This window comes from Mesorhizobium sp. P2_C7 (genome assembly GCF_056404515.1).
The window spans coordinates 280602-389780 of sequence record NZ_JBFUDW010000001.1; the positions used below are offsets into that span (position 1 = coordinate 280602).

120 protein-coding genes (1 of these 120 cut by a window edge) are annotated in these 109179 nt (G+C 63.6%); 46 read left to right on the forward strand and 74 right to left on the reverse strand.

Translation table 11 applies throughout. The features are described from left to right. Window positions 1–2481, reverse strand: partial view of a DNA translocase FtsK gene (locus AC1D2G_RS01370; protein ID WP_477412415.1) — the 5' portion only. The gene continues 192 nt to the left of window position 1, outside the view; only the first 2481 of its 2673 coding nucleotides appear in the window; the start codon lies at window positions 2479–2481; its stop codon lies off the left edge, out of view. Window positions 2482–2696: 215 nt separating this feature from the next. Here AC1D2G_RS01370 and AC1D2G_RS01375 point away from each other — a divergent pair, with 215 nt between their 5' ends. After that, window positions 2697–3068, forward strand: a complete 372-nt coding sequence (locus AC1D2G_RS01375; protein ID WP_477411624.1) for a hypothetical protein — start codon at window positions 2697–2699, stop codon at window positions 3066–3068. Between the two features lie 309 nt (window positions 3069–3377). Here the strand turns inward: AC1D2G_RS01375 and AC1D2G_RS01380 are convergent, their stop codons facing one another. From AC1D2G_RS01380 to tesB, 3 genes are all read right to left on the reverse strand, one after another. Next, on the reverse strand, window positions 3378–4733 hold the full coding sequence (locus AC1D2G_RS01380) for an ammonium transporter (RefSeq protein WP_095084052.1): 1356 nt from the start codon (window positions 4731–4733) through the stop codon (window positions 3378–3380). 31 nt (window positions 4734–4764) lie between these two features. Beyond that, a complete protein-coding gene (locus AC1D2G_RS01385) occupies window positions 4765–5103 on the reverse strand; it encodes a P-II family nitrogen regulator (RefSeq protein WP_095084051.1) in 339 nt (112 codons plus the stop codon). 217 nt (window positions 5104–5320) lie between these two features. After that, window positions 5321–6196 carry an acyl-CoA thioesterase II gene (gene tesB, locus AC1D2G_RS01390; protein ID WP_477227558.1) on the reverse strand — a complete coding sequence of 292 codons (876 nt, stop codon included), beginning with the start codon at window positions 6194–6196 and terminating at the stop codon, window positions 5321–5323. Between the two features lie 99 nt (window positions 6197–6295). Here tesB and AC1D2G_RS01395 point away from each other — a divergent pair, with 99 nt between their 5' ends. Beyond that, complete coding sequence (locus AC1D2G_RS01395) at window positions 6296–7555, forward strand: ubiquinone biosynthesis hydroxylase (RefSeq protein WP_477411625.1); 1260 nt, start codon at window positions 6296–6298, stop codon at window positions 7553–7555. A gap of 53 nt (window positions 7556–7608) precedes the next feature. Here the strand turns inward: AC1D2G_RS01395 and AC1D2G_RS01400 are convergent, their stop codons facing one another. The 3 genes from AC1D2G_RS01400 to AC1D2G_RS01410 form a co-directional block, all read right to left on the reverse strand. Beyond that, complete coding sequence (locus AC1D2G_RS01400; RefSeq protein ID WP_095084049.1) at window positions 7609–8136, reverse strand: hypothetical protein; 528 nt, start codon at window positions 8134–8136, stop codon at window positions 7609–7611. Window positions 8137–8270: 134 nt separating this feature from the next. Next, on the reverse strand, window positions 8271–8627 hold the full coding sequence (locus tag AC1D2G_RS01405) for a YciI family protein (protein ID WP_457152440.1): 357 nt from the start codon (window positions 8625–8627) through the stop codon (window positions 8271–8273). Continuing rightward, a complete protein-coding gene (locus AC1D2G_RS01410) occupies window positions 8624–8842 on the reverse strand; it encodes a hypothetical protein (RefSeq protein WP_095084396.1) in 219 nt (72 codons plus the stop codon). Before AC1D2G_RS01410 ends, AC1D2G_RS01405 begins: the two co-directional genes overlap by 4 nt. Window positions 8843–9096: 254 nt before the next feature. Here AC1D2G_RS01410 and AC1D2G_RS01415 point away from each other — a divergent pair, with 254 nt between their 5' ends. Next, a complete protein-coding gene (locus AC1D2G_RS01415) occupies window positions 9097–9522 on the forward strand; it encodes an OsmC family protein (protein ID WP_457152441.1) in 426 nt (141 codons plus the stop codon). Between the two features lie 246 nt (window positions 9523–9768). Here the strand turns inward: AC1D2G_RS01415 and AC1D2G_RS01420 are convergent, their stop codons facing one another. The 3 genes from AC1D2G_RS01420 to AC1D2G_RS01430 all read right to left on the reverse strand — a co-directional run bounded on the left by AC1D2G_RS01420 (window position 9769) and on the right by AC1D2G_RS01430 (window position 12944). Further along, the gene (locus AC1D2G_RS01420) at window positions 9769–10410 is read right to left on the reverse strand and encodes a YceH family protein (protein WP_457152442.1); all 642 of its coding nucleotides are present in this window, start codon (window positions 10408–10410) and stop codon (window positions 9769–9771) included. Window positions 10411–10642: 232 nt separating this feature from the next. Continuing rightward, a complete protein-coding gene (locus tag AC1D2G_RS01425; RefSeq protein WP_379023766.1) occupies window positions 10643–11422 on the reverse strand; it encodes a succinate dehydrogenase iron-sulfur subunit in 780 nt (259 codons plus the stop codon). Window positions 11423–11519: 97 nt separating this feature from the next. After that, window positions 11520–12944, reverse strand: coding sequence for a sulfatase-like hydrolase/transferase (locus tag AC1D2G_RS01430; RefSeq protein WP_477411626.1), 1425 nt, complete (start codon window positions 12942–12944; stop codon window positions 11520–11522). 437 nt (window positions 12945–13381) lie between these two features. Between AC1D2G_RS01430 and AC1D2G_RS01435 the strand changes: the two genes are divergently transcribed. Beyond that, window positions 13382–13600, forward strand: a complete 219-nt coding sequence (locus AC1D2G_RS01435; RefSeq protein WP_184872579.1) for a hypothetical protein — start codon at window positions 13382–13384, stop codon at window positions 13598–13600. Here the strand turns inward: AC1D2G_RS01435 and AC1D2G_RS01440 are convergent. From AC1D2G_RS01440 to AC1D2G_RS01460, 5 genes are all read right to left on the reverse strand, one after another. Next, on the reverse strand, window positions 13578–14015 hold the full coding sequence (locus AC1D2G_RS01440) for a DUF3052 family protein (RefSeq protein ID WP_457150754.1): 438 nt from the start codon (window positions 14013–14015) through the stop codon (window positions 13578–13580). The two genes, AC1D2G_RS01435 and AC1D2G_RS01440, sit on opposite strands and share 23 nt — an antisense overlap. A gap of 2 nt (window positions 14016–14017) precedes the next feature. Further along, window positions 14018–15856, reverse strand: coding sequence for a succinate dehydrogenase flavoprotein subunit (sdhA, locus tag AC1D2G_RS01445; RefSeq protein WP_457150753.1), 1839 nt, complete (start codon window positions 15854–15856; stop codon window positions 14018–14020). Between the two features lies 1 nt (window position 15857). Further along, a complete protein-coding gene (gene sdhD / locus AC1D2G_RS01450) occupies window positions 15858–16253 on the reverse strand; it encodes a succinate dehydrogenase, hydrophobic membrane anchor protein (protein WP_457150752.1) in 396 nt (131 codons plus the stop codon). A 2-nt stretch (window positions 16254–16255) separates the two neighbouring features. Next, window positions 16256–16660 (reverse strand): succinate dehydrogenase, cytochrome b556 subunit, encoded by a 405-nt coding sequence (gene sdhC / locus AC1D2G_RS01455; RefSeq protein ID WP_457150751.1) that lies wholly within the window; start codon window positions 16658–16660, stop codon window positions 16256–16258. Between the two features lie 246 nt (window positions 16661–16906). Continuing rightward, window positions 16907–17305 carry a hypothetical protein gene (locus tag AC1D2G_RS01460; RefSeq protein WP_477411627.1) on the reverse strand — a complete coding sequence of 133 codons (399 nt, stop codon included), beginning with the start codon at window positions 17303–17305 and terminating at the stop codon, window positions 16907–16909. 249 nt (window positions 17306–17554) lie between these two features. On the opposite strand from AC1D2G_RS01460, the gene AC1D2G_RS01465 reads away from it, so the two are divergent. Next, complete coding sequence (locus tag AC1D2G_RS01465) at window positions 17555–17917, forward strand: hypothetical protein (protein WP_457150749.1); 363 nt, start codon at window positions 17555–17557, stop codon at window positions 17915–17917. A gap of 7 nt (window positions 17918–17924) precedes the next feature. Here AC1D2G_RS01465 and AC1D2G_RS01470 read toward each other — a convergent pair whose 3' ends face one another. The 10 genes from AC1D2G_RS01470 to rplS all read right to left on the reverse strand — a co-directional run bounded on the left by AC1D2G_RS01470 (window position 17925) and on the right by rplS (window position 26560). Continuing rightward, a complete protein-coding gene (locus tag AC1D2G_RS01470; RefSeq protein WP_477411628.1) occupies window positions 17925–19121 on the reverse strand; it encodes a GGDEF domain-containing protein in 1197 nt (398 codons plus the stop codon). A 75-nt stretch (window positions 19122–19196) separates the two neighbouring features. After that, on the reverse strand, window positions 19197–20393 hold the full coding sequence (locus AC1D2G_RS01475) for a GGDEF domain-containing protein (RefSeq protein WP_477411629.1): 1197 nt from the start codon (window positions 20391–20393) through the stop codon (window positions 19197–19199). Between the two features lie 163 nt (window positions 20394–20556). Next, entirely contained in the window at window positions 20557–21966 is a 1410-nt protein-coding gene (leuC, locus tag AC1D2G_RS01480; protein ID WP_457150746.1) for a 3-isopropylmalate dehydratase large subunit, read from the reverse strand. 81 nt (window positions 21967–22047) lie between these two features. Beyond that, entirely contained in the window at window positions 22048–22242 is a 195-nt protein-coding gene (locus AC1D2G_RS01485; protein WP_167391997.1) for a hypothetical protein, read from the reverse strand. Further along, on the reverse strand, window positions 22239–22874 hold the full coding sequence (locus tag AC1D2G_RS01490; RefSeq protein WP_477411630.1) for a class I SAM-dependent DNA methyltransferase: 636 nt from the start codon (window positions 22872–22874) through the stop codon (window positions 22239–22241). The genes AC1D2G_RS01485 and AC1D2G_RS01490 overlap by 4 nt, the downstream gene beginning before the upstream one ends. 58 nt (window positions 22875–22932) lie before the next feature. After that, a complete protein-coding gene (locus AC1D2G_RS01495; protein WP_477411631.1) occupies window positions 22933–23742 on the reverse strand; it encodes an amino acid ABC transporter permease in 810 nt (269 codons plus the stop codon). A 236-nt stretch (window positions 23743–23978) separates the two neighbouring features. After that, complete coding sequence (locus tag AC1D2G_RS01500) at window positions 23979–24776, reverse strand: transporter substrate-binding domain-containing protein (protein ID WP_095084031.1); 798 nt, start codon at window positions 24774–24776, stop codon at window positions 23979–23981. 176 nt (window positions 24777–24952) lie between these two features. Next, on the reverse strand, window positions 24953–25438 hold the full coding sequence (locus tag AC1D2G_RS01505) for a MarR family winged helix-turn-helix transcriptional regulator (RefSeq protein ID WP_477411632.1): 486 nt from the start codon (window positions 25436–25438) through the stop codon (window positions 24953–24955). After that, a complete protein-coding gene (locus AC1D2G_RS01510; protein WP_477224709.1) occupies window positions 25435–25869 on the reverse strand; it encodes an organic hydroperoxide resistance protein in 435 nt (144 codons plus the stop codon). Before AC1D2G_RS01510 ends, AC1D2G_RS01505 begins: the two co-directional genes overlap by 4 nt. A gap of 145 nt (window positions 25870–26014) precedes the next feature. Further along, complete coding sequence (rplS, locus tag AC1D2G_RS01515) at window positions 26015–26560, reverse strand: 50S ribosomal protein L19 (RefSeq protein ID WP_095084028.1); 546 nt, start codon at window positions 26558–26560, stop codon at window positions 26015–26017. Between the two features lie 327 nt (window positions 26561–26887). Here rplS and AC1D2G_RS01520 point away from each other — a divergent pair, with 327 nt between their 5' ends. Beyond that, window positions 26888–27640 (forward strand): sulfite exporter TauE/SafE family protein, encoded by a 753-nt coding sequence (locus AC1D2G_RS01520; RefSeq protein ID WP_477411633.1) that lies wholly within the window; start codon window positions 26888–26890, stop codon window positions 27638–27640. Here the strand turns inward: AC1D2G_RS01520 and AC1D2G_RS01525 are convergent. The 3 genes from AC1D2G_RS01525 to rimM are packed head-to-tail and all read right to left on the reverse strand — an operon-like array spanning window position 27622 to window position 29376. Continuing rightward, entirely contained in the window at window positions 27622–28086 is a 465-nt protein-coding gene (locus AC1D2G_RS01525) for a DUF4279 domain-containing protein (protein WP_477411634.1), read from the reverse strand. The two genes, AC1D2G_RS01520 and AC1D2G_RS01525, sit on opposite strands and share 19 nt — an antisense overlap. Further along, a complete protein-coding gene (gene trmD, locus AC1D2G_RS01530) occupies window positions 28079–28780 on the reverse strand; it encodes a tRNA (guanosine(37)-N1)-methyltransferase TrmD (RefSeq protein ID WP_477411635.1) in 702 nt (233 codons plus the stop codon). Before trmD ends, AC1D2G_RS01525 begins: the two co-directional genes overlap by 8 nt. Continuing rightward, window positions 28777–29376: a ribosome maturation factor RimM gene (gene rimM / locus AC1D2G_RS01535; protein WP_477224712.1), complete on the reverse strand. Its 600-nt coding sequence runs from the start codon at window positions 29374–29376 to the stop codon at window positions 28777–28779. Before rimM ends, trmD begins: the two co-directional genes overlap by 4 nt. A 228-nt stretch (window positions 29377–29604) precedes the next feature. Here rimM and AC1D2G_RS01540 point away from each other — a divergent pair, with 228 nt between their 5' ends. Together AC1D2G_RS01540 and AC1D2G_RS01545 are read left to right on the forward strand one after the other, a co-directional pair. After that, a complete protein-coding gene (locus AC1D2G_RS01540) occupies window positions 29605–30543 on the forward strand; it encodes a tyrosine recombinase XerC (protein ID WP_477412417.1) in 939 nt (312 codons plus the stop codon). A gap of 408 nt (window positions 30544–30951) precedes the next feature. Then, the gene (locus AC1D2G_RS01545) at window positions 30952–32019 is read left to right on the forward strand and encodes a TraB/GumN family protein (RefSeq protein WP_477412419.1); all 1068 of its coding nucleotides are present in this window, start codon (window positions 30952–30954) and stop codon (window positions 32017–32019) included. Window positions 32020–32585: 566 nt separating this feature from the next. Here AC1D2G_RS01545 and lpdA read toward each other — a convergent pair. The 11 genes from lpdA to mdh form a co-directional block, all read right to left on the reverse strand. Next, entirely contained in the window at window positions 32586–33992 is a 1407-nt protein-coding gene (gene lpdA / locus AC1D2G_RS01550) for a dihydrolipoyl dehydrogenase (RefSeq protein ID WP_477392400.1), read from the reverse strand. 24 nt (window positions 33993–34016) lie between these two features. Further along, window positions 34017–34772, reverse strand: a complete 756-nt coding sequence (locus AC1D2G_RS01555) for an SDR family oxidoreductase (RefSeq protein WP_477411637.1) — start codon at window positions 34770–34772, stop codon at window positions 34017–34019. Further along, complete coding sequence (locus AC1D2G_RS01560) at window positions 34769–35278, reverse strand: hypothetical protein (RefSeq protein WP_477224714.1); 510 nt, start codon at window positions 35276–35278, stop codon at window positions 34769–34771. Before AC1D2G_RS01560 ends, AC1D2G_RS01555 begins: the two co-directional genes overlap by 4 nt. A 9-nt stretch (window positions 35279–35287) precedes the next feature. Continuing rightward, the gene (locus AC1D2G_RS01565; RefSeq protein WP_477411638.1) at window positions 35288–36040 is read right to left on the reverse strand and encodes a DUF4241 domain-containing protein; all 753 of its coding nucleotides are present in this window, start codon (window positions 36038–36040) and stop codon (window positions 35288–35290) included. A 16-nt stretch (window positions 36041–36056) separates the two neighbouring features. Beyond that, a complete protein-coding gene (gene odhB, locus AC1D2G_RS01570) occupies window positions 36057–37337 on the reverse strand; it encodes a 2-oxoglutarate dehydrogenase complex dihydrolipoyllysine-residue succinyltransferase (protein ID WP_477411639.1) in 1281 nt (426 codons plus the stop codon). Window positions 37338–37399: 62 nt separating this feature from the next. Beyond that, complete coding sequence (locus tag AC1D2G_RS01575; RefSeq protein ID WP_477305337.1) at window positions 37400–40387, reverse strand: 2-oxoglutarate dehydrogenase E1 component; 2988 nt, start codon at window positions 40385–40387, stop codon at window positions 37400–37402. 114 nt (window positions 40388–40501) lie between these two features. Beyond that, the gene (gene sucD / locus AC1D2G_RS01580) at window positions 40502–41404 is read right to left on the reverse strand and encodes a succinate--CoA ligase subunit alpha (protein WP_477411640.1); all 903 of its coding nucleotides are present in this window, start codon (window positions 41402–41404) and stop codon (window positions 40502–40504) included. 14 nt (window positions 41405–41418) lie between these two features. Continuing rightward, entirely contained in the window at window positions 41419–41916 is a 498-nt protein-coding gene (locus AC1D2G_RS01585; RefSeq protein WP_477411641.1) for a DUF1579 family protein, read from the reverse strand. Between the two features lie 2 nt (window positions 41917–41918). Further along, a complete protein-coding gene (locus AC1D2G_RS01590; protein WP_477411642.1) occupies window positions 41919–42290 on the reverse strand; it encodes a cupin domain-containing protein in 372 nt (123 codons plus the stop codon). A 4-nt stretch (window positions 42291–42294) separates the two neighbouring features. Then, on the reverse strand, window positions 42295–43488 hold the full coding sequence (sucC, locus tag AC1D2G_RS01595) for an ADP-forming succinate--CoA ligase subunit beta (protein ID WP_477411643.1): 1194 nt from the start codon (window positions 43486–43488) through the stop codon (window positions 42295–42297). 30 nt (window positions 43489–43518) lie between these two features. Next, window positions 43519–44487 carry a malate dehydrogenase gene (mdh, locus tag AC1D2G_RS01600; RefSeq protein ID WP_477411644.1) on the reverse strand — a complete coding sequence of 323 codons (969 nt, stop codon included), beginning with the start codon at window positions 44485–44487 and terminating at the stop codon, window positions 43519–43521. 236 nt (window positions 44488–44723) lie between these two features. Between mdh and AC1D2G_RS01605 the strand changes: the two genes are divergently transcribed. Next, a complete protein-coding gene (locus AC1D2G_RS01605) occupies window positions 44724–45152 on the forward strand; it encodes an N-acetyltransferase family protein (protein WP_477411645.1) in 429 nt (142 codons plus the stop codon). A 59-nt stretch (window positions 45153–45211) separates the two neighbouring features. Here AC1D2G_RS01605 and zapE read toward each other — a convergent pair whose 3' ends face one another. Then, on the reverse strand, window positions 45212–46411 hold the full coding sequence (gene zapE, locus AC1D2G_RS01610; RefSeq protein ID WP_477411646.1) for a cell division protein ZapE: 1200 nt from the start codon (window positions 46409–46411) through the stop codon (window positions 45212–45214). An 86-nt stretch (window positions 46412–46497) separates the two neighbouring features. Continuing rightward, window positions 46498–47037: a protease inhibitor Inh/omp19 family protein gene (locus AC1D2G_RS01615; protein WP_095084008.1), complete on the reverse strand. Its 540-nt coding sequence runs from the start codon at window positions 47035–47037 to the stop codon at window positions 46498–46500. Window positions 47038–47318: 281 nt separating this feature from the next. Between AC1D2G_RS01615 and AC1D2G_RS01620 the strand changes: the two genes are divergently transcribed. From AC1D2G_RS01620 to AC1D2G_RS01655, 8 genes are all read left to right on the forward strand, one after another. Beyond that, entirely contained in the window at window positions 47319–48329 is a 1011-nt protein-coding gene (locus AC1D2G_RS01620) for an MBL fold metallo-hydrolase (RefSeq protein ID WP_477411647.1), read from the forward strand. Window positions 48330–48404: 75 nt separating this feature from the next. Then, window positions 48405–48566, forward strand: a complete 162-nt coding sequence (locus tag AC1D2G_RS01625; protein ID WP_477411648.1) for a DUF1328 domain-containing protein — start codon at window positions 48405–48407, stop codon at window positions 48564–48566. Between the two features lie 72 nt (window positions 48567–48638). Continuing rightward, window positions 48639–49523, forward strand: a complete 885-nt coding sequence (gene dapF / locus AC1D2G_RS01630; protein WP_477411649.1) for a diaminopimelate epimerase — start codon at window positions 48639–48641, stop codon at window positions 49521–49523. Beyond that, window positions 49523–50815 (forward strand): tRNA (N(6)-L-threonylcarbamoyladenosine(37)-C(2))-methylthiotransferase MtaB, encoded by a 1293-nt coding sequence (mtaB, locus tag AC1D2G_RS01635; RefSeq protein WP_477411650.1) that lies wholly within the window; start codon window positions 49523–49525, stop codon window positions 50813–50815. Before dapF ends, mtaB begins: the two co-directional genes overlap by 1 nt. Before the next feature lie 12 nt (window positions 50816–50827). Beyond that, window positions 50828–52513, forward strand: a complete 1686-nt coding sequence (gene ftsY / locus AC1D2G_RS01640) for a signal recognition particle-docking protein FtsY (RefSeq protein ID WP_477411651.1) — start codon at window positions 50828–50830, stop codon at window positions 52511–52513. 57 nt (window positions 52514–52570) lie between these two features. Beyond that, window positions 52571–53245: a septation protein A gene (locus tag AC1D2G_RS01645; RefSeq protein WP_184872615.1), complete on the forward strand. Its 675-nt coding sequence runs from the start codon at window positions 52571–52573 to the stop codon at window positions 53243–53245. A gap of 72 nt (window positions 53246–53317) precedes the next feature. After that, window positions 53318–53938: a pyridoxamine 5'-phosphate oxidase family protein gene (locus AC1D2G_RS01650; protein ID WP_477305359.1), complete on the forward strand. Its 621-nt coding sequence runs from the start codon at window positions 53318–53320 to the stop codon at window positions 53936–53938. Between the two features lie 39 nt (window positions 53939–53977). After that, a complete protein-coding gene (locus tag AC1D2G_RS01655) occupies window positions 53978–54508 on the forward strand; it encodes an NADPH-dependent FMN reductase (RefSeq protein WP_477305361.1) in 531 nt (176 codons plus the stop codon). 2 nt (window positions 54509–54510) lie between these two features. On the opposite strand, the gene AC1D2G_RS01660 is transcribed toward AC1D2G_RS01655, so the two are convergent. Further along, on the reverse strand, window positions 54511–54720 hold the full coding sequence (locus AC1D2G_RS01660) for a tautomerase family protein (protein WP_095083999.1): 210 nt from the start codon (window positions 54718–54720) through the stop codon (window positions 54511–54513). Window positions 54721–54753: 33 nt separating this feature from the next. Continuing rightward, on the reverse strand, window positions 54754–55674 hold the full coding sequence (locus tag AC1D2G_RS01665) for an SMP-30/gluconolactonase/LRE family protein (protein WP_457152945.1): 921 nt from the start codon (window positions 55672–55674) through the stop codon (window positions 54754–54756). A gap of 386 nt (window positions 55675–56060) precedes the next feature. On the opposite strand from AC1D2G_RS01665, the gene AC1D2G_RS01670 reads away from it, so the two are divergent. Continuing rightward, window positions 56061–56228, forward strand: a complete 168-nt coding sequence (locus AC1D2G_RS01670; RefSeq protein WP_095083997.1) for a hypothetical protein — start codon at window positions 56061–56063, stop codon at window positions 56226–56228. A 159-nt stretch (window positions 56229–56387) separates the two neighbouring features. Here the strand turns inward: AC1D2G_RS01670 and AC1D2G_RS01675 are convergent, their stop codons facing one another. The 4 genes from AC1D2G_RS01675 to ccmA all read right to left on the reverse strand — a co-directional run bounded on the left by AC1D2G_RS01675 (window position 56388) and on the right by ccmA (window position 58594). Further along, a complete protein-coding gene (locus AC1D2G_RS01675) occupies window positions 56388–56963 on the reverse strand; it encodes a DsbE family thiol:disulfide interchange protein (protein ID WP_095083996.1) in 576 nt (191 codons plus the stop codon). Then, the gene (ccmD, locus tag AC1D2G_RS01680) at window positions 56960–57127 is read right to left on the reverse strand and encodes a heme exporter protein CcmD (protein ID WP_095083995.1); all 168 of its coding nucleotides are present in this window, start codon (window positions 57125–57127) and stop codon (window positions 56960–56962) included. Before ccmD ends, AC1D2G_RS01675 begins: the two co-directional genes overlap by 4 nt. Window positions 57128–57252: 125 nt before the next feature. Continuing rightward, entirely contained in the window at window positions 57253–57918 is a 666-nt protein-coding gene (gene ccmB, locus AC1D2G_RS01685; protein WP_095083994.1) for a heme exporter protein CcmB, read from the reverse strand. Between the two features lie 37 nt (window positions 57919–57955). Beyond that, window positions 57956–58594, reverse strand: coding sequence for a heme ABC exporter ATP-binding protein CcmA (gene ccmA, locus AC1D2G_RS01690; protein ID WP_477411652.1), 639 nt, complete (start codon window positions 58592–58594; stop codon window positions 57956–57958). 281 nt (window positions 58595–58875) lie between these two features. Here ccmA and acnA point away from each other — a divergent pair, with 281 nt between their 5' ends. Continuing rightward, the gene (gene acnA, locus AC1D2G_RS01695; RefSeq protein ID WP_477411653.1) at window positions 58876–61566 is read left to right on the forward strand and encodes an aconitate hydratase AcnA; all 2691 of its coding nucleotides are present in this window, start codon (window positions 58876–58878) and stop codon (window positions 61564–61566) included. Window positions 61567–61683: 117 nt separating this feature from the next. On the opposite strand, the gene AC1D2G_RS01700 is transcribed toward acnA, so the two are convergent. Beyond that, window positions 61684–62364: a ceramidase domain-containing protein gene (locus AC1D2G_RS01700; protein ID WP_477411654.1), complete on the reverse strand. Its 681-nt coding sequence runs from the start codon at window positions 62362–62364 to the stop codon at window positions 61684–61686. 175 nt (window positions 62365–62539) lie between these two features. Here AC1D2G_RS01700 and AC1D2G_RS01705 point away from each other — a divergent pair, with 175 nt between their 5' ends. Next, a complete protein-coding gene (locus AC1D2G_RS01705) occupies window positions 62540–63325 on the forward strand; it encodes a DUF1223 domain-containing protein (RefSeq protein WP_477305369.1) in 786 nt (261 codons plus the stop codon). 737 nt (window positions 63326–64062) lie between these two features. Continuing rightward, window positions 64063–64449, forward strand: coding sequence for a DUF2794 domain-containing protein (locus AC1D2G_RS01710; protein WP_477411655.1), 387 nt, complete (start codon window positions 64063–64065; stop codon window positions 64447–64449). 4 nt (window positions 64450–64453) lie between these two features. Here AC1D2G_RS01710 and AC1D2G_RS01715 read toward each other — a convergent pair whose 3' ends face one another. The 4 genes from AC1D2G_RS01715 to AC1D2G_RS01730 form a co-directional block, all read right to left on the reverse strand. Continuing rightward, a complete protein-coding gene (locus AC1D2G_RS01715; RefSeq protein WP_477411656.1) occupies window positions 64454–65023 on the reverse strand; it encodes an N-acetyltransferase family protein in 570 nt (189 codons plus the stop codon). Between the two features lie 108 nt (window positions 65024–65131). Then, on the reverse strand, window positions 65132–65911 hold the full coding sequence (locus AC1D2G_RS01720) for a Bax inhibitor-1/YccA family protein (RefSeq protein WP_477411657.1): 780 nt from the start codon (window positions 65909–65911) through the stop codon (window positions 65132–65134). Window positions 65912–66194: 283 nt separating this feature from the next. Further along, window positions 66195–68744, reverse strand: a complete 2550-nt coding sequence (locus AC1D2G_RS01725) for an ABC transporter permease (protein ID WP_477411658.1) — start codon at window positions 68742–68744, stop codon at window positions 66195–66197. Next, window positions 68744–69439 carry an ABC transporter ATP-binding protein gene (locus AC1D2G_RS01730; RefSeq protein WP_457152045.1) on the reverse strand — a complete coding sequence of 232 codons (696 nt, stop codon included), beginning with the start codon at window positions 69437–69439 and terminating at the stop codon, window positions 68744–68746. Before AC1D2G_RS01730 ends, AC1D2G_RS01725 begins: the two co-directional genes overlap by 1 nt. Before the next feature lie 85 nt (window positions 69440–69524). Between AC1D2G_RS01730 and AC1D2G_RS01735 the strand changes: the two genes are divergently transcribed. Both AC1D2G_RS01735 and thpR read left to right on the forward strand, forming a co-directional pair. Further along, the gene (locus tag AC1D2G_RS01735) at window positions 69525–70169 is read left to right on the forward strand and encodes an arylesterase (protein ID WP_477411659.1); all 645 of its coding nucleotides are present in this window, start codon (window positions 69525–69527) and stop codon (window positions 70167–70169) included. Window positions 70170–70294: 125 nt separating this feature from the next. After that, window positions 70295–70891 carry an RNA 2',3'-cyclic phosphodiesterase gene (gene thpR / locus AC1D2G_RS01740; RefSeq protein WP_095083984.1) on the forward strand — a complete coding sequence of 199 codons (597 nt, stop codon included), beginning with the start codon at window positions 70295–70297 and terminating at the stop codon, window positions 70889–70891. Here thpR and AC1D2G_RS01745 read toward each other — a convergent pair. Further along, window positions 70795–71313, reverse strand: a complete 519-nt coding sequence (locus AC1D2G_RS01745) for a low molecular weight protein-tyrosine-phosphatase (RefSeq protein WP_095083983.1) — start codon at window positions 71311–71313, stop codon at window positions 70795–70797. The two genes, thpR and AC1D2G_RS01745, sit on opposite strands and share 97 nt — an antisense overlap. A gap of 51 nt (window positions 71314–71364) precedes the next feature. Between AC1D2G_RS01745 and AC1D2G_RS01750 the strand changes: the two genes are divergently transcribed. The 3 genes from AC1D2G_RS01750 to AC1D2G_RS01760 all read left to right on the forward strand — a co-directional run bounded on the left by AC1D2G_RS01750 (window position 71365) and on the right by AC1D2G_RS01760 (window position 72919). Next, a complete protein-coding gene (locus AC1D2G_RS01750) occupies window positions 71365–71661 on the forward strand; it encodes a 4a-hydroxytetrahydrobiopterin dehydratase (RefSeq protein WP_095084392.1) in 297 nt (98 codons plus the stop codon). Window positions 71662–71777: 116 nt separating this feature from the next. Continuing rightward, on the forward strand, window positions 71778–72140 hold the full coding sequence (locus AC1D2G_RS01755; RefSeq protein WP_095084391.1) for a YkvA family protein: 363 nt from the start codon (window positions 71778–71780) through the stop codon (window positions 72138–72140). 275 nt (window positions 72141–72415) lie between these two features. Next, window positions 72416–72919, forward strand: a complete 504-nt coding sequence (locus AC1D2G_RS01760; protein WP_457152049.1) for an invasion associated locus B family protein — start codon at window positions 72416–72418, stop codon at window positions 72917–72919. 117 nt (window positions 72920–73036) lie between these two features. Here AC1D2G_RS01760 and AC1D2G_RS01765 read toward each other — a convergent pair whose 3' ends face one another. Beyond that, on the reverse strand, window positions 73037–73336 hold the full coding sequence (locus AC1D2G_RS01765) for a hypothetical protein (RefSeq protein WP_477411660.1): 300 nt from the start codon (window positions 73334–73336) through the stop codon (window positions 73037–73039). A gap of 271 nt (window positions 73337–73607) precedes the next feature. Between AC1D2G_RS01765 and rlmN the strand changes: the two genes are divergently transcribed. Genes rlmN through AC1D2G_RS01780 form a run of 3 tightly spaced genes read left to right on the forward strand, consistent with a single transcriptional unit; the run spans window position 73608 to window position 75768 of the window. After that, window positions 73608–74843 carry a dual-specificity RNA methyltransferase RlmN gene (rlmN, locus tag AC1D2G_RS01770; RefSeq protein WP_477411661.1) on the forward strand — a complete coding sequence of 412 codons (1236 nt, stop codon included), beginning with the start codon at window positions 73608–73610 and terminating at the stop codon, window positions 74841–74843. Continuing rightward, window positions 74840–75286, forward strand: a complete 447-nt coding sequence (locus AC1D2G_RS01775) for a hypothetical protein (protein WP_477411662.1) — start codon at window positions 74840–74842, stop codon at window positions 75284–75286. Before rlmN ends, AC1D2G_RS01775 begins: the two co-directional genes overlap by 4 nt. Next, on the forward strand, window positions 75283–75768 hold the full coding sequence (locus AC1D2G_RS01780) for a hypothetical protein (RefSeq protein WP_477411663.1): 486 nt from the start codon (window positions 75283–75285) through the stop codon (window positions 75766–75768). Before AC1D2G_RS01775 ends, AC1D2G_RS01780 begins: the two co-directional genes overlap by 4 nt. On the opposite strand, the gene AC1D2G_RS01785 is transcribed toward AC1D2G_RS01780, so the two are convergent. Continuing rightward, window positions 75740–76381: a LysE family translocator gene (locus AC1D2G_RS01785; protein WP_477411664.1), complete on the reverse strand. Its 642-nt coding sequence runs from the start codon at window positions 76379–76381 to the stop codon at window positions 75740–75742. The genes AC1D2G_RS01780 and AC1D2G_RS01785 overlap by 29 nt on opposite strands. A gap of 198 nt (window positions 76382–76579) precedes the next feature. Here AC1D2G_RS01785 and AC1D2G_RS01790 point away from each other — a divergent pair, with 198 nt between their 5' ends. Continuing rightward, on the forward strand, window positions 76580–77803 hold the full coding sequence (locus AC1D2G_RS01790) for an argininosuccinate synthase (protein WP_477411665.1): 1224 nt from the start codon (window positions 76580–76582) through the stop codon (window positions 77801–77803). 75 nt (window positions 77804–77878) lie between these two features. Here the strand turns inward: AC1D2G_RS01790 and AC1D2G_RS01795 are convergent, their stop codons facing one another. Further along, window positions 77879–78550 carry a hypothetical protein gene (locus AC1D2G_RS01795; protein ID WP_477411666.1) on the reverse strand — a complete coding sequence of 224 codons (672 nt, stop codon included), beginning with the start codon at window positions 78548–78550 and terminating at the stop codon, window positions 77879–77881. A gap of 215 nt (window positions 78551–78765) precedes the next feature. Next, complete coding sequence (locus AC1D2G_RS01800) at window positions 78766–79563, reverse strand: lytic murein transglycosylase (RefSeq protein WP_477284365.1); 798 nt, start codon at window positions 79561–79563, stop codon at window positions 78766–78768. Between the two features lie 147 nt (window positions 79564–79710). Here AC1D2G_RS01800 and AC1D2G_RS01805 point away from each other — a divergent pair, with 147 nt between their 5' ends. The 7 genes from AC1D2G_RS01805 to rpsP all read left to right on the forward strand — a co-directional run bounded on the left by AC1D2G_RS01805 (window position 79711) and on the right by rpsP (window position 86662). Next, on the forward strand, window positions 79711–80958 hold the full coding sequence (locus AC1D2G_RS01805) for a flavin monoamine oxidase family protein (RefSeq protein ID WP_477411667.1): 1248 nt from the start codon (window positions 79711–79713) through the stop codon (window positions 80956–80958). Between the two features lie 85 nt (window positions 80959–81043). Next, window positions 81044–82141 carry a zinc-binding metallopeptidase family protein gene (locus AC1D2G_RS01810; protein WP_477411668.1) on the forward strand — a complete coding sequence of 366 codons (1098 nt, stop codon included), beginning with the start codon at window positions 81044–81046 and terminating at the stop codon, window positions 82139–82141. Between the two features lie 64 nt (window positions 82142–82205). Next, complete coding sequence (locus AC1D2G_RS01815; protein WP_477411669.1) at window positions 82206–82802, forward strand: DUF1236 domain-containing protein; 597 nt, start codon at window positions 82206–82208, stop codon at window positions 82800–82802. A 132-nt stretch (window positions 82803–82934) separates the two neighbouring features. After that, a complete protein-coding gene (locus AC1D2G_RS01820) occupies window positions 82935–83942 on the forward strand; it encodes a lysostaphin resistance A-like protein (RefSeq protein WP_477411670.1) in 1008 nt (335 codons plus the stop codon). A gap of 287 nt (window positions 83943–84229) precedes the next feature. After that, window positions 84230–85831 (forward strand): signal recognition particle protein, encoded by a 1602-nt coding sequence (ffh, locus tag AC1D2G_RS01825; RefSeq protein WP_457152344.1) that lies wholly within the window; start codon window positions 84230–84232, stop codon window positions 85829–85831. A 7-nt stretch (window positions 85832–85838) separates the two neighbouring features. Then, complete coding sequence (locus AC1D2G_RS01830) at window positions 85839–86165, forward strand: chorismate mutase (protein WP_095083976.1); 327 nt, start codon at window positions 85839–85841, stop codon at window positions 86163–86165. Window positions 86166–86260: 95 nt separating this feature from the next. After that, the gene (gene rpsP, locus AC1D2G_RS01835; protein WP_107651942.1) at window positions 86261–86662 is read left to right on the forward strand and encodes a 30S ribosomal protein S16; all 402 of its coding nucleotides are present in this window, start codon (window positions 86261–86263) and stop codon (window positions 86660–86662) included. Window positions 86663–86735: 73 nt separating this feature from the next. On the opposite strand, the gene AC1D2G_RS01840 is transcribed toward rpsP, so the two are convergent. The 3 genes from AC1D2G_RS01840 to AC1D2G_RS01850 form a co-directional block, all read right to left on the reverse strand. Next, entirely contained in the window at window positions 86736–87263 is a 528-nt protein-coding gene (locus tag AC1D2G_RS01840) for an SRPBCC family protein (protein ID WP_477411671.1), read from the reverse strand. 17 nt (window positions 87264–87280) lie between these two features. Continuing rightward, entirely contained in the window at window positions 87281–87691 is a 411-nt protein-coding gene (locus AC1D2G_RS01845; protein WP_477411672.1) for a DoxX family protein, read from the reverse strand. Between the two features lie 184 nt (window positions 87692–87875). After that, the gene (locus AC1D2G_RS01850; protein WP_477411673.1) at window positions 87876–88781 is read right to left on the reverse strand and encodes a bestrophin family protein; all 906 of its coding nucleotides are present in this window, start codon (window positions 88779–88781) and stop codon (window positions 87876–87878) included. A gap of 177 nt (window positions 88782–88958) precedes the next feature. Here AC1D2G_RS01850 and AC1D2G_RS01855 point away from each other — a divergent pair, with 177 nt between their 5' ends. Then, window positions 88959–89366, forward strand: a complete 408-nt coding sequence (locus AC1D2G_RS01855; RefSeq protein WP_477411674.1) for an ACT domain-containing protein — start codon at window positions 88959–88961, stop codon at window positions 89364–89366. Between the two features lies 1 nt (window position 89367). Here AC1D2G_RS01855 and AC1D2G_RS01860 read toward each other — a convergent pair whose 3' ends face one another. Together AC1D2G_RS01860 and AC1D2G_RS01865 are read right to left on the reverse strand one after the other, a co-directional pair. Further along, complete coding sequence (locus AC1D2G_RS01860) at window positions 89368–89826, reverse strand: N-acetyltransferase family protein (RefSeq protein ID WP_477411675.1); 459 nt, start codon at window positions 89824–89826, stop codon at window positions 89368–89370. Window positions 89827–90025: 199 nt separating this feature from the next. Beyond that, window positions 90026–91060, reverse strand: coding sequence for an aspartate-semialdehyde dehydrogenase (locus AC1D2G_RS01865; RefSeq protein ID WP_095083968.1), 1035 nt, complete (start codon window positions 91058–91060; stop codon window positions 90026–90028). Window positions 91061–91504: 444 nt separating this feature from the next. On the opposite strand from AC1D2G_RS01865, the gene AC1D2G_RS01870 reads away from it, so the two are divergent. Further along, entirely contained in the window at window positions 91505–93382 is a 1878-nt protein-coding gene (locus tag AC1D2G_RS01870) for a DEAD/DEAH box helicase (RefSeq protein WP_477411676.1), read from the forward strand. 117 nt (window positions 93383–93499) lie between these two features. Further along, window positions 93500–94210 (forward strand): DUF805 domain-containing protein, encoded by a 711-nt coding sequence (locus tag AC1D2G_RS01875; protein WP_477411677.1) that lies wholly within the window; start codon window positions 93500–93502, stop codon window positions 94208–94210. Here AC1D2G_RS01875 and AC1D2G_RS01880 read toward each other — a convergent pair. The 7 genes from AC1D2G_RS01880 to leuD form a co-directional block, all read right to left on the reverse strand. Then, window positions 94200–94676, reverse strand: a complete 477-nt coding sequence (locus AC1D2G_RS01880; RefSeq protein ID WP_477411678.1) for an N-acetyltransferase family protein — start codon at window positions 94674–94676, stop codon at window positions 94200–94202. The genes AC1D2G_RS01875 and AC1D2G_RS01880 overlap by 11 nt on opposite strands. A 4-nt stretch (window positions 94677–94680) precedes the next feature. After that, on the reverse strand, window positions 94681–95784 hold the full coding sequence (leuB, locus tag AC1D2G_RS01885) for a 3-isopropylmalate dehydrogenase (RefSeq protein ID WP_477392493.1): 1104 nt from the start codon (window positions 95782–95784) through the stop codon (window positions 94681–94683). 84 nt (window positions 95785–95868) lie between these two features. Next, window positions 95869–96219, reverse strand: a complete 351-nt coding sequence (locus AC1D2G_RS01890) for a VOC family protein (RefSeq protein ID WP_477411679.1) — start codon at window positions 96217–96219, stop codon at window positions 95869–95871. Window positions 96220–96233: 14 nt separating this feature from the next. Then, window positions 96234–96617, reverse strand: a complete 384-nt coding sequence (locus AC1D2G_RS01895) for a RidA family protein (RefSeq protein ID WP_477411680.1) — start codon at window positions 96615–96617, stop codon at window positions 96234–96236. Window positions 96618–96931: 314 nt separating this feature from the next. Beyond that, window positions 96932–97861: a hypothetical protein gene (locus AC1D2G_RS01900; protein ID WP_477411681.1), complete on the reverse strand. Its 930-nt coding sequence runs from the start codon at window positions 97859–97861 to the stop codon at window positions 96932–96934. A 304-nt stretch (window positions 97862–98165) separates the two neighbouring features. Further along, window positions 98166–99026: a hypothetical protein gene (locus AC1D2G_RS01905; protein ID WP_477411682.1), complete on the reverse strand. Its 861-nt coding sequence runs from the start codon at window positions 99024–99026 to the stop codon at window positions 98166–98168. Between the two features lie 64 nt (window positions 99027–99090). Further along, complete coding sequence (gene leuD, locus AC1D2G_RS01910; protein ID WP_095083961.1) at window positions 99091–99696, reverse strand: 3-isopropylmalate dehydratase small subunit; 606 nt, start codon at window positions 99694–99696, stop codon at window positions 99091–99093. A gap of 147 nt (window positions 99697–99843) precedes the next feature. On the opposite strand from leuD, the gene AC1D2G_RS01915 reads away from it, so the two are divergent. The 4 genes from AC1D2G_RS01915 (at window position 99844) to AC1D2G_RS01930 (ending at window position 101652) form a co-directional block, all read left to right on the forward strand. Beyond that, window positions 99844–100269, forward strand: a complete 426-nt coding sequence (locus AC1D2G_RS01915; protein ID WP_477411683.1) for a GNAT family N-acetyltransferase — start codon at window positions 99844–99846, stop codon at window positions 100267–100269. A 93-nt stretch (window positions 100270–100362) separates the two neighbouring features. Further along, entirely contained in the window at window positions 100363–100674 is a 312-nt protein-coding gene (locus tag AC1D2G_RS01920) for an ArsR/SmtB family transcription factor (protein WP_064987727.1), read from the forward strand. Further along, window positions 100674–101120 carry an SRPBCC family protein gene (locus AC1D2G_RS01925; RefSeq protein ID WP_477224737.1) on the forward strand — a complete coding sequence of 149 codons (447 nt, stop codon included), beginning with the start codon at window positions 100674–100676 and terminating at the stop codon, window positions 101118–101120. Before AC1D2G_RS01920 ends, AC1D2G_RS01925 begins: the two co-directional genes overlap by 1 nt. Window positions 101121–101160: 40 nt before the next feature. Next, on the forward strand, window positions 101161–101652 hold the full coding sequence (locus tag AC1D2G_RS01930) for an SRPBCC family protein (RefSeq protein ID WP_477411684.1): 492 nt from the start codon (window positions 101161–101163) through the stop codon (window positions 101650–101652). Window positions 101653–101888: 236 nt separating this feature from the next. Here the strand turns inward: AC1D2G_RS01930 and AC1D2G_RS01935 are convergent, their stop codons facing one another. From AC1D2G_RS01935 to AC1D2G_RS01950, 4 genes are read right to left on the reverse strand one after another with little or no spacing between them, the layout of a single operon-like run. After that, window positions 101889–103055: an NAD(P)/FAD-dependent oxidoreductase gene (locus tag AC1D2G_RS01935; protein ID WP_477392504.1), complete on the reverse strand. Its 1167-nt coding sequence runs from the start codon at window positions 103053–103055 to the stop codon at window positions 101889–101891. A gap of 41 nt (window positions 103056–103096) precedes the next feature. After that, window positions 103097–104695: an ATP-binding protein gene (locus tag AC1D2G_RS01940; protein WP_477411685.1), complete on the reverse strand. Its 1599-nt coding sequence runs from the start codon at window positions 104693–104695 to the stop codon at window positions 103097–103099. Next, window positions 104686–105378, reverse strand: a complete 693-nt coding sequence (locus AC1D2G_RS01945; RefSeq protein ID WP_477411686.1) for a response regulator — start codon at window positions 105376–105378, stop codon at window positions 104686–104688. Before AC1D2G_RS01945 ends, AC1D2G_RS01940 begins: the two co-directional genes overlap by 10 nt. 3 nt (window positions 105379–105381) lie before the next feature. Continuing rightward, complete coding sequence (locus AC1D2G_RS01950) at window positions 105382–106920, reverse strand: DUF4153 domain-containing protein (RefSeq protein ID WP_477411687.1); 1539 nt, start codon at window positions 106918–106920, stop codon at window positions 105382–105384. 294 nt (window positions 106921–107214) lie between these two features. Between AC1D2G_RS01950 and AC1D2G_RS01955 the strand changes: the two genes are divergently transcribed. Then, window positions 107215–108105, forward strand: coding sequence for an HpcH/HpaI aldolase/citrate lyase family protein (locus AC1D2G_RS01955; protein ID WP_477411688.1), 891 nt, complete (start codon window positions 107215–107217; stop codon window positions 108103–108105). A 49-nt stretch (window positions 108106–108154) separates the two neighbouring features. Continuing rightward, a complete protein-coding gene (locus AC1D2G_RS01960) occupies window positions 108155–108361 on the forward strand; it encodes a DUF1737 domain-containing protein (protein WP_457153451.1) in 207 nt (68 codons plus the stop codon). 245 nt (window positions 108362–108606) lie between these two features. On the opposite strand, the gene AC1D2G_RS01965 is transcribed toward AC1D2G_RS01960, so the two are convergent. After that, a complete protein-coding gene (locus AC1D2G_RS01965; protein ID WP_095084388.1) occupies window positions 108607–109029 on the reverse strand; it encodes a metallopeptidase family protein in 423 nt (140 codons plus the stop codon). Window positions 109030–109179 lie beyond the last annotated feature (150 nt).

The window sequence follows — 109179 nt, forward strand, 5'->3', positions numbered from 1 at the left end:
AGGATCATCGGAATCCTCGAAATTGCTGTTGCCGCCGCCACCGCCCGAACCGCCCTTGCCCGACGGCTCGTCGTCTTCCTCGCCGTCGTCCTCGGTGATGGCATCGAGATATTCCGGCACGCCCTGCAGCTTCAAATGCGCGACGATCTTCTCGACCTCTTCATCGGCGACGAACGGACCGTGCACGCGCTGGATACGGCCGCCGCCGGCCATGTAGAGCATGTCGCCCATCCCGAGCAGTTGCTCGGCGCCCTGCTCGCCCAGGATGGTGCGGCTGTCGATCTTCGACGTCACCTGGAAGGAGATGCGGGTCGGGAAATTGGCCTTGATGGTGCCGGTGATGACGTCGACCGACGGACGCTGTGTCGCCATGATCACATGGATGCCGGCGGCACGCGCCATCTGCGCCAGACGTTGCACCGCACCTTCGATGTCCTTGCCGGCGACCATCATCAGGTCGGCCATCTCGTCGATGATGACGACGATATAGGGCATCGGCTCAAGGTCGAGATTCTCGGTCTCGTAGATCGCCTCGCCGGTCTGGCGGTCGAAGCCGGTCTGCACTGTGCGCGAGATCTTTTCGCCCTTCTTGTCCGCTTGGCTGACGCGGGCATTGAAACCATCGATGTTGCGCACGCCGACCTTCGACATCTTGCGATAACGGTCTTCCATCTCGCGCACGGTCCATTTCAGCGCCACCACCGCCTTCTTCGGATCGGTGACCACCGGCGTGAGCAGATGCGGAATGCCGTCATAGACCGACAGTTCCAGCATTTTCGGATCGATCATGATCAGCCTGCAATCCTGCGGCGTCAGCCGGTAGAGCAGTGACAGGATCATGGTGTTGATGGCGACCGACTTGCCCGAGCCGGTCGTGCCGGCGACCAGCACGTGCGGCATCTTGGCGATGTCGACGATGACCGCCTCGCCATTGATGGTCTTGCCCAGCGCCAGCGCCAGCTTGGCCTTCGTCGTTTCGAAGTCGCGGCTGGCCAGGATCTCCCGGAGATAGACGGTTTCGCGCTTGGCGTTCGGCAGCTCGATGCCGATCGCGTTGCGGCCGGGCACCACGGCGACGCGACAGGCGATGGCGCTCATCGAGCGGGCGATGTCGTCGGACAGGCCAATGACGCGCGACGATTTGATGCCGGGCGCCGGTTCGAGCTCATAGAGCGTGACGACGGGACCGGGGCGGACGGCGATGATCTCGCCCTTGACGCCGAAATCCTCCAGCACACCCTCGAGCAGGCGGGCATTTTGTTCCAGCGCATCCTTGGACAGGCTGGCATCGCGCACCACGTTCTTCGGTTCGGACAGGAAATGCAGCGACGGCATCTCGAATTTTTCTGAGCCGATCAGCGATGTCTGCGCCTCGCGCTGGACGCGGGCGCCCGGAGCCGGACGCGGCGCCGGCGCCTCGACACGGGTGGCGGCATCGGAACGGAACTGCTGCACCCTGGCGGTCGGCGCCGAACGGCGTTGCACGACGGGCTCATCGTCGAAATCGGCATCTTCGCCATTATCGAAGCGATCGCCGAAGACATCGTCATCATCCAGATCGACCGAAATACTGCGGTCATTGACCATGGCGGCGAAGAATTCGGGCTCAACGCGGGCGCGACCGTCCGGGCTCATCCGCGATTCGGCGAACTCGGCCGATTCGACCCGTTCAGCGGCGCGCCGCCAGCCGCTCGCGCGCGGCTCCATCTCCGGCTCGTGCTCCTCCCGCTCCTGCCTGCGGCGCACGGCGCGGCGGTGCATCCAGGCGCGCAGCGACAGCCACCAGTGGGTGATGGCGCCAAGCGCCAGAATGCCTTCGTCGCCTTCATCCTCGTCATTGTCGAACAAAAGGTCGTCCTCACGCGGATCGACGGCAGGCTCGTCCTCCATCACGGCGAAGCCGTTCTTGCGTCCGATCAGCGCCGAACCGTGGGCAAAGAGCCACAGCGCGGGTGCGGCCAGCAAGATGGCGATGATGCTGGCGAACAGCCCGGTCGGATAGCCGCCGATCACAATCCCGGGGATCTTAAGCACCATGTCGCCGAACACGCCGCCGAGGCCGGTGGGCAGCGGCCAGGTCTTGGGCGGCACCACGCAGCCGGCCATTGCCGCGGCGAGCAGGGCGAAGCCAAACCATGAAAGCCCGCGCCTGGGCAACCTGTCGACGCCGCGCGCGGAAAACAGCAGAAAGCCCCAGATCACAGTCGGAACCAGCGCAGCAACCGCGGCAAGGCCGAAGAACTGCATGGCCAGGTCGGAGAACACGGCGCCGGCATAGCCCATGGCGTTGGTGACGGTGTTGTTCGTCGCGTGCGAGAAGCTCGGATCGGCGACATTCCAGGTGGCAAGGCTGGCGACGCCGAATGCGGCCAGCACGAACAGTCCGGCGCCGACCAGCCGCCCGACCTGGCGCCGCGCGAACGCCTGGATGCCGTGCCCCGTATCGGCCAGCGCGAGCGGTGCTGAAGCCCCTGAACGCATGCTCATCCCCGTCTGTCATTGCTTCGTGCGGGTGCGTGGCGCACTCCGGCAGATTCGGGTCTCAGACTATCGGCGGGAAGGTTAAGGGCGCATTAACTATAAGAGTTTGAGATGATCAAACCTCGTTGCCGACGGTTGAGCCGCTTGCTGCCCGAGGAAAGCGACATGAGAAAGGGCCGTGACGCTGCCGCAGGGCCATCAATTTGGGTAGAGGCATGCAATCTGTCATCCTTCGCGTGGCGGTTCTGGGCTGGGCAGGGCTCAGTCTCCTGCTCGCTTTGCACTGGTTTGTCGAACTCGGCATGGTGGGCTTTCCGGATGGCTACGTGACACCCTTTGCCAGGGCGACCAGCCCGCTGCTGCACACCCTCGCCACCGCCTGTCTGATGCAAGGCCTGTATTTTTTGTACAGGGGTCTTTTCGGCAAAGGATTTGGATTGCTGGGGCTCGGCCTGCAGATTTTCATCGCGGCCGTCCTGACGGTGGCGCCTGTGCTGATTGTCAGGAGTTGCCCTCATTCCCAGACATGCAGCAGGGCCTATGAGACGCTGACAAACACCATGATGGACGACGGCGCCGGCGGATAGGGCTGCCGCCGGAACGGTTTGTCGGGAGATCCTGCTCAAGCCCTGTCCACGCGCGGCCTCGCAACGGGCACAGGGCACGCCAGAAAAGATCGAACCTCGGCTCGATCAAGACGCCTGTCGGCGTGGTACCAAAAAAGAGGCCCGGAACGTGTCCGGGCCTCAATGCGTGACCTCCTTTCGGGAGCGTCACGACGGGATCTTTCAAGGCAATTCCAGGAAAATGTGCGGTGGTTTTCCGTTCGGAATTGCGTAGGCAGGTAAGGGGGCCGGCGGGAGGAGGGTTCCACCGGCCCCTTGGCTAAGCTGGCCTTACGGCACCACTTCGCCATGCTGGGAGATGTCGAGGCCCTCGACCTCTTCCTGGGTCGTCGGACGCAAGCCGACGAGCGCCTTGACGATGTAGAGGATCACGAAGGTGGCGATGGCCGTCCACACGATGGTGACGGCGACGCCGTAGATCTGCTTGCCGAGCGAAGCACCCGACGACAGGCTGTTGATCGCCGGATCGGCGAGCACGCCGGTGAGCAGGGCGCCGATGATGCCGCCAACGCCGTGCACGCCGAACGCATCAAGCGAGTCGTCATAGCCGAACATGTGCTTGACCTTGACCGCCGAGAGATAGCAGACGACGCCGGCAACGATGCCGACGATGAAGGCGCCGGTCGGGTTGACGAAGCCGGAAGCCGGCGTCACCGCGACCAGGCCGGCAACGGCACCCGAGATGATGCCGAGCACGGAGGGCTTCTTGGCGACGATCCATTCGGCGAACATCCAGGCCAACGCTGCTGCTGCGGTGGCAACCTGGGTGTTGAGCATGGCGGCACCGGCGAGGCCGTCGGCAGCCAGTTCCGAACCGGCGTTGAAGCCGAACCAGCCGACCCACAGCAGGGAAGCACCGATCACCGAGTAGACCAGGTTGTGCGGCGCCATGTTGGTGGTGCCGTAGCCTTCGCGCTTGCCGAGAACCAGCGCGCAGACCAGACCGGCGACACCGGCGTTGATGTGGACGACCGTACCGCCGGCGAAGTCGAGCACGCCAGCCGTGCCGAGGAAGCCGCCACCCCAGACCCAATGCGCGATCGGCACGTAGACGACGAGCAGCCAGAGCGCCATGAAGATCAGCAGCGCCGAGAATTTGAAGCGTTCGGCGAAGGCGCCGGCAATCAGCGCCGGGGTGATGATGGCGAAGGTCATCTGGAACATCGAGAAGACGAATTCAGGAATGTTCGCGACGCCCGGCAGCCACAGCGAGGCTGTGGTGATGCCGTGATGGAAGAATTTCGAGGTGCCGCCGAGGTAGGCATTCATGCCGCCACCGTCGGAGAAGGCCAGCGAATAGCCGAACATGAACCACAGCACCGTCACCAGGCAGGTGATGGCAAAGCTCTGCATGATCGTGGCAAGCACGTTCTTTTTGCGCACCATGCCGCCGTAAAACAGCGCCAGGCCCGGAATGGTCATCATCAGCACCAACGCCGTCGAGGTCAGCATCCAGGCGGTGTTGCCGGTGTCGAGCACCGGGGTGGGGGCAGCAGCCGGTGCAGCCGCGGCCGCGGCGGGAGCCGCTTCCTGCGCGAAGGCGGCGACCGTGCCCAATGCTGCGAGAGCGAGCGACCCTAAAAGGGCGGCGCGTCCCGTCGTCTTCAAGGTGGAAGGAATATTCATTGAACTCTCCATTGGAATACGTGTTCGCCGCTCAGAGCGCGTCGGTGTCTGTTTCGCCGGTGCGGATGCGCACCGCCTGATCGATGCCGAAAACGAAGATCTTGCCGTCGCCGATCTGGCCGGTCTTGGCGGCCGCGGTGATAGCCTCGACGGCCTTGTCGACCACGTCGGCACTGACCGCGACTTCGATCTTGATCTTCGGCAGGAAACTGACCGCGTATTCCGCTCCGCGATAGATTTCCGTATGTCCCTTCTGACGCCCGTAGCCTTTGACTTCGGTGACGGTCAGGCCCTGGATGCCGACGGCGGTAAGCGCTTCACGCACCTCGTCGAGCTTGAACGGCTTGATGATTGCCATCACGATTTTCATAAGGTTTCACCCTTTGCTGTTGCGGTCCCCCGCGTTTGCACGACTTCACCGAACCCAAAGAGCCGGAGAGTGCCCGATAGGATTCAAGCTCCGTGCCAATTGCCGAAGCAGGGTGTTAACCTGTTGTAAACAAAGGAATTGAGGCCGCCAAAGCGACGACGTGCCCGCAACAGCGGCAAACCGCCTGCTTAAAAATTAGGCAATTTTCTCAAAATGCCTACTCTGCAGGCGATCGCTTGAGACGGATCAGCCCTTCCTGGGCAACCGAGGCGATCAGCGTGCCATCGCGGGCAAACAGCGAGCCCCGCGTAAAGCCGCGCGACCCCTGAGTTGAAGGGCTGTCTTGCGTGTAGAGCATCCAGTCGTCGAGCGGATGGCTGCGATGAAACCACATGGCGTGATCGAGGCTTGCCGCCTGGATGTCGCGATCGAAAATGGCGCGGCCATGCGCGAAGGTTGACGTGTCGAGCAGCGTCATGTCGGAAAGATAGGCCAGCACCGCCGCCTGGATAGCGCGATCCGCCGGCACCGGACCGGTCGTGCGGATCCAGATGTTCTGCTTCGGCTCCAGCTTTTCGCGACTGGTGTAGTGCTTCAGCATGACCGGCTTCATCTCGATCGGCCGGTCGCGCTCCCAGTAGCGCTTGATGCCTTCGGGCACCGCCTCGCCGAACTTGCCGAGCAATTCGCGCTGCGACAGCAATGTGTCTGGCGCCGGGACGTCCTGCGGCATCGGCACCTGGTGTTCGAGGCCGACCTCGTCCTGCTGGAACGAGGCTTCCAGCGAAAAGATCGCCTGGCCATGCTGGATCGCCACCACGCGGCGCGTGGTGAAGGAGCCGCCGTCGCGGATCCGGTCGACCTCGTAGACGATCGGCACCTTGGTGTCGCCGGGCCGCATGAAATAGCCGTGAAGCGAATGCACGTGGCGATCTGGGTCGACTGTCCGCTGGGCCGCCACCAGTGCCTGGGCGATGGTCTGCCCGCCGAACACGCGCTGCCAGTCCAGCAAGGGGCTGCGACCACGATACAGATTGTGTTCCAGCTTCTCGAGGTCGAGAATGCCGAGAAGCTCGTCCATGGCAGCCGTCATATTTTCGCACCCTTGCCGCAGAAGTGTTATGGCGGTTTCCGACAGGACGGACAGGCAGTCAAGGGCGCAAGCCCGGTCGGCGTGGAAGGAGCGAAGAAGATGGAACGCAAGACCGACGCAAAAAACAGATCCGGGCTCGATGTTCTGGTCGCCGGTGCCGGCTATGTCGGCTTGGCCAGCGCCGTCTCGCTGAAGCAGGCGCGTCCGGGCCTTGCCGTCGCTCTGGTCGATGCCGCGCCCGCCGGCGCCTGGCAAAGGGATGGCCGCGCATCGGCCATCGCCGCCGCCGCCTGCCGCATGCTCGACCAGCTCGGCGTGTGGGCCGAGATCGCGCCGCAGGCCCAGGCGATCACCGAGATGATCATCACCGATTCGCGCACCTCCGACCCGGTGCGCCCGGTTTTCCTGACCTTCGACGGCGAGGTCGCACCGGGCGAACCCTTTGCCCATATGGTCGCCAACCGGGCGCTGAACGGCGCCTTACGGGCCAGCGCCGAGAAACTCGGCATCGACATCATCGAAGGCGTCGCCGTGCAGGGTTTTGAGACCAACGGCGCCGGCATCACCGTGCATCTTGCCGACGGTGCGACGCTGAAGACCCGGCTGCTGGTTGCCGCCGACGGCGTCAACTCGAAGCTGCGCGACATGGCCGGCATCAAGACGGTGAAGTGGGAATATGGCCAGTCCGGCATCGTCTGTACGGTGGCGCATGAACGCCCGCACAATGGCCGCGCGGAAGAACATTTCCTGCCGGCCGGCCCGTTTGCCACGCTGCCGCTCAAGCCCGGCGAGGACGGCACCAACCGTTCGTCGATCGTCTGGGTCGAGCGCACGCCCGATGCCGAGAAGCTGGTTGCCGGTGACGATCTCGTCTTCGAGCACGAACTCGAACAGCGTTTCAGCCTGAAGCTTGGCGAGATCCGGGTCGCGGACAAGCCGCGCGCCTGGCCGCTCGGCCTGACCATCGCGCGCGCCTTCGTCGCGCCGCGCATAGCGCTGGCCGGCGACGCCGCCCACGGCATCCACCCGATCGCCGGCCAGGGCCTCAATCTCGGCTTCAAGGATGTCGCCGCTCTGGCCGAAGTGATCGTCGAGGCCGACCGCCTCGGCCAGGACATCGGCGCGCTCGACGTGCTCGAACGCTACCAGCAGTGGCGGCGCTTCGACACCGTACAGATGGGCATCACCACGGACGTGCTGAACCGGCTGTTTTCCAACGACATCGGCCCGCTGCGCGCCGTCCGTGACATCGGGCTCGGCCTGGTCGAGCGCATGCCGCGACTGAAGGAGTTTTTTATCCGCCAGGCATCGGGATTGTCCGCCGGGACGCCGCGCCTGCTGAAGGGCGAGGCGATCTGACACCGACATGCCAGGGTGTGTTGAGATTCAGGTCAGGTGGCCTCAGCCGAACATCAGTTGACTTCGAAGCCCAGCTTCTGCCGCAGCCGCAATATGCGCTGGTCGGCGATCTCAAGGCGTTTCTCGCCACCTTGCGCGGCGCGGTTGACCATCTGCAGCAGATCGTTTCGCTCGGCCACATCGAGCCGTTCGCGCAAGAACGGCGCCAGCTTGTCGATGACGATCGTCGTGTCGTCGATCTGTGACGCGGCCCATTTGGCGTAGATCACCGCCTCGTCGGTCTTCTTCTTGTCGGCGATCTCGGAAATCACCGCGCGAATGACCGCCTCGCGCTGCGGTAGCACAGGCCCATCTTCGGAAACGATGGCGGTGATCAACGTCGCGGCCGCCACCACCGGATCGTCGATCGCCGTCAGCGGCGACAGGGCCGCCTGCTTGCGCAGCTTCTTGCGGCGCACGGAGCCCTGGACCCGACCGATGACATCGGCAACGTCACGCGCCGCCTCGTTCATCGCCTTCATCCGGTACCACCAGAACGCCGCCGCGCCCAACACGCCAAGGATCGCAATCAGGAAAGGCATGAAGAATCCCCCAAAATCCAGGTGACGATAGGAGAACTCTTGCCTTGCATCAACGCGCAAAAGTTGCGATCGACCGAGACGTTCGCTTGACCGAACGCCCTGGTTTCGAAATGGCCGCAACGCATGGCACGGATCTATGATCCGGGTATGTCGTAGATGGCGCGGACCTCGATGGTGCCGAGTTCGGCCAGCGGAATACCGGCGGCAATGTCCAGTGCCTCTTCGAGATCCCTTGCCTCGACCATGACGAAGCCGAGCAACTGCTCCTTGGTCTCGGTGAAGGGCCCGTCGGTGACTAGCCGCTTGCCCTGGCGCCGGCGCACGGTTTTGGCTGACGTCACCGATTGCAGCGCCTCGGCCACGATCAGCAGGCCTTTGTCCTCGAGCGATCGGTCATAGGCCAGCGAATCGGCGTTRAGCTTGTCCGACCCCGCCGGGGTCAGCGCGTGAAGATCCTTTTCCTCACCATAGACCAGGCAAACATATTTCATTTCGAGCTCCCTTGCTGTGTCGAGGCGACGAGCGTGTCGGCCCGGCCCTTGCCCGCCGCAGCGTGGTCGAGAATGCACACCGCAACCCCGATGATGGCAACCGCCGCCAGAAACCGGCCGAACGCCGGCGCGGGCTGGTGCATCCAGTCGGCTTCCTGTCCACCGCCTCCGCGGCCGGCCTTTTTCTTCCAATGCGCACAAAACAGCATATCCATGTGATCCTCCATCCGGCTATCAACTTGCGTGGCCGCCCGCAGGACGGGCGAGGCGGATCAAAGTCGACATTTCTGCACGCGCATTTTTTCAAAAAGAATCGAAGCGACCGCCGTCGACACCCGTGCAGTGGTCCAAAGAGCGCAGTGGCCTTCGCGTCTGCGCGCGCTATAGTTGACCGGACGCCGGCCCCAATCCCGATCACAAGCCCGGCAACCAGCCACGACAACCCACCACGACAACCAAGGAGGAATTCATGGACCGCACCGCAAACGCCGTCTGGAAAGGCAATCTGAAAGAGGGCAACGGCACGCTCGATACGCAGAGCGGGGCCCTGAAGGGCACGCCCTATTCGTTCAAGGCGCGCTTCGAGGACGAGAGCGGCAAATCCGGCACCAATCCGGAAGAGCTGATCGCCGCGGCGCATGCCGGCTGCTACGCTATGCAATTCTCGCACTTCCTGGCTGAAAACGGCACGCCCGCCACCGAGCTCGACGCCAAGGCCGTGGTGACGCTGGTTCCCGGCACCGGCATCACCGGCAGCGCCCTCACTGTGGTCGGCAAGGTGCCGGGCATCGAGGCGGCGAAATTCAAGGAATTGGCCGAGAAGGCCAAGGCCGAATGCCCGGTCTCCAAGGCACTCGGCGCCATAAAAGTGTCGCTCGACGCCAGGCTTGGGTAAACAATATCGCAGAGCCTGCTGACGTTTGCGCCGCCCCTCACCTGCCTGCTGGCATCCTCTCCCCGTATAGGGACGGGGAGAGGGGCGCTCACATCGACGGTTTCGCCAATCACCAGCGCTGCAAAAAGAACGCCGGCGTCGCGGCCGTCCTCTTTCTCCCCGTCCCTATACGGGGAGAAATGCCCGGCAGGGCAATGAGGGGCGGCGCCCAACGTCGACAATGATCATCTGAAACGGACTCTCGGGTCAGCGGCCGCCGGTCAGCGCCTCGATGAGGGTGCGCAGCCTCGCAACTTCTTCCTCGAGGGTACTGATGCGCTCTTCGAGGCCGGGGACCGATGAGGCGACCGGCGGGGCCTGATGCATGGCGACGGGCGTGATCTGCACCGCGCCACTCAGCAGATGCATAAAACGCTCCTCGCGCTGGCCGGGGCCGCGCTCGATCAGCACCACCAGCGGCGGCCGGCGGCCGATCAGCAGGTCGAGGTCGGTGCGCAGCGCCTCGATCGACGAAAACCGCGCCATGCGCTCGGCTCGCGCCAGCAATTCGTGCGCCGTCTGCGCGCCGCGCAACAGCATCAGGCCGATCAGCGCGATCTGCGCCGAGGTGAGCGAAAAGCGCTGCGCCACCTGGTGCTCGTAGCGCTCGACGCGCGAGGCGAAGACCTGCCGGACCAGGCCCTTCTGCTCCAACTGGCTCAGCGCCCGCCTGACCTCGACAAGTTCGACCGCCATCACCGGCTCGCGCGCCGTCTTCTGGTTGGCCGCGGCATGCGCGCCGTTGAGCGTCAGCGGATAGACATCCGGCGTCAGCTCCTTCTTCTCGATCAGGCAGCCGAGCACGCGCGCCTCGACAGGGGAGAGAATGGGAAGGTCGGTATCTGTCATGGCGTCGCTATCCTTCTGAGGCCGGCRGGACAGCACCCCCCTCTGTCCTGCCGGACATCTCCCCCGCAAGGGGGGAGATCGGCAGCTTTAGCGCGGTCAGACCATTCTCGCAAAGTTGGAAATTAGCGAAAGCCGGGATGACGGCCAATCTCCCCCCTTGCGGGGGAGATGTCCGGCAGGACAGAGGGGGGTGGGAAGGATCGCAACGGCTGAGGTGATTTCCCCACTAAAACTACACCCTTCTCTCCACCATCATCTTCTTGATCTCGGCGATCGCCTTGGCCGGGTTGAGGCCCTTGGGACAGGTCTGCGCGCAGTTCATGATGGTGTGGCAGCGATAGAGCCGGAACGGGTCTTCGAGGTTGTCGAGCCGCTCGCCCTTGGCCTCGTCGCGGGAATCGATCAGCCAGCGATAGGCCTGCAGCAGCGTTGCCGGGCCGAGATAGCGGTCGCCGTTCCACCAGTAGCTCGGGCACGAGGTCGAGCAGCAGGCGCACAGGATGCACTCGTAGAGGCCATCCAGCTTCTCGCGCTCCTCATGGCTCTGCAGCCATTCCTTGGCCGGCTCCGGCGACACCGTCTTCAGCCACGGCTGGATCGAGGCGTGCTGGGCATAGAAATTGGTGAGGTCGGGCACCAGGTCCTTGACCACCTGCATATGCGGCAGCGGGTAGACCTTGACGGCGCCGGAAATATCGTCGCAGCCCTTCGTGCAGGCGAGCGTGTTGGAGCCGTCGATGTTCATGGCGCAGGAGCCGCAGATGCCCTCGCGGCAGGAGCGGCGCAAGGTCAGCGTCGGGTCGATCTTGTTCTTGATCCATAGCAGCGCGTCGAGCACCATCGGCCCGCAATCGTCCATGTCGACGAAATAGCTGTCGATGCGCGGGTTCTCGTCATCGTCCGGCGACCAGCGGTAGATGCGGTATTCCCTGAGATTGGTCGCGCCTTCCGGCTTCGGCCAGGTCTTGCCCTGCTGGACCTTCGAGTTCTTGGGGAGCGTAAGTTCGACCATTGGCGTGCCTCTGAACGTGACCTTTTAATCGGCTTCTGGGTGCCAAATCAAGGCGCTATCTGGCATCGAACACTTGCCGCCGGTGTGCACCCTGGCATTAATGCGGCTCAGCCTCGGACGCCGCGGCCGTCCGTGCCGGTTTCAGCTGCCAGAATGATCTGACGAGCACATCCTCGGCATGGATCGCGTCATCGAACTGGCCCTGTCCAAGTGCCTGGACCAGCGTCGGTCGATCCCCAAGCAGCGAAACGCCAAGGGCAGCCTGGTCATTTGGGAGCGGCACGCCTAGCGCCTCCAGAATGGAGGGAAATACGTCAATCGTGCCCGAAAGCCTGGTATACGCCTTGGAGGGAATGCCATCGCCCGACAGGGAGAAAAAATTGCGCCGTTCAAACGTGTTCAGCCGATCCGTCACCGTGCTCGGCGCGCTGAGGTGGTCACTTTGCAACGCCAGAACGGTGTTCCTCATCAGACCTTCGGCCTCGGCTTTGTGGATGAAGTCTGCGACCAGCATGTTGGTGCATTTCACGGCATGGAGAATATTGGGGGCTTGTGGGGAAAGTCCTGTCTTGCCGATACATTTGTCAGTCAGGTAGCCATCCGGCGCATGCCCACCACTGACGGCGATCGTCAGCGAGACCGGTTTGCCGTCTCGGTTCGCGCGCCGCAAAACGTCGAAGCTCATGTCCAGAACCTGGGCGTCATCGGCGCCAAAAGAGCTGCCACGCCCACCGACGGCGGCCACCACTTCGGATCCCCCAAACAGCGATGAATAGCCATGGGTGGAATAGAATTCTCCCTGACCGGTGAAGCCGAGCGGCCAACCGGAAATGAAGTTCTGCTGATAGCCTCGCGCCTTCAGAACATCGCCCAGGCAGGTCAGGCCTGGCAGGAATTGCGAATTCTCCTCCATGTACTGGCGCGTTGTGAAATACGTTATTAGCAGCGGCGTTCCACAGTTGGCGGCGACCATCCCGGAGATGGAGTTGTTGGTGTAGGCAAGTTGCACCATGTTGGTCGCCGAAACGCCACGCCTGTCGAATTCGCGCAGCGGGCCCATGACGTCGCCGAACTCCGCCTCGTTCATGTAGGTGCGCTCGGCACTCTCGATGAAAATATGAATGAGGTTCCTTGGCGCGACGGTCTCCGACGCTGTTCCGGCCGGTTTTGTCAAAGAGGTGATATCGACGAACCGCTTGGACAGGAAATCATGCAGCGGGTTGAGATGGATCGCAGCCGCGATCGGGCGCGTCAGCATCGGGTTTGCCGCCAGGAAGAACGCCATCAAGGCAACGTCCAATCTTCGTGTCAGCGTGCCGCGCGCCTTCAGTGCGCCAAGGCCGAAAAGAACGACCAAAATGACCAGTATCGTGCTTCCCGTATTCACCAGACATTCGAGAACGACACCGGGCGTGAGAACTCCGGCGTCGACATGCATGAACATCGCGCCCCAATCGAAATAGCCGAAAACACTTTCGACGTAGACATAGAAAAGGAAGAGAAAACAAGGAATAAGCGACAAGTAGGCGCTGAACCACCTGCTTGTTGGCTGATCCGTCCTGACCCCTTGGAGGCGATCCAGCAAGAGAAGCGAGCACAGAGCGCCCAGGCCAAGGACCGCCAGCAGCCTTTTCTCCTGAAGATAAACCAGCGACACGAGCCAGGTGAGCGACCCCACTGTCGCGACGCTGACCAATGATCCAATTGGCCAGCAACGAATAGCATGAAATCCGCGCATACTTCGCACTCGATCGACGATTTCGGAAGTGGATATCGAGAATCACTTAAAGCTATACTAAGGCAATGCTGATGAGCGCAAATATCAAACGGCCAATTACTTTCGAGATCGCTAATATACGTCGCTCAAAAGTGACCTCGGTTTTGGGCGAACGGCGTGCATGAGCGGTTCGACGTTTCCGTGAAACGGTGAACCGCTCTAAGCGCATTGTTGTGTGATAGATGGACGGCCTCGTATTTCAGGCGAGCGCCGAAATTCTCGATCAGACGGGCCAGCCGGTCGATCTGTGCAAAGTCGACAGCGCCAGCCATATCGCAGAGGTCATCGAAAAGCGCGATAGAGACCGTGCGCCATCCGGCTTCGGTCAGGTTTTGCCTTGCTGGATCTTCGAATTCTTGGGGAGCGTCAGTTCAACCGTTACCTGCGGTCTTTTCGGATGACGAGCTTCAGCCCGGACCAGATTTCATTGACGGCGGCGACTTTCACATCGACCAGGTCGCGCTTCAGCGCCTCGGCGCGAACGACGCTCTCGGTGACGTCGGTCGGCACCTTCGATGCCTTCTTCGGCCAGGACACCCAGACCATGCCGTCGCGCTTGATCGCCGCTTCGACATCGCCGAGGCGATCCTCGATCTCGGCGCGCTGCCGGGTGAAGGCATGGACGGCATCGTATTTTTGGGTCGTTCCCGAAATGTCAGACCAATCGGCCAGCCGGTCGACATTGGCAAAGGCAACAGCATCGGCCAGCTCATCGAGTTCCGATGGCAGCGCGATGAAGGCGGCGGTCATCCCGTCCTTCAGGCCGAGCTTGGCCGGAAGGGGCGTAGCGGAATATCCCGAGGCCGCCAGCGCCATGGTCAATACACCCTGGCCTTCGGCGCGATCTTGGCGAGGCTGATGCCGCCGTCCTTTTCCGCCAGCAGCGGCTCGGTATGCACCGGCCGGTAGGACAGCGTCACCTTGCCGCCTTCGCTGAGCCGGGCCAGCGTATGCTTGCGCCAGGCCGTGTCGTCGCGTGCCGAAAAGTCTTCCCGCGCATGCGCCCCGCGGCTCTCCTTGCGCGCCTCGGCGCTGTAGACCGTGGTGATGGCGTTGGCCATCAGGTTTTCCAGTTCCAGCGTTTCGACCAGGTCGGAGTTCCAGATCATCGAGCGGTCGAACACTTTGATGTCCTTGAGCTCGGTCCAGATTTCCGAAATACGCTTGCAGCCATTCTCCAGCGATTCCTGCGTGCGGAACACCGCCGCGTCTTCCTGCATTGCCCGCTGCATTTTTTCGCGCAAGCTTGCCGTCGGCGTCGAGCCGTTGGCGTGGCGCAGGCGGTCGAAGCGGCCCATGATCTTTTCGACAGAGGCTTCGTTGGGCGCCGGGATCGCCGACTTGCGGTCGATGACCTGGCCGGCCCGGATCGCGGCCGCGCGGCCGAACACCACCAGGTCGATCAGCGAGTTCGAACCCAGCCGGTTGGCGCCATGCACCGAGGCGCAGCCCGCCTCGCCGACCGCCATCAGCCCGGGCGACACCTTGTCCGGGCTCCTCGGCGTCGGGTTGAGCACCTCGCCCCAGTAATTGGTCGGCACGCCGCCCATATTGTAGTGCACCGTCGGCAGGACCGGGATCGGCTCCTTGGTCAGGTCGACGCCGGCAAAGATCTTTGCCGATTCCGAAATGCCCGGCAGCCGCTCGTGCAGCACGGCCGGATCGAGATGGTCGAGGTGCAGGAAGATGTGGTCCTTCTTCGGGCCGACGCCGCGTCCTTCGCGGATCTCCAGCGTCATGCAGCGCGAGACGACGTCGCGCGAGGCAAGGTCCTTGGCCGACGGCGCGTAACGCTCCATGAAGCGCTCGCCCTCGGAGTTGACGAGATAGCCGCCCTCGCCGCGCGCGCCTTCGGTGATCAGGCAGCCGGCGCCATAGATGCCGGTCGGGTGGAACTGCACGAACTCCATGTCCTGCAGCGGAAAGCCGGCGCGTGCGGCCATGCCGCCGCCGTCGCCGGTGCAGGTATGCGCCGAAGTCGCCGAGAAATAGGAGCGGCCATAGCCGCCGGTCGCCAGCACCACCATCTTGGCCGAGAAGCGGTGGATGGTGCCGTCGTCGAGGTTCCATGCGACGACGCCGGTGCAGGTGCCGTCCGGCTCCATGATCAGGTCGAGCGCGAAATACTCGATGAAGAACTGCGCGTTGTTCTTCAGCGACTGGCCGTAGAGCGTGTGCAGGATGGCGTGGCCGGTGCGGTCTGCGGCCGCGCAGGTACGCTGCACCGGCGGGCCTTCGCCGTAATTCATCATGTGGCCACCGAACGGCCGCTGGTAGATCTTGCCTTCTTCGGTGCGCGAGAACGGCACGCCGTAATGTTCGAGCTCGTAGACCGCCGCCGGCGCTTCGCGCACCAGATATTCCATGGCGTCGACATCGCCCAGCCAGTCCGAACCCTTGACGGTGTCGTACATATGCCACTGCCAGGAATCGGGCCCCATGTTGGACAGCGAAGCGGCGATGCCGCCTTGCGCCGCCACCGTGTGCGAGCGGGTCGGGAAAACCTTGGTGATGCAGGCGGTGCGCAGGCCCTGTTCGGCCATGCCGAGCGTGGCGCGCAGGCCGGCGCCACCGGCGCCGACGACCACCACGTCGAATTTGTGATCGACATAGGTGTAAGCGGAACCGGTGTTGGCTCCTTTTGCGTCCTTGGCCAACTCAGCCTCCGAATGCCAGCTTGAGCAGGGCGAAGATCGAGGCGACGCCGACCGCTATGGTGAAAAACGTATTGAGCGCGATAAGCGCCAGCTTCATGCCTTCGCCATGCACGTAGTCCTCGATGATCACCTGCATGCCGAGCCGCATGTGGATGAGGCCGGAGATGAGCACCAGGGCCAGCACCAGCGCCACGAACGGATTGGCGAGCGATGCCCGCACCTCAACGTAGCCGCCGCCGTTGAGCGCGGTCAGGAAACCGACGAAGAACAGCGTCAGCGGGATGTTGGCGATGGCAGTGAGGCGCTGGCGCCAGAAATGCCCGGTGCCCTCGCGGGCGGAACCCAGGCCGCGGACTTTCGCCAGCGGCGTGCGCATGTCGGTCTTGCCAGTGCTCATGATCAGGCTCCCCGCGCCATATAGCCGGCGATCCAGATCAGCAGCGTGAGCAGGACCGAGCCGGCCAGCGTCGCCCAGGCGATCTTCGAGGCCGTGTGCTTCTCGAGGCCGGCGCCGGTGTCCCAGACCAGATGGCGCACACCACCCAGCATGTGGTGCATCAGCGCCCAGGTGTAGCCGAACAGGATCAGCCGGCCGAGCCAGGTGCCGAAGGCCCAATTGACCCAGTCGAATGTCGGCTGCGAGCTTGCCGCCGCCATCAGCCATATGGCGACCAGCAGCGTGCCGAAATAGAGCGCGCCGCCGGTGATGCGATGGATGATCGACATCGTCATGGTGATCGGCGGCCGGTACACGGTCAGGTGCGGCGAAAGCGGTCTTGCGCGGGTGGCTGGTGATTTGCTCATGGCTCCCCCAGTTCGGCGTCCCTGGAGCCTCAGGTGGAAATGCGGCATTGCCGCTTCCGGATGCGACTTCGGACAGCCGGTTTCTAATGCTCTTTTTGCACCGCGTCAAAGCCAGAAAACCGTTTCGAAAACGTAATTTAGTCTGACTAAAAGGCAGGCGCAGGCTTCAATCGATTAGCGGTGATTGGGCCGAAGCCGGCTCGCTATCGCTGCAGTGCAACATACAGGTCCGACATGGCCCCCAAGTCAGCGCTTACAGGTCACCGGCGTCGACCCAGCCTTCATGACCAGCGCTTCGCGGCCATCGATCACAATCGCGTCATGCGCCTGCTGGTAACGGCTGTTCTGGTTGGCCGGCGAGGCCTGCAGATCTTCGCTGGTACCGTCGGACCCGAGAACATACACCGAGGTGCCGAGATTCTCGATGGTCATCCTGCCGCCATCGGCGCAACTGTAGGTCGCGGTGCGCGGCTGCGGCGAGGTCATGTCGGTGCCGGCACCGCCCGCCGAGGCGGCAGGCGCCAGCGAGAACGACGTAGCGGCCCTGTTGCCGGCTCTCGGAGGATCATTCTGCGGCACGCAGGCCATGGCGACCAGAAGCGGCGACAGGACAAGCGTCACCCGAAACGTCCGGCCTGGCGCCATATGCTGTCCCTCCCGCGCGGCAAACTGGCCACGATGCGTTGCCAAGATCAAGGTACTATGCCGAACTGGACGCCGGCCGCGATGGTGCGGCCAAGCATGGCCGAAAGATGGCCACCGGATTTTCCACCCAGTCGGATATTAACCATGTTTACCGAGACATCGCTGCAAAACGCGCCGGCCTCTTAACAAAGGTTAAGAAAAGGTTAATTTCTGATTCGAGGAGGCTTTCCTCTAAACAAGGAGGACGCCATGCGTTCGAACTCGGAAAGAATGCGCCTTGCGGCGCTCATCGTGGCGGCTTCCGTCGTTGGCCTGGCGGCGCCAGCGCTCGCCGGCGCACGCCACCACGACCGCGTCTACGCCGATTCGCTCGGCAATCTCGTCATCGACAGCGCCGCCGGCTACAAGCGCATCCTGGTCGGCGAAGGCAAATTGGCCAAGCAGCTGTCCGACTACACCAGCGCCGGCCAGCCCAAGGTGATCTACGAGAATGAATCGGACGAAATCACCGGCTCCGGCGATTGTTACCGGCCGCCGGTGTTCGTGAAGGGGCGCAGCTATATGTACGGGCTTGCTGATGGCGAGATGCCCGAGCTCAGCCCCTGCCAGTGATCCGGATCTAACCAGCGCCGGCTGTAATCTCTCTTCCGCCGGCCGGCCCGGCGGAGACACGCACACAATCGCGCCCGGCATTCTTCGCCTGGTAAAGTGCCTGGTCGGCGCGCCGCATCAGACCGGCAAAATCCTCGCTCGGATGAAGCTCGGCGACGCCGAAGCTTGCCGTGCAGCGATTGTCCACCGGCAGTCCATCGATGGGCAGCGCGCTGAACGCGCTGCGCGCGCCCTCGGCGAACAGCCGGGCGGCGGCAAGGTTGGTTCCCGGCAGGATGATGGCGAACTCCTCGCCGCCGATGCGGCCGGCGACATGGTGGCCGGCGGCGGCCTCGCGCAGGAAACCGGCAAAGGTCTCGATCACCCGGTCGCCGGACGCATGGCCGAAGCTGTCGTTGACGGTCTTGAAATGATCGAGGTCGGCGATGACCAGCGCGACCGGCACGCTTTGACGCACGGCGCCCAGCACTGCCTGCTCAGCGTGGCGGGCGAAGCCGCCGCGGTTGAGCAGGCGAGAAAGCGTGTCCGTCTCCGACCTCGACGTCACCTCGGCGAGCACGTCGCGAACCAGGATGGCCAGAATCAGCAGCGCCAGCGCCGAGCCAAAGACGGTGCCGAGCGACTGAGACACCAGCGCGTAGTTGCTTTGCAGATAGGCCTGCGGGTTGGCGCCCCAGCCGCCGAGCACATGCGCGATGAGCGGCTTTGAGGCAAACTGTAACCCGCTGGCCGCCAGCACCGCCATCAGGATGTGGTCGAGACGGGCGTGCCTTTGCCGCGACGACCACACGATCACGAGACCGATGAACTGCATGACCGCATAGGGAAGCTGGTAGGCCATCATGCGGGCCAGCGACTGGCGCGGCAGGTCCTGCACGAAGTACACCGCGACAGAGGTGGCGACGAGGAAGAACAGCATCTGCTTCCACGGCGGAGCCACGCCGTATTTGTGCGCCAGGCCGCCATTGAAGGCGATGGTGGCGCCCAGGAACACCGCGAAGGCGGCAACGACCACCGGCCGCGCGTTGTCGAAGGCGGGGATGCTGAATTCGATGGCGAAATACGCCATGCCTAGCAGATAGCCGAACGCCAGCCAGCGCGGCGCGGCGCGGCCGGCCTCATGCAACGCGACCGCGATGAAGGACGCCGCCAACAGGCCGGCAACCGACACATTGATCAACAGGATGAAATTGGCGCCGCTCATAGTCTTCCCGAACCCGCGCCGACAGCTAAGCATCGAGCGGCGAAGAAGACGTTAACGCTGGCCCAGCCGGCGGGATCAGCCCACCTTGAGTGGCTCCGGCACGAACACCGTTTCCGGGCGCTCGTAGGACAGGCGCACGCTGTCGCGGCCATTCTTCTTGGCCTTGTAGAGGGCATCGTCGGCACGGCGCATCAGCGGCTCGAGCGCCTCGTCGCCGCTGCGGGCCGCCACGCCGAAACTCGCTGTCACCTTGGTGCCGGCAGGAAGCCCGTCGACCTGGCCGGCCGAATAGACCGTGCGCACGGCTTCGGCGAACAGCCGCGCGGCAGCGAGATCGCTCAACGGCAGCAGCACGGCAAACTCTTCGCCGCCGATACGCCCGGCAACGCCGCGCGTCCCGGCGGCCAACCGAAGCTTGGCAGCGAAGTCGGCGATCACGCGATCGCCCGCCGCATGCCCGTGTACATCGTTGAGCGCCTTGAAATGATCGAGGTCGGCCAGCACCAGCGCGACCGGGAAGCGGGCCGTGGCGCAGTGCCGCAACAGCTGCATGCCTCGTTCCTCGAAGCCGCGGCGATTGAGAAGACCCGAAAGTGGGTCGGTATAGGTCTCGGTCTTCAGCGCCTTCATCACGTCAAGTGCCGCGGCGGAGAACAGGCAGAGCGCAATCAGCAGCGACAGCAGTGCATGCGACAGCAGCGCGGTCGTCCAGTAGGACGAGGCATAGAAGCCGTCGTAGCTGGTGAAGGGTCCGTGCGCGATGACGACGACAAGGGTGCGCACGAAGAAGTTCAGGCCCGACAGGAGCGACAGCACGAACAGGATGTTTTCGGTCGGGCCATTGCGGCGCACCGGGCGCAGTTCGGCGGCGACCAGAAGACTGATCCCGCCGAAAGCGAAATTCATCGCCAGGATGCGCCAGGTGAGATCCGGCGCGACGAACAGGAGCCAGCAAAACGACGCCAGGCCACCGCCGGCCAGGACGCCGATCCCGACATAGGGCACCTTGCGGCCATAGCGGTGGATGATGGCGCTGGACAGGCAGCAACCGGCAACGGTGAAGCAGATATTCGACGTCAGCTTGGTCAGCTGCATGCCGAAGGGCAAGGTGAAATACTGCAGCAGGAAGCCGGCCGCCGAGAGACCGTAGCTGATCGCCAGAACGGCGAGATATGGGCGGTGGCGTTGATAGGACCATAGCACGAGGAAGGCCGCGCCGAGTGCCAGCGCGATCGTCGGATTGAGCAGCGCTATGAACAGACCGGTGTCCAAAGGACTGTGACTTCCCCTCGCTTACGTCAGGGAAGACCTTAGGGTGCAAGCCCAAACAAGCAGTTAAGCGAAAGCTGAATATGCAACGGAGCGGATGAAAAAGACCCCGGAGCCGCAAGGCGGTCCGGGGTCTGGCATGCATTGGAAGCCGAAGGCTCCAGCGTTATTTCCACTCGCGGATATCGACGAAGTGGCCGGCGATCGCCGCCGCCGCCGCCATCGCCGGCGACACCAGGTGGGTGCGGCCCTTGAAGCCCTGCCGGCCTTCGAAATTGCGGTTCGAGGTCGAGGCGCAGCGTTCATGCGGCTTCAGCCGGTCGTCGTTCATGGCAAGGCACATCGAGCAGCCCGGCTCGCGCCAGTCGAAGCCGGCGGCGACGAAGATCTTGTCGAGGCCTTCGGCTTCCGCTTGTTCCTTGACCAGGCCGGAGCCGGGCACGATCATCGCATCGACATGCGGGCTGACGGTCTTGCCTTCGACCACCTTGGCGACGGCGCGCAGATCCTCGATGCGGCCATTGGTGCACGAACCGATGAAGACGCGATCGAGCGTGATGTCGGTGATCCTGGTGCCCGGCGTCAGCCCCATATAGTCGAGCGCGCGCTGCTTGGAGGTGCGCTTGTTTTCATCCGAGATATCGTCCGGGTTCGGCACGATGCCTTGCACCGACACGACATCCTCGGGCGAGGAGCCCCAGGAAACGATCGGCGGCAACTTGGCCGCGTCGAGCACGATCACCTTGTCGAAATGCGCGCCTTCGTCGGACTGCAGCGTCTTCCAGTATTCCATTGCCGCATCCCACGCCGCGCCCTTCGGTGCGCGCGGCTTGTCCTTGACATAGGCGAAGGTCGTCTCGTCTGCCGCGATCAGGCCGGCGCGCGCGCCGCCCTCGATCGACATGTTGCAGATCGTCATGCGGCCTTCCATCGACAGCGCACGGATCGCCTCGCCGGCATATTCGATGACATAGCCGGTGCCGCCGGCGGTGCCGATCTCGCCGATGATGGCGAGGATGATGTCCTTGGCGGTGACGCCATCCGGCAACTGGCCGTCGACACGCACCAGCATGTTCTTGGCCTTGCGCTGGATCAGCGTCTGCGTCGCCAGCACATGCTCGACCTCGGACGTACCGATGCCATGCGCCAGCGCGCCGAAGGCACCGTGGGTCGAGGTGTGGCTGTCACCGCAGACGATGGTCATGCCGGGCAGCGTAAAGCCCTGCTCCGGGCCGATGATGTGGACGATGCCCTGGCGGATATCGTTTTCCGAATAATACTCGACGCCGAAATCCTTGGCATTCTTGGCCAGCGCCTCGACCTGGATGCGGCTTTCCTCGTTCTTGATGCCGAACTTGCGCTCGGGCGAGGTCGAGACATTGTGATCGACCACGGCCAGCGTCTTTTCCGGATGCCGGACCTTGCGGCCGCTCAGGCGCAAGCCTTCGAAGGCCTGCGGGCTGGTCACTTCATGGACGAGGTGGCGGTCGATGTAGAGCAGGCAGGTGCCGTCGTCCTGGCGGTCGACGACGTGGTCGTCGAAAATCTTGTCGTAGAGGGTGCGCGGTGCGCTCATGTGCGTAAATCCGTCGATATGAGAATGGGAAGGAGCAGATGCCGGATCACCGGTCCGGCGAAACGACCTGAACAGGTCGGCCTAGGGTAGTCGGCTGGTCAGCGCGCCGGAGACGCGCGCGGAGAAACGCGACGGCAGGCGTTTTCTGTCCTGCAGCACGAACCCCTTATAGGCCGGATCGCCAAAAAGCTCTTCCATGGCGTGGCTCATACCAATGTTTTGGCTTTTCGGCAATTGGAAGCTGCCGTCGCAGGACGTAGGTTCCTCGCCGCTCACATCACCTCAAAAACGAAGGTCTTCACCAGCGCGTCGGGCTCGGCGATCGCGTAGCAGCGGAACCATGGGCTTTGCTCGACCGGCCGCCATGTCTTCGCCTGCTCCAGTTCGTCGAACACGGCCTGGAAGCCGCCGCTGTCGAACACTTGGTCGCGCACGGTGAAGACGGCGTGGCCGCCCTTCCGGGTGATGCGCACCAGCTCATGCAGGCTCAAGGCCGGCGCATGGCTGATGGTGAAAACACCGGTTGAGAAGAAGGCGCGGAAATGGCCATCCGGCCACGGCAGCGGCCCGCCCAGCATCGCATGTTTCAGCTCGCTGTAGGCATTGCGGCTGCCGGCGATTTTCAGCATGTCCTCGGAGAGGTCGAGCCCGGCAATGTCGCGGTAGCCCAGCGCCTGCAGCGACGGGCCCGACAGGCCGGTGCCGCAGCCGGCATCGAGCAGCGGCCCTTCGCCCGCCGGCACGTGGCGGGCCACCCAGGCGGTGATCAGGAAAGGCAGGAGATAACCGAGCGAAGCGGTCTCGCTGTCATAGGTCGCAGCCCATGCGGCATAGGCCTCGGCCAGCGCTTCCGGCGTGTCGGCCGTATACACGGAATCAAGCGCCGCATTGGCTTTGTCGACGATCATGTGATCTCCTCATTCGAGATATGGAGACAAGGATCGTAGCGCTGTCCCGGTCCAAAAACTATTCCTCGTGCTGGCGACGCAACCGCCGTTCCAGCGCCCGCAAGGCCAGCGACAGGCCAACGGTCAGGATGAGATAGATGTAGGCGACGATCGAATAGGTCTCGAAGAAGCGGAACGACCCGGCGGCATAGACCTTGCCCATCTGCGTGATGTCGGCGACGCCGAGCACCGAGACCAGCGAGGAATCCTTGACCAGCGCGACGAAATCATTGCCGAGCGGCGGCAGGATGGTGCGGATCGCCTGCGGAAACACGATCAGCCGGAAGCGTTGAGCGCGTGTCAGGCCGAGCGCCTTCGCCGCCTCGATCTGGCCCTTCTCGACGGCCTGGATGCCGGCGCGAAAGACCTCCGAGATGAACGCCGAATAGCCGATGGTCAGCGCCATGATGGCGCGCCACAAGAGCGACACGTCGCGCACCAGCAATTCGCCCACAAGGCCAGCATTCTGCAGCGGTGCGGTCAGGGCATTCCAACCCGCGACGAAGGCCGGCGCGCCGACGAAGGCGATCCAGAACAACAGCACCAGGATAGGCACGCCGCGGATGATCTCGACATAGAAGCGGGCGATCTGGCGCATCAAGCGCGAGCCCGACAGCCCCATCAGCGCGATGCCGAGGCCAATGCCAGACGCCAAAACGAAGGCAATCACGGTGACGAAAACGGTGATGCCTATGCCCTTGGCGACGGTGGCGAAGACCTGGGCGTAGAGGTTGCTGGTGGCGACGAAGACCGCCACCGCAATCGCGATGGCCACGGCCACGACCAGCCACCAGGGGAAGTCGGATTTCGAGGTGGAAGCGGCCTGCATCAGAAGGATTGCACCAAGGCACCCCCCTCTGGCCTGCCGGCCATCTCCCCCGCAAGGGGGGAGATTGGCAACTCCGGAGGCAGTGCTTCAACATTGGCGATTGGCGAAAGCGGGGGCGACATCTGATCTCCCCCCTTGCGGGGGAGATGTCCGGCAGGACAGAGGGGGGTAGGAAGAAACGATGTTCGTGCAAGTTTCAGCGCGCTAGAACCACCCCACACCCGCGCCAAGACGAACTACTGCCCCATCTTGTAATCAAGGAACCATTTCTTGTTGAGCGTGTCGAACGTGCCGTCGGCCTTGAGCGCCGCGATTGCCGCGTTGACCGGCTTCACCAGATCGGAGCCCTTCGGAAAGATAAACCCGAAATCCTCGGTGCCCAGCGGCCCGCCGATCAGCTTCAGCTTGCCGTCGGAGGCATCGACATAGCCCTTGCCCGCGGTACCGTCGGTCAGGACGACATCGACGTCGCCGGACTTCAACGCCTGCACCGTCGCGCCGAAAGTCTCGAACAGTTTGATGCGCGGGTTCTGCTCATTGCCGTCGAGCACGCTGTAGACGGCGGTGTAGAAGGGCGTCGTGCCGGCCTGGGCGCCGATCAGCCCGTCCTTGAAAGCGCCGAAGGTCTTGGCGTCCGTGAAGCGGCTTTCGTCGCCGCGCACCAGCATGAACTGTTCCGACCGCATATAGGGGTCGGAGAAGTCTACCTTCTGCTTGCGGTCGTCCTTGATGGTGATGCCGGTCATGCCGATATTGTACTGGTTGTCGGAAACCGCCTGGATCATCGCGTCCCAGGAGGTGTTCTGGTACTCGACGGTGAAGTTCAGCCGCTTGGCGATCTCGTTCATCGCATCATATTCCCAGCCGATCTGTTTTCCCGTCTTGGCATCGATGAACTGCAGCGGCGGATAGGCGTTTTCGGTCACCACCACCACCTTCTTGCCGCCGAGATCGGGCAGCGCCTGCGCCAAGGCGGCAACGGGCGTAAGCATGAGGGCAAGCAGGCCGGCCAGCAGCAGTTTCGATTTGGTCATGACACACTCCCCGGAAGTGAAAGCGCCCGGACATCGGCCGGGCTTGCAGGAAAATCCGGCGCCGACTTTAGCTTTCCGCAAGCGTCATGCAAGACGGTCCACTGCGTCGGCCCACGTGAAAACGGATTCCATTGCCTTCTATCCGGGGATTCCTGGACGATCGCCGTGGTGTCCCGTCAATCGGCGCTCGCTTCCCGCAAACCGTCGATCAGCCGGGTCAGGGAGCGATGCAGGGATTTCAGCTCGTCGCTATCGAGCGGCGAATGGCACCGCATCGCGGCCGACACCGCCTTGGCGCCCTCGCGCAGTGCTTTGCCCTGAGGCGTCGGTTCGACCAGCACCCGGCGTTCGTCGGCGGCATCGCGCCGGCGCGTGACCAGGCCGTTCGCTTCCAATCGCTTGAGCAGTGGCGTCAGCGTTGCCGAATCGAGCCCCAGCGTGTCGCCGAGTTCGCCGACGGTGCGCGGTGCATGCTCCCACAGCGCCAGCATGGTCAGATATTGCGGGTAGGTCAGGCCGAGCGGCTCGAGCAGCGGCCGGTAGAGCCGTGTCATCAGCCCGCTCGCCGAATAGAGCGCGAAGCACAGATGCTGGTCGAGCTTCGGTATCCCGGCGAAATCCGCCGGGACGTCCAGGGGCGAAGGGATCGTTCTGGTGGTCATGCTGCCTTTGCCGGAAGCGCCGTTGCCGAAAGGGCCACCTCGATGTTGCCCTTGATGGCGTTGGAATAGGGGCAAACCTCATGCGCTGCCGATACAAGCGCTTCCGCCGCCGCCTGATCAAGACCTTTCGTCTCGGCCGCCAGCGAAACGCCGAGCAGGAAACCGCCCTGGCCATTCGGATGCAGGCTGACATTGGCCGTCACCGAGGCATCCTGCAACGGCAGCTTCTGCTTGCCGGCGATGAAGCGCATGGCGCTTTCGAAGCAGGCGGCATAGCCGGCGGCGAAAAGCTGCTCGGGATTTGTGGCGCCGCCCTTGCCGCCAAGTTCCTTCGGCATGGCAAGGTCGAGGCTGAGCAGGCCATCGCTGCTCTGGACGTGGCCGGCGCGGCCGCCGACGGCGCGGGCCTGGGTGGAATACAATGCGGTCATCTCGTGTCTCCATTTATCTTGTGCACGATTGTTTAGTGAACGATCTAAATCGAGTCAATCGCGGATTTCCTGCCAAGTAAATTCCCACCAAACGAAAAAAGGCGGCCGAAGCCGCCTTTTCTATAAACCTGCGAGTCGAAAAACTTTATTCGGCGGTCGCGGCTTCCGCGGCCTTGGCTGCCTCAGCCTCGGCGGCTGCCTTCTTCTCGGCTGCTTCCTTGGCGGCCGTCTCGGCGGCCAGAGCCTCGGCGGCCGCCACCTTCTCGGCCTCGATACGGGCCTTCTCGGCGTTCAGCGCATCGCGCTCGTCATCGTTCAGCTTGCGGGCGCGCACGCCGGTGTTTTCCGAAATACGGGCCGACTTGCCGCGACGATCGCGCAGATAGTAGAGCTTGGCGCGACGCACCTTGCCGCGGCGAACGATCTCGACGCCCTCGACCATCGGCGAATAGACCGGGAACACGCGCTCGACGCCTTCGCCGTAGGAGATCTTGCGGACGGTGAAATTTTCCTGGAAGCCGGAACCGGCGCGGGCGATGACGACGCCCTCATAGGCCTGGACGCGGGTGCGGGTGCCTTCGGTCACGCGGACCTGGACGCGCACGGTGTCGCCGGGCTGGAATTCGGGAAGCTTGCGCTTGGCTTCGATCTTGGCGGCCTGCTCGGCCTCGAGTTGACGGAGAAGATCCATCTCAAAAATCCACTTCTTGTTCTTCCGACAGCCAGAGCGTCCGACACTCGCCTTGCAGTTCCAATGACCGCTCGGCTATGCCCTTTATCGAAGACATCGGTGTCCAAGACATCGGGCAGGGGCGACTACACCGTCATTGTTGACGGGTCCGGCAGAGTTTTTCTTGCCGGTACGGGCGGGCACATACAGCTATTTCAGCGCTTTGTCACGCCTGACCGGGAGTCTTTTTTGCCCGCATGGCACCATCATAAGCTTCCGGTGCCGGGTTGCGTCCGCGTGCCAGGCTTCCTAAGCCGGGCGCAGCACAGTTTTCCGCGGCGGCCTTCCATGTCCATCTTCGACGCCATCCTGCTTTTCCTGGCGGGCTTTCTGTCAGGCGCCGCCAATGCGGTCGCCGGTGGCGGAACCTTCATCACCTTCGGCGCCATGACATTGGTCGGCCTGCCGCCGATCGTCGCCAATGCCACCTCCTCGGTCACGCAATTTCCAGGCTACATCACCTCGACGCTCGCCTACTGGGATGACATCCGCCATTTCTGGCGTGGCGCATTGCTGCTCTGCCTGATCTCGGCGGTCGGCGCGCTGGCTGGCGCGCTGATCCTGCTGGCGCTTGACAATCCGTCCTTCCGCGTCCTGGTGCCGTGGCTGCTCCTTGGCGCAACGGCCCTGTTTGCCGCCGGGCCGTGGCTGAAACCGGCGCCGAAGCCGGGGCACGAAGCAGCGGTGGGCTCGCTGACCGGTTCATTGGCGCAGTTCATCACCGCCGTTTATGGCGGCTTCTTCGGCGCCGGCATGGGCGTGATGATGCTGGCGACGCTCGGCCTCACGCAAGCCGGCGACTATCACCGGCTGAACGCGCTGAAGAACATGCTGGCCATTGTCATCGCCGCGGTGGCGATCGTTGTCTTCGTCTCGGGCGGCGTTGTCGCCTGGCTGCAGGCGATCATCATGATCCCGGGCGGCGCGCTGGGCGGCTATGCCGGCGTCTGGATCGCCAAGCGCGTGCCGCAGAACGCGGTGCGCGGCTTCGTCGTCGCCGTCGGCCTGTTCCTGGCGTTTTACTATTTCGCTAAGGGGTGAGCCGGATCAGTCTGGTTTCGAAAATCGGAATGACCTCTGGATCGGCGGTAGATGTCGAGGTCGAGCTTTATGCCTCGCTCACCCAGTAACTTCAGCGTCGATGGGGTCAATCCCAAGCCCTGATTTACCTGATCGAGCCAGACGCCGCAGAACATGTCGACCTTGAACCGCCGCACGAGATCGGCCCAAACCGCGACGTCTGACGTGAGCGTCTTCAAGATACTTGCGATCTGGTGATCGAGTTGGTCGCCTTTGTCGCATCCCGACGACAGCCTCCAGAGTCCGTTCAGCGCCATGCGGGGTGGTTGGTTTGGGGGATGCGTATGAATATCCCCTTTCCGAACTGCATAGGTCGGTTGTCCAGCTAAAAGTCTTGTGAGTTCGGCGGGGTCGAGATCATCGCCGAAGAATCTTAGCGACGCCGAACTCTGGGCAATCTCAGCCATTGTCGGCCTGGTCGTTTTCCAACAAATCCGGCCGCCGCTCTTTCGTCAGCGCCTCGGACTCCGCCCGCCGCCAGGCGGCGATCTTCTTGTGATTGCCTGATATCAGCACCTCGGGAATCTCGCGCCCCTCGAATTCCTGTGGGCGCGTGTAATGCGGGTGTTCCAGCAGGCCGTTCTCGAAACTCTCCTCTTCGCCCGACACGGCGTTGCCCATGACGCCGGGCAACAGCCGCACCACCGCGTCGAGCAGCACAAGGGCCGCCGGCTCACCGCCAGAGAGGATGAAATCGCCGATCGAAACCTCTTCCAGTCCGCGCGCCTCGATCAGCCGCTGGTCGACGCCCTCGAAGCGGCCGCACAGGATCACAGCGCCCGGCCCGGCGGCGAGTTCGCGCACGCGCGCCTGCGTCAACGGCTTGCCGCGCGGGCTCATCAGCAGCCGTGGCCGCGCGTCGCCTTCCGGCGAAGCATGGTCGATAGCCCTGGCCAAAACATCGGCACGCATCACCATGCCGGCACCGCCGCCGGCCGGCGTGTCGTCGACGGTGCGATGGCGGTCGGTGGCAAAGTCGCGGATCTGGATCGCTTCCAGCGACCATGTGCCACCTTCCAGCGCCCGGCCGGCCAGCGACAGGCCGAGCGCGCCCGGAAACATCTCGGGATAGAGCGTCAGCACCGATGCTTTGAACGTCACCGGTTGCCCCCGGCGTCGCGCGGTCCGCGCGGTCTGCCCTTCGGATCGAAGTCTTCCTCGCGCGGCGCATCGCCATCCTCGTCCTCGAGCAGCCCGGCCGCCGCCGGGTCGACGCGGACAAAGCCCTCGGCGATCGACACATCAGGCACCGCGGCCTGCGTGAACGGGATCAGCACGCCCTTGCGCCCGCCCAATGTCACATCGAGAATGTCGCCACCGCCGAAATTGTGCACGGCGACGACCTTGCCGATCGCAGCACCGGCATCGTCCCGGACCTCCAGACCGACCAGGTCGGCATGGTAGAATTCGTCCTCCTCGCCATCGTCGGGCAGCATCGAGCGGTCGACAAACAGTTCGGTGCCGGCGAGCGCCTCAGCTGCGTTGCGGTCGGCAACACCCTTGAAGCGGACAACGACGACGGTGTTGGCGGGCCTGATGTCGATGATCTGGAAGGCGCGGCCGTCCCTGGCATAGAGCGGCCCATAATCGGCCAGCGCCAGCGGCTCACCGGTGAAGGTCTTCACCCGCAATTCGCCCTTGATGCCGTGGGCGGCGCCGATCACGGCCATCTGGACGGGGTTCTGGGGCTTGCTCATGGCGCGATATCCTTTGGCTTTGCTCTAACGCTCCCCGATTGTCATTTCAATGACATGGCTCTTCACCGGTTCCTAACCCGGCTGCCGGAAAATGGCGGCTGATGCATGTCGCCCAAAAGTGGAGCCCGGTTTTCGGATGACGACATGCATGAAGACAAATGCATGTCGCCCAAAGGTGGCTCCAGTTTGGGGACAACGGCACGCATGAAGCAAGATTGGAAGCACACCATGCAGGAATTCCTCATCCCGGCAAAACCCGACCTCCAGGCGGCGCGTGAAAGCTGGCTGAGGATGCTGGCGCGCGAGCGCCGGCTGTCGCCGGAGACGGTCGAGGCCTATGAGCGCGACACGCGGCAGTTCCTGCATTTCCTCACTGGCCATTGTGGCGGCTCGCCCGGCATTTCGGACATCGCCAATCTGCGCCCGGCCGATCTGCGCGGCTTCCTCGCCGCCCGCCGCAACGCCGGCGCCGGCGCCCGCACGCTTGGGCGCGGCCTGGCCGGCATCCGTTCGCTGCTGCGGTTCCTCGAACGGCGTGGCCTCGTCAACGCGGCCGGTGCGGCAGCCTTGCGCGCGCCGCGCCAGCCCAAATCACTGCCCAAGCCGCTGACGGCAAGCGATGCCAAGCATGTCGTTTCCGTCGAAGGCCAACTGGCGGAAGAGCCGTGGATCGCCGCCCGCAACGCCGCCGTGCTGACGCTGCTCTACGGCTCCGGCCTGCGCATTTCCGAGGCGCTCGGCCTCGCTGCTGCCGATCTGGCCTTGGCGACCGACACCGTGCTGCGCGTCACCGGCAAGGGCGGCAAGACGCGGCTGGTGCCGGTGCTGCCGGTGGCGCTGCGGGCGATCGCCGAATACCGCCGGCTCTGCCCCTATCATCTCGACCCGAAGGGCCTTTTGTTTCGCGGCGCGCGCGGCGGCCCGCTCAATCCGGCCATAGTCCAGCGCGACATGGCCAAGCTGCGCTCGGCGCTCAACTTGCCCGACACCGCGACGCCGCACGCGCTGCGCCATTCCTTTGCTACGCATCTGCTCGGCCGCGGTGGCGATTTGCGCACCATCCAGGAGCTCCTGGGCCATGCCAGCCTGTCGACGACGCAGATCTACACCGGCGTCGACACTGCCAGGCTGCTCGAAATTTATGAGTCTGCTCACCCAAGGGCATGATCACTTCGTCATCCCTGGGCGAAGCAGCCGCGCAGCGGCGTCGCGAAGAACCTGGGATCCATGCCGCGATCTCAGCCGAAGAATGCCGCGGACCAGAATTCTGAACCGTAGCAGCGCTTTGAAGTCGCGGCATGGATCCCGGGGTCTGCGCCGCGTCGCTGCGCTCCTTGCTCCGCCCCAGGATGACGAAGCGATGGGTGTTTTCGCCAATTCACCAAGGCATGCGGTTTGGTCAACGCAAATAGACCCGTCAAAACGCCTGCGCCGAGTAGCTAGGACCGGTCAAAGACAATTTTGCAGTGCCGATTAACCGTTTTGCCGCTTTTTGCGCCTAGACCTGACCATGATCCCGAAAAGTGGGACCCGGTTTTCGATGAAAAGGTCATGGTCAAACATGAAGACAGCGTCATGAAACGCGTCATCTCCATCGCCGACCGTGCAGCTTCCGTGTCGCTGAAGCTGCTTGTCGCACTCAATGTCCTGTTTTTCCTCTCGTTCCTTGCCGTCTTGCTGCTCGCGGCCGGCAGGGCGCATGCCGAGATCCCCACCTGCACCGGCGCCGACATGCTGTCTGCCTTGCAGAAGAGCGATCCGTCGGCCTATCAGAAGATCGAGACTGAAGCCGCCGCCACGCCGAACGGCAAGGGCCTGCTGTGGAAGCTGGAGAAGCCGGGCGAAAAGCCGTCCTTCCTGTTCGGCACCATGCACATGACCGACCCGCGCGTTACCGCGCTGCCGCCGGCCGCGCAGAAGGCCTATGACGCCGCCGCCACCATCGTCATCGAAACCACCGACGTGCTCGACAAGCAACAGATGATGGCGGCGATGCTTAAGGAGCCGGACCTGATGATGTTCACCGACTCCACGACGCTGTCGTCATTGCTGTCGCCCGACGATGCGGCGGCCATGAATGCCGCACTCGACGCGCGCGGCATCCCGCCGGCGACCGTCGCCAAGATGAAGCCGTGGATGCTCTCGGCCATGATGGCGCTTCCGGCTTGCGAACTCGCCCGCCAGTCCGGCGGCGCCCCGGTGCTCGACGTCAAGCTGGCGGAAGGTGCCAAGGCCGCCGGCAAGCCGGTTGAGGGACTGGAAACGGCTGCCAGCCAATTGCGCGCCATGGCCTCTTTGCCACTGGCCTTTCACATGAAGGGGCTGGTCGACACGCTGAAGCTGGGCGACAAGGTCAACGACATCAACGAAACCATGATCGTTCTCTACCAGCGCGGCGACACCGGTATGTTCTGGCCACTGTTCCGTGCGGCCATGCCCGATGAGCAGGACGACCCCGCAGGCTATGCCGCGTTCGAGGAAACCATGATCACCAGCCGCAACAAGGTGATGGTAGATCATGCCCAGCCGATCCTGGCCAGGGGCAATGCCTTCATGGCGGTCGGAGCCCTCCACCTTCCCGGTCCCGAAGGCCTGGTCGAGGATTTCCGCAAAGCCGGCTATACTGTCACCGCTGTCAACTGAGTCGCCGCATGGTGGTGGAGGATCCGGGCGTCGCGTTTTCGGCGTTTTCCTCGACTAGTGTGAAACCCATTCGACGGTAACGCGTTGATGGCTGTTGTTTGATGTTTTTCATCCACGGAGGACACTTTTATGGCGAACACACCGAATCCAAACGACCCGTTCAATTCGTCCACCAACGCTCCTCGCCCAAGCGGCGGTGGCAGCACCTGGTTGATTGTTCTGGTCGTCGTTATTCTGGCGGTTGTCGCGTATTATGTTTTCGGAAGAAGCGGCGGTGAGCATCCGGCACCTGCCGAGGCGCCGGCGGCCAGCACACCGGCACCTGCGCCGGCTCCTGCAGAACCTATGAAGCCAGCCGAACCGGCTCCGGCCGCGCCCGCTCCCGCGGCGCCTGCCCCAGCGCCCGCACCGGCTCCAGCGCCTGCGCCGGCTCCTGCCGCACCGGCCAACTGATCAGGCTCGATATCAAATACGAACGGCCCGCCAAAAGGCGGGCCGTTTTGTTTTGGGGAGCTTCTTCTGGCAGCAAAATGGTATGCCAAGCGTCGAACCGAGGGCTGCGTTTCCTAGATGTGGATCGGCTTGAAGAAGGTCGCCAGCGCCGCCTCCTTGACCGCTTCCGACATCGTCGGGTGTGCATGGCACGTGCGGGCAAGATCCTCGGACGAGCCACCGAATTCCATCAGCACCGCCGCCTCGTGGATCATCTCGCCGGCGCCGAAGCCGACAATATGGACGCCGAGCACGCGGTCGCTTGCCTTGTCGGCGAGGATCTTGACGAAACCGTCGGTGTGCAGCATCGCGCGCGCCCGGCCATTGGCGGTGAACGGGAATTTCCCCGCCTTGTACTCGATGCCGGCCTTCTTCAATTCCTCCTCGGTCTTGCCGACCGAGGCGATTTCCGGACTGGTGTAGACGACACTCGGAATGACGTCATAGTTCACGTGGCCGGCCTGGCCGGCGATGGTTTCCGCCACCGCCACGCCCTCGTCCTCGGCCTTGTGTGCCAGCATCGGCCCGGCGATGACATCGCCAATGGCGTAGATGCCGGGCACGTTGGTTCTGAGATGGCCATCGGTCGTGACCCGGCCACGCTCGTCGACCTCGACGCCGGCTTCCTTGAGCCCGAGAGTGTCGGAATAGGCGCGGCGCCCGGTGGCGATCAGCACCGCGTCGGCCTCGATGGTCTCGGCAGCGCCACCCTTGACCGGCTCGAAGGTGACGGTCGCGCCCTTCTTGGCCTTGGCGACACCGGTGACCTTGGCGCCGAGCTTGAACTCGAAACCCTGCTTCGACAGCATTCGCTGGAACTGCTTGGAGACCTCGCCGTCCATGCCACCCAGGATGGTGTCGAGGAATTCGACGACGGTGACCTTGGCGCCAAGCCGCGCCCACACAGAGCCGAGCTCGAGGCCGATGACACCGCCGCCGACCACCACCAGATGACCGGGCACTTTCTCCAGCGACAGCGCGCCGGTCGACGACACGATCACCTTCTCGTCGATGTCGACCTTGACGCCGGGAATGCCGGCGACATCCGAACCGGTGGCGATGACGATGTTCTTGGTCTCGATCTCCTCGACCTTACCGTCCTCGCCGGTCACCGAGACTTTGCCCGCGGCGATCACCTTGCCGGTGCCGCGGAAGCTGTCGATCTTGTTCTTCTTGAACAGGAAGGCGACGCCGTTGACGTTCGACGCCACTGTCGCGTCCTTGTGCGCCATCATCTTCTTCAGGTTCAATTTCGGCGCGGCGATCTCAACACCGAGCGTGTCGAAGGAATGGCCCGCCTCGGCGAACATCTCGGAGGCATAAAGCAGCGCCTTGGACGGAATGCAGCCGATGTTGAGGCAGGTGCCGCCGAAGGTCGCGTTCTTCTCGACCACCGCCGTCTTCAGCCCGAGCTGCGCCGCCTTGATGGCGCAGACATAGCCGCCCGGTCCCGATCCGATGATAACGACGTCATAAGCCATGATACTGTCCTTCTTGATTGGGGCTCAGCGGCCGCCGCTTACATTCAGGATCGCGCCCGTCGTATAGGACGCGGCGTCGGATAAAAGATAGAGAACCGCACCAGCGACTTCATCAGCCGTTCCGGCTCTTTTCATCGGAAGCGTATCCTGGATGAGTGCCACCCGGTTCGGCTGTCCGCCGGAGGCATGGATGTCCGTATCGATGATGCCCGGGCGCACCGCATTGACGCGGATGCCTTCCAGTGCCACCTCGCGGGCGAGCCCGACGGTGAACGTGTCAATGGCGCCCTTGGAGGCGGCATAGTCGACATAGTTGTCCGCGGCGCCAAGCACCGCCGCAGCCGACGAGATGTTGACGATGGCGCCGCCCTTGCCGCCGTGGCGCGTCGACATGCGCTTCACCGCCTCGCGGGCGCACAGGAACGAACCAACGACATTGATGCGCATCATGCGCTCCAGCCGCGAAAAATCCATCTCGTCGACGCGAGCCTTGGCGTCGACGATGCCGGCATTGTTGACGAAGGCATCGAGCCGGCCATAGGCGCGGTCGACGGCACCGAACATAGCAATGATATCGGCCTCGACGCCGACATCGCCCTTGACGGCAAGAGCGTCGCCGCCGGCGGCCTGGATCTCTGCGACCAGCGCATCGGCGGCGTCCTTATTCGCAGCGTAGTTGACCGCGACGCGGTAGCCGGTCTTCGAGCCGAGCCGGCAGATCGCGGCGCCGATGCCGCGGCTGCCGCCGGTGACCAGCAGCACCTTTTGCGTATCGGTCATTCCTGGCATCCCTTCAAGGCAAACACATCCCACGGCACTTTCGAAAATCCATTGCCGCCATAGGCCGAGGATTGACGCAGCGACTGCCCAAGATCCGGCAGGATCAGCGTCTTCGGCGCCTCGACGCCTTCGGCCGGCAGCAGGCCGATGCTGCCCTTGTCATCCGACGTGTAGATGACGCCGTGCCAAGCCGTACAGGCGGCGAGCTCCTCGCCGGTGACGTCGCCCTCGGGGCATTTGTACATCAGCACGCCGTTCGGCCGCGACACGCCCTCGTTCCACATGACGATGCCGTTCAGCACCACATTGTTGTCGAGGATCACCCGGAAGCTGTTGGTGACGGTCGCTGAGGTGCCGGTCGGGCTAAAATCGATCTCACTGCCGCTTTGGGCCTCGCCATAGACGGCGAGTTCGATCGGGCAGGCTGCGATTGTGGCGGAGCCGGTGAACAAAACAGCCAGAGATCCCGCTAGGCATGCGATGGCGGACGACAAGGGGCTTTGCATCGCGGCGACCTACTGGCTCTCGCGGCCATCGGCGTTTTCAAGCACTTCAAAGTCGGTCATCAGCAGCAGCGGCTCGCCAGCCGCGCTGAGGCCCCAGAACGATGGATAGATTCCGTCACCCCAGCCGCTCCAGAACATCGCAATGTTGAGGGGATTGCCGACAACGGGGTGATGCATCGCGAACCGATCCTGGTTGGGCGCAAACTCGGCCGCCAGGACGTCGTCATAGTAATTCTGCTTGGCTTCAAGCTTGTCCTGCTGCTCAGACATCAACGCCATTGCCATCTTGTCCATGAACGAACCAAGACCGGCATCGACGGGATATCCAAATACCTCGTTGCCCTTCAGGGTCGATGCATCCTGATCGGGCAAGGTTGCCAGCTCCCAGCGAAACGGCCTGCCGGGCCGGAAGCGCAGGACTGCTGCAGCAACACGGCCTTGTGCCTCAAGCAACGATACCGGGTAGCGCCCTGGTCTGACCTTGCGGCTTAACGCTGGCCAGTCGGTTCCGGTAGTCAGGGGATCGCAGGCGACAATTTCGCCTGTCGGCAAATCCAGCTCGCCGATCACCGTGACGGTTATCTCGCGCTCCGCCATTTGCGCATCGCTCAGGTCGAAGAGGCCGAGATTGCTGCTCGCCTGCGCCGGATCCCATTCGGCCGACACCACCGCCGGCGTGGACATAGAGGTCCACGGCCCGCGCCGCAAAATCCGTAGCGCACGGCCCAGCTTGAACCCTAGCTGCTCCAGCAAGCCGCTCATTGCGGATCAGTCCCGCTCACAGATCGAGAACCAGCCGTTCCGGATCCTCCAGGCTTTCCTTGACGCGGACCAGGAAGGTCACCGCTTCCTTGCCGTCGACGATGCGGTGATCGTAGCTGAGCGCCAGATACATCATCGGCCGGATCACGATCTGGCCACCGACCACCACCGGCCGGTCCTGGATCTTGTGCATGCCCAGAATGCCCGACTGCGGCGCGTTGAGGATCGGCGTCGACATCAGCGACCCGTAGACGCCGCCGTTGGAAATCGTAAACGTGCCGCCCTGCATGTCGGCGACCGACAGCTTGCCATCGCGCGCGGCGATGCCCAGGCGGCCGATCTCCTTCTCGATCTCGGCGATCGACATCTGATCGGCATCGCGCACGACCGGCACAACCAGGCCCTTTTCGGTGCCGACGGCGACGCCGATATGGGCATAGTTCTTGAAGATAATGTCGGTGCTGTCGATCTCGGCGTTGACCGAGGGGATTTCCTTCAAGGCGTGGGTGACGGCCTTGGTGAAGAAGCCCATGAAGCCAAGCTTCACGCCGTGCTTCTTCTCGAACACGTCCTTGTACTTGGTCCTGAGCGCCATCACCGCGCTCATGTCGACCTCGTTGAAGGTGGTCAGCATGGCGGCGGTCGACTGCGCTTCCTTGAGCCGGCGCGCGATGGTCTGGCGCAATTTGGTCATGCGCACGCGCTCCTCGCGCGACGCATCGTCGCCCGAGGACGGCGCCCGCACCGCAACCGGCGCCGGCGCTGCCCTGGGGGTCTCGGCCGGCTGTGACGGCGCGCCCTTGGAGATCGCGTCGAGCACGTCGCCCTTGAGCACCTGGCCGCGCTTGCCGGAACCCGAGAGCTGGTCGACAGCGAGATTGTTCTCGGCGATCAGTTTTGCCGCGGCCGGGGCCGGCGGCATGCTACGAGGCTCGACCGCGCCGGCGTCGCCGGCGATCTTGGCGGTTTCGGCGGCGGCCTGCTTGCCGGTCGATGCCGCATCCGGCGACGAGCCCTGCGACACCGCCTGTGGCTTGGTCGCCGGAACGGCGGCGTCGCCACCTGCGGAAATCGAACCCAGCAGCGCGCCGACGCCGACCGTCTCCCCTTCCTTCACGGTGATCTCGCCCAGCGTACCGGCGGCGGCGGCAGGCACCTCCACCGTCACCTTGTCGGTCTCGAGCTCGACCAGCGGTTCATCGGCGGCGATCGTGTCGCCGACCTTCTTGAACCATTTGCCGACAGTCGCTTCGGTGACGGATTCGCCGAGCGTGGGAACGCGGATTTCGGTAGCCATTGTGCCTGTCCGTTTCTTCCTGAGTTATTCGCCCAGATCTGTTCTATTCACCCGAGTCTCTTCTATTCACCGAGCGCGTCTTCGAGCAAGGCGGCGAGCTGGGCAAGGTGCTTCGACATCAGTCCGGTCGCCGGTGAGGCGGCCGCCGGGCGCCCGGTGTAGCGCACCCGCTGATGCTTGGCGTCGATATGCGCCAGCACCCATTCCAGATACGGGTCGATGAACGACCAGGCGCCCATGTTCTTGGGCTCTTCCTGGCACCACACCATCTCTGCATTGCGGAAACGCGACAGTTCCGTAATCAGCGCCTTGGCCGGGAACGGATAGAGCTGTTCGACGCGCAGCAGGTAGATGTCGTTGATGCCGCGCTTCTCGCGCTCCTCGTAGAGGTCGTAATAGACCTTGCCCGAGCACAGCACGACGCGGCGGATCTTCGAATCCTTGGTGAGCTTGATCGCCTGGTTGGGAAGCAGCTGGGCATCGTCCCACAACAGCCGGTGGAACGAGCTTTCGCCCGAGATTTCCGGCAGCGTCGACACCGCCCGCTTGTGGCGCAGCAGCGACTTCGGCGTCATCAGGATCAGCGGCTTGCGGAAGTCGCGCTTCAACTGCCGGCGCAGGATGTGGAAATAGTTAGCCGGCGTCGTGCAGTTGGCCACTTGCATGTTGTCTTCGGCGCAAAGCTGCAGGAAGCGCTCGAGCCGGGCCGAGGAATGCTCCGGTCCCTGGCCTTCATAGCCATGCGGCAAGAGGCAGACGAGGCCCGACATTCGGAGCCACTTGCGCTCGCCCGACGAGATGAACTGGTCGAACACCACCTGGGCGCCGTTGGCGAAATCGCCGAACTGCGCCTCCCACAAGGTCAGCGCCTTCGGCTCGGCCAGGCTGTAGCCATATTCGAAGCCCAGCACCGCCTCTTCCGACAACATCGAGTTGATGACTTCGTAGCCGGCCTGCGCCGCCGACAGATTGTTGAGCGGGATGTAGCGGGTCTCGTCGCGCTGGTCGTAGAGCACGGAATGCCGCTGCGAGAAGGTGCCGCGTTCGGAATCCTGGCCCGACAGGCGGATCGGATTGCCGTCGAGCAGGATGGCGCCGAAGGCCAGCGCCTCGGCCGTCGACCAGTCGATGCCTTCGCCGGACTCGATCGCCTGGCGGCGGTTCTCGAGGAAGCGGATGATCGTCTTGTGCGCCTCGAAATCCTTCGGCACCTCGGTCAGCTTCTTGCCGATTTCCTTCAGCGTCTTGACCGGCACGGCGGTCTTGCCGCGCCGCTGTTCGTCCTGGTTGTCGGCCGTGCGCAGGCCCGACCAGGCGCCGTCCAGCCAGTCGGCCTTGTTGGGCTTGTAGCTCTGGCCGACTTCCCACTCGGATTCCAGATGCGCCCGCCAGTCGGCCTTCAGCTGGTCGAGTTCGGCCTGGGTGATGTGGCCCTCAGCGATCAGCCGGTCGCCATAGATCTGCACCGTCGTCTTGTGGGTGCGGATGTTGCGGTACATGATCGGCTGGGTGAAGGCCGGTTCGTCGCCCTCATTATGGCCGAAGCGGCGGTAGCAGAACATGTCGACCACGACCGGCTTGTGGAACTTCATGCGAAATTCGATCGCCACCTTGGTGGCATGCACCACGGCTTCCGGATCGTCGCCATTGACGTGGAAGATCGGCGCTTCGATCATTTTGGCCACATCAGACGGATAGGGCGACGAGCGCGAGAACCGCGGATTGGTGGTGAAGCCGATCTGGTTGTTGATGATGAAATGCAGCGTGCCGGCAACGCGATGGCCGCGCAGACCCGACAGGCCGAGGATTTCGGCGATCACGCCCTGGCCGGCGAAGGCGGCATCGCCGTGCAGCAGCAGCGGCAGCACCTTGGCGCGCTCTTCCAGCGGCACGATTTCCTCGCGGCTGCGGCCGAACAGATAGTCCTGCTTGGCGCGCGCCTTGCCCATCACCACCGGATCGACGATTTCCAGGTGCGAGGGATTGGCGGTCAAGGACAGATGCACCTTGTTGCCGTCGAACTCGCGGTCCGACGAGGCGCCGAGATGGTACTTGACGTCGCCCGAACCTTCGACCTCGTCGGGAGCAGCCGAACCGCCCTTGAACTCGTGGAAGATGGCGCGATGCGGCTTGGCCATCACCTGGGAGAGCACGTTCAGCCGGCCGCGATGCGCCATGCCGAGCACGATCTCCTTCATGCCGAGCTGGCCGCCCCGCTTGACGATCTGCTCCAGCGCCGGGATCAGCGATTCACTGCCATCGAGGCCGAAGCGCTTGGTGCCCTTGTATTTGACATCGATGAACTGCTCGAAGCCTTCGGCCTCGACCAGCTTCTGCAGGATCGCCTTCTTGCCGGTGGCGGTGAAGGAGATCTCCTTGTCGGCGCCCTCGATGCGAGCCTGGATCCAGGCCTTTTCCTCGGGATCGGAAATATGCATGAACTCGACGCCCAGCGTCGAGCAATAGGTGCGCGTCAGGATCTCCAGCATCTGCCGGATGGTGCCGAATTCGAGCCCGAGCACATTGTCGAGGAAGATCGGCCGGTCGTAGTCGGCGGCGGTGAAGCCGTAATTCTCCGGCGACAATTCGTTGTAGTCCTCGAGCGGCTTGGCGATGCCGAGCGGGTCGAGATTGGCGTGCAGATGGCCGCGCATGCGGTAGGCGCGGATCATCATGATGGCGCGCACCGAATCGCGCGTCGCCTGGTGCACGTCGGCGTCGGAAAGGATGATACCGTTGGTGACCGCCTTATCCTTGACCTTCTTTTCCAGATGCTTCTCGACGATGCCCCAGTTGCCGTCGAGCGCCGACACCAGTTCGCCATTGGCCTGCAGCGGCCAGGAGGGCTTGGCCCAGGAGGCGCCCTTGGCGTTCTTGCGGACGTCGCCGGCGTCGTCCTTCAGCCCGGCGAAGAACTCCTGCCATTCGGGATTGACCGAGGCTGGATCGTCCTCATAGGCGGCATAGAGCGCGTCGATGTAGTCGGCGTTGCCGCCATAGAGGAAAGAGGTGAGGGAAAATTGGTCGTTGGCCTGATCTTGTCTTGCCATGTCTCTATCGAAGCCTTGGCTTCGTCTCCTTGTCAGAGCGAATAGGGAGTAGCGAGTAGGGATTTTCCCCAGGTCGCGCCGTTACTCCGTTTCCTATTCGCTATTCACTACTACTTAACCCTTGATCGCCTCGACCAGCGTCGTGCCCAGCCGAGCAGGCGAGGGCGAAACTCTTATCCCGGCCGATTCCATCGCCGCGATCTTGTCCTCAGCGCCGCCCTTGCCGCCGGAGATGACCGCTCCCGCATGACCCATGGTGCGGCCGGCCGGCGCAGTGCGCCCGGCGATGAAGCCGGCCATCGGCTTTTTGCGGCCACGCTTGGCTTCGTCCTTGAGGAACTGCGCGGCGTCTTCCTCGGCCGAACCGCCGATCTCGCCGATCATGATGATCGACTTGGTCTCGTCATCGGCGAGGAACATCTCGAGCACGTCGATGAATTCGGTGCCCTTGACAGGGTCGCCGCCAATGCCGACGGCGGTGGTCTGGCCGAGGCCGACATTGGTGGTCTGGAACACAGCCTCATAGGTAAGTGTTCCCGAGCGCGAAACAACGCCGACCGAGCCCTTGCGGAAGATGTTTCCCGGCATGATGCCGATCTTGCATTCGTTGGGGGTGAGCACGCCCGGGCAGTTCGGGCCGATCAGCCGCGAGGCCGAGCGGTCGAGCCGCGCCTTGACCTTGATCATGTCCATCACCGGAATGCCTTCGGTGATGCAGATGATCAGCGGGATCTCGGCCTCGATCGCTTCCAGGATCGCTTCGGCGGCGCCCGCCGGCGGCACATAGACGACGGAGGCGTTGGCGCCGGTCTTTTCCTTACCCTCGGCGACGGTGGCGAAGATCGGCAGGCTCTCGCCCTTCGAGCCGGTCCAGGTCTCGCCACCCTTCTTGGGATGGATGCCGCCGACCATCTTGGTGCCGTGATAGGCCAGCGCCTGTTCGGTGTGGAACGTACCGGTCTTGCCGGTCAGGCCTTGCACAAGCACCCTGGTGTTCTTGTCGACGAGAATGGACATGGTGGCCCTTTTTCTTAGAAATCGTTGATCGAGGAAGGTGAGACACGGCTGTAGACGCCGCTCACCATGTCTTGCCAGACATCGCTGCCGGCCGGTTGGAACTGCAGTCGCATGCGGTAACTGTCATTGCTGTCGAGATCGTAGGTCACCCGGGCCGACCCGCGCAGCGACGAGCGCAGAAGCGTCAGCGTATTGCCATCCCAGGTGCCTGTAGCCGGTGCGGTCGGCACAAAGCCCATCGAGTCGAATTGATGCATGGTTACGACGCTGCTTTGCTGGTCGAAGCCGAACACGCTGTGCGCGCCGAACGACACCGTGCCGTCGCGGCGCTGGCGATAGCGCTGCACCACGAACAGGCCGCCAAATTCAGCCACGGCAACGGCTTCGGCCGTCGCTGTGCCGGCATCTGTCCATTGCGTGGCCGCCACATCTTCCTCGCCACGCCAAGTGCCGACCAGCGCTTGCAGGCGCTGGTGGTCGGACGAGAGCGAAGAGAAGGAGGCCGCGTTCATGGTCAGAGCCGCTTCAGGTCGGCGACTGTGAGGTCGCTCTTGGCGTTTCCTGTGTTGAGCGTCGTCGCCGGCTCGAACATCAGCACCACCGGTTCCTTGCTGAGCGAACGCGGCCGGTGCTCGACGCCGCGCGGGACGACCACGAAGTCGCCCTCGCCGAGCTCGACCGGACCGTCGCGGAAATCGATGGCAATGCGGCCGCGTAGCACGAGGAAGGCTTCATCCTCATTGTCATGCGCGTGCCAGTCGAAGACCTGGCCGAACTTGGCGACTTTCGCCTGGCTGTCATTGACGTCGCCGGCAATATGCGGATCGAAGACCTTGTTGATCTTTTGATCCGCCGCCTCGACCAGGTTTATCTTGCGCGGAGGCACCTGATCAGCCCTTCACCGCCGCCACGATCTTCTTGGCCGCGTCGTCGAGATCATCTGCCGACACCACGTTGAGGCCGCTGTCGTTGATGATCTTCTTGCCGAGCTCGGCATTGGTGCCTTCCAGGCGCACCACCAGCGGCACTTCCAGGCCGACTTCCTTGACCGCGGCAATCACGCCCTCGGCGATGATGTCGCACTTCATGATACCGCCGAAGATGTTGATCAGGATGCCCTTGACCGCCGGATCCTTGGTGATGATCTTGAACGCCGCTGTCACCTTCTCCTTCGACGCGCCGCCGCCGACATCGAGGAAGTTGGCCGGCTCGGCGCCATAGAGCTTGATGATATCCATCGTCGCCATGGCGAGGCCGGCGCCGTTGACCATGCAGCCGATATTGCCGTCGAGCGCCACATAGGCGAGGTCGTATTTTGACGCCTCGATCTCCTTCTCGTCCTCTTCGGTGGTGTCGCGCAGTTCGAGCACGTCGGGATGGCGGAACAGCGCGTTGTTGTCGAACGACACTTTTGCGTCCAGCACGCGCAGCCGGCCGTTCTTCATGACGATCAGCGGGTTGACCTCGAGCAGGCTCATGTCCTTCTCGACAAAGGCCTTGTAGAGGATCGGGAACAGCGTATCGCCATCCCGGCCGGCGTCGCCCTCGAGCTTCAGCGCGCCGTTGAGCGCCTTCAGATCGGCCGCTGTGACGCCCTTTTCCGGGTCGATGGCGACGGTGATGATCTTTTCCGGCGTGTCGTGCGCGACCGCCTCGATGTCCATGCCGCCTTCGGTCGAGACGACGAAGGCAACGCGGCCGACCGAGCGGTCGACCAGGATCGACAGATAGAGTTCGCGCTCGATGTCGGCGCCGTCTTCGATATAGAGGCGGTTGACCTGCTTGCCGGCCGGACCGGTCTGCTTGGTCACCAGCGTATGCCCGAGCATTTCGTTGGCGTTGGCGACCACGTCGGCCACCGACTTCGCCAGCCTGACGCCACCCTTGGCATCAGGGCCGAGTTCCTTGAACTTGCCCTTGCCGCGGCCGCCGGCATGGATCTGGCTCTTCACCACATAGAGCGGGCCGGGCAGCGCCTTGGCGGCGGCTTCCGCCTCGCTCGCCTTGAACACCGGCACGCCTTCGGCCACCGGCGCGCCAAAGCTCTTCAGCAGCGCCTTGCCCTGATACTCATGGATGTTCATCTTCGATGTCTCCGGGTCGACTGCTGGGGGTTACTTCGAGGCGAGCTGCGGCGCGATCTTGACGCAGGCCTCGGTCAGGCCCTGCACCGTCGCCACCGAAGCGTCGAACATCTTCTGCTCGCTCTTGTTGAGGTCGATCTCGATGATGCGCTCGACGCCGCCGGCGCCGATCACCACGGGCACGCCGACATAGGTGTTCTTGACGCCATACTGGCCGGAAAGATACGCCGCGCACGGCAGCACGCGCTTCTTGTCCTTGAGATAGGCTTCCGCCATCGAGATCGCCGAGGCGGCCGGTGCGTAATAGGCCGAGCCGGTCTTGAGCAGGCCGACGATCTCGGCGCCGCCGTCGCGGGTGCGCTGGACGATCTGGTCGAGCTTTTCCTTCGACGTCCAGCCCATCTTGATCAGGTCGGGCAGCGGGATGCCGGAAACCGTCGAATAGCGGATCATCGGCACCATGGAATCGCCATGGCCGCCGAGCACGAAGGCGGTGACGTCCTCGACCGAGACCTTGAATTCCTCGGCCAGGAAATAGCGGAAGCGCGAACTGTCGAGCACGCCGGCCATGCCGACGACATGGCTCTTGGGCAGGCTCGAGAACTTCTGCAGCGCCCAGACCATGGCGTCGAGCGGGTTGGTGATGCAGATCACGAAGGCCTTCGGCGCATACTTCTTCAGGCCGGCGCCGACCTGTTCCATGACTTTGAGATTGATGCCGAGCAGGTCGTCGCGGCTCATGCCCGGCTTGCGCGGCACGCCGGCGGTGACGATGCAGACGTCGGCACCCTCGATGCCGGCATAGTCGTTGACGCCGGTGAGACGACTGTCGAAGCCATCGACCGGCGACGACTGCGCGATATCCAGCCCCTTGCCTTGCGGGATACCCTCGGCAATATCGAACAGCACGACGTCGCCGAGGTCCTTGAGACCGATCATGTGGGCGAGCGTGCCGCCGATCATGCCAGAGCCGATAAGCGCTATCTTGTTGCGTGCCATGTCAGGATGTTTTCCCTTTGTCAGTGACGGCGCCCAAGTCCTTGGCGACTTGGTTGGCGGCGTCGAGGAAGAGGCCGGAATGCTGCGAGGAACCCGCGGATTTTCGCCGCACCAAATAGCCTTGGTGCAAGATAAATTCAATCGATTATTTCGGAGCTAGCATTTTCAATCGGTTAGATAGATTGGGATTTACGTAAACGTCAAAGTTTGTAAGCCGACTTGAGAGAATTTACACAATGAAGATGGAAATCCGAAGGCTATTCCCAGGCGATGACGCCCTTGTGATGCAGGTCGCCGAGGATGTGTTCGACGAGCCGGTCAGGCCGGATCGGCTGGCAGCCTATCTCCGCGAACCAGGCCATTTCATGATCGTGGCGCTCGCCGACGGAGTGGTCGTCGGGCAATGCGCCGCCGTCATCCACCGCCACCCCGACAAGGTCAGCGAGCTCTATATAGACGAGGTCGGCGTTTCGCCGGCCTTCCAGCGCCAGGGCATCGCGCGAGACATGCTCGACGCGATGTTTGCGATTGGCCGTGACCATGGCTGCGAGGAGGCCTGGGTCGGCACCGAGCCGGGCAATGTGCCTGCCCGCGCGCTCTATGAGTCGCGCAAAGAGCCGCATGGGCCGGCAGAAGATTTCGTGATGTATCTGTATGCGCTTTAGATCTTTGGCGCCGGCGAGACAGACGAGGGGCAGGGATCGCGACCTTCCGAAGAACTATCTCAGGCCCGTGCCTGCTCTGCCTCTGGCGCTGCCCTCGCCTTGCGCCGTTCCGCCCAATCCTCCAGCCAGTCGCGGCTTTGCATCTCGATTAGGCGTGATGCGGTGCGTTCGAACTCGAAGACCTCGACCCCGCGTTTGGCTTGATAAAGCTGCGGCGGCGGGGCCGCGGCGCTGACCACCAGCCGCGCATGATGATCGTAGAGCGTGTCGATCAACAGGATGAAGCGCTTGGCCTCGTTGCGCTTGCCTTCGCCGAGCACCGGGACGTGATCGATGAAGATGGTCGAGAAGCGGCCGGCGATTGCCAGGAAATCGCGGGCGCCAAGCGGCTTTTCGCAGAGATCGGCGAAGGAAAACCGCGCAGCGTCGCCGGCGGCAGCGGGCACCACCACCTGCCGTCCCTTGAGGGTCAGCGAGGTCTCGGCCGTCGGCACGCCGCGCGTCATGGTTTGCCAGGCCTCGTCGAGCATCTCGTCGGCCGTCGCATCGGCCGGCGTGACATAGACCGGCGTGCGGACGAGCTTTTCCAGCCGGTAGTCCTTGTCGGCGTCGAGCGACAGCACCCGCGCATGCCGCTCCAGGATACCGATGAAAGGCAGGAAAAGCTGGCGGTTCAGGCCGTCACCATAGAGATTCTCCGGCGCCACGTTCGAGGTGGCGACCAGCACCACGCCGCTGGCGAACAGCGCCGAAAACAGCCGCGACAGGATCATCGCATCGGCAATGTCGGTGACCGAGAACTCGTCGAAGCACAGCACCCAGGCCTGCTCGGCAAGCGCCTTGGCCACCGGCGGAATCGGGTCGTCCTCCTTGACCGTGCCATCCTTGCGCGCCTGCCGGTGCTTCTGGATGCGGTCCTGCACATCGGCCATGAAGTCGTTGAAATGGACGCGGCGCTTGCGCCGCACCGGCAGCAATTCGAAGAACATGTCCATCAGCATGGTCTTGCCGCGGCCGACGCCACCATGGATGTAGAGGCCTTTGACGGCCTCATGCGTCTCGCGCTTGCGCGCGAACAGCCAGCCCAGCGCGCTGGACTTGTGCGCCAGCCGCTTGGCCGAAATCTCGTCGGTCAGCCGGTCGAGCGCGGCGGCGATCCGTTCCTGCGCCGGATCGCGTTCGATCGCGCCGGTTTCCACCAGATGGTCGTAGCGCTGCCTGACGGTCGCATGGGTCTGGAGGCCGTCACGCAGATGCATCGGTCACGTCGTTGTCGAGCAATTCCAGGAAGGGTGTGTAGCGTTTTCCTTCCGGAATTGCGTAGGAACAAATAAGGGGCGGTCGCCTACCTTGTAAGCGAAATCGCCTGGCCGTTGGAAGTCTGGCCGTCGAATTTCGAGCCGCCCGACGAATAGAGCCGCGCCAGCGTGCCGCCATTTTCGTCATAGAGCGTCAGCTGCTTGCCGGCGACATTCCACGACTTGATGCCGTCGATCGGCGCCGGGCAGTGCAACGGCCCGGCGCGGAAGCCGGCGCCGAACTTGGTCTGCGGGGTCGCCACCTTGCAGCTCTGGCCCGAAACGCTGGCGTTCCAGACACCAGCGACGCTGGCCGCGGTCAGATCCGCTGCACCGGCGGGCGCCGAGCCGTCCGGCGGCAAGGACGCAACCTGCGTATTCCCAGGCGCGGTCGGGAATTTCGACGGGTCGGTGGCGCCCGGTGCTGCCGGCGGCGGCAGCTGATTGGCGGTCACCTGGCCGGCCGGTGCCGGCTGCAGCGGTGCCGGCTGCTGGTCGTCCATCGACGAGAACCGTGAGGTCGAACAGCCGCTCGCAACGAGCGCCGCCAGCGATACGGCCACCAGGCCGCTTTTCGAAAAAATCATTCCAACCTCCGTCGGATTCGGCTGGGGGGCGCCGTCCGTACAATCTCACCCCCACCAAGATGGAGAAGGTGGCGAAATTTCAACCCGATATGGTTAAAATACGGTTTGCGGCAAAATTTGTTGCAAATTTATCGCAATCCCGGCGACACCGGTCGCCTGTCGGTCCAGCCTTCGGGATCTGGCCACACCGTACCCAGCCCAAGCGCCCGGCAAGCCAAATGCTTGCGCCGGCCGGCATTGGTCCTATCTCTTGGAAACCGAAACCTGCTGGAGCTGCAAAATTGGCCGCGAGAAAGAGGGCTGCCAACCGCTACTACAGCGGCCCACCCAGCGATCATTTCGATGGCACCTTGTTCTTCAATCCCGACGGCCAGCCACCCGGCCGTTTTGCCGACCTGCTGAAATGGCAGTTGAGCGGCAAGCGCTCGAAATGGCCGGCTCCCACTCCGAACCCCTTTCTGCAGGTAAAACCGGCGACACGGATCGAAGGCGCAGCGCTGCAAGTGACCATGGTCGGTCATTCCACCATGCTGATCCAGACGGCCGCCCTGAACATCCTCACTGATCCGGTCTGGTCGCCGCGTGTATCGCCCCTCTCCTTTGCCGGACCGAAACGGATCAACCCGCCAGGCATCGCCTTCGCCGACCTGCCGGCGATCGACCTCGTCCTGGTCAGCCACAACCATTACGACCATCTCGATCTCGCCACGCTGAAGCAGCTGAAGGCCAGTCACGACCCTCTGGTGATCACCCCGCTCGGCAACGATGCGCTGATTGCCGATGCGGTTCCAGGCATGCGGCTGTCGGCGCATGACTGGGGCGACAGGGTCGAGATAGGCGACCGCGTCGCCGTCCATGTCGAACCGGTGCACCACTGGTCGGCGCGTGGCGCCCGCGACCGGCGCATGGCGCTGTGGGCCGGCTTCGTCATCGAGACGCCGGATGGCAACGTCTATTTCGCCGGCGACACCGGCTTCCACGATGGCATCAACTACCGGCTGATGGCTGCAAAGCATGGCGGTTTCCGTTTCGCCATCCTGCCGATCGGCGCCTATGAGCCGCGCTGGTTCATGGCGCCGCAGCATCAGAATCCGGAAGAGGCCGTGCACGGCATGCAATTGTGCAAAGCCGCCTATGCCGCCGGCTGCCACTGGGGCACCTTCCAGCTCACCGACGAACCGATCGACGAGCCGGCCCGGAAATTGACCGAGGCGCTCGACGATCAAGGCATCCCGCGGCAGCGCTTTCGCGCCTTGCGGCCCGGCGAGGTCTGGGACGTGCCAGCCATCTAGCCGAGCAGCCCGCCAAGGAACCCAGATTGCTAGAACGCGTTGCTACCCCAACGCAATTTGGCTGGGAGCCTCTCCATGATCAAATGGATCATCATTCTGCTGATCGTCGCCGCGGCGGCGAGCCTGCTCGGCATGCCGGCCCTGTCAGGAGCCGCCGCCACCGGCGCGCGCATCCTCATCGGCATTGTTCTGGTCATCTTCCTGCTGGTGGTGCTCGGCATCTTCGCGGTGACGTAGCCCTGCTGCGCACTGGTAATTCCTGCTCGTTTCCGCCATATAGCGCCAAACGGACACGGAATTCGCGGAGCAATGGCCAGCACTGCCCCTTTCGCCAAGATGAACGGCATCGGCAACGAGATCATCGTTGCCGACATGCGCAGCCGTGCCGATCGGGTGACGGCGGCCGCGGCAATCGCGCTGAACGCCGATTCCGCGACCAGGTTCGACCAGATCATGGCGATCCACGACGCCAGGACGCCAGGCACCGCCTTTTTCATCGACATCTTGAATTCCGACGGCTCCAAGGCGCAGGCCTGTGGCAACGGCATGCGCTGCGTCGTCCGGGCGCTGGCCGCCGAGACCGGTCAGAAGAATTTCACCTTCGAGACCGTGGCCGGCATCCTCAACGCGCGCGAACATGCCGATGGGTCGATCTCGGTCGACATGGGCACACCGCGTTTCGGCTGGCAGGATATTCCGCTGGCCGAGGAATTCCACGACACCCGCATGATCGAGCTGCAGATCGGCCCGATCGACGCGCCGGTTCTGCATTCGCCCTCGGTCGTCTCGATGGGCAACCCGCACGCCATCTTCTGGGTCGACCGCGACGTCTGGTCCTATGAGCTCGACCGCTTCGGGCCGTTGCTCGAGAACCATCCGATGTTTCCCGAACGCGCCAACATCACCATCGCCGAGGTCACCTCGCACGACACCATGGTCATCCGCACCTGGGAGCGCGGCGCCGGCCTGACCAAGGCCTGCGGCTCCGCCGCATGCGCATCGGTGGTCGCGGCGGCCCGCACCAACCGGACCGGCCGCAGCGTCAGCCTGATGACCCCAGGCGGCGGCTCGCTGCATGTCGAATGGCTTGAAAATGACCACGTCATCCTCACCGGTGCCGCCGAATGGGAGTTTTCCGGCAGCTTCGATCCGTCGACCGGCATTTGGGCCCGCGACACCGAAAGCGCGGCCTGATGGCCTCCCAGGGTATCGATGTCGTCACCTTCGGCTGCCGGCTGAACACCTATGAGTCCGAAGTGATGCGCCGCGAGGCGGAAAGCGCTGGCCTTGGCGCACTGGAAGGCGGCGCCGTGATCTTCAACACCTGCGCCGTAACCGGCGAGGCGGTGCGTCAGGCCAAGCAGGCCATCCGCAAGGCGCGCCGCGACAATCCCGCAGCGCGCATCATCGTCACCGGCTGCGCCGCCCAGACCGAGCCGCAGAATTTCGCCGCCATGGACGAGGTCGACCTCGTGCTAGGCAATGAGGAGAAGCTGAAGGCGAACTCCTATCGCGCACTGCCGGATTTCGGCGTCAACGACACCGAGAAGGCACGCGTCAACGACATCTTTTCAGTGCGTGAGACCGCCGGCCATATGGTCGACGCCATCGAGGGCAGGGCGCGCGCCTTCGTCCAGGTTCAGAATGGCTGCGACCACCGCTGCACCTTCTGTATCATCCCTTATGGCCGCGGCAATTCCCGTTCGGTGCCGATGGGCGCCGTGGTCGAGCAAGTCAAGCGCCTCGCCGGCAATGGCTATGCCGAGATCGTGCTGACCGGCGTCGACATGACCAGTTTTGGCGCCGACCTTCCGGGCGCCCCGAAGCTCGGCAAGCTTGTGAAGACCATCCTCAAGCAGGTGCCCGATGTGAAGCGCCTAAGGCTGTCGTCGATCGATTCGATCGAGGCCGACGACGATTTGCTCGACGCCATCGCCACCGAACCGCGGCTGATGCCGCATCTGCATCTGTCGCTGCAGTCCGGCGACGACATGATCCTGAAGCGCATGAAGCGCCGGCATCTGCGCGATCAGTCGATCCGCTTCTGCGAGGATGTGCGCAAGCTGCGCCCCGGCATCGTCTTCGGCGCCGACATCATCGCCGGTTTCCCGACCGAAACGGATGACATGTTCGAAAATTCGGAAAAGATCGTCGAGGAATGCGGACTGACGCATCTTCATGTCTTCCCGTTCAGCCCCCGCGAAGGCACGCCCGCCGCGCGCATGCCGCAGGTGCGGCGCGAACTGGTAAAGCAGCGCGCCGCCCGGCTGCGCGCCGCCGGTGAAGCTGCGTATCGGCGCCATCTGTCGTCGCTTTCCGGAACCCGCCAGTCGATCCTGATCGAGCGCAACGGTCTTGGCCGCACCGAAGGCTTTACGCTTGCCGCGCTCGGCGCGGGTGTGCCGGGCGAGATCATCGAGGCTGACATCACCGGCCACGATGGTACCAGGCTGATCGCCGTGCCCCTTGCCGCCCGCGCCGCCTGAGAAACGCAAAGCATGGCTGGTTTTTTCAAGAAGATATTTTCGTTCGGCAAGAAAGACGTGGTCGAGGAGCGCGTCGACGAGACCGCGCCGCTGCCGCCGATCAAATGGGAAGCACTCGATGCGCTCAAGCCGGCCTCCGAACAGATTATTCCGGAGTTTCTGAAGCGCGATGAGCCGCTGCCCGAGGTCGAAACAGCGCCGACGCCGACGGTCGAGCCGAACGTAATTCCCGCGCCGGAACCGGCGCCTGTCGAGGAACCGGCGCCCGAGCCGGCGCCGATCATTCCGCCCGAGCCGGAAATCCCGGCCGCGCCTGTGGTGCCCGAGCCGATTCCCGAACCGGAGCCGCCGGAAATTCCGGCGCCGGAGCGGCCGGAAATCGTCCCGCCGCAACCGCAGATACAGCCGGAGCCTGTGCCTGTCGAAGTGCCGGCGCCACCGGTCGAGGCTCCGGCCGAAACGCCGGCACCCGAAATCCCTCCGGCCGAGATTTCGCCGCCCATTCGCCAGCCGGCTCCGATCGAGCAGCAACCGGTGCGCGCCGAGATCGCGCCGGAGATCCAAGCCGCGCCAGCGCCCCACCCTCCCCTCGATGGGGAGGGTGTAGGGGTGAAAGCGGCGGGGCGGGATGGCAGCGCCGGCGCTGGTCACCCCCACCCCCGAGCTGCGCTCGGGACCTCCCCCATCGAGGGGGAGGTAAAACCAGCTCCCGGCAAGGTGACCGTTACCAAGAAGGTCGAGCAGAAAGCCGAGCCGCAGAAGGCACCGGAACCGGCACCGAGGCGTTCATGGTTCCAGCGTATGAGGGACGGGCTTGCGCGTTCGTCGCGCGAACTCACCGGCAACATCGCTGGCGTCTTCACCAAGCGCAAGCTGGACGAAGAGACCTTGCAGGACCTGGAGGACGTGCTGATCCGCGCCGACCTCGGCATGGAGACCGCCCTGCGCGTCACCGACGCGCTGGCTTCCAGCCGCTACGGCAAGGATGTCTCGGACACCGAGGTTCGCGCCATCATGGCGGCCGAGGTGGAAAAGGTGTTGACCCACGTCGCCATGCCGCTCGAGCTCGATCTCTCGCACAAGCCGCATGTCATCCTGGTGGTCGGCGTCAACGGCACCGGCAAGACCACCACCATCGGCAAGCTGGCGGCCAAACTGACCGATGGTGGCCTGTCGGTGATGCTCGCTGCCGGCGACACATTCCGCGCCGCCGCGATCGAGCAATTGAAGATCTGGGGCGAGCGGACGAAATCGCCGGTCATCGCTTCCAAGCTCGGCGCCGATGCCGCGGGGCTGGCCTATGACGCCTTCGAGAAGGCCAAGGAAGCCGGTTCCGACGTGCTGATCATCGACACGGCCGGCCGCCTGCAGAACAAGACCGAACTGATGGCCGAGCTCGAAAAGATCGTCCGCGTGCTGGGCAAGCTAGACCCTGAAGCACCGCACACCGTGTTGCAGACGGTCGACGCCACCACCGGGCAGAATGCGCTCAACCAGGTCGAGATCTTCCGCAATGTCGCCGGCGTCAACGGCCTGGTGATGACCAAGCTGGACGGCACGGCGCGTGGCGGTATTCTGGTGGCGATCGCGGCAAAGCACAAATTGCCGGTCTATTTCATCGGCGTCGGCGAACAGGTCGACGACCTCGAACCTTTTTCGGCAAGCGAATTCGCCAGGGCGATCGCTGGAGTTGCCTGACAAGCATGTCCCAAAGAGTTGCAGGCTTTTTGGATCTGTGCGTAAGAAAGAAAACCTATGAACCCACCCATTCTCGAACGCGATCCGTCCGATCCGCAAAAGCAGAAGAAGGAAGGCGTCAATCCGCTGCTCAAGCTGGTGCTGGAGCTGGGGCCGTTGATGGTGTTCTTCTTCGCCAATGCGCGCGGCGAGTGGCTGGTGGGGAAATTCCCTGTCCTGGCCGAATTCGGCGGCCCGATCTTCGTTGCCACCGGCCTGTTCATGGCCGCCACGGCAATCGCGCTGATCGCCTCATGGCTGCTGATGCGCACCTTGCCGATCATGCCGATGGTGTCCGGCGTCGTCGTCTTCATCTTCGGCGCGCTGACGCTCTATCTGCAGGACGACATCTTCATCAAGATGAAGCCGACCATAGTCAACACGCTGTTCGGCGGCGTGCTGCTCGGCGGCCTCTACTTCGGCAAGTCGCTGCTCGGCTATGTCTTCGATTCGGCCTTCAGCCTCGACGCCGAGGGCTGGAGGAAATTGACCTTCCGCTGGGGTCTGTTCTTCCTGTTCCTGGCCCTTGCCAATGAAGTGGTGTGGCGGAATTTCTCCACCGACGCCTGGGTTACCTTCAAGGTCTGGGGCATCATGCCAATCACGCTCCTGTTCACCTTCAGCCAGATGCCGCTGATCCTGCGCCATTCGCTTGAGGACAAGGCCGGGAAGGAAGAGAAGGCGGGCAAATAGCGCAATTCCAGGAAAAGCGCATAGCGCTTTCCCTCAGGCAATTGCGTCAAACAAAGCTCTGGGGAGAGGGCCATGGAATTCGTCACCACGCGCGATGAACTGAGGACGATCTACAAGACGCCGCGACCGACCGATGGCTCGATCCGCAAGGAATTGAAGGCGCTTGACGGCCATTGCCGCTCCTTCATCGGCAAGAGCCCCTTCGTGCTGATCGGTTCGTCCGATGGCGTCGGCAATGCCGATGTGACGCCGAAGGGCGACAGACCGGGCTTCGCCGCCGTTCTCGACGACAGGACCATCGCCATCCCCGACCGGCCCGGCAACAACCGGCTGGACACGCTGGAAAACATCCTGCTCAACCCGTCGGTCGGGCTGCTGTTCCTCATTCCCGGCATGAACGAGACGCTGCGCGTCAACGGCGACGCGCGCATCACCGTCGACGCGACCTTGCGCGAACGGCTCGCCGTTGACGGTAAGCAACCGCAAAGCGTCGTCGTGGTCTCCGTCAAGGCCGCCTACATGCATTGCGCCAAGGCCTTCATGCGCTCGGATCTGTGGAAGCCGGAAACCTGGTACGATCGCGCGACACTGCCGACGCTCGGACAGATTCTACACGACCAGCTGGCGGTGGCCGATTCGGCCGAGGCGACCGACCGCTGGCTGGACGACGCCTATAAGCAGACCATGTGGTAGGCTTTCGGGACGACGATTCGTCCTGACTGGTCCCAACCCTTGCTGAACTTCCTTGCCATTTCCGGCAGCCTGCGGGCGGCCTCCACCAATTCCGCGCTGGTCGCGGCCCTGGCGCGGAATGCTCCGCCCGGCTGTCGGGTCACGGTCTATTACCGGCTTGGTCGTCTGCCGATCTTCAATCCCGACGATGAGGGCGAGCGGACGCCGCTCGCGGCATCCGAACTGATCGACGCGGTCACTCAAGCCGACGGCGTCATCGTCTCCTGTCCGGAATATGCCCATGGTGTGCCGGGCGGGCTGAAGAACGCCCTCGACTGGCTGGTGTCGCGCGACGCCGCTGTCGAGAAGCCTGCGATGCTGGTGCACGCCTCGCCGCGTTCGCTGTTTGCCCGCGCCGCGCTGACCGAGATCATGCGCACGATGTCGTTTGCGCTTTGCGAAGATGTGCTGAAGATCGCCCTGCTCGGCAAGAAGCCACCGGAGGTGGAGACCATCCTGGCTAAGCCGGAAAACCGGCTGGCGATGCACAATGCGCTGTCCGTTTTCGCGGACTTCATCGCCAGCCGCTGAGGCTACTTCTTGCTTCTCAGTGTCTCCACATCGGTCTTGCCGACGTACCAATCGCGGGCGTTGACCTCCTCGAAGACCACCCAGACATCGTCATTACTGAGGCCGGTGGCGTCCATGATGGCGGCCGTGACTTTCTTGGCTATGTCCGCCTTCTTGCCCGCCGGATCGGCGGCGATCACTTCCTTGACGATGCGGATGTTGACGAATGGCATGATTTCCTCCCCTTCGATTTTGTTGACGGCAGCTCAGTACGTTTTGGCGCCGTTGACCATCAGCCGCACCATGTAGAGTGAGGTGGTGCCGGCTATATAGAGGCAATTCCGCTTGTTGCCGCCGAACACGCAATTGGCCGTCACTTCCGGCACCTTGACCTTGCCGATCAGCGTCCCATCCGGATCGTAGCAGTGGATGCCGTCGGCGGCACTGGTCCAGATGCGGCCGTCCTCATCGAGCCTGAAGCCGTCGAACAGGCCGGCCGTGCAGTCGGCGAAGACCTTTTCGCCCGACACCTTCTTGCCGCCCTTGCCGACATTGAACACCCGTATATGGGCAGGATCCTGCGCGCCATGCGTGCGGCCGGTGTCGGCGACATAGAGCTTGCTCTCGTCGAGCGAGAAGGCAAGCCCGTTGGGCCTGACCATGTCGGTGATGACGGCCTCGACCTCGCCGGTGCCGGGGTCGACCCGGTAGACGTAGCAGGCGCCGATCTCGCTTTCGGCCTTGTCGCCCTCATAGTCGGTGTCGATGCCGTAGCTCGGATCGGTGAACCAGATCGAGCCATCCGACTTGACCACCGCATCATTGGGCGAGTTCAGCCGCTTGCCGCGCCATTTGGTGGCAATGGTGGTGACCGAGCCGTCGAACTCGGTGCGGCTGACGCGGCGGCCCGAATGCTCGCAGGTCACCAGCCGGCCCTGCCGGTCGACGGTGTTGCCGTTGGAATTGCCGGAGGGCTGACGGAAGACGCTGACATTGCCGTCCGTCTCGTCGTAGCGCAGCATGCGGTTGTTGGGGATATCCGACCAGACGACGTAGCGGCCGGCGGCGAACCAGGCTGGCCCTTCCGCCCATTGGCATCCAGTGAACAGCTTTTCCACTTGCGCGTTGGAACTGAACAGCCGCGCGAAACGCGGATCAAGAATTTCGTAATAATCTGCGGCGGCCATGCTTTTTCTCCCGGCATTTAGGTCGGGCGCATGATCCCGAAAAATCGATTCCGATTTCGGAAAGGATCATGCGCAAAATGAAAGTGCTACAGCGTTCTTTGCACATCCGAAAGGACGCGGCGCTGCAGGCGCGATCAAGCCAGCCGGAAATCGATCTGGCAAGATCGATGATGAGGCTTCACCGTATCTTGACGTCTCAAGGCAGGCAGGAAGCGATGCCACCTCATCAGAACTGTCGGTAAGGGCCAGTTAACCGGCTATGCGTTGCGTGCAATGGTGCATTGCAACATCTTCTTTTTGCAATGCATCACTACTATGTCATGCTTCGTATCGATCAAGGGAGGAACAACCGGCCGCCAGAAACGCGGCACAGAAGGAACCTTGCTATGATCTTCAACGATCTCATGACCCGCGCTCGCACCAGCATTGCCAAGCGCAAGCACTACAACCGCCTCGTCGCCGAAATCGACAGCTTTTCCAGCCGCGATCTGGCCGACATGCGCGCCGACCGTTCGGAAATGCTTTACCAGGTCCACAAGCAGATCTACGGCTGATCTCAGGTCTATTGCTCGGCGCCGGTCGGGCGCGTTGAGACTCAGATCAGGCCGAGCCGAGATTGGTGGGTTCCGAGAACCGGAGCGGAGCGTACTTTTGGGCACGTGAGCACCCGAAGCTCAGGAAGCCGCCGTTTGCAGGCCGGCAACACCTGAATATCAATGCGCCGCCAGTGCCCTGTCGATCTGCGGCAACAACACCATCCGCGCCGCCTCGGCCGTCAGCGGCCCGACATACTTGTAGGCGATCCTTCCGTCCTTGCCGATGACGAAGGTTTCCGGCACGCCGTAGACGCCCCAGTCGATCGCCGTGCGCCCGGCTTCGTCGACCCCTATCGCCTGGAACGGATTGCCGAGATCGCCGAGGAACCGGCGGGCGTTTTCCGGTTGGTCCTTATAGTTCAGCGCCGCCATCACGAAACGCTTGTCCTGCGCCAGCGCCAGCAGCACCGGGTGCTCTTCGCGGCACGGCGCGCACCACGACGCAAACACGTTGACCAGCGTCACCTTGCCAGCGAAGGATTTCGTATCGAGCCCGGGCAGATTGATGCCCTCCAGCGCCGGCAGGTTCGTCTGCGGCGCCGGCAGGCCGATCAGGGCCGACGGCACTTCCGAAACATCGCGCCCCGACAACAGCTGCGACAGGAACAGTCCGGCCAGGCCGAGGAAGATCAACAGCGGCAAAAGCACGAATAGGCGGCGACTGGGTGGTGGCGTTTCCGTTTCCATGCTCATGGCTTGGCGCCCTTGTCGGAACGCCGCCGCACGCCTGACGCTTCGAGTTCAGCGAGTTCGCGCTTGCGCGCCCGCTGGTCGAGCAGGATCCAGCCGACCAGCCCGGCCAGCACCACGGCGGTGATCGTATAGGCGGCGGTCACGTAGAGGGCGTGCGCGCTCATACGTCAGGCCCCGCCAAGGTGCCGCTTTCCAAACCGGTCATGTCGCCCAATTCGAACATGCCTTCCCTTATCCCCGCACCATCGGCTTCGCAATCGGGCGCCGCGCCGCAGCCTTTGATGTCACCTCAATCCGTTCCATGACGAAGCGCCAGCGCCGCTGAGACCGGGCCCAGCACCGCAAGAAACAAGGTCAGCGCGGCAAGAATGAGGAAGGGCTGCAGGAACGGATCGGGATTGGCCGTCGCGCCGTAGCTCGCCGAAACGCCGAAGATCAGCACCGGGATGGTCAGCGGCAGCACCAGCACCGAGATCAGCAGCCCGCCACGCGGCAACGCCACCGCCACCGCCGCGCCGGCGGCGCCGATAAAGGTGATCGCCGGCGTGCCGACGAGCAGCGTCAGCGCCGTGGCACCGATGCTGATCGGCTCCATGTTCATGAACAGGCCGAGCAAGGGAGCGGCGACGACCAACGGCAGCACGCTGCCCGCCCAATGCGCCAGGCATTTGGTCAGCACCGTCAAGGCCAGCATGTGGCGGTCGTTGCCGAGCACCAGCAGATCGAGCGAGCCGTCCTCGCGATCGGCCTGGAACAGCCGGTCAAGGCCAAGCAGGCAAGAGAGCAGCGCGCCAATCCAGAGGATCGCCGGTCCGATGCGGGCAAGCAGCTTGAGGTCCGGCCCGACGCCGAAAGGGATGGTGGCGATGACGGCGAGGAAGAAGATGACCCCAGTCAAAGCCCCGCCGCCGGCACGGATGTTGAGACGGATGTCGCGCAGGAAGAGGGCTAGCATGCTTTGAGGTGCCTTTGCCCAGGAAGGAACGCCGACATCACTGCCCCATCCTCAATTCCTTCGCCTCATCCAATCCCAGCGGCAAATGCGTCGCCGCAACGATGATCCCACCCTCCCCACAATGCTTCCCCATCAACTGCGCAAATCGCCGCTCCGAAGCCTTGTCCAGCCCCGCCGTCGGCTCATCAAGCAGCCACAGCGGACGGTGGCTGACCAGAAGCTTGGCGATCGCCGCGCGCCGCCGTTGCCCGGTCGAGAGATAGCCGAAGGGCAGGTGGCCGATGCCGCCCAGCCCGACCGTTTCCAGCGCCTCTTCGACGCCGGCATGTCCATCGCCGTTGAAGTCGCGCCAGAAGCGCAGATTTTCCGCCACGCTGAGCGCAGGCTTCATGGCGTTCTGGTGACCAAGGTAATGACAGGCCGCAGCGATCGACGGAAATGCCTCGCCCCCGTCTTCGATCTCCACAACGTCTTCAAACTTCACAACGCCTTCGATCCGCACGCTGCCTTCGGCCACCGGCAGCAGCCCGGCGATGACCCGCAACAGGGTCGATTTGCCGGCACCATTCGGACCGGTGACGACCAGCGCCTGCCCGTCCTCCAGGGCAAAGCCGATGCCGGAAAACACCGTGTCGCCGCCGCGTTCGCCGCCCAGATTTTCGGCGATCAGCCGCATCCCTCGCCTGCCCTGAAAACCATGTGTCGCGGCAGCTGCCGCATCGCACAAATTTGCTTTGCAACTGTCTAGAACTATTCCAGAAAATTCTCTATATGCGGTGCATCCGTGCCAGCGGTCGGCGCGGGAACAGAATTAGCGCCGAACCAGCGCACGCGCCGCCTTGAACGGCTCGGGTTGCTTGGGAACGGACAGCGGAAATGGCCGTACCCGCACCTTTGCGCGTGATTGCATGCCATCGGCGTCCGTTCCCTTTCAGGCTGAACAGACAAGGATCGCACGTGTCAAAATCCCTCGACAGTTTCAATTGCCGCCGCACACTGACCGCAAGCGGTACGGAGTATGTCTATTTCGATCTCATCGAGGCCGAGAAGAACGGCCTCACCGGCATTGCCCAGCTGCCCTATTCGATGAAGGTGCTGCTGGAGAACCTGCTGCGCAACGAGGACGGCCGCTCCGTCACCAAGGAATCGATCCAGGCGGTCGCCGGCTGGCTGACCGACAAGGGCACCGCCGGCGTCGAGATCGCCTATCGCCCGGCTCGTGTGCTGATGCAGGATTTCACCGGCGTTCCGGCGGTGGTCGACCTTGCCGCCATGCGTGACGCCATGGCCTCGCTCGGCGGCGATCCGCAGAAGATCAACCCGCTGGTTCCCGTCGACCTCGTCATCGACCATTCCGTCATCGTCGATGAATTCGGCACGCCGCTGGCCTTCGCCCGCAATGTCGAGCTCGAATACGAGCGCAACGAAGAGCGCTACAAGTTCCTGAAATGGGGCCAGCAGGCGTTCCGCAATTTCCGTGTCGTGCCGCCCGGCACCGGCATCTGCCACCAGGTCAACCTCGAATATCTCGGCCAGGTGGTGTGGACCAACACCGAGGACGGCGAAACCACCGCCTATCCCGACACCTGCGTCGGCACCGATTCGCACACCACGATGATCAACGGCCTTGGCGTGCTCGGCTGGGGCGTCGGCGGCATCGAGGCCGAGGCGGCCATGCTCGGCCAGCCTGTCTCCATGCTGTTGCCTGAGGTTATCGGCTTCCGCCTCACCGGCAAGCTGAAGGAAGGCGTCACCGCCACCGACCTCGTGCTCACCGTCACCCAGATGCTGCGCAAGAAGGGCGTCGTCGGCAAGTTCGTCGAGTTCTTCGGCCCGGGCCTGTCCAACATGACGCTGGCCGACCGCGCCACCATCGGCAACATGGCGCCCGAATACGGCGCCACCTGCGGCTTCTTTCCGGTCGACAKCGAAACGATCCGCTACCTCACAATGTCCGGCCGCAGCGAGGATCGCATCGCATTGGTCGAGGCCTATTCGAAGGCGCAAGGCCTGTGGCGCGACACCGGCTCGGCCGACCCCGTGTTCACCGACCTGCTCGAGTTGGAACTTGGTTCCGTCGTGCCGTCGATGGCCGGCCCCAAGCGGCCCGAAGGCCGCGTCGCGCTGGAAGGCATTCCGGAAGGCTTCACCAAGGCGATGGAGACCGAATACAAGAAGGCCGCCGAGATCCACAAGCGCTACGCCGTCGACGGCACCGACCACGATCTCGGCCATGGCGATGTCGTCATCGCCGCCATCACCTCCTGTACCAACACCTCGAACCCGAGCGTGCTGATCGGCGCCGGCTTGCTGGCCCGCAACGCCAACCGCCTCGGTTTGAAGCAGAAGCCGTGGGTCAAGACCTCGCTGGCGCCGGGCAGCCAGGTGGTCGCAGAATATCTGGAAAAGTCCGGACTGCAGAAGGAGCTCGACCAGATCGGCTTCAACCTGGTCGGCTTCGGCTGCACCACCTGCATCGGCAATTCCGGCCCGCTGCCGGCGCCGATCTCGAAAACCATCAATGAAAAAGGCTTGATCGCCGCCGCGGTCCTGTCCGGCAACCGCAACTTCGAAGGCCGCGTCTCGCCCGACGTGCAGGCGAACTATCTCGCCTCGCCGCCGCTGGTCGTCGCGCACGCGTTGGCTGGAACCGTCACCAAGGACCTCACCACCGAGCCGCTCGGCGACGACAAGAACGGCAATCCGGTCTACCTCAAGGATATCTGGCCGAGCTCTGCCGAGATCCAGGAGTTCATCGAGAAGAACGTCACCCGCGAGCTGTTCGCCCGCAAATATGCCGACGTCTTCAAGGGCGACGAATACTGGCAGAACGTCGAGGCGCCGGAAGGCCAGACCTACACCTGGGACGACAACTCGACCTATGTGCAGAACCCGCCCTATTTCGCCGGCATGACCGCTGGTTTCGGCAAGATCGGCGACATCAAGGGCGCGCGGGTGCTCGGCCTGTTCGGCGACAAGATCACCACCGACCACATCTCACCGGCCGGTTCGATCAAGGCGGCCTCGCCGGCGGGCAAATATCTCACCGACCATGGCGTCGGCGTCGCGGACTTCAACCAGTACGGCACGCGTCGCGGCAACCATGAGGTGATGATGCGCGGCACCTTCGCCAACATCCGCATCCGCAACCACATGCTGGGCGAGAATGGCAGGGAAGGCGGCTACACCATCCACTACCCGTCGAAGGAAGAGGAATCGATCTACGACGCGGCCATGGGATACAAGAAGGAAGGCGTGCCGCTGGTGATCTTCGCCGGTGTCGAATACGGCAACGGCTCGTCGCGCGACTGGGCGGCCAAGGGCACCAATCTGCTCGGCGTGCGCGCCGTCATCGCCCAGTCCTTCGAGCGCATCCATCGCTCGAACCTGGTCGGTATGGGTGTCATCCCCTTTGTCTTCGAGGACGGCACATCCTGGGCGTCGCTCAACCTGAAGGGTGACGAACTGGTCGAGATCGACGGGCTGAGCACCATCAAGCCGCGCCAGACGATGACGGCCAAGGTCACCTATGGCGACGGCACGGTGAAGAACGTGCCGATCATCTGCCGCATCGATACGCTGGACGAGCTCGACTACTTCAAGAACGGCGGCATCCTGCAATACGTGCTGCGCGATCTGGCGGCTTAGGGGAGTGAGGGAGTAGGGCGGTAAGGGAGTAGGGAAGGGGAAGACCTATTCCCCTATTCCCCTATTCCCCTATTCCCCTATTCCCCTATTCCCCTATTCCCCTATTCCCCTATTCCCCTATTCCCCTATTCCCCTATTCTTCGGCGCTCCGAAGCGCGCCGCTGCGGCCAGCAGCACGCCGAGCATCAGTCCGTTGAGGATGTGCCAGAGGAAATGCGCGCCGAGCGGGAAACCGGCGCAGACCAGCGGGTCGACCATCCGGCAGATGACGGACACGACGAAGATCGCCGATCCCGCCAGATTGTACCAGCCGGCGCGATTGCCGCTGGCCGCCACCACTATGCCGAAGAAGGCGAGCGCCAGGAACGGCGGCAGGTAGCCCGTCGTGCCGTTCGAGGCCTGGCGAAGCCAGTCCGGCACCGCCAGCGTCAGCAGCCCGGCAACCACGTAAAAGGCGACGAAGATGGCGATCGCCTTGCCCCATTGCATGCCGAGGAAGCGGCGCAGGTTGAACAGCGTATAGGCCAGCGTAAAGCCGGCGATCGGCAGCACGTCGGCCCAGACCGTGCCCCTGGTGGCGAAGGTGTGGAAGATCGTCGAGCCGATGCCGATTGCCACCACCCACCAGGCCAGCACCTCGGCGAAGGTGCCGGTGCGCAGCCTTCGCACCTCGCGCACACCCCACAGGCCGGCCGCGATGAAGGCAAGGTTTGTCAGGGCATTGACCGGCTCGGACCAGAGTTCCGGCCCGGTTCGCTCGCAATAGAGATCGATCGGTGCCGAAAGAGTTTGCCACATCGTGATTGCCGCCCGAATCGGTTTCTACCCTGAACTGCGAGCCCTTCTCCTATTGCGCCGCTGCGGTCGGTTGCAACGGCAAAAATTTCACCGCAACGTGACTTCCCGTTGACTTCCGCTTCTGCCACATATTCCAGCAACGACAATAAAGCCGGCGCCACCGGCGGGAATCGGAATGACCATGGCCTCGCGAAAAACATTATGGCTGGCGGCCCTTGCGCTGGCCTTCTCAGCGGCTGCCGGCATCGGCCAAACCGCCGAGCCCGCCAAGACGCAGGCCGACAAACCTCAGATCGACAGGCCCCTGGGCGTGGTCGAGCTGTTCACCAGCCAGGGCTGCAATTCCTGTCCGCCGGCCGATGCGTTGTTCGCCGAACTGGCCGCCAAGGAAGACATCGTCGCGCTCGCCTACCATGTCGACTACTGGGATTATCTCGGCTGGCAGGACACGCTGAGCCGCAAGGAGAACACCGAGCGGCAAAATGACTATATGCGCGCCTTCGGCAGCCGCTCCGTCTACACGCCGCAGGCCGTCATCAACGGCCGCGTCCATGTCAACGGCGCCAGCCGCGTCGATGTCGATGGCGCGCTGGCGCGGATGGCCAAGAGCGGCCAGGGCATGCGGGTCGCGGTCAAGGTCAGCCGGACCAGCGACCGCGTGATGATCGACGCCGGCGATGCCGGAAACGGTCCCAGCGATGCCCATGTCGTCATCGTCTATTTCGACCCGCCGCAGACGGTCAAGATCGGCCAGGGTGAGAACACCGGCCGCAAGCTGACCTACTGGAACGCGGTCTCGGGCATCCAGACCGCCGGTATGTGGCACGGCAAGGCGCAGCGCTATGAATTGCCGATGAGCGAGATCTCCAAGAAGGGCGGCTGCGCCGTGCTGCTGCAGTCGGTCGGCAGGGATGGTCTGCCCGGCCCCATTCTCGGCGCCGCCTTCATTCATAAGCCTTGAAGCTTTCACATCTCGATTGGCGCGTTCCGTTTCGCCGATAGCGAGACGATCGTCATTTCGTCATCCTGAGGCAGGGCAGGGCAAGGCAACGATGCGCTGACGCCACAGCTTTACAGGACCTTGATGTCGGCGGGACAGCACCCCTCTCTGGCCTGCCGGCCATCTCCCCCGCAAGGAGGGAGATTGGCAGCTTTGTCGTGTTCGCCATCTTGTTCGACATTGGAGATTGGCGAAAGCAGAAGTGAAATCCGATCTCTCCCCTTGCGGGGGAGATGTCCGGCAGGACAGGGGGTGGGAAGGATCGCTACAGAACAACGATCGTGCTCTGCCTCGCAGCATTGCCCCGCGCTCCGCCCCAAAAACAAAAAACCGACGTCAGCTTGCTTCTGACGTCGGTCATTTAGGTTTTGGGATCGTCGCACCCGATCCTTCCGAAGAAAGACCGAGGTTGGTTCGATCCGACGCAGACCCGTGGGCGGGGGGCTTGGGGTTTACGAGCCGGTGCCGGACCGAACCGTCTCAGGCAACGCGGGTAAACTCGTCGGACATTGGGGCAGGAGCGCGGATAAAAAACGGCGAGAATATGGCGAAGCATCACCAATTCCAACAAGGCGTTTCATAAAAGTGACTGGACGTTGCAGAAACAGCGCGCTTCCGCCCTGCTTCGCCGGGTCTTGCAATTCAGCTGCGAACGCGCCAACTTTGGTTGGCAAAGATTCATTTTGAAGGATCGAGGCATGACTGACGACAGCGGCGGGACGGGGGATGTTGACGCATCCGCAATATTGATCCCGCTGCACGAGGCGCGACCTGAGCGCCTCGATCAGCCGGTGCGGTTCGACCGGCGTGAACTGGACCAGATCCTGAGGCTCTACGGCCGCATGGTCGCCGCCAACCAGTGGCGCGACTACGCCATCGATCATCTCACCGACAGGGCTGTGTTTTCGGTGTTCCGCCGCACCAGCGAAGTGCCGCTGTTCCAGATCGTCAAGGACCCGAAACTGGCACGCAAGCAGGGCGCCTTTGCCGTTGTTGCCGCCGGCGGCCGCATCCTCAAGCGCGGCCAGGAGCTCGGCCGCGTGCTTGGCATCTTCGACAGCAAGCTGAAACTCGTCGAGGCCTAACCCTTTATTTTTGCTGGCGGAATTTTCGCTCCGGTAGCGAATCGGGATCGGGTGGAGCGAGCGCTCCGCCATTCAGCGGGAGCTGCATGAACACCGTGTCCAGCCAGCGCCCGTGCTTGTAGCCGGAGCCTTCTAGGCGTCCCGAATGGCGAAAGCCGAGCTTTTCGTGGAGCCGCACCGAGGCGCTCTCCGGCCGCCCGTCGCCGATCACCGCGATGACCTGACGGAAGCCCGCCGCCCGGCAGGACTCGATCAGGCTTTGCATAAGCAACAGCCCGACCCCCTGGCCCTTGGCCTCGGGCGCCACATAGACCGAATCCTCGACGATGAAGCGATAGGCCGGGCGCGGCCGGAAAGCGCCGGCATAGGCATAGCCGAGCACGGCGCCGTCCTTTTCTGCCACCAGATAGGGAAAGCCGCCAGCCACTAAGGTGTCGAATCGCTCGCCCATCTCGGCGCGGCTGGGCGGCTCCAGCTCATAACTCGCCGTGCCCTGGCTGACCGCGTCGGCGTAGATTTCCGTGATCCGGTCGAGGTCAGCCGCCGTTGCGGGCCGCATGATGATACTGCTCATTATTTATGCACGCCGTTATTCTGCCGTAATAACAGCAAAACCCGACACAAAAGAAAAGGGCGGCCGTTGGGCCGCCCTTTGGAACTCAATGGTCCAAGTCGCTGCTAACTAGCGGCGATCGCCCATGAACTGCAGCAGGAACATGAACAGGTTGATGAAGTCGAGGTAGAGCCTCAGCGCGCCCATGATCGCCTTGCGGCCGGCGACATCCGAAGCGTCGCCATCGAAATACATCTCCTTGATCTTCTGCGTGTCGTAGGCGGTGAGGCCCGCGAACACCAGCACGCCGATCGCCGAGACAGCGAAGGACAGCGCCGACGACTGCAGGAAGATGTTGATCACCGACGCGATGATGATGCCGAACACGCCCATGATCAGGAACGAGCCCATAGCGGTCAAGTCGCGCTTGGTCGTGTAGCCGAACAGCGACAGGGCGCCGAAAGCCGCGGCGGTGGCGAAGAAGGTCTGCGAAATGCTGGCCGTGGTATAGACCAGGAAGATCGACGACAGCGACAGGCCGACGAGGCCTGCATAGATCCAGAACGTCGTCTGTGCCGCCGCAACGCTCATCGACTGGACGCGGAACGACAGGAACAGCACGGCGGCCAGCGGGGCAAAAATCACCACCCAGCGCAGCGGCGAGCCGAAGATCGCGTAGCCGAAGGAGGTCAGCATCTGGCCGCTCGGCAGCGTTGCGACGGCCGAGGCCGGATCGGTGGTGGTGGCCAGCATGATCGTGCCGACCGCGGCAAGACCGGTGATGAGGAGGCCAAGCCCCATCAGATTGTAGACCTTGATCATATAGGCGCGCAGGCCCTGATCGATGCCTGCATCAACGCCGGCGCCGGGCACGGCGCGCGTCTGATAGTTGCGAATGGGTTCAGCCATGGGAGTCCTCTATTGCTTCTGCCCCGTCGGGTGTCAGGTCCACCGGACCCAGGCGCCGCTGGCGGGGCTCCAGCATGCCTACGGCGAAATATGATGGTAATTCGCGTCAAGAACAAGACCGTAACCGGGTGTAATGCTTCGTGAGGCATCCGCGATGCGGTTTTCCGGCCTTTGGCGGCCCAACATTACTCCGATTTAACCAAATCTCGGTCCCGGCGGGCGGAATTCAGAGCAATTCCAAAGCGTGCAGCGGTTTTGCGTCGGACTTGCGGTCGGTGAATAGTCAGAGGTTGCGCAGCACCGGCGCGGCCTTGTGGCCGAGCACCCGCCAGGTGCCGGCGAGACCGATGCCGACCGTGATGACAAGCGAAAACAGAATGGTCGCCACCGCCACCTCAGGCATGAAATGCGAAGGCAAGGTCATGATGCGGGCGACGACGAACCAGGCGGCCGCACCACCTGCCGCCAGGGCGAAGATCGCGGTGGCGAGCCCGATCAGCATGTATTCGAGCGAGAAGGCGGCAATCAGGGTCGTGCGTGTGGCGCCCAGTGTCTTCAGCACCACCGCGTCATGGATGCGCGCCCGGTTGCCGGCGGCAAGCGCACCGGCAAGCACCAGCACTGAAGCGATCAGCGCCACGCCGGCGGCAGCCCGGATCGCCGTGACGAGCTGCCCAACCAGCCGGTTGACGACGTCGAGCGCATCCTTGACCCGGACTGTCGTCACCGCCGGGAAGGCGCGGGTGACGGCATTGAGGATCCGCGCGTCGTCGGCCGTCGAGGCGGTCTTTTCGGTCAGCGTCGCCATCCAGCCATGCGGCGCCCCTGCGAATGTGTTGGGCGAGAACACCATGACGAAATTGATGCCCATGGTCTCCCATTCGACCTGACGGAAATTGGCGATCTTCGCCGTCACGTTGCGGCCAAGCACATTGACGGTGATCGTATCCCCAAGCTTCAGCCCGATCTCCTTGCCCTCCACGGCAGAGAACGAGACCAGTGGCTCGCCGCCATAATTGTCCGGCCACCAGCTGCCCTCGGTCAGCGTCGAGTTGTCCGGCTGCCTGGCGTCATAGGTCAGGCCGCGATCGCCTTTCAGCACCCAGGCGCCTTCCGCCGGCACCGTGACCTTGTCGACATCGACGCCGTTGAGCGCCATCACCCGGCCGCGCAGCATCGGCACCTTGGCCAGCGTCCCCTGCGGCGCCTGCTTGCCGATCAGCGTGGAAAACGCATCGACATCGCTGCTCTGGATGTCGACGAAGAAGAAGTTCGGCGCCCGCTCCGGCAGGCTGCCCGATATTTGTTGCCTGAGATTGCCGTCGATCAGCGCCAGCGTCACCAGCAGCGTCAGGCCGAGCCCCAGCGACAGCACCACCGATGGCGTCAAGGCGCCGGGTCGGTGGATGTTGCCGACGGCGAGCCGCAGCGCCACGAAGCGCACACGTGGGCTCTTCCTGGCCGCCCACTGCACCAGTGCGCCGACCAGGCGCAGCACCAGGAAAGCGAAGACGGTGGCGCCGACGAAGATCGAGGCGATGCGGCGGTCGCCTGAAAATAGGATGGCCAGCGCCGCCAGCAGCAGCGCGATACCGACGGCCGCCGCAACATAGGCAGGGCGCGGAAAGCCGCGGCCTTCGAGCCCCATCTCGCGAAACAGCGCGGTCGCCGGCACATCGCGGGCGCGGCCGAGCGGCAGCAGCGCGAAGGCCAGCGTCACCAAAAGGCCGAACAGCGCCGCCATGCCGAGCGCGCCGGGATAAAAGCCGCCTTCCGCCGGCACCGGAATGACCTGATGGAGGGCGGCACCGGCCGCGAACGGCATCAGCGCCCCGAGCACCAGGCCAAGCACGATGCCCAGGGCGGCGATGATCAGAATCTGCACCAGATAGACGGCAAAGACGAAGCCGCCCGAAGCGCCCAGGCTCTTGAAGGTGGCGATGACACCGCGCTTGCCGTCAAGATAGGCGCGCACCGCATTGGCGACGCCGACACCCCCGACCACCAGCGCCGTCAGCCCGACCAGCGTCAGGAATTGCGAGAAGCGTTCGATGTTGGACGACAGCGCCGGCGCCGCATTGCTGCGCGTGCGGATCGACCAGCCGGCCTGCGGAAAATCCTTGGCCGCCTGATCCTGGATGGCTTTCAGCCGCGCCTCATCGGCATCGGCGGGCAGCCGGATCTTGTAGGCGTTCTCGACCAGGCTGCCTGGCTGGATCAGCCCAGTGGCCGCCAGCCCGTCGGTCGAGATCATCAGTCGCGGCGCAAAGCCGAAACCGTCGGACACCGCATCCGGTTCGGTGACCAGCCTGGCGCGCAGTTCGAAGGTCGCGGTGCCGAGCTTCAGCCGGTCGCCGATCTGCAGATGCAGCCGTTCGAACAGCAGATCGGGTGCGGCAGCGCCGAAAACGCCGAACTCTTCGCCGAACAGTTCCTGCTTCGACAGCGCCGGCTCGGTCTCCAGCGCGCCATAGAGCGGATAGGCGTGGTCGACCGCCTTGGCCTCGACCAGCGCCTGGTCGGTTCCGTCGGCAAGACGCGCCATCGAACGCATGCTGGCGGTGCGCGAAACGACCCCCAGCCCGTCAAGGAAGCCACGCTCGGCCTGGCTGGCGTCGCGCTGGTTGATCTGGAAGCGGAGATCGCCGCCGAGCAGCGTCTGGCCCTGATTGGCGACACCGGCGGTGATCGAACGCGCCACCGAGTTGACGCCGCCGATGGCCGCGACGCCGAGCGCGATGCAGGCAAGGAAGATCAGGAAGCCGGACAAACCGCCGCGCATTTCGCGCAGCGAGAAGCGGACCGCAAGCTTCAGCGTCCGCGACAACGGCATCAAGCCGTCACCTTGACGGGCGCCGGCGCCTCGATCCGGCCCGACCGCATCGAAACCTGGCGCGAGCAGCGTGCCGCCAATGCCGGATCGTGGGTGACCAGCACCAGCGTCATGCCGCGCTCGGCCGCCTTGGCAAACAAGAGGTCGGCGACCTGCCGCCCCGTCGCCTGGTCGAGGTTGCCGGTCGGCTCGTCGGCAATGAGAATGCGCGGCGACGGCGCCAGCGCCCGGGCGATCGCCACGCGTTGCTGCTCGCCGCCCGACAATTCGCCGGGATAGTGGGTGACGCGATCGCTCAGGCCCACGGCCGCAAGTTCGCGCGCCGCGACCGAAAACGGATCGGCATGGCCGGCGAGTTCCAGCGGCACCGCGACATTTTCGAGCGCCGTCATGTTGGGAATAAGATGGAAGGACTGGAACACGATGCCAATGTTTCGGCCACGAAACGAGGCAATCTGGTCCTCGGTTTTGCCATTGAGCAGTTCGCCGGCGATTCGGACCGTACCCGAATCGACCCTTTCCAGGCCTGCCAGAACCATCAGCAGTGTCGACTTGCCCGAGCCTGAAGGGCCGACGATGCCGGTCGCCTCGCCAGCCGCCACATCGAGGCTGACACCCTTCAGCACATGCACGGAGGACGCCCCTTCGCCAAGTGTCAGCGATACGTCTTTCAGCGCGATGACGGCTTCTGTCAAAATGAAAGCGTCCTATATCAAGGGATGAAGGCTCTGCTTGCCGGATGCCGTCGGAAGAATTCCTTGGTCATATGGGGCTTGCCGCATGTCTTTCAAACGCCTGATTGCAGCAGGCTTCATCGTTTTCCTCGCCATTTGCGGCACCTTTTCGTCGGCGCTCGCCGAGCCGTTCAAGATCGTCGGCTTCGGTGACAGCCTGATGGCGGGCTTCGGCCTTGGGCCGGACCAGGGCTTTACCGAAAAACTGCAGGCCGCCCTTCGCGCCGCGGGTCGCGACGTGACCGTCGCCAATGCCGGCGTTTCCGGCGACACGACGAGCGGCGGCCTGGCTCGGCTCGATTGGTCGGTGCCCGACGGCACGCAGCTGGTCATTCTCGAACTCGGCGCCAACGACATGCTGCGCGGCGTCTCGCCCGACATCGCCAGAAAGAACCTGGATGAGATGATGGGCAAGCTCAAGGACCGCAGGATTGCCGTGCTGTTGGCCGGCATGCGCGCCGCGCCCAATCTCGGCGCCGACTACCAGAACGCCTTCGACGCCATCTTTCCCGACCTTGCCAGGAAATACGACGTTGCGCTCTACCCGTTCTTTCTCGACGGCGTCGCCGGTCAGCCCGGCATGCAACTCGAGGACGGCCTGCATCCGAGCCCTCAGGGCGTCGACCAAATGGTCGAACGCATCTTGCCGACGGTCGAAAAGGCGATCGCGGCGGCGCCGGGAGGTTCGTGAGATCGGACTAATTGCTTCCGCAGGGGAAACTTTTAACAAAGCCTGTGACCAACAAACCTCTTGCTCCGTTTGATTTTCGATGATTCGCTAGGGCTAATATTCGATTCGAGGAAGGGAGGCTCTTCATGCCGCGTCTTTTCACCGCCCTCGAAATACCGCGTGACGCCGCCCTTTCGCTGTCCCTGCTGCGGGGCGGCCTGCCCGGGGCCCGTTGGATCGACGTCGAAAACTATCATCTGACGCTACGCTTCATCGGCGATGTACCGGGTCATGTCGCCGACGAGATCGCCAACGCACTCGACCGCGTCCACCGCCCCTCCTTCCCGCTGACCCTGTCCGGCGTCGGCGCTTTCGGCCAGAAAAAGCCGCACGCGGTGTGGGCGGGCGCCTCCGCCTCGCCCGATCTTGCCGCCCTTCAGGGCGAGATCGACCGCATCTGCCAGCGGCTCGGCATTCCCGCGGATCCGCGCAAGTTCATGCCGCATGTGACGCTGGCGCGCTTACGCAATTCCACCCCGCTCGACGTCGCCCAGTATCTCTCGGCACGTGGCAATTTCTCGACATTGCCGTTCCGCATCGGCCGTTTCGTGTTGATGTCGTCGCGCGATTCGGTCGGCGGCGGCCCCTACATCGTCGAGGAAGCCTGGCCGCTATCGGGCAAGGACGCCCGTGCTTCGAGCCTTGTCGCCAGCGCCTCCGACGCTTCGCGGATCATGCGGTAGACCGAGGCAAAGGCCTCCGCCCCGTCATAATAGGGGTCCGGCACGTCGCGCGCATTGCCCTTGGCAAACTCCAGGAACAGGTGCACCCGGTCGTGCATGGCTGCCGGCGCCAACGCTTTCAGGTCGCGAACATTCGACCGGTCCATGCCGAGGATCAGGTCGAAGCGATGAAAATCCTCCGGCGTGACCTTGCGCGCCCTCTGCCGGGAAATGTCGATGCCGTGACGCACAGCAACCGCGATCGAGCGTGGATCGGGAGGCGAGCCGACCTCCCAGCCGCTGGTTGCGGCTGAATCGAGCAGCATATCCCCGCCCCATTCGCGCTCTGACAGCACGGCGCGAACAACCCCCTCAGCCAGTGGCGACCGGCAGATGTTGCCGAGGCAGACGAAAAGAATGGAATTTATGGGCTTCGCGCTCATCGATCCAACGCTATGGTGACGACTTCAGTCGAAATAGCATGGGAAGCTGACATGACGAGAGAGAAACTGGGCAAGGAAGCAGTCGCCGCAGCGTTGACCGGGCTCGACGGCTGGGCGCTGGCTGCCGATGGCGCCTCGATCAAGCGCACGTTCACCTTCGCGAATTTCTCCGAAGCCTTCGCCTTCATGACCCGCGTGGCACTGGCCGCCGAGAAGATGGACCATCATCCCGACTGGTCGAATGTCTACAAGACCGTCGACGTGACGCTGAACACCCACGATGCCGGTGGCGTGACGGCGCTCGATATCGATTTGGCGAAGAAGATGAACCGCTTTTTTGGTGGCTGAACCCCAGCGGTTTGCCAAATCGGCGCCGGCATCTTGTAGCCCGGGTCGGGTTTCACCACATTTTCGCTCGCGGGGCATGCGCTGGAATGCGCATGGACGCTCGCAAGGAGAAACTGATGGCGCAACAATCCGGTTTTGACTTCTTCGGCTTCGGCGGCAAGCTCGGCGACGAGAACGAAGTGCGCGAGAAATTCTGGCGCACGGCGAAGAAGGCCGCGCGGCAGATCCCCTTCATGGAAGAGGTCGTGGCCGCCTATTACTGCGCCATGGACAAGAACACGCCGCTGCGCGCCAAGGGCATTCTGCTCGCCGCGCTCGGCTATTTCGTGCTGCCGGTAGACGTCATCCCCGACTTCGTCCTCGGGCTTGGCTTCACCGACGACATCGCCGTGCTCACCGCCGCGATCACCGCTGTCAGCGCCCACATCACGCCGGCGCACCGGCAGGCTGCCAAGGACGCCATCGCCGACAAGGGCTGAGCAGGCCGGCGCCCGCGCAAATGCCTTTGGAGCCTGCGTTTGGCGGCAAAGCAAAAAGTCAAACTCTTGCCGCTTTCGTGGCCTCCAAGTCGCGAAAGGGACGTCGCGCCACCCGCTCGCAAGGCGGTGGCGCGGGAATGGCGGCGGTTTCCTGGGGTGCGGGTCCTTTTCTCAAAGGAAATTCACCGTTTGTTAACCCAGATTAAATCAAAATGAAGCGACGGGCAGGACGCCAAGCCGGCCTGCCGCCGCACCTTTGGAATACGGGAAAAACGATGCGCGGATTGATTGCTACAGTTTCGAGCCTGGTCCTGGTGGCCGTGGCAGCGCCGGCACTGGCGCAGTCGGCGACCAAGATCGGTCAGCACAATGCCTGGGGCACCTACAGCTACCAGGCATCGGGCGGCAAGGTCTGCTATGTCCTGACCGTGCCGACCGACAAGCAGCCGCCGACGCTCGACCATGGCGACATGTTCTTCTTCGTCAGCCAGCGGCCCGGCCAGCAGGTGTCCTACGAACCGCAATTCATCGCCGGCTACACCTTCCAGGAAGGCTCCAAGGCCACCGTCACCATCGACAAGAAGTCGTTCTCGATGTTCACGCGGGGCAAGTCGGCCTGGGTCGAGAACGCCGCCGAGGAACCGGTGCTGATCGCCGCCATGAAAACCGGCACCGACATGAAGGTGACGGCGAAGTCCGGACGCGGCAATCCCACCTCCTATGTCTTCTCGCTGAAGGGCATTTCGGCAGCGCTGTCCTCGATCGCCAAGTGCAAATAGGCAAAAGTGCAAATAGGCAAAGCTTCGTTTTGCCAAAGCGTCGTTTTTCATGACAGGCCGGGCGCAAAGCCCGGCCTTTTGCTTTTTCGGGCCGGCGTGTGTGCCGACGGTTCAGTCTTACATAGCCATTTTTTCACATTCGGCCTGAGCCTTCTTGGTCGACGTATCGATCATGAAGGCTTTGCCCTTGGCGTCGGTCATCATCATCATGCAGTGCTTGATTGGCTTTGCCATCTTCATCATCTCGGCGCCCATCTTTGCATCCGGCATCATGGTGCCCATATGCCCGTCCGGCATGATCGCCATCACTTCTCCACCCTTCATCATGGTCATCGTGCCCATCGCGTCTTCGGCAAGTGCCTGCGAGGCGGTTAGGCCGACGAGGCCGGCAATAACGGCAAGCTTGAAAGAGTTCATTCTGCATACTCCCATTTTGTAGGGGCATGGTTGCCCCCTTCGGATTTCGAAGGCGCGATGGGAAACGTTACGCAAACACGACCATGTGATCGGTTCTTTTGCGGCGGGAAGATGGGGCAAGGCCGCCGGATGATCGCAACAGGCTGTCAGCCAACGTGCATCGGGTTGCATTCTCCCTGCATGACTCCGCCGCCAACCTGTGCTATGCGCCGCGCTTCATGTCCGGCCCGATAAGTGAAATCGGCCGCAAACCGCTTATATCAGTGCAACCATGACCCTTTCATTCGATCTCACCGCTGATGGCGCCCGTGATGCATTGCGCGCCCGCGCCGCACAGCCGGAAAAGCAGTCGCTGATCGGCCTGACGCGGGCCGAGCTCGGCGAGGCCCTAGTGGCATCCGGCACCGTGCCTGAGCGCCAGGCGAAGATGCGCGCCCAGCAGCTCTGGCACTGGATGTATGTGCGCGGCGTTTCCGACTTCGCCGGCATGTTCAACATCTCCAAGGATTTGCGCGCCGAACTCGACAAGCATTTTACGGTTGCCAGGCCGGAGATCGTCGAGGAGCAGATTTCCTCCGACGGCACCCGCAAATGGCTGTTCCGCTTTCCGCCGCGCGGCGCCGGCCGGCCGGTCGAGATCGAAACCGTCTATATTCCAGAGGAAGGCCGCGGCACGCTCTGCATCTCCTCGCAGGTCGGTTGCACGCTGACCTGCTCGTTCTGCCATACCGGCACACAGAAGCTGGTGCGCAATCTGATGGCGGAGGAAATCCTCGCCCAGTTGCTCACCGCCCGCGACCGGCTTGGCGATTTCCCCGACCGCGACACGCCCGACGGCGCCATCGTGCCGGCCGAGGGCCGCAAAGTGTCCAACATCGTCATGATGGGCATGGGCGAGCCGCTCTATAATTTCGAGGCAGTGAAGAAGGCGCTGCTGATCGCCTCCGACGGCGACGGCCTGTCCTTGTCGAAGCGCCGCATCACGCTGTCGACCTCCGGCGTCGTGCCCGAAATCTTCCGCACCGGCGAGGAGATCGGCGTCATGCTGGCGATCTCGCTGCACGCCACCAATGACGATTTGCGCGACCTGTTGGTGCCGATCAACAAGAAGTACCCTTTGAAGGAGTTGATCGCCGCCTGCCGTGCCTATCCCGGCCTGTCCAACGCCAAGCGCATCACCTTCGAATACGTGATGCTGAAGGACGTCAACGATTCCATCGAGGACGCCAGGGGCCTGATCAAGCTGCTCAAGGGCATTCCGGCCAAGATCAATTTGATCCCGTTCAACCCGTGGCCGGGCACCAACTACCAGTGCTCGGACTGGGAGACGATCGAGAAATTCGCCGACTACATCAACAATGCCGGCTATGCCTCGCCGATCCGCACGCCGCGCGGCCGCGACATCCTGGCCGCCTGCGGCCAGCTGAAGTCCGACTCCGAGCGGATGCGCAAGGTCGACCGGCTGGCCCTGGAAGCAATGATGATTGCGGGGCACGGCGAGGCGTGAGCCGCTTCGCCTGGCTCAGACGCCTCGCCGTAGTAGCAGTCGGCTACCTCTTTGCCGTGCTGACCTCGATCCTGGTGCCCGTGCTGCTGATCGCCCTCCTGGAAGGGATAGAAGACGGCAACTGGTCGATCATCTTCGCATTCGACTGGCTGGGCTCGTTCCCGCTCGCCGTGTTGACCGTGATGGTCGGCGCGCTGTTGATCGTCGGCCCCGCGATCTTTGTCGCCGAACGGCTGTCGCTTCGAGGATGGTTCTTTTTTGCAGCCACGGGTGCGGTTACCTCCACCGCCTTCGGTGTTTCCATCCCGCGCTCGGCCGGAAGCTTTGTTTTCAATCCGGGCTATCTCGGTTTCCTGGCCACGGCCGGCATTGCCGCCGGTTCGGTCTACTGGCTTCTGGCCGGGCGTAAGTCCGGTCACCTCACACGCCGGGATCTGGGATGAGCCGCCTCATTGCTTACCTCGTCCGTTTCGCCGTCATCCTGTTCGGCTATGCGGTGGCCTCGCTGGCGGCGAGCGCCTTCCTCAACATCCTGTTCCTGGCCTCGCTCGGCTACATGCCGGAGCACGCGCACCCGACGGCAACCGCCTCCCTGTATTTCTCAATTCCCTTCGTCGCCCTGTTCGTCGCCTATTTCGCCTTCATGCCAGCGGCGATCGTCATCCTGCTTGCCGAGCTCCTCGGCCGGCGCGACTGGTTGTTCTATACGCTGGCGGGCGCGGTGGTCGCGGCCGTTTTCCTCGGCCTGGTCGACAATGCCCGTGACTCGGCTTTCGCGGTCAGGGAGACCAGCGCCATCATGGCAGTGGTCGGCGGCGGCATGGTCGGCGGCATCTTCTACTGGCTTAGCGCCGGGCGCTGGGCCGGAAGCTGGTGGTTGAAGGATGAGAAGGCGCCTACTTCGCCTGGGCCGTCAGGATCTTGAGAGCGAAGGCGGAGAACACGCCGGCAAAGAGATAGTCGACCACCCGCGTCACGCGCGGGCTGGCCTTCATCGCCGCCGAGAATTTTTCCGCCGCCAGCACCATCGGCGCGGTCACCGGGATCGACAGCACGATGAACATCGCGCCGAGGAAAAACAGCTTTCCCGGCGCATTCGGATCATGCGCGGAGACGAACTGCGGCAGGAAGGTCATGAAGAACAGGATGATCTTCGGGTTGAGCAGATTGACGCCGAGCCCCGCCGCCCAGCTGCGCAACAGCGAAATCTGAGGCCCCGTCTTCTTTTCCGGCGAAAACGCCGAGCCCCTGGTGATCGCCTGCCAGGCGAGGAAGACCAGATAGCCGGCGCCAAAGATCTTCAGCACGAAGAAGGCCATCGGCGAGGCGACGATCAGCGCCGAGACACCGACCACAACCAGCGTGGTGTGGATCAGCGTGCCGCACAGCGCGCCCGCCATCGAGGCAAAGCCGGTGGCGCGGCCCTGGCTCAGCGTGCGCGAGACGAACAAGGTCATGTCCGGTCCGGGGGTGATCGCCAGGATTACGGTGGCGATGGCGAACTGGAGCAGCGTGGCTGTGTCTGGGATGAACGACATGGACGGCCCTTTGGCTCGGGAACACGCAAGCCTATAATGGATACCAACCATCGCTGCCAGCAACTGGACGGCTGAAAGGCTGATCCAGCGCCTAGGCGTGTCCCGTTGACCCAACGGTCCGCGGCGTTCGTCTCTTGCGCAGCCCGGAAACGGCGTGATACCTCGCCCGCCGAGAACTCGTGATCGCGGAACCGCCAAATGTCAGAAGCAAAAGACGTCAAGAAAGTCGTGCTCGCCTATTCCGGCGGCCTCGACACATCGATCATCCTGAAATGGCTGCAGACCGAACTCGGCGCCGAGGTCGTCACCTTCACCGCCGATCTCGGCCAGGGCGGCGAACTCGAGCCGGCCCGCCGCAAGGCCGAGATGATGGGCATCAAGGATATCCGCGTCGTCGACGTGCGCGAGGAATTCGTCTCAGATTTCGTCTTCCCGATGTTCCGTGCCAACGCCGTCTATGAAGGCACCTACCTGCTTGGCACCTCGATCGCGCGGCCGCTGATCTCCAAGCATCTGGTCGAGATCGCCAGGGAGACCGGCGCCGACGCGATTGCGCATGGCGCCACAGGCAAGGGCAACGACCAGGTTCGCTTCGAGCTTTCGGCTTACGCGCTGAACCCCGACATCAAGGTCATCGCGCCATGGCGCGACTGGTCGTTCAAGTCGCGCACCGACCTGATCAATTTCGCCGAGCAGCACCAGATACCGGTGCCGAAGGACAAGAAGGGCGACGCGCCGTTCTCGGTCGACGCCAACCTTCTGCATTCGTCTTCCGAGGGCAAGGTGCTGGAAGACCCGTGGAGCGAGCCGCCGGAATTCGTCCACCAGCGCACCGTTTCGCCAATGGATGCGCCGGACAAGGTCACCGAGATCGAGATCGAATTCCTCAAGGGCGACCCGATCGCGCTCAACGGCAAGAAGCTGTCGCCGGCCACCATGCTGGCAGCGCTCAACGATCTCGGCCGCGACAACGGCATCGGCCGGCTCGACCTGGTCGAGAACCGCTTCGTCGGCATGAAGTCGCGCGGCGTCTACGAGACGCCCGGCGGCACCATCCTGATATCGGCCCACCGCGCCATCGAATCGATCACGCTCGACCGTGGTGCCGCGCACCTGAAGGACGAGTTCATGCCGCGCTACGCCGAGCTGATCTACAACGGCTTCTGGTTCGCGCCCGAACGGCTGATGTTGCAGGCGATGATCGACAAGAGCCAGGAAGACGTCGAGGGCACGGTGCGCCTCAAGCTCTACAAGGGCAACGTCATGGTCACCGGCCGCAAGTCGAAGAAGACGCTTTATTCCGATGCACTGGTGACCTTCGAGGACGACCGCGGCGCCTACGACCAGAAGGACGCCGCCGGCTTCGTCCGCCTCAATGCGCTGAGGCTGCGCACGCTGGCAGCACGCAGCCGCAAGAGCTGACCATCATATGGCATGTCCAAACCCGGCTTTGGCCGGATTTGGACTGCTACCGCGACGCGAGTCATAATCTGCCGGCTAAATATCCAAGTCCGACACATGCGGATAGATGTGGACCACATAGCGACTGAGAGCATGTCGTTCGGAAAGCCCCATGATATGGTGGGCGACCTTGTACGCGGCCTCCCACTCCGCTCTTGTTTCGGGTCCTCCGATGTCCCGGTCTCCGACGAAATTCGCCAGCACGAGCCAAGCTTTGCACCCCTCGCGACGAAGGAAGTGCAAATGGGAAAGCCGGTTTGCCAATTGATAAAATACATCGACCCACGGCGCGCGCGGTCTTGCTCCGAGGTATTCGATAGTCTGAGCCAGCGCTTTCTCGATGACCATGCGCGATCTCGGACCGGCCGATGAGGCTGGCGAACACAACTCGGCAATATGCGCCTTCGCCTCGACCAGCAGAATATCTCCTGCACTCGTCCTGCCAAGCGCGTCCCACTGGGGTCCGCGTTGGGGCCAATACTCCGAGAGACGACCGGACAACTCACCAACACCGACCAGATCGAGAAAATCGCGATCACGGTACTCTGCGTAGTCATCATTCGCTATCGGTGACAGCCAAACCGTCGACGCTGCAGTTGCAACAAATTCACCAAGGGGCCCGCTGAGCACGCGTGGAGTTCTATTCACCGCGCGCTGTATCCATTTCAGGCTGCCGCGCTGGCCGACCTTCTGAACGACCCTAGACATCTTGCGCCCCCGATTCTTCCCATTCCCTGGCTTTGATGCGAAAGCCTGCTCATTCAGTCACAGCTCGGTCTCGCCCAGACTGTAACCGGCACCGGGGTTCCAGCCATGGCCGCGCAGGAAAGTTGCGGTCGACGCTAGCACGTCAGCATCAATAGAAAAGCCCGGCGCATGGCCGGGCTTTCTGCAATACGGAGATCTTTTACAGAGACGTCTCTTCAATCGCCATCGATCGCCGTGGCGATGCGGGCGATGGCCTGTTGATAGACGCTGGCGGAATTCCAGCCGGCAATGGCGCCGATATTCGACTGCGCGCTCGCGCCGGCCCGCCAGCCATGACCCTTGAGGAAGTTGGCGGTGGAAGCCAACGCAGTGGCCTTGTCGCGCAGGTTTCCGCTGCCGACGCCGTACTTCAAGACATTTCCGGGCAGGAACTGCGTGTGGCCGATCTCGCCATGCGCGGCGCCGACCGACGAGGAGGTCAACGCGCCGCGATCGACCAGCTTCAGGGCCGCAATGGCATGTGGGTAAAAGAATTCCGGGCGGCGGCAATCGTAGGCCAGCGTCAAAATGGCAGAGACCGTATTCTGGTTGCCCATCGCCGAACCGAAGCCAGTCTCCATTCCCCAGATGGCGAGCAGCACGCCTGGCGACACGCCATAGTTGCTTTCGATTTTGTCGAACAGCGCCGCGTTCGACTTCTTCAGCGCACGGCCTTTGGAAATGATCGCAGCGCCGCCACGGCGCTTCATGAAATCTTCCACCGAGCCGCTGAAAGCCTTGTGAATGCCGCGGTCGACGGAGATCGTCCTTGTCGCGTAGGTCGCGCCGGCCAGAGCGGCCAGACCCTTGGGGCCCACACCTTCGGCCCTGGCCTCCGCGGCGAACTCCGGCTTCCAGGCTTCGAAGCCGGCGCCAGTCTTGCCACAGCTGGCCGCAGCCTGCGCGCCCGTCGCCAGCGCAAGCACCGCCACCACCGCGGTCACAAAAATTCTACCCTTGGCAAGTAATGCCATGCTTTTCTCTCCTGATTGCCTGAATCACGTCCCGTTTGCGAATTTGCCAGCGAAACCCGCACTTGTCACTGTCTCTGCTGCAGTGCTGGCGAATGCCGGGGAATTTGCCTACGATCAAGTGAATATTGTGGCGGGGGCGAAATAGCCATGGAAGACGTTGATGTCGTGATCATCGGCGCCGGCTCGGCGGGTCTGGCCGCGGCCAGGACCTTGCAGGCAGCCGGCCTCTCCTTCAAGCTGCTCGAAGCGATGGGCCGCATCGGCGGCCGCGCATGGACCAGCGACCAGCATTTCGGCATCCCCTTCGACATCGGCTGCGCCTGGCTGCACGCCGCCGACCGCAACCCCTATTATCCGGAAGCCCAGGCGGCCGGCTGGACGCTGCATCACCACGACATGAATGTCGACCATCTCTATTATCGCAAGCGCAAGGCAAGCGAGGCCGAGGAAGCCGAGATGAAGGCGGCCGACGCGCGGCTGTTCGAATTGCTGGCCAAGCATGAGGTAAAGGAGGGCGACGACGACCGGCTTTCGGCGCTGCTCGCCAAGGGCCACGCGCCGCGCGCCGCCGCAACCTTCGCCGGGCCGATGGATTTCGGTGCCGACGAGGACGAGATTTCGATCCTCGACTTTCAGGCAGCCGCCGATCTCGACCCCAACTATTTCAGCAAGGAAGGCTTTGGCGCGCTGGTCGCCCGCTTCGGCGCCGACCTGCCGGTCGAATTGTCGACGCCGGTGCGCAGGATTCTGTGGGACGTGCCAGGCGTCGCGTGCGTCACCGATCGCGGCACCGTTCGTGCCAAAGCGGTCATCGTCACGGCCTCGCCTGCGGTGCTCGCCTTTGAGGAGATCGAATTCTCGCCGGCACTTCCCGACACGCATTTTGGTGCCTTCTTCGACCTGCCGATGGGCATGCTGACCAAATTGCCGGTCGAGATCCGGGGCACCAGGCTTGGCCTGCAGCCTTTCGACGACCTTTTGATCGAGCGCATGGCCCGGCACGACATCTATTTCCTGTGTTTCCCTTTCGACCTCGACCTGATGGTCGGTTTCGTCGGCGGCGACTTCGCCTGGGAGATGTCTGCAGCGGGCGAGGCGGCGGGCATCGACTTCGTCGTCGACCGGCTGTGCGGCATTTTCGGCAGCGACACCCGCAAGCACGTGGCGCGCGCCATGATGACCAATTGGGGCGGCGAGCGCTTCGTGCGCGGCGCTTACGCTGCAGCCCGACCCGGCCGGTCGCTGGCCCGTGCGACGCTGATGCAGCCGGTGGCGGAAAAAATCTTCTTCGCCGGCGAGCACCTCGCCGGTCCGCTCATCCAGACGTGCGGTGGGGCAAGGCTGTCGGGCGAAGCGGTGGCAAGACAGGTCGTCGCCCAGCTTGCGGCAAAATAGCCTCGATCGGAACACCGGCCGGCGGTTCGCGTTGGGCACGGGCCGCCGTGCACCTATATGCTGGCTCTGAAGGTTTGAGACCAACATGAAACTCTTCGACTGCCCGCATTGCGGCCACCGCCTCTATTTCGAGAACGCCCAGTGCCTGAACTGCTCGAGCTTCGTGCTCTACGATCCCGAGCATGCGCGTTTTGCGCTGTCGGGTGTCGACGGCATCTTCCAGTGCACCAATGCGGATGAATGCGCCTGCAACTGGATGGCCGAGCCGGGACAGGCTTTTTGCCGCGCTTGCGTGCTGAACCAGCTGATCCCGGATCTGTCGGTCGACGGCAATCGCCGCCGCTGGATCCGCGTCGAGGCGGCGAAGAAGCGTGCCATCTATTCGCTGCTCGCCGTCGGACTGTCGGTCGCGCCCAAGCAGAACCCTGCCGACGAGGTCGGCCTTGCCTTCGACTTGCTGGCCGATCCGATCGGCGGCGGTCCCGGCGGTGAGCGCATCCTGACCGGCCACGACAATGGCCTGATCACGCTCAACGTCGCCGAAGCCGACTCGGCCGAGCGCGAAAGGCGGCGCATCGAGATGGGCGAGATCTATCGCACCTTGCTTGGCCATTTCCGCCACGAACTCGGCCATTACTACTGGGATCGCCTGATCCGCGACGATCCCCAGAGGCTGGAGTCCTTTCGTGCGCTGTTCGGCGACGAACGCGCCGATTACGAACAGGCGCTGAAGACCTATTATGCGAGCGGCGCGCCACCCGACTGGCAGCAAAGCCACATCTCGGCCTATGCCACTTCGCATCCGTGGGAGGACTGGGCGGAAACCTGGGCCCACCATCTGCACATCACCGACACGCTGGAAATGGTCCATGCACTGAACTTCCCGCTCGGCCGGCTTGAGACGGTGGAGGCCAACGACTTGCCGCAAGGCGACACCGGCGGCGGACTGCAGGCGGCGCCCTCGGAGCCAGCCGCAGCACCTGAGCCTTTCGAAAAGATCCTCGCCCGCTGGCTGGTGCTGTCGGAAGCCTCCAATTCGATCAACCGCTGCATGGGCCTGCCCGACCTCTACCCCTTCGTCATTTCAGATGTCACGGCGCGGAAATTGGCCTTCGTTCACGAACTTCTGACTGATTTGCCAAAGGAAGCCGGAACAAATCGTGAGTTGGCGCAGGCGTTTTAGCGGGAACGCATGCGCCACTGCCCCGTTTTCGCTGGCGAGGGACCATGAAAACGGAGAGAAAACCATGAAATCCGTATTGTTTCCCGCAGTCGCCGGAATACTGACGATGATGTCGGGCGCCGCGTTTGCCGACACCGCCGTCTCCGCCGTCACCGATCTCAACGTGCGCGCCGGCCCCGGTCCGCAATATCCGGTGATTGGCGTGCTCGCCGCCGGCCAGTCGGCGACACTCAATGGCTGCATCGAAAACAGCAAATGGTGCACCATCGCCGAAGCCGGCGGTCAGGGCTGGGTCTATTCCGACTATGTGACGGCTGATTTCGGCGGCAGCCGGGTGGTGCTGACGCAGCGGCCGCACGGTTCCAAAGTCGCGATCGTCTCGCCGCCGGAGGGCTACTCGACCGACTACACCGGAGCGATCATCGCCAGCGATCCGCTCAACGATGCCTTTCCCCCGCCTCCGACCGAGGTCAGAACCTATGTCGGCGCGCATCGCCTCGACCCCGTCTATCTCGATGGCGAGGTGGTGACCGGCGCGACCTTGCCCGACACGGTCGAGCTGCGCGAAATTCCGGACTACAACTATCGCTATGTCTATGTGAACGGTCAGCCGGCGCTGGTCGATCCGTCGACGCGCCGCATCATGTACGTCGTGCGTTGACGTTGCGAGGCGACCGCTGCGAAGCGCAGCGGCGGTCGCCTCTCGCATGTCGCCACGTCGGATCGGTCCGTGCGAACCGTCGAAGTCCGCGAGGCAGATATGATTGCGCGCGAGACGGCGATCTCCTAGATCATGCGACCTGAAGCACTTGCCCCCGAAGCACTTGCCCAAGGAATTCGCGTGATCGACCCTGCCGACTTCGAACGCTACCGGCATTCGCCGAATGCCAGGACGACCTTGCCGCGCCTGTTCGTGGGAACGGCGATCGTCGTCCTGTTCTGGGCCGCAACGACCGTGGCCGTGCTGTTCGGCGGCGCCTATCTCTTCTTCACCTGGCAGGCATCTGCGGCTCCGTCAGCCGATGGAGCGATGCAGGACTTCCTCGCCTCGCCGATCGGCATCCTCACCGCGCTCACCTCTTTTGCCGGCATCTGGATCGGCCTGTGGATCGCCATGCGCTGGGTTCATGGCGAGAAGCTGTCGGCACTCTTCAGCGTCAGCCGTCGTGTGTCGCGGTCGGGCTTCCTCAAGGGGCTGATCGCGGTACTGATCACCTCGTTTCTGTCCGAAATCCTGCTTTATCTGCTGCAGCCCGAGATTGCGCGCGGCCCGATCAGCCTGTCGTCCTGGCTGCTGTTCCTGATCCCGATCGTCGCGCTCACCTTGCTGCAGACATCTTCGGAAGAGGTGCTGTTTCGCGGCTATCTGCTGCGCGGTCTCGCAAGCCGGTTCAAGAGCCCGTTCATCTGGGCGTTGCTGCCGGCCCTGCTGTTCACCTCGCTGCATTGGAGCAATAACTCGTCGGCCGCCATCAACGCCTGCGTGCTGGCTTCGGTCGCCGCTTTCGCGCTGCTTTTGACGCTTGTGGTCTATGCGACCGGCAATCTCGGGGCTGCGTTCGGCGCCCATCTCGGCAACAATCTGAGCGGATTCCTGCTGATCTCGCACCAGCAGAGCTACAATTCCTTCGCCTTGTTCGTCGCCAAGCCGCTCGAAGGGGCGGGCTGGATGGTGTCGGATGCAATTCTGATTGCCCTGATCGGCATCGCCTGCAGCCTGCTGACGGTTGCGTTGCTGCTGCATCCACGCTCGGTCCTCAAGGTCACGGCCGACCGTTCGGAAGCGAGCGGCGCGAATTGATTCCGCTCGGCGCGACGCGATCGGCAAGGGCGTCAACCAGGCCTTGTCTTGACTCTGCCGCAGATTTCCTGTCTACACGCCCCGAATTCCGCGACGAGTATCCCTCCGAGCAAGCCGACCAGGACGCCGAAGCCTCTTTGAGGTGAAGTGCTGTAAATCGATCCTGGAGGCCAACACCCGGCAGCGCTGAGCGCCCCCGGGTGCTTTTTGGTATTGGCTTTTGCTTGGCGACCTGGCGCGAACGCATTACCTCTCGGGTCGAATGAACCGGGATCAAAGGACGCAAGATGTTTGAATCGCTTCAGGAGCGCCTTGGCTCCATCCTGAACGGCCTGACCGGCCGCGGCGCGCTGTCGGAGGCTGATGTCTCGGCCGCGCTGCGCGAAGTGCGCCGTGCGTTGCTCGAAGCCGACGTGGCGCTGGAAGTGGTGCGCTCCTTCACCGACAAGGTGCGCGAGAAGGCCGTCGGCGCCGCCGTGGTCAAGTCGATCAAGCCCGGCCAGATGGTCGTCAAGATCGTCCATGACGAGCTGGTCGAGATGCTCGGCGCCGAGGGCGTCGCCATCGACCTCAACGCGCCGGCCCCGGTCGTCATCATGATGGTCGGCCTGCAGGGCTCCGGCAAGACGACCACGTCGGCCAAGATCGCCAAGCGCCTTTCCGAGCGTCAGAACAAGAAGGTTCTGATGGCCTCGCTCGACACGCGCCGCCCGGCCGCGCAGGAGCAGCTGCGCCAGCTCGGCGAGCAGGTCAAGGTGGCGACGCTGCCGATCATCGATGGCCAGTCGCCGGTCGACATCGCCCGGCGCGCCGTCCAGGCGGCCAAGCTCGGCGGCCATGACATCGTCATCCTCGACACCGCCGGCCGCACCCATATCGACGAGCCGCTGATGGTCGAGATGGCCGACATCAAGAAGGTGTCGAGCCCGCATGAAATCCTGCTGGTCGCCGACTCGCTGACCGGCCAGGACGCCGTCAACCTGGCCAAGAGCTTCGACGAGCGCGTCGGCATCACCGGGCTGGTGCTGACCCGCATGGACGGCGACGGCCGTGGCGGTGCCGCCCTTTCCATGCGTGCCGTCACCGGCAAGCCGATCAAGCTGATCGGCACCGGCGAAAAGATGGACGGGCTGGAGGAATTCCACCCCAAGCGCATCGCCGACCGCATTCTCGGCATGGGCGACATTGTCTCGCTTGTCGAAAAGGCCGCCGAGAACATCGACGCCGAACAGGCGGCGGCGATGGCCAAGAAGATGCAGTCGGGCAAGTTCGACCTGAACGACCTCGCCGGCCAGCTTCAGCAGATGTCGAAGATGGGCGGCATGGGTGGCATCATGGGCATGATGCCCGGCATGGGCAAGATGAAGGACCAGATGGCCGCTGCCGGTCTCGACGACAAGATGTTCGGCCGCCAGCTCGCCATCATCTCGTCGATGACCAAGGCCGAGCGCGCCAACCCCGATATCCTCAAGCACTCGCGCAAGAAGCGCATCGCCGCCGGTTCCGGCACCGACGCCGCCGAGATCAACAAGCTCCTAAAGATGCATCGCGGCATGGCCGACATGATGAAGGCGATGGGCGGCAAGGGCAAAGGCGGCGGCCTGATGCGCGGCATGATGGGCGGCCTTGCCTCCAAGATGGGCCTCGGCGGCATGATGCCGGGCATGGGCGGCATGGGCGGCGGCATGCCAGACCTGTCGAAGATGGATCCCAAGCAGCTCGAAGCCTTGCAGAAGCAGGCGCAGGCGGCCGGCCTCGGCGGCATGAAGGGCCTGCCCGGTGGTCTTCCCGGCGGCGGTGGCCTGCCAGGTCTGCCCGGCGGCATGAAGCTGCCGGGACTTCCCGGCATGGGCGGCGGCGGACTGCCCGGGCTTGGCAAGAAGAAGTGAGGACGCGATGAACGAAGAAAAGGACATGGCCGACGCACGCACCATCCTGGCCGACTATCGCGCCTCGATCGACAACATCGATGCGGCACTCATCCACATGCTGGCCGAGCGCTTCCGCTGCACCAAGGCGGTCGGCGTGCTGAAGGCGACGCATGGCTTGCCGCCGGCCGACCCGGCACGCGAGCAGCAGCAGATCGCCCGCCTTCGCCAGTTGGCGAAGGATGCGCATCTCGACCCGGATTTCGCGGAAAAATTCCTCAACTTCGTCGTCCGCGAAGTGATCCGCCACCACGAACAGATCGCCGCTTCCAACGGTGTGACGAAAGCCGGCTGAGAAACCAGTGCATATCGCCCAAAACTGCGCAGCGGCTTTGGGATAACGAAAACCACAAACCAACTAACGAAATCAGAGTTTTTAGGAGAAAAGAAATGCCCTTGAAGATCCGACTGGCCCGCGCGGGCTCGAAGAAGCGTCCTTACTACCACGTTGTCGTTGCCGACGCCCGTTCCCCACGCGATGGCCGTTTCATCGAGTCGCTCGGCTCGTGGAACCCGCTGCTGCCCAAGGACGGCGAGCGCGTCAAGGTCGACGCCGACCGCGTCAAGCATTGGCTGTCGCATGGCGCCCAGCCGACCGACCGCGTGCTGCGCTTCCTCGACGAGGCCGGCCTTGCCAAGCGCGACGCCCGCTCCAACCCGAAGAAGGCCGAGCCGGGCAAGAAGGCGCAGGAACGGGCTGCTCTGCTGAAGAAGGCGCAGGAAGACGCTGCCGCCGCTGTCGCGGCCGCTGCGGCTGCGCCGGCCGAGGCGGAAGCTGCCACCGCCGAATAAGTATTGCCGTATCGCATTCACGAAAACGGCGGGCCTGTGCCCGCCGTTTTTGTTTGAACGCTGCCGCCCAAGTCTACTCTTCGCCGAGGCGTTTCAGATTGGCGAGGCCGGCCTCGAAATCCTTGCCGATCAGCGTGTCGAAGTTCATGAACAGGCCCATCAGCTTGGCGATGAAGGGCCGGCTGCCGCGCATCGCCCATGTGACGGCGGTGTTGTCGCCCGAAGGCTTCAGAGTGAAGTCGACACTGTTGTTGGCCCTGAACGGCTTCTCGAAGTCGAGCTTGAGCGACACCAGCGAGGACGGCACCGAATTCGTGATCTCCATGCGTCCCTTGCCGGCCTTGGCGTTGCCTTCCCAGGCATAGGCCGCGCCCTTGCCGCTTGTCGGGCCGGAGAGCGTGCGCTTCATCTGAGGGTCGAGCTTTTCGTAAGGCGACCATGTCGGCCAGCGGCTGAAATCATTAATCAGCGGAAAGATCGCTTCCGGCGGGGCCTTGATGCTGGCCGTGCGGGTGGTGACGAAATCGTTTGGCCGTGTTGCCGCATAGATAAGCACGGCGGCGATGATGACGACCAGGATGATGAGGATGGTGCCGAACATTTCTCTCTCCTTCGTATCTATCGGCTGAACGGGATCAGTGCGCGCACCCGGGGGTCGCGCAGGTACAGGCCGCCCCACAGGATGACGCCGAGATAGACGCCGAACAGCGTGTGCGAGAACAGTGGGTTGTCGACACGCACATTGGTGGCGATGGCGCCGCCCATATAGGCGGTGAGCAGGATGGCGCCGAGCACCGAGGTGCGCGGCAAGGCGTAGAGCGCGGTCGAGATCAAACCGATGATGCCGAGCATGCGCGCGACATTGACGTCGGCCGGCCAGCCGAGCGGCACCATCGTCTGCGTGACGATGTCGAGCGGCGGCAGTTTGATGACGCCGTCGAAGATCATGAACAGCACGATGACGCCGCTGAGTGCGCGGCCGGTCCACAGGGCGCCCGCCGAGACGGGCGCGGTTTCGGAAATGCTCATAGTGTTTCCTCCAAGTTTCGAGCCCTATACACTGGGGTCAAGCCAAGGACGCGGTATGCGTCGGCGATCCGACACGGGTAGGATTCTTTTTGGCGCCGGTGGCAGCAAAGCCGTTCTGTCGCGATCCTTCGCCAGCGTTCGCGCTTCCACATCGCTGCGGCCGACAGAACCCTGTGTCGAGCACCTAAGAAAAATAGAACTTCTCCGGCGGCAGCATCTTCGGCGGCGTCTCGCCCAGCGCTTCGAACACCGAGATCTCGCAGACGCGGCAGAGACCGTCGAGGGCGAGGTCGTTGGCCTCGGTGCCGAACGGATCCTCGAGTTCTTCGGAAAGCGCGTCGAGGCCGAAGAAGGTGTAGGCGATCAGCGCCGTGAACAGCGGCGTTGCCCAACCGGCGGTCGAGATCAGGCCGATGGGCAGAAGCAGGCAGACGATGTAGGCCGTGCGATGCACCAAAAGCGTATAGGCGAAGGGCAAGGGCGTGCCGGCGATGCGCTCGCAGCCCGCCTGGATGGCGGTGATCGATGCCCGCCTTTCATCGAGGAGGCGGAACCCGATTGGATGGAGCTGACCGGCCCGACGCTGCGCGTTGGCGCGCCGGCCCATGCGCCTGACCATCTCGTCCGCCGGGTTGGCGAAGTTCGCGGCCGTATCCGCCTCGGCGGCGATGAAGGCACGGGCTTCTTTCATGCTGTCGATCTTGCGCAACTGGCCGCGCAGGAAATGACAGAAGGCGAGCGCCTCCATCAGCAGCGCGCGCTGTTCGGCCGGATCGGCGATGAGACTGGTGGTGGCGCGCGCCAGATTGCGGATTTCGAAGTCCAGCGTGCCCCACAATTTGCGCGCCTCCCACCAGCGGTCGTAGGCGGCGTTGTTGCGAAACGACAGATAGATCGACAACGTGACGCCAACCAACCCAAAAGGCGTGATGTTGAAGACGCTGAAATCGAGATGGAACTGGCGCGCCACGGCAAGGATGACCGCGGAATAAAGCGCGAAACCCAGGATCTGCGGCAGGATACGTGGCACCACCGAACCGCGCATGACGAAGAACAGCTGCAGGAAGGTGGGGCGCGGGCGAACGATCATCGAGAGCCTTTCACGGACCGGCACCTGGTCCTCAGCCTCTCTAGTGTGCGAGGCAATAGGCCGGCAAGCTCAGCCGTCAGCGACATCGCCATGTCGTGCGTGCAGCCGTGCCACTATCGGTATGCTTCGGCGGCAGATATTGAAGAGCCTGCGCCCTGCATCAGTCGAGAGGAAAAAATGGCCGGCGAGACCGATCTGAGGACACTGCTGGCATCGATGACGCCGGAACTTCTGGCCGGCACCTATGTCTTCGCCACGCTGGCGCCCGGCGTTGCCCAGCCGGAAGGCCTCGACCCAGTGATGATCTTCCGCGAGCGCGAGGGCGTGACGCTGATCGTGACTGAGGGTTCGGCCGGCGCTGCGGGGCTAGCCGCTTCCTTCCGCTGCCGGATGGTGACGCTGAACATCCATTCGTCGCTGGAAGCCGTCGGCTTCCTCGCCGCCATCACCACGCGGCTGGCCGCCGCCGGCATGGGCGTCAACCCGGTCTCGGCTTTCTATCACGACCATCTGTTCGTCCCTGCCGACCGGGCGGAGGAGGCACTGGATTTGCTGCGCCAGCTGGCCAAGGACAGCGCCGGCTGAATCAACGCCTGCGGACAAAGAGGATGTCAGGCAGACCTTCTTCGTTGCTGGTGCCGTCACCAAAGCCCTCGGCAATGAAGCCATGGCGCTCATAGAAGCGCCGGGCGCCGGTATTGGCTTGGAAGCAGTGCAGCCTGACCGCCGGCAAGGCGGCGGTCGTGTTGATCAGCAACCGGCTGCCAATGCCTTGTCCCGTCCAGGCCGGATCGAGATAGAGCTGCTCCACCCACTCGCCGCCGATGGCAATGAAGCCGACAACGGCCTTGCCGGCCTCGGCGACCGTCAACTGCTGCCGTGGCAGCACGATATCGCGGATGAAGCCAAGGTCCTCGTCCGGCGTATGGATGACCGGCATCCAGTGGAACGACCCAAGCGCCGCCCTCATGATCTTCGCGATGGCGGCGGCGTCCGAACCGATGGCCGGACGCAGGATGATATCTACGGGCTGAGTGTTAGTCATGAAGGGAACGCCAACGTCTCACTCCGCTGGAACACCCCTCATCCGTCTCGGCGCTACGCGCCGATCCACCTTCTCCCACAAGGAGAGAAGGAAGAAACGCCCCGGCCGAAGGCCGAGCCCGCGACCTCGGGCCGCCGGCTCTCCGGCGCCCCCGCGGAGGGCCAGCCGCGGCAGCGGCGATACGGCCCGTGAGCGAAAACTATGCCGCCTTCTTCTTCGGCTGGATCAGGCCGCGCTCGACCAGCAGCTCGGCGATCTGCACCGCGTTGAGCGCCGCGCCCTTGCGCAGATTGTCCGCGACGATCCACATCGACAGGCCGTTGTCGATGGTCGAATCCTCGCGGATGCGCGAGATGAAGGTGGCGTCCTCGCCGGCCGATTCCAGCGGCGTGATGTAGCCGCCGTCCTCGCGCTTGTCCAAGACCTGGCAGCCAGGCGCCTCGCGCAGGATATCGCGCGCCTCGTCGGCCGTGATCGGCTTTTCGAACTCGATGTTGACCGCTTCCGAGTGGCCGATGAACACCGGCACGCGCACGCAGGTCGCCGTCAGCTTGATCTTGGGGTCGAGCATCTTCTTGGTCTCGGCGACCATCTTCCACTCTTCCTTGGTGAAGCCGTCGTCGAGGAAGACGTCGATATGCGGAATGACGTTGAAGGCGATGCGCTTGGTGAACTTCTTGACGTCGACCTGGTCGGCGACGAACACGGCGCGGGTCTGCGTGAACAGCTCGTCCATGCCTTCCTTGCCGGCGCCCGACACCGACTGGTAGGTGGCGACAACGACGCGCTTGATGGTGGCGAAATCATGCAGCGGCTTCAGCGCCACCACCAGCTGCGCCGTCGAGCAGTTCGGGTTGGCGATGATGTTCTTGCGCGTGAACAGCGAGATCGCGTCCGGGTTCACTTCCGGCACGATCAGCGGCACATCCTGATCGTAGCGGAAGGCCGACGAATTATCGATGACGACGCAGCCCTGCTTGCCGATCTTCGGCGACCATTCCTTGGAGACGTTGCCGCCGGCCGACATGATGCAGATGTCGGTGTCGGAAAAATCATACTGGTCGAGCGCCCTGACCTTCAGCGTGCGGTCGCCGAACGACACTTCCGTGCCCTGGCTGCGCCGCGAGGCCAGCGCCACAACTTCGCTCACTGGAAAGCCGCGCTCTTCCAGTATGTTGAGCATTTCCCGGCCCACATTGCCTGTGGCACCGACGATCGCAACCTTGAAACTCATAAAGATCTCCTGTCCCTCTCCGCTCGGTTTTTGGAGAAAACCCGCCGGCCGAAGCGGGTTCCGTCCCCCGGGCCGGACCCGGAAGAGGGTGGTTAGGCCAAGGGAATCACACCGTTTTGGTGGTGGTTTTGCCAGTTTTGGCCAAGAACACGGTTTTGCTGGAACGAGAAGACGCGACAACGCGCCCGGCCCAATGGTTTGCATTGTGGCCAAGGAAATCGAATGCAAGAGGAGCCATCAAAAGGCCGCGCATCGAAACCGTCCTGTTCGGTGCCGGCTTTTACGCGGTTTGCGTCAAGAGTCAATTGCCCTGCCGTCCGGCCACTTGCCCTGTACAATGGTGGCGGCAAGAAGTACGAACAGCCAAGATTGTTTGGCTGGCGCGGCGTCAGCCCCGGCACGTGCTCGATGGCGAGCGCAGACCCCGAATTCCGAAAGAGTGAGATGTCCAACTTCGAAGCTATTGTCCCAGCGCTTGCCAGGGCGCTGGAAAAGCGCGGCTATTCCGAACTGACGCCGGTGCAAAAGGCGGTCCTGGCGCCAGAACTGGGGCAGGCCGATGCGCTGGTGTCGGCGCAGACCGGCTCCGGCAAGACCGTGGCCTTCGGCCTCGCCCTGGCGCCGACCTTGCTGGGCGACGCGGAGCGCTTTGCCCAGGCCGCGGCGCCGCTGGCGCTGGCGGTGGCGCCGACACGCGAGCTGGCGCTGCAGGTGACGCGCGAGCTGGAATGGCTCTACGAGCTCACCGGCGCCACGGTGGCGTCCTGCGTCGGCGGCATGGACATGCGCACCGAGCGGCGCGCGCTGGAGCGCGGCGCCCACATCGTCGTCGGCACGCCCGGCCGCCTTCGCGACCACATCACGCGGCACTCGCTCGACATGTCGGCGCTCAAGGCAGTGGTGCTGGACGAAGCCGACGAGATGCTCGACCTCGGCTTTCGCGAGGACCTTGAATTCATCCTCGACGCCGCACCGGCCGAGCGCCGGACGCTGATGTTCTCGGCCACCGTGCCGCGCTCCATCGCCACGCTCGCCCAGGGCTATCAGCGCGATGCCGTGCGCATCTCGGCCGCCGGCGAGGAAAAGCAGCATCTCGACATCGAATATCGGGCGCTGAGCGTTGCCCAGGCCGACCGCGAGAACGCCATCATCAACGTGCTGCGCTTTTATGAGGCCAAGAACGCGCTGGTGTTCTGCAACACGCGTGCCGCCGTCAACCATCTCACCGCGCGCTTCAACAACCGCAACTTTTCCGTCGTCGCGCTGTCGGGCGAACTCAGCCAGAACGAGCGCAGCCATGCGCTGCAGGCAATGCGCGACGGCCGCGCCAAGGTCTGCATCGCCACCGACGTCGCGGCGCGCGGCATCGACCTGCCCAATCTCGAGCTGGTGATCCACGCCGACCTGCCGACCAACCCGGAGACGCTGCTGCACCGCAGCGGCCGGACCGGACGCGCCGGCCGCAAGGGCGTCAGCGCGCTGATCGTCCCCAACAGCGCCCGCAAGCGCACCGAACGGCTGTTGCAGAACGCCGGCCTCAAGGCGACATGGGCCAGCCCGCCCTCGGCCGACGACGTGCTGCGCCGTGACGATGAGCGCATCCTTGCCGACCCCGCCTTCAGCGAGCCTGTGAAGGATGAGGAACGCGGCTTCATCGGTGAGCTTCTCGAAAAGCATGGCGCCGAACAGGTGGCGGCGGCCTTCGTGCGCCTATGCCGTTCGAGCCGCTCGGCGCCGGAAGATCTCCTGGAAATCGCGCCGTTCACGCCGTCTCGTGAAAGACCGGCGGGCGAAAACTTCGCACGCCGCGATGAAGCGCCCAGCCGCCGCGACGATTTCGGCGCCAGCGTCTGGTTCTCGCTGTCGATCGGCCGCCGGCAGAATGCCGAGCCGCGCTGGCTGATCCCGATGCTGTGCCGCGCCGGCAGCATCAGCAAGCGCGAGATCGGCGCCATCAAGATGCAGCCGGAAGAGACCTTCGTGCAGATCGCGGCCGACTGGGCCGACCGTTTCCTGGCAGCGATCGGTCCCGACCGCAAATTGCAGAACAACATCGTGGTGAAGCGGCTGGACGGCACGCCCGACCTGTCGCGAGCCGGCTATCAGCCGCCAGGCCCTGACAAGAAACCGCATCGCGGCAAGGCGCCGTTCGACCCGAACGCGCCGAAGCGCAAATTCGAGAAGCGTGCACCGGCACCGGCATCGGCCGATCAGCGCCCCGCCGCATTCGAGGCAAAGCCGTGGGCGAAAAAACCGGGCAAGCCGAAGTTCGAAAACACCGGCGCGCCGAAACACAAGAAAGCGAAGAAGCGGCCCTCGTAAGACCTGGGGCGGCTTCACCTTGCCCGCAAGACGTCGGGCCGCATCCCAACGCGGCCTTGCCCATAGGCGCGGCCCTGTGTCACATCTTGGCCGGGACGTGGCGAGAGGGGGCAGGATATGCGCGGCGAAGTGCTTCATTATGACGAGGAGCAGGGCTTCGGCTTCATCACTGGAGCGGACGGCAACCGCTACACCTTCACCCGCGAGAACCTGCGCCGGCAAACCGCCATGCCCAAGGGCACGGCCGTCGAGTTCCAGCCGGGTGGTGGGCAGGCGCGCGACGTCTTTTCGATCGCAGCCCAGACCGCACCCCCTGCCGTCGACGCCAACACGAGCGCCACGCAGCCTCAGGCCGGCAATAAAGCTGCGGCCGGTGCACCCCAGGCCCAGCATTTCGGTCGCTCCTCCGGGCCTGCCGAACCCACCGATTTGTGGGGCTATTTCTGGCGCGGCGTGACGCGGAACTACTTCAATTTCGCCGGCCGCGCCCGCCGTAAGGAATATTGGGGCTACTGCCTGTTCTGGACGGTTTGCCTGCTGATCATCGGCGGCATCGGTCTGTTCACCGATACGGATATGGGCCATTTCGACAGCGACGTATCGGCGGCGGTGACCGTTGGCCTGTGCGGCACCTTCCTGCTTGCGACATTTCTGCCCAGCCTCGGCATGATCGTCCGCCGGCTGCACGACATCGGCCTGTCGGGCTGGCTCAGTCTGGTGATCCTCATCCCCACCATCGGCAGCCTGATCATCCTGGTCTTCGCGCTGATTCCGACACAAGCCCGGGAAAACCAGTGGGGACCGGTGCCGGCAGGGATCAGGATTTAGCTGCCTTAAGTGCCTCGCCCGAAAGCCTGAGAAAGACCTTTTGGCCGTGGCGCTCGGCGCCGAGCCTGTCGTAGAACCGCAGCGCGCCCTCGTTCCAGTCCTCGGTAGTCAAGTCGATACGGCCGATGCCATGGCGCCGGCAATGGTCGGCGAGAAAGCCGATCAGCGCCCGGCCGACGCCGGCGTTGCGAGCCTTGTCGCGCACGAACAGGTCCTTGAGGAACAGCAACCGCTCGATGCCGGGATGCGCGATCGCCACCGACGCCAGGCCGCTGACCTCGCCCTCGACGAAGGCCAGCGCGAAATGCGGATAGGCCGGGCTTTCCTCGCCGAGCCATTTCCGCGCCGCTAACAAGGCCCGTTCATGGTCGAGCGGTGGCTGCCGGTAGTGCACGGCCATCTCGCACAGCATGGTGGCGAGCGCGGTCGCGTCCTCGATCGTCGCCCAGCGGACGTCGACCGTCACGCGATCAGCCCAGGAATTTGGCGATGATCGCGTCGCCCATCTCCACGGTGCCGACCTCAGTCATGCCCGCCGACAGAATGTCCTTGGTGCGCAAGCCCTGGTCGAGCACGGCGGCGATCGCGGCTTCGACACGGTCGGCTTCGTCGACCATGCCGAAGGAATAGCGCAGGCACATGGCGAAGGAGGCGATCATGGCGATCGGGTTGGCGATGCCCTTGCCGGCAATGTCGGGCGCCGAACCGTGCACCGGCTCGTACAGCGCCTTGCGCTTCTTGGTCTTCACATCCGGTGCGCCGAGCGAGGCCGATGGCAGCATGCCGATCGAGCCGGTCAGCATGGCGGCGATGTCGGACAGCATGTCGCCGAACAGATTGTCGGTGACGATGACGTCGAATTGCTTGGGCCAGCGCACCAGCTGCATGCCGCCGGCATCGGCAAGCATGTGGTCGAGCTTGACGTCGGAGTAACGCGCCTTGTGCGTCTGGGTGACGACCTCGTTCCACAACACGCCCGACTTCATGACGTTGCGCTTTTCCATCGAGGTGACGTGATTCTTGCGCGTGCGCGCCAGCTCGAACGCGACGCCTGAAATGCGCTCGATCTCGAACGTATCGTAGACCTGGGTGTCGATGCCGCGCTTCTGGCCGTTGCCGAGATCGATGATCTGCTTGGGTTCGCCGAAATAGACGCCGCCGGTCAGCTCGCGCACGATCAATATGTCGAGGCCTTCGACCACCTCCTGCTTGAGCGACGAGGATGCGGCGAGCGCCGGATAGCAGATGGCGGGGCGCAGATTGGCGAAAAGCTCCATGTCCTTGCGCAGCCGCAGCAGGCCGGCCTCGGGGCGCACGTCGTAAGGCACCGCATCCCATTTCGGCCCGCCGACGGCGCCAAACAGCACTGCGTCGGCCGCCATTGCCTTTGCCATGTCGGCATCGGAAATCGCCGCGCCATGCGCATCGTAGGCGCAGCCGCCGACCAGACCGTCCTCGGTGGCAAAGCCGCTGCCGAGCTTGTCGTTCATGACGGCGATCAGCTTCTTGACCTCGGCCATCGCCTCCGGACCGATGCCGTCGCCGGCGAGCAGGAAAAGATGCTTCGTTGCCATGGAGAACCGTCCTGGAAAGAATTGAACCGCGGCCTTGCTAAACGCCAAGCGCCCGGCGCGCAAGCCTGCGCGTTACAACGGCGATCACCGATGCGAGAGAATGTTGACCAGCCGGCCGAACGGATCGCGCACATAAAAGCGCCGCACGCCCCAGGGTTCGTCGGCCGGGCCGTATTCGATGGCAAAGCCGGCCGCCTTCATGGCGTCGTGCGCCGCGTCGACATCGTCGACCTCGATCGAGAGATCCGGCACCGGGGAACCGGAGCCGCCTTCGGCGGCGAAGCTGATCTGGACGTTCATTTTGTCTTGCGAGCCCAAGGTCCTGATCCAGCCATGGTCCATGACCACGTCGAGGCCGAGCACGTCCTGGTAGAAGCGCTTCGCCGCCGCGATGTCGGATGTCTCGATGTTGGCAACGATACGCAGGACTTTCATCGCCTGCCCGCCCTTCATTCCGTGCGCCGCAGCGCCGTCACTTCGATCTCGATCTTCATTTCCGGCTTGTTGAGTTGGCAAACGATCATCGTCGCTGCCGGCCTGACGTCGCCGAACGTCTCGCCCAGAATCGGGAAGACGATGTCCACGAAGGCGGCATCGGTGATGTAGTAATGCGCCCGCACCACGTCGGCCATCTCGAAGCCGCCGTCCTGCAAGGCCTTGCCGATGGTCGCCAGGCAATTGCGCGTCTGCGCCTCGACCGTGTCCGGCATCGTCATCGTCGCATAGTCATAGCCGGTCGTTCCGGACACGAAACACCAGTCGCCCTGCACCACCGCTCGCGAATAGCCGGCAGTCTTTTCGAACGGCGAGCCGGTGGAGATGAGTTTTCGCATGGTGTCCTCGCAGTTGCCTTCCGTCATTCTGAAAGGAAAGACGGCGCTCGGCCATAGGCCAGGTGAAACTGATGGCTGTTCCGACAAACCAGCGCACACTTTGAAGACTGGGCCGAAGCCTTCGCGTCTTCATCCTGGGGCGAAGGAAGGAGCGAAGCGACGCAGCGCAGACCCCAGGATCCATGCCCATGACATAGGTGCGCTGCCGCGGTGCAGAATTCTGTTCCGCCGCATTGCTTGTTTCAAGGTCGCGGTATGGATCCTCGGGTCAAGCCCGAGGACGACGAAGGTGTGGTGATTGTCGACCAGACTGCCTAGTTCGCCGACCCCAGCGCCTTGTCTAACGCCTCCTTCACATCGGCCGGCCATGTCGTTACCGCCGGCCAGGCCTTTGGCTGGCCATTGTCGCCGCGGCGGGCGAAATAGAGCTTGTGCTGGGCCGGGTCGACCGCCATGAAGCCGTCATTGCCGCCGCAGTCATGCGGCACGCAGCCGCTGGCGTAGAAGGCGCCCGAAGCGGTCTTTTCCGTGCCGCCGCCGACCAGCAGGCTGGTCGCCATGTCGGGCATGTCCTTGCCGAGCAGCTTTTGCGCTTCCTTGTAGACGGCCTCATTGTGGAAGGCGTCGATGATGTTCTGGTACTTTTCCGGATTGATGTCTTTCCAGTCGGTACCAGGTTCCGGCATGTAGGTCAGGTTGCCTGAAGTCGTCAGCCCCTCGCTCGGCGACCATTGCAAAGCCGGCTTCTCATCGCCCGGCAACAGATAGGGCACGAAATAGATGGCGTTGTCGGACACCGCCGATGGCGGCGCGCCGCACTCGTCCTGCTCGACCGTCGTGCTCTGGATGGTGCCGCCTTCCGGCTTCCAGACGATCACCGTGGCAGGGCCGCATTGATTGCCGCCATCGCCGACATCGAACAGCGCCACCTTGACGCCGCCGACCTCGACGATTTTGTCGAAGAACACGTCATAATTGCTCGCCAGCTGTTGGCCGTCATAGGCAAGCACTTTCTCGCCGTCCTGTTCCGGCTGGGTAATGGTCAGCTGACCGCCTTCGAATGGCACAGGCGCCTGCTTGTCGTCGTCGGAAGCATCGGCGGCGCCTGTACCTTGGTCGGTGGCCGGTTTCTCGGCTGAGGGCGCCAGCTGCGCCGCGGGCGTCTGCGTCTGGGCATGAGCGCTCGTCACAGGCAGCAGGAAAAGGGCCAGCCCGCAAGCGCCGGCAAGAAGCGAACGAGTCATGGTGATCCTCCGTTTCGTCAGATCATATCCAGCCGGGAATGAAACGCCAGTCCGCACCACTAGGCGACTGGGCGGCGAGATTTCAAGGGCGGATAGCCTTTTGCATCGCGGGACAGCACCCCCTCTGGCCGGCCATCTCCCCCGCAAGGGGGAGATTGGATGTCACGGATGCCTTTGCCAATTACCAACGTTACAGAGACGGGCGGGACGCCGACGCTGCCAATCTCGCCATTGCGGGGGAGATGCCCGTAGGGCAGAGGGGGGGTGGGAAGGATCGCGACGACCAGAACGCCCTCATACCGCTCTAATTTGCAGATCCAAACGCCTCGTCCAGCGCCGCCTTGACCTCGGCCGGCCAGCTCTGCACCGGAGGCCATGCATCCATCACGGGCTTGCCGCTGCTGCGGGCGAAATAGAGCTTTTGGTTGGCCGCGTCGACCGCCATGAAACCGTGATTGCCGCCGCAATTGTGCGGCGCGCAGCCGTCGAAATAGACGATGCCGGACGCGGTTGTTTTCGTCCCGCCTGCGGCCAGGAAACTGGCTGCCAGAACGGTCATGTCCTCGCCAAGCAAGGCCGCGGCGTCCTTGTAGACCGCCTCGTTGTGGAAGGCGTCGATCATGTCCTCGTATTTCGACACGTCGACATCTTTCCAGACCGTGCCGGGGTCCGGCATGTAAGTGAGATTGCCCGCAATCGTCAGCCCGTCGGTGGGCGACCATTGCATCGCCCGCTTGGAGGCGCCCGGCAGCAGATAGGGGACGAAATAGATGACATTGTCGGTCACCGACGCCGGCGCGCCGCACCCATCCTGCTCGACCGTGATGCCTTGGATCGTGCCGCCTTTCGGCTTCCACGCGATCATCACGGGAGGACCGCAGAGATGGTCGATATTGCCGTCGCCGACATCGACCAGCGCCACTTCAGCACCGGCGATGTTGACGATCCTGTCGAAGAAGACGTCATAATTGCTCGCCAGCGTCTGGCCGTCGTAGGCGAGCACCTTTTCGCCGTCCGGCTCCTGCTGGGTGATGGTAAATTGACCACCCTCGAACGGGATCGGCGCCTGCTGGTCGATGACGGGCGCCTGGGCGAACAGGCTCGTTGCCGGAAGCAGGATCGACATCATCAGCCCGCAGGCGCCGGCATCAAGCGAACGTGTCATGACAAGTCCTCGTTTTTATCCGAAGACTCGCCGTCGGCGCGGCCTTGCGGTCAGGCCGCGTATTTCAGGCCCAGGGGCGCTGTTCAGCGTTTTTCTTCTCGAACGAAGCGATGGCGCCGGCCTTTTCCATAGTCAGGCCGATATCGTCGAGCCCGTTGAGCAAGCAGTGCCGCTTGAAATCGTCTAGGTCGAACGCGACCACGCCGCCATCGGGACCGCGGATTTCCTTGGCCTCGAGGTCGATCGACAAGGTGGCGTTGGAGCCGCGCGAGGCGTCATCCATCAGCTTTTCGAGATCCTCGGGGCTGACGGTGATCGGCAGCACGCCGTTCTTGAAACAGTTATTGTAAAAGATGTCGGCGAACGAGGTCGAGATGACGCAGCGAATGCCGAAATCGAGCAGCGCCCAAGGCGCGTGCTCGCGGCTCGAACCGCAGCCGAAATTGTCACCGGCAACCAGGATCTGCGCCTTGCGGTAGGCCGGCTTGTTGAGCACGAAATCCGGATTTTCCGAACCGTCGTCATTGTAGCGCATTTCGGCGAACAGGCCGGTGCCAAGCCCGGTGCGCTTGATCGTCTTCAGATAATCCTTGGGGATGATCATGTCGGTGTCGACATTGACGATCGGCATGGGAGCGGCGACGCCGGTGAGCTTGGTGAACTTTTCCATGGCTTTTGCCCGTGTTCTTGTTTCGGGGGATTGCTGAGGCACGCTTTACACAAAGCCGCGGGCAAATAAAAGGCAACTGTTCGTGCAGGATGGCCAGCTGCGCAAAACGGCTTCGAATTCGCCGCCCGATGGTGCAGTCTGGCTGTCATGGCAGAAAACTTCCGAATCCTCTATGCCCGCGAGCCCGCGCTCGACATCGCCGAATTCCGCCGTGTGCTGGTGGAATCCGGCCTCGGCGAGACACGGCCTGTCGATGACGGTACTCGCCTGCAGGCGATGCTGTCAGGCGCCAACCTAGTGCTGACCGCGCGTCTCGATGTGGAGGGCAAGCCGCTGATCGGCGTTGCCCGCGCCCTCACCGACTTCTCCTGGGTCTGCTACATCTCCGAGCTCGCCGTTTCCCAATCGGCGCAAGGGCTCGGCATCGGCAAAGGCCTGATGGACGAGGCGCGCCGGCAGCTCGGACCGTCCGTCGCCATCAGCCTGATCTCCATGCCCGACGCCGTCGGCTTCTATGAGCGCATCGGCATGACGCGCATGCCTGACGCCTTCTGGTTCTCTCGCAAGCGCTGACATTTTTTCCCCTGTGATCGCATCCAGCGGCCAACGGCGCGAAATCTTGCCGCTTGACATGCAACCAAATGGTTGCATATTAAGATCATGAGCATGGATGCCGTCTTTCGCGCCTTGGCCGACCCGACACGCCGGCAATTGCTGGACAACCTCCATGCCCGGAACGGGCAGACGCTGAACGCGCTGTGCGCGGAGATGGACATGACACGCCAGGCGGTGACCAAGCACCTGGCGATCCTGGAGGAAGCCAACCTCGTCACCACGCTCCGCAAGGGACGCGAGAAGCAGCACTACCTCAACCCGGTTCCGATCAACGAGATCGCCGAACGCTGGATCGGCAAGTTCGAGCGCCATCGGCTGGATGCATTGAGTGACCTGAAGAAACGCCTCGAAAGGGAAGACTGATGAGCAACAGCTTCGTTTACGTGACCTACATCCGCACCACGCCCGAAAAACTCTGGGAGGCCCTGACCGATCCGGAGTTCAATCGGCAGTTCTTCCTCTGCTCCTATCAGGAGAGCGAGTGGAAGGTCGGCTCCAGCTGGAAACTGATCTTCCCCGACGGGAGCGTCGCCGACAGCGGCGAGATCCTCGAAATCGACCCGCCGCGACGCCTGGTCATCAAATGGCGCAATGAATGGATGCCGGAGGTCAAGGAAGACGGCTACACGCGCTGCACCTTCGCCATCGAACAGGACGGCGAGTTGATGAAGCTTGCCGTCACCCACGAGGCCGACGGCCCGCACCGGCTGATCCCGAATGTCTCCAAGGGCTGGCCGCTGGTGCTGGCGAGCCTCAAGAGCCTGCTCGAGACCGGCAAGGGTTTCGAGCGCCCGCCATCGAAGGGTTGAAGCTTGGTTTCGGCAGCGAAACAAACTTTTGGAGGCACCTATGCTGCATGTCCCTGTCGTCCACAGCATGACCAATGGCGAGACCGTCATGGCAAGCGCCGACATCGGCGCACCCGCCGAGCGGATTTTCCAGGCCCTGGTCACGGACGAGGTCGAGCGCTGGTGGGGGTCCGCCGACACCTACCGGATGGTCGATTGGTCCGCCGATCTTCGCATCGGCGGCCGTTGGAAGGTCACCGTTCGAACGGCAGACGGCAGGGACCTGCCAGCGAGCGGCGACTTACTCGACATCGAGGCGCCGCGCCGGATCGTGCAGACGCGGGCCTATGAATGGGACCATCCCACGCTTGGCCGGCGGCAAACGACGGTCGCCTGGCTGCTGCAGCCGATCGCCGATGGCACGCGCGTCACCATCTGTCATGGCGGCTTTACTGGCTTGAGCGACGCGGCGGCTGAACACGCCGAGGGCTGGGGCAGGGTGCTGGCCTGGCTGCAGGTGTATTTTGACGCTGGGAGATTGGCCGCGGCTTAGCCGACTCGTGGCGGTGCATTTGATGTCGGCGGGACAGCATCCCCTCGGGCCTGCCGGCCATCTCCCCCGCAAAGAGGGGGATTACACGCTCAATCGCTGTCACCAATCTCGAAATGTGACAGGGGTGACGCGGCGTCGAAGCTGTCATCTCCCCACTTGCGGGGGAGATGGCCGGCAGGCCAGAGGGGGGTGGGCGGGAACTCGGCGGGAACGGCATGTTCCCAACGCCTAACACCTCAAATCACATTCAATTCCCTAAACGCCCGCCCTTCCGCAACCCGGCCATAGCCAAACGCCGAGCAATCTACCGTGCGGTAGCCGCCATGCACGATCAGCTCGGCCAGCGCCTTGCCGACGGCCGGCGCCTGCTGCAGGCCGTGGCCGGAAAAGCCGTTGGCGAACAGGAAATTCGTCACCTGCGGATGCGGGCCGATCACCGCGTTCTGGTCGAGCGTGTTGTAGTCGTAGTGGCCAACCCAAGCGCGGGTCGGCTTGATCGCCTCGAAGGCCGGGATGCGGGTGGCCAGCACCGGCCAGATCACCTCTTCGAACAGTGGCCAGTCGACATCGAAATCCTGGGGATCGGCGGGCCCGTCGCCCTCTTCCGGCTCGGCACCAGCGGTGATGTAGACCGAGCCTTCCGGCCTGAGCCAGATGCCGCTCGGGTCGACCAGTAGCGGCATGTCGGCATATTTCTCGCGCGCCTCGAAGACGAAGACGTTGCGCTTGCGCGGCTCCACCGGCAGCGCCAGCCCGGCCATACCAGCCACCTTGCCGGCATTCGGCCCGGCGGCGTTGACGACGATGCCCGCTTCCAGCGTCTCGCCATTGTCGAGGCTGACGCCGGTGACGCGGTCGCCTTGCCGCTCGATGCCGGTGACGTCGGCGGTGATGAAATCGATCTTCTTCTCGCGTAGCGCCTTGCGGAACAGCATCAGCATCGCATGCGCGTCGAACCAGCCCTCGCCGGTCCGCCCATAGGCGCCGGCGGTGATGCCTTCGACCGACAGCCAGGGGAAGCGACGCACCAAGGCGTCGGCATCCTCAAGCAGGATGTCGGCGCCCTCGGCGATCTGCGCCTGGTGATTGGCTTTCAGGATCGGCAGCCCGTTCTCGCCGGCAAGGATGAGATAGCCGCCTTCGTGGAAGCCTATATCGGCATCCGCGCCGAACTCGTCCTTCAGCCGCCGGAACAGTTTCAGCGTGAACTGCGACAGCCGGATGTTTTCCGGGATCGAGAATTGCTGGCGGATCGAGGCGCAGGACAGCGTCGTCGCCGCATGGGCAAATTGCGGATCGCGCTCGATCAGCGCGATGGAGCCCGAAAACCCCTCCTCGCGCAGATAGTAGGCGATCGAGGATCCAACGATGGCCCCGCCGATGATGACAATGTCGTAGCGCACGCTTTTTATGCCCTTTCCGGTTCGAGCCGCTGATTGGGGAGTCACGCGGTTGGCAAGGTAATCTCGAAGCGCGTGCCGCGTTCGGAGTCAACCAGCTGGATCATACCATCATGCGCTTTCAGGAGGGCCAGCACGATGCCGAGCCCCATGCCGGTGCCGCCGGAATCGCGCCGCGTGGTGAAGAATGGTTCGAAGATGCGCGCCCGGTTGCTCGGCGAAATGCCGGCGCCGTCGTCGCTGACCAGGATGGACGCCTTGCCGCCGGTGCTCGCCACGGTGACCGACACCTGCGTCGCGCCGTGCCTGGCTGAATTGTCGATGAGATTGGCGAGCACGATTGCCGCGTTCTCAGCCGATATGCGCAAATCGATCTCGCCGCCGGCCTCGACACGAACCGCCAGCCTGTTGTCTACAGGAAGCAGTGCCAGCGCTGGGCCGATCGAGGTACTTTCACCGCTCGGCGCCAGATTCTCGGCCCGCGCCAGGTCGAGCAGCCGGCGCACCAGCAGATTGAGCCGCCCCGCATCGGTGACGATGTTGTTGGAGAAGCGCTGCCGCTCGGCCTCGTCCATCGCCGAACCGGAATCGCGGAGCAGCTCGGCCGCACCCTGGATCGCCGTCAGCGGCGATTTGAGCTCATGCGACACATGGGTGGCAAAGGTCTGGATCGAGTCCGATCGCGCCTGCAGCTTTTCCGCCATGTCGAGGAAGGCGGCGGAGAGCTCCGCCATTTCATAGGTGCCGTGGTGGTCGAGCGGCTTGATGGCCTGGCGGTCGCCGGCGGCGATGCGCTGGGTGCGGTCGATCAGCGCATAGATCGGCCGACTGACGGTGCGCAGGAAGACCAGGCCGATGAGCAGCGTGCCGCCGAGGATGGCGATCGCAGCCAGGGTCACCTTGCCGCGCTCGCCATAGAGATGCTTGACGATATTGTTGGGCGTCCGCGACACATAGACCACGCCGGCGACCTTACCGTCTATGGCCACCGGCAGGGCGACAAAGACACGCACCTTGGTGCCTCGGCTGACCGAATAGAGCGGTGGCGCCGGCTGGTTGGGAATGCGCAGCCGCAGCGCACTGGCATAGCGGCCGGCAAGGGCCTCGCGCACCTCTTCAACCCCGTCAAGCGATTGCCCGACCTCGCCACGTCCGGCAATGACGACGCCGGTGGGGTCGAGCAGCCGGAAGCCGGCCAGCGTGGTTTTCTGCGTGGCATCGAGAACACCGGACAGGCGCGCGCCGATGGCGGCGAAGGCGGGATCGATAGTGGCAGGCATCGCCGCCGGCCGCGTCGGCAGCACGGTGTCGGAAGCGAGATCGAGCTGCGGCTCGATCGGCCTGTATAGCGGGTCAGGGACGCTTCGGCTCGCATCCCCGTTTGCCCGCGCCATCGGCGCGCCGAGTTTTTCCGGCGGGATGCCGGCGTCGCGCACGTCCTGCGCATAGATGGCGGCGATGGCAGCACCTTGCGCGATCAACTCCGCTTCGGTCTGGCGGATCAACTGGTTCTCGTAGAGCCGGAAGAAGAACAGGCCGACCAGCGGCAGTGCCATCACCAGGATCAGGATGGCAACGACGACCGTGGCAAGGCGCGGCCGCCATTTGCGGCCGATCCATTTGCGGGAGGCCGTCAGCCGCATCGGCCGAGCCGGAAGCCGACGCCGTGCACAGTCTCGATAGCATCCAGGCAACCCGCCGCCGCCAGCTTGGCGCGGATGTTGCGGATATGGCTGTCGACGGTGCGGCCGGCGACATGGATGTTGGCGGCATAGGCGTTTGCCATCACCGCGTCGCGGTCGAGCACATGCGTCGGCCGCGCCAAAAATCCTTTCAGGATCGAGAACTCGATCCCGGTCAGGGCAAGCGGCTTGCCATCGAAACTGGCGGCGTGGCTGGCCGGCGCCAGAGCGAGCTTGCCATGAGCGAACTGCCTGTCGTCGGCCGGTTCGGGCAGCACCGGGCGGGCGCGCCGCAGGATGACGTTGACGCGGGCGACCAGCTCTCGGGGGCTGAACGGTTTTGTCACATAGTCGTCGCCGCCCATTTCGAGGCCGAGGATGCGGTCGATCTCCTCGTCTCGCGCGGACAGGAACAGCACCGGCACGTCGGATGTGTGCCGCAGCCGCCGGCAGACCTCCAACCCGTCCATCTCCGGCATGCCGATGTCGAGCACGACGAGATCCGGCGTCCGGCGTCCGACCTCCTGCAAGGCGGCGGCGCCGTCGGCCACCCCAAGCGTTTTCATGCCGGCCTTTTCCAGCGCGAAGCAGATCACCTCGCGGATATGCGGGTCATCGTCGGCGACGAGGATGTGATGCGGCATCGGTCAGCGGCCCGGCAAGGAAGGTTGCGAAGGCTGAGGAAGCACGAGCGACCCCTTGCTGTCGAGATAGCGAAGCAGGCGCCAGTCGCGAAAGCTCCAGGCCCGCCAGTTTTCCTGAATGGTGCGGTACCAGTCTTCGTCGCTGCCGCGCCGCCCTGCCAGTTCGCGGAAGACCGAATTGTTGGCGGCTCGACTCTGATGATCGAGGAAGCGATCCATCGCCGGAAAGGCACCCGGGCCGAGCGAGCGCAGATACCAGGCGTCGAGGGAAATGCCCTGGCCGGTCATCTCGAGGGAGTGGTCGACATTGTAATTGGCGATCAGCGCGGCGAAATTGATGAAACAGCCGGCATAAAGCGTCAGAGATAACGTCAGAAGATTGGCGGACAACAGCCATTCATTGGATTTTCCGAGCGCTATGCGGGCGATGATCAGCGCAAGACCTGATGCCACCAGCCCCATCCAGACGAAAGCCGCGATGCGCCAGTAGGTCAGCGCGTAGATGCCGACATAGAGATCGAGCCGCAGGATCGACGAGATGACCAGCATGATGTTCTGCGCCACCCAGGCATAGACCAGCCGGCGGATGAGCGGATCCCCCGATGTTTCGCTTCCCGGCCTGAGCGCCGCCAGCACGAAGCCGGCGGCAAGCAGCGCGGTGACGATCAAGGGATAGGCGCCGCGATGCGCGTAAGCCGCATAGCTCAGCCCATCGGGCAGCGCCACCCCGCCCCACAGATAGGTGGCGTCGAGCCCGGTCTGCAGCGCAAACAGGATGTTGAAGACAACAAGCGCGCGCAGGATGGCGGGTTTGCCGAACAGGATATCCTCTATGGTGGTGATTTTCTCAGCTTGAGTGCTGACCACCGCCGGCGTCGCGCGAGGGATGCGACGAACCAGACGCGGCAGGCGTGGCCGCAGAAAGGCCCAGACACAGACCAGCACGAACAGCCAGAAGGCAATCCTCGTGAGCTGGATGAGATCGAGCAGCTTAAGAAGGTCGACCAGCGACAGCCAGTAGTCGATGACTGGATTGGCGGCGCCGAACAGCGCCAGGAAGACGGCGCCCAGCGTCAGCGGCATGACCCAGACGGCGATCGCTGCCAGCCGGACGCGGCGCCGGCCGAAGCGACGCGCCGTCCTGCGCCAGCGGATGAAGTCGTTGGCGAACCGGAACGGCGCCGCCAGCCCGAACAACGCGATCTGGCCGGCAATGCGAGCGATGCGATGGCGCAGCCGCCCGCTCAGCGAGAGCGCGAAGACGACCAGGGCCGCAAGCGCGATCGATACCGACAGAGCGCTGACATTTTCGGCGAGCGGCAGCAGCGCGACAAGCAGCGCGGTGGGCTTGATCCACAGCCTGCCGTCGCTGAAGGCGGCGGGATGCAGGGCCACCACGGCGGCGGCAATCAGGATCGCGAACAGGAAAACCGTGATGCCGGCTGGCTGGCCGTAAAAGAGAAAATCCGCCAGCGCGACCAGCAGCACTGCAACACCGAAGCGGGCGCAGTAGCTCGGTGCCGCGGAGAAGAATGCTGTCATGGCCTGGCCCTCCTGACGGCTTCCAGCCGGATGGTCGGCGGGCACTTGCGGGCAAAAGGGATGAGGATCGCCACCGGATTCGCGCGTGGCGGATCGACCAGCCACCAGCCCTCGCTACGCAGCCGGTAAGGAAGGGACCAACGGGGTTCTGCTCGGTTTTGCATGCCGCCTGTCTCGCAGGCCGGCAGGGAGACTGCGGGGCGGATCCGAGGAGGTTTTCCGCATGCGTGTGCAGTTTTCGTGCAGGGCTGGAGACGACTTGCCTCGACCATCCACAGACGGCATAGATCCGCCATGGAAACCTATCGTCCGCGCCGCTCGGTGCTCTACATCCCGGCCTCCAACGACAGGGCGCTGGCCAAGATCGCGCAGCTTGCCTGCGATGCCGTCATCATCGACCTCGAAGATGGCGTCGCTCCGGCCGACAAGATCGCCGTGCGTGAAAAACTGGCCGGCATCTTCGCCAACCGCCCAGCTGCCAACCACCTTGGCCGCCGCTGCGAGATGGTGGTGCGCATCAATGCACTGGCCAGCGAATGGAGCGCCGACGACCTTCTGGCTGTCGCAAGCTGCGAGCCCGACGGCATCCTGTTGCCCAAGGTCGACACGCCGCGCGACCTGTTTGAGGCCGGCGATGTGCTCGACGACAATTTTGCTCCCGACAGCGTGAAACTGTGGGCGATGATCGAGACGCCCAAGGCGCTGCTCAACATCGGCGCCATTGCCGAACTTGGCCGCGATCAGGCTTCGCGCTTGGCTTGTTTCGTTGCCGGAACGAACGACCTGCTCAACGGCACCGGCGTGTCGGCGACTCCTGACCGGCGCTACCTCGTGCCGTGGCTGATGCAGATGGTGCTGGCCGCGCGCGCCGGCCGCCTCGACATTCTCGACGGCGTCTCCAACGATTTTCGCGACCTCGACGCCTTCGCCCATGAATGCACGGAAGCGGCGGCCATGGGGTTCGACGGCAAGAGCCTCATCCATCCGGCCCAGATCGAAGCGGCGAACCTGGCCTTCGCGCCGTCCGCTGAAGCCGTGGCCGAGGCACGCTTGGTGAAGGATGCCTTTGCGCTTCCGGAAAATGCCGGCAAGGGCGTGATTGCGCTGAATGGAAAAATGGTCGAGAGGCTGCACTTGGCGCAAGCTGAAAAACTGCTGGCGAAGGCGGCGGCCATCGGCGCATGATATCGCCTGATGCTCGCGGGCTAAGGGCACTCACGACAGGAATTGACGGATGAAACTCTACCGCTTTCTCACTGGCCCTGACGATGCCAGCTTCTGCCACAAGGTGACTGCGGCGCTGAACAAGGGCTGGCACCTGTTCGGCTCGCCGACCTATGCCTTCGACAAGGAGGCCAAGACGATGCGCTGCGGCCAGGCCGTGGTCAAGGATATCGACGGTCAGGAATATGGGCCGGATACCAAGCTGAGTGATTGGTAGGCTTAGCGATTGGTATAGTCCCACGCTGGCGGGACAGCGCCCCCTTTGTCCTGCCGGACATCTCCCCCTCAAGGGGGGGAGATCGGATGTCGTGGACGGCTTTCGCTAATTTTCAGCGTGGAAGAAAAGGAGCGGAGGTTGAAACTGCCAATCTCCCCACTTGAGGGGAGATGGCCGGCAGGCCAGAGGGGGCGCGAAGGAATGAGACGCCAGTTCCTTACCGCTGTGCGCAAGCCTCTGACGTTCTACTCAGCCGCCTCTTCGATCTTCTCCATATCATCGTCCGAGAGGCCGAAATGGTGGCCGATCTCGTGGATCAGCACGTGGGTGACGATGTCGCCCAGCGTTTCCTCGTTTTCGGCCCAGTAGTCGAGGATGGCGCGGCGGTAGAGCGTGATACGATTCGGGCCTTCGCCGGTCTGCGGATTCCAGCGCTCGGCGATGCCGCGTCCCTCGAACAGGCCGAGCAGGTCGAAGGGCGTTTCCAGCGACAGATCGTCCATGATCTCGTCGGTCGGGAACTCGGCGATCTGGATGACGATCTCGCCAGTCAGCTTGCGAAAATCCTCCGGCAGATGGGCGTAAGCCTCCAGCGCCAGGAACTCCATTTCCTCCATCGACGGCGAAAGCTCGTCGTGCCAGCTGCGGGTCTTGTAGATGCGGGCCATGCTGTGTCCTTTGATCCCGGCATATAGGCTTTCGCGCCGCAATCGGCAAATGGCGCGGGCGGCCGCGCCTCCGACAAGCCCCGGGGCAGGAATAAATTCCCCATGACTCCGCTTGACTCTTCCAGCACCCTCTGGAATCTATAGGAACAT

What these genes read in the sequence shown, in the direction of transcription:
- AC1D2G_RS01375 (WP_477411624.1), top strand. Translation starts at nt 2,697, where the DNA reads ATGCAATCTGTCATCCTTCGCGTGGCGGTTCTGGGCTGGGCAGGGCTC.
- AC1D2G_RS01380 (WP_095084052.1), bottom strand. Translation starts at nt 4,733, where the DNA reads ATGAATATTCCTTCCACCTTGAAGACGACGGGACGCGCCGCCCTTTTA.
- AC1D2G_RS01385 (WP_095084051.1), bottom strand. Translation starts at nt 5,103, where the DNA reads ATGAAAATCGTGATGGCAATCATCAAGCCGTTCAAGCTCGACGAGGTG.
- tesB (WP_477227558.1), bottom strand. Translation starts at nt 6,196, where the DNA reads ATGACGGCTGCCATGGACGAGCTTCTCGGCATTCTCGACCTCGAGAAG.
- AC1D2G_RS01395 (WP_477411625.1), top strand. Translation starts at nt 6,296, where the DNA reads ATGGAACGCAAGACCGACGCAAAAAACAGATCCGGGCTCGATGTTCTG.
- AC1D2G_RS01400 (WP_095084049.1), bottom strand. Translation starts at nt 8,136, where the DNA reads ATGCCTTTCCTGATTGCGATCCTTGGCGTGTTGGGCGCGGCGGCGTTC.
- AC1D2G_RS01410 (WP_095084396.1), bottom strand. Translation starts at nt 8,842, where the DNA reads ATGGATATGCTGTTTTGTGCGCATTGGAAGAAAAAGGCCGGCCGCGGA.
- AC1D2G_RS01415 (WP_457152441.1), top strand. Translation starts at nt 9,097, where the DNA reads ATGGACCGCACCGCAAACGCCGTCTGGAAAGGCAATCTGAAAGAGGGC.
- AC1D2G_RS01420 (WP_457152442.1), bottom strand. Translation starts at nt 10,410, where the DNA reads ATGACAGATACCGACCTTCCCATTCTCTCCCCTGTCGAGGCGCGCGTG.
- AC1D2G_RS01425 (WP_379023766.1), bottom strand. Translation starts at nt 11,422, where the DNA reads ATGGTCGAACTTACGCTCCCCAAGAACTCGAAGGTCCAGCAGGGCAAG.
- AC1D2G_RS01435 (WP_184872579.1), top strand. Translation starts at nt 13,382, where the DNA reads ATGGACGGCCTCGTATTTCAGGCGAGCGCCGAAATTCTCGATCAGACG.
- AC1D2G_RS01440 (WP_457150754.1), bottom strand. Translation starts at nt 14,015, where the DNA reads ATGGCGCTGGCGGCCTCGGGATATTCCGCTACGCCCCTTCCGGCCAAG.
- sdhD (WP_457150752.1), bottom strand. Translation starts at nt 16,253, where the DNA reads ATGAGCACTGGCAAGACCGACATGCGCACGCCGCTGGCGAAAGTCCGC.
- sdhC (WP_457150751.1), bottom strand. Translation starts at nt 16,660, where the DNA reads ATGAGCAAATCACCAGCCACCCGCGCAAGACCGCTTTCGCCGCACCTG.
- AC1D2G_RS01460 (WP_477411627.1), bottom strand. Translation starts at nt 17,305, where the DNA reads ATGGCGCCAGGCCGGACGTTTCGGGTGACGCTTGTCCTGTCGCCGCTT.
- AC1D2G_RS01465 (WP_457150749.1), top strand. Translation starts at nt 17,555, where the DNA reads ATGCGTTCGAACTCGGAAAGAATGCGCCTTGCGGCGCTCATCGTGGCG.
- AC1D2G_RS01470 (WP_477411628.1), bottom strand. Translation starts at nt 19,121, where the DNA reads ATGAGCGGCGCCAATTTCATCCTGTTGATCAATGTGTCGGTTGCCGGC.
- leuC (WP_457150746.1), bottom strand. Translation starts at nt 21,966, where the DNA reads ATGAGCGCACCGCGCACCCTCTACGACAAGATTTTCGACGACCACGTC.
- AC1D2G_RS01490 (WP_477411630.1), bottom strand. Translation starts at nt 22,874, where the DNA reads ATGATCGTCGACAAAGCCAATGCGGCGCTTGATTCCGTGTATACGGCC.
- AC1D2G_RS01495 (WP_477411631.1), bottom strand. Translation starts at nt 23,742, where the DNA reads ATGCAGGCCGCTTCCACCTCGAAATCCGACTTCCCCTGGTGGCTGGTC.
- AC1D2G_RS01500 (WP_095084031.1), bottom strand. Translation starts at nt 24,776, where the DNA reads ATGACCAAATCGAAACTGCTGCTGGCCGGCCTGCTTGCCCTCATGCTT.
- AC1D2G_RS01505 (WP_477411632.1), bottom strand. Translation starts at nt 25,438, where the DNA reads ATGACCACCAGAACGATCCCTTCGCCCCTGGACGTCCCGGCGGATTTC.
- AC1D2G_RS01510 (WP_477224709.1), bottom strand. Translation starts at nt 25,869, where the DNA reads ATGACCGCATTGTATTCCACCCAGGCCCGCGCCGTCGGCGGCCGCGCC.
- rplS (WP_095084028.1), bottom strand. Translation starts at nt 26,560, where the DNA reads ATGGATCTTCTCCGTCAACTCGAGGCCGAGCAGGCCGCCAAGATCGAA.
- AC1D2G_RS01520 (WP_477411633.1), top strand. Translation starts at nt 26,888, where the DNA reads ATGTCCATCTTCGACGCCATCCTGCTTTTCCTGGCGGGCTTTCTGTCA.
- AC1D2G_RS01525 (WP_477411634.1), bottom strand. Translation starts at nt 28,086, where the DNA reads ATGGCTGAGATTGCCCAGAGTTCGGCGTCGCTAAGATTCTTCGGCGAT.
- rimM (WP_477224712.1), bottom strand. Translation starts at nt 29,376, where the DNA reads ATGAGCAAGCCCCAGAACCCCGTCCAGATGGCCGTGATCGGCGCCGCC.
- AC1D2G_RS01540 (WP_477412417.1), top strand. Translation starts at nt 29,605, where the DNA reads ATGCAGGAATTCCTCATCCCGGCAAAACCCGACCTCCAGGCGGCGCGT.
- AC1D2G_RS01545 (WP_477412419.1), top strand. Translation starts at nt 30,952, where the DNA reads ATGAAACGCGTCATCTCCATCGCCGACCGTGCAGCTTCCGTGTCGCTG.
- lpdA (WP_477392400.1), bottom strand. Translation starts at nt 33,992, where the DNA reads ATGGCTTATGACGTCGTTATCATCGGATCGGGACCGGGCGGCTATGTC.
- AC1D2G_RS01555 (WP_477411637.1), bottom strand. Translation starts at nt 34,772, where the DNA reads ATGACCGATACGCAAAAGGTGCTGCTGGTCACCGGCGGCAGCCGCGGC.
- AC1D2G_RS01560 (WP_477224714.1), bottom strand. Translation starts at nt 35,278, where the DNA reads ATGCAAAGCCCCTTGTCGTCCGCCATCGCATGCCTAGCGGGATCTCTG.
- AC1D2G_RS01565 (WP_477411638.1), bottom strand. Translation starts at nt 36,040, where the DNA reads ATGAGCGGCTTGCTGGAGCAGCTAGGGTTCAAGCTGGGCCGTGCGCTA.
- odhB (WP_477411639.1), bottom strand. Translation starts at nt 37,337, where the DNA reads ATGGCTACCGAAATCCGCGTTCCCACGCTCGGCGAATCCGTCACCGAA.
- AC1D2G_RS01575 (WP_477305337.1), bottom strand. Translation starts at nt 40,387, where the DNA reads ATGGCAAGACAAGATCAGGCCAACGACCAATTTTCCCTCACCTCTTTC.
- sucD (WP_477411640.1), bottom strand. Translation starts at nt 41,404, where the DNA reads ATGTCCATTCTCGTCGACAAGAACACCAGGGTGCTTGTGCAAGGCCTG.
- AC1D2G_RS01585 (WP_477411641.1), bottom strand. Translation starts at nt 41,916, where the DNA reads ATGAACGCGGCCTCCTTCTCTTCGCTCTCGTCCGACCACCAGCGCCTG.
- sucC (WP_477411643.1), bottom strand. Translation starts at nt 43,488, where the DNA reads ATGAACATCCATGAGTATCAGGGCAAGGCGCTGCTGAAGAGCTTTGGC.
- mdh (WP_477411644.1), bottom strand. Translation starts at nt 44,487, where the DNA reads ATGGCACGCAACAAGATAGCGCTTATCGGCTCTGGCATGATCGGCGGC.
- AC1D2G_RS01605 (WP_477411645.1), top strand. Translation starts at nt 44,724, where the DNA reads ATGAAGATGGAAATCCGAAGGCTATTCCCAGGCGATGACGCCCTTGTG.
- zapE (WP_477411646.1), bottom strand. Translation starts at nt 46,411, where the DNA reads ATGCATCTGCGTGACGGCCTCCAGACCCATGCGACCGTCAGGCAGCGC.
- AC1D2G_RS01615 (WP_095084008.1), bottom strand. Translation starts at nt 47,037, where the DNA reads ATGATTTTTTCGAAAAGCGGCCTGGTGGCCGTATCGCTGGCGGCGCTC.
- AC1D2G_RS01625 (WP_477411648.1), top strand. Translation starts at nt 48,405, where the DNA reads ATGATCAAATGGATCATCATTCTGCTGATCGTCGCCGCGGCGGCGAGC.
- dapF (WP_477411649.1), top strand. Translation starts at nt 48,639, where the DNA reads ATGGCCAGCACTGCCCCTTTCGCCAAGATGAACGGCATCGGCAACGAG.
- mtaB (WP_477411650.1), top strand. Translation starts at nt 49,523, where the DNA reads ATGGCCTCCCAGGGTATCGATGTCGTCACCTTCGGCTGCCGGCTGAAC.
- ftsY (WP_477411651.1), top strand. Translation starts at nt 50,828, where the DNA reads ATGGCTGGTTTTTTCAAGAAGATATTTTCGTTCGGCAAGAAAGACGTG.
- AC1D2G_RS01645 (WP_184872615.1), top strand. Translation starts at nt 52,571, where the DNA reads ATGAACCCACCCATTCTCGAACGCGATCCGTCCGATCCGCAAAAGCAG.
- AC1D2G_RS01650 (WP_477305359.1), top strand. Translation starts at nt 53,318, where the DNA reads ATGGAATTCGTCACCACGCGCGATGAACTGAGGACGATCTACAAGACG.
- AC1D2G_RS01660 (WP_095083999.1), bottom strand. Translation starts at nt 54,720, where the DNA reads ATGCCATTCGTCAACATCCGCATCGTCAAGGAAGTGATCGCCGCCGAT.
- AC1D2G_RS01665 (WP_457152945.1), bottom strand. Translation starts at nt 55,674, where the DNA reads ATGGCCGCCGCAGATTATTACGAAATTCTTGATCCGCGTTTCGCGCGG.
- AC1D2G_RS01670 (WP_095083997.1), top strand. Translation starts at nt 56,061, where the DNA reads ATGATCTTCAACGATCTCATGACCCGCGCTCGCACCAGCATTGCCAAG.
- AC1D2G_RS01675 (WP_095083996.1), bottom strand. Translation starts at nt 56,963, where the DNA reads ATGAGCATGGAAACGGAAACGCCACCACCCAGTCGCCGCCTATTCGTG.
- ccmD (WP_095083995.1), bottom strand. Translation starts at nt 57,127, where the DNA reads ATGAGCGCGCACGCCCTCTACGTGACCGCCGCCTATACGATCACCGCC.
- ccmB (WP_095083994.1), bottom strand. Translation starts at nt 57,918, where the DNA reads ATGCTAGCCCTCTTCCTGCGCGACATCCGTCTCAACATCCGTGCCGGC.
- ccmA (WP_477411652.1), bottom strand. Translation starts at nt 58,594, where the DNA reads ATGCGGCTGATCGCCGAAAATCTGGGCGGCGAACGCGGCGGCGACACG.
- AC1D2G_RS01700 (WP_477411654.1), bottom strand. Translation starts at nt 62,364, where the DNA reads ATGTGGCAAACTCTTTCGGCACCGATCGATCTCTATTGCGAGCGAACC.
- AC1D2G_RS01705 (WP_477305369.1), top strand. Translation starts at nt 62,540, where the DNA reads ATGACCATGGCCTCGCGAAAAACATTATGGCTGGCGGCCCTTGCGCTG.
- AC1D2G_RS01710 (WP_477411655.1), top strand. Translation starts at nt 64,063, where the DNA reads ATGACTGACGACAGCGGCGGGACGGGGGATGTTGACGCATCCGCAATA.
- AC1D2G_RS01715 (WP_477411656.1), bottom strand. Translation starts at nt 65,023, where the DNA reads ATGAGCAGTATCATCATGCGGCCCGCAACGGCGGCTGACCTCGACCGG.
- AC1D2G_RS01720 (WP_477411657.1), bottom strand. Translation starts at nt 65,911, where the DNA reads ATGGCTGAACCCATTCGCAACTATCAGACGCGCGCCGTGCCCGGCGCC.
- AC1D2G_RS01725 (WP_477411658.1), bottom strand. Translation starts at nt 68,744, where the DNA reads ATGCCGTTGTCGCGGACGCTGAAGCTTGCGGTCCGCTTCTCGCTGCGC.
- AC1D2G_RS01735 (WP_477411659.1), top strand. Translation starts at nt 69,525, where the DNA reads ATGTCTTTCAAACGCCTGATTGCAGCAGGCTTCATCGTTTTCCTCGCC.
- thpR (WP_095083984.1), top strand. Translation starts at nt 70,295, where the DNA reads ATGCCGCGTCTTTTCACCGCCCTCGAAATACCGCGTGACGCCGCCCTT.
- AC1D2G_RS01745 (WP_095083983.1), bottom strand. Translation starts at nt 71,313, where the DNA reads ATGAGCGCGAAGCCCATAAATTCCATTCTTTTCGTCTGCCTCGGCAAC.
- AC1D2G_RS01750 (WP_095084392.1), top strand. Translation starts at nt 71,365, where the DNA reads ATGACGAGAGAGAAACTGGGCAAGGAAGCAGTCGCCGCAGCGTTGACC.
- AC1D2G_RS01755 (WP_095084391.1), top strand. Translation starts at nt 71,778, where the DNA reads ATGGCGCAACAATCCGGTTTTGACTTCTTCGGCTTCGGCGGCAAGCTC.
- AC1D2G_RS01760 (WP_457152049.1), top strand. Translation starts at nt 72,416, where the DNA reads ATGCGCGGATTGATTGCTACAGTTTCGAGCCTGGTCCTGGTGGCCGTG.
- AC1D2G_RS01765 (WP_477411660.1), bottom strand. Translation starts at nt 73,336, where the DNA reads ATGAACTCTTTCAAGCTTGCCGTTATTGCCGGCCTCGTCGGCCTAACC.
- rlmN (WP_477411661.1), top strand. Translation starts at nt 73,608, where the DNA reads ATGACCCTTTCATTCGATCTCACCGCTGATGGCGCCCGTGATGCATTG.
- AC1D2G_RS01780 (WP_477411663.1), top strand. Translation starts at nt 75,283, where the DNA reads ATGAGCCGCCTCATTGCTTACCTCGTCCGTTTCGCCGTCATCCTGTTC.
- AC1D2G_RS01785 (WP_477411664.1), bottom strand. Translation starts at nt 76,381, where the DNA reads ATGTCGTTCATCCCAGACACAGCCACGCTGCTCCAGTTCGCCATCGCC.
- AC1D2G_RS01790 (WP_477411665.1), top strand. Translation starts at nt 76,580, where the DNA reads ATGTCAGAAGCAAAAGACGTCAAGAAAGTCGTGCTCGCCTATTCCGGC.
- AC1D2G_RS01795 (WP_477411666.1), bottom strand. Translation starts at nt 78,550, where the DNA reads ATGTCTAGGGTCGTTCAGAAGGTCGGCCAGCGCGGCAGCCTGAAATGG.
- AC1D2G_RS01800 (WP_477284365.1), bottom strand. Translation starts at nt 79,563, where the DNA reads ATGGCATTACTTGCCAAGGGTAGAATTTTTGTGACCGCGGTGGTGGCG.
- AC1D2G_RS01805 (WP_477411667.1), top strand. Translation starts at nt 79,711, where the DNA reads ATGGAAGACGTTGATGTCGTGATCATCGGCGCCGGCTCGGCGGGTCTG.
- AC1D2G_RS01810 (WP_477411668.1), top strand. Translation starts at nt 81,044, where the DNA reads ATGAAACTCTTCGACTGCCCGCATTGCGGCCACCGCCTCTATTTCGAG.
- AC1D2G_RS01815 (WP_477411669.1), top strand. Translation starts at nt 82,206, where the DNA reads ATGAAATCCGTATTGTTTCCCGCAGTCGCCGGAATACTGACGATGATG.
- AC1D2G_RS01820 (WP_477411670.1), top strand. Translation starts at nt 82,935, where the DNA reads ATGCGACCTGAAGCACTTGCCCCCGAAGCACTTGCCCAAGGAATTCGC.
- ffh (WP_457152344.1), top strand. Translation starts at nt 84,230, where the DNA reads ATGTTTGAATCGCTTCAGGAGCGCCTTGGCTCCATCCTGAACGGCCTG.
- AC1D2G_RS01830 (WP_095083976.1), top strand. Translation starts at nt 85,839, where the DNA reads ATGAACGAAGAAAAGGACATGGCCGACGCACGCACCATCCTGGCCGAC.
- rpsP (WP_107651942.1), top strand. Translation starts at nt 86,261, where the DNA reads ATGCCCTTGAAGATCCGACTGGCCCGCGCGGGCTCGAAGAAGCGTCCT.
- AC1D2G_RS01840 (WP_477411671.1), bottom strand. Translation starts at nt 87,263, where the DNA reads ATGTTCGGCACCATCCTCATCATCCTGGTCGTCATCATCGCCGCCGTG.
- AC1D2G_RS01845 (WP_477411672.1), bottom strand. Translation starts at nt 87,691, where the DNA reads ATGAGCATTTCCGAAACCGCGCCCGTCTCGGCGGGCGCCCTGTGGACC.
- AC1D2G_RS01850 (WP_477411673.1), bottom strand. Translation starts at nt 88,781, where the DNA reads ATGATCGTTCGCCCGCGCCCCACCTTCCTGCAGCTGTTCTTCGTCATG.
- AC1D2G_RS01855 (WP_477411674.1), top strand. Translation starts at nt 88,959, where the DNA reads ATGGCCGGCGAGACCGATCTGAGGACACTGCTGGCATCGATGACGCCG.
- AC1D2G_RS01860 (WP_477411675.1), bottom strand. Translation starts at nt 89,826, where the DNA reads ATGACTAACACTCAGCCCGTAGATATCATCCTGCGTCCGGCCATCGGT.
- AC1D2G_RS01865 (WP_095083968.1), bottom strand. Translation starts at nt 91,060, where the DNA reads ATGAGTTTCAAGGTTGCGATCGTCGGTGCCACAGGCAATGTGGGCCGG.
- AC1D2G_RS01870 (WP_477411676.1), top strand. Translation starts at nt 91,505, where the DNA reads ATGTCCAACTTCGAAGCTATTGTCCCAGCGCTTGCCAGGGCGCTGGAA.
- AC1D2G_RS01875 (WP_477411677.1), top strand. Translation starts at nt 93,500, where the DNA reads ATGCGCGGCGAAGTGCTTCATTATGACGAGGAGCAGGGCTTCGGCTTC.
- leuB (WP_477392493.1), bottom strand. Translation starts at nt 95,784, where the DNA reads ATGGCAACGAAGCATCTTTTCCTGCTCGCCGGCGACGGCATCGGTCCG.
- AC1D2G_RS01890 (WP_477411679.1), bottom strand. Translation starts at nt 96,219, where the DNA reads ATGAAAGTCCTGCGTATCGTTGCCAACATCGAGACATCCGACATCGCG.
- AC1D2G_RS01895 (WP_477411680.1), bottom strand. Translation starts at nt 96,617, where the DNA reads ATGCGAAAACTCATCTCCACCGGCTCGCCGTTCGAAAAGACTGCCGGC.
- AC1D2G_RS01900 (WP_477411681.1), bottom strand. Translation starts at nt 97,861, where the DNA reads ATGACTCGTTCGCTTCTTGCCGGCGCTTGCGGGCTGGCCCTTTTCCTG.
- AC1D2G_RS01905 (WP_477411682.1), bottom strand. Translation starts at nt 99,026, where the DNA reads ATGACACGTTCGCTTGATGCCGGCGCCTGCGGGCTGATGATGTCGATC.
- leuD (WP_095083961.1), bottom strand. Translation starts at nt 99,696, where the DNA reads ATGGAAAAGTTCACCAAGCTCACCGGCGTCGCCGCTCCCATGCCGATC.
- AC1D2G_RS01915 (WP_477411683.1), top strand. Translation starts at nt 99,844, where the DNA reads ATGGCAGAAAACTTCCGAATCCTCTATGCCCGCGAGCCCGCGCTCGAC.
- AC1D2G_RS01920 (WP_064987727.1), top strand. Translation starts at nt 100,363, where the DNA reads ATGGATGCCGTCTTTCGCGCCTTGGCCGACCCGACACGCCGGCAATTG.
- AC1D2G_RS01925 (WP_477224737.1), top strand. Translation starts at nt 100,674, where the DNA reads ATGAGCAACAGCTTCGTTTACGTGACCTACATCCGCACCACGCCCGAA.
- AC1D2G_RS01930 (WP_477411684.1), top strand. Translation starts at nt 101,161, where the DNA reads ATGCTGCATGTCCCTGTCGTCCACAGCATGACCAATGGCGAGACCGTC.
- AC1D2G_RS01940 (WP_477411685.1), bottom strand. Translation starts at nt 104,695, where the DNA reads ATGCGGCTGACGGCCTCCCGCAAATGGATCGGCCGCAAATGGCGGCCG.
- AC1D2G_RS01945 (WP_477411686.1), bottom strand. Translation starts at nt 105,378, where the DNA reads ATGCCGCATCACATCCTCGTCGCCGACGATGACCCGCATATCCGCGAG.
- AC1D2G_RS01950 (WP_477411687.1), bottom strand. Translation starts at nt 106,920, where the DNA reads ATGACAGCATTCTTCTCCGCGGCACCGAGCTACTGCGCCCGCTTCGGT.
- AC1D2G_RS01955 (WP_477411688.1), top strand. Translation starts at nt 107,215, where the DNA reads ATGGAAACCTATCGTCCGCGCCGCTCGGTGCTCTACATCCCGGCCTCC.
- AC1D2G_RS01960 (WP_457153451.1), top strand. Translation starts at nt 108,155, where the DNA reads ATGAAACTCTACCGCTTTCTCACTGGCCCTGACGATGCCAGCTTCTGC.
- AC1D2G_RS01965 (WP_095084388.1), bottom strand. Translation starts at nt 109,029, where the DNA reads ATGGCCCGCATCTACAAGACCCGCAGCTGGCACGACGAGCTTTCGCCG.